We start from the raw sequence: 115100 nt of genomic DNA, 5'->3' as shown, positions 1-115100 counted from the left end.
GCGGCCGCGTGGGTCGAGGGGTTCCTGGCGGGCGGCGGGCTGCTGCTGGTGCACGATCCCCGGTTGCTGAGCCTGGTGGACGGGTGGCTCACCGGGCTCTCCGTCGACCAGTTCACCGACGTGCTGCCGCTGCTGCGCCGTACGTTCGGCGGGTTCGCCGCGCCGGAGCGCAGGGCCATCGGGGAGCGCGTCCGCTCGGCCGGGGGCGGGGAGCGGGCAGGGGAGCAGGACGTGGACGAGCGGCGAGCGGCGGCGGCCGTCGCGACCGTGCTCGCGATCCTCGGAAGGGCGGACGGATGACCGAGAACGACGAGCGCCTGCGCAGGTGGCGGCTGGTGCTGGGCGGCGGGGACGCCGAGGGCACCGGGTGCGGGCTGGAAGGTGTGGACGCGCGCATGGACGCCGCGCTGTCCGCCGTCTACGACCAGGGCGGCGGCAGGGAGGGCGGGCTCGGCGCGTCCGCGCCCCGGGTGGCGCGCTGGCTGGGCGACATCCGCACGTACTTCCCGTCCACGGTCGTCCAGGTCATGCAGAAGGACGCCATCGAGAAGCTGAACCTCACCCGGCTCCTCCTGGAGCCCGAGATGCTCGAGGCCGTCGAGCCGGACGTGCACCTCGTCGGCACCCTGCTCGCGCTCAACCGGGTCATGCCCGACCAGGCCCGCGAGTCCGCCAGGGCCGTGGTGCGCAAGGTGGTGGACGAGCTCGAACGCAGGCTGGTCCAGAAGACCAGGGCGGCCGTGACCGGCGCGCTCGACCGTTCGGCCAGGACCCACCGCCCCAAGAGGGTGGCCGACATCGACTGGGACCGCACGATCAGGGCGAACCTCAAGAACTACCTGCCGGAGAAGAACACGGTCGTCCCCTCACGGCTCGTCGGCTACGCCCGCAGGCAGCGGTCGGTGCAGCGCGAGGTCGTGCTCTGCATCGACCAGAGCGGGTCGATGGCGGCCTCGGTCGTGTATTCCAGCGTGTTCGGGGCGGTGCTGGCCTCGATGCGGTCGCTCAGGACGTCCCTGGTGGTGTTCGACACGGCGGTGGTGGATCTCACAGACCAGCTGCACGACCCGGTGGAGCTGCTGTTCGGCACCCAGCTCGGCGGCGGCACCGACATCAACCGGGCCATCGCCTACTGCCAGGGCCTCATCACCCGGCCCACCGACTCGATCTTCGTCCTGATCAGCGACCTGTACGAGGGCGGCATCAGGGAGGAGATGCTGCGCAGGGTGGCCGCGATGACGCAGGCGGGCGTCCAGGTGATCGTGCTGCTCGCGCTCTCCGACGAGGGCGCGCCGTTCTACGACCACGAGAACGCCGCCGCGCTGGCCGCGATGGGCGTGCCCGCGTTCGCGTGCACGCCCGACGCCTTCCCCGACCTGATGGCGGCCGCGATCGAGCGGCGCGACATCGCGCAGTGGGCCGAACGTCACATCGCGGTCAGTGGTTGAGTTCATCTGGCCTGGCCTTGCGCGGGAGCAGGTATGACAGGGCGAAGGTCAGAGCCAGCAGCCCGACCTCGACCCACACGGTGACCTGCATCGACGAGCCGAAGCTCCACTCGCTCTCGAGGAGGTGGAAGAAGAGCGTGCCGAGCACGGCGGTGCCGAGCGCGCCACCGAGCTGCTGGACCGCGGTCAGCGCGCCCGAGGCGGAGCCTGACTCGTGCGGCTCGACCCCCGCGAGCACGATGTCGAAGAACGGCGCCATGGTCAGCCCCATCCCGATGCCGACGAGGGCGAGCCCGGGAGCCAGCTGCCAGCTGCTGACGTCGAGCCCCGCCAGGTGGATGGTCAGGGCGAGCACGGCCGCGCCCGCCGCCATGACGAGGGTGCCGATCTGCAGCAGGCCGCGGCCCAGCTTCTCCTGCAGCCCGGACATCGCCAGGCCGAAGCCGATCACGCCGCCGATCGCCTGCGGCAGACCGGTGAGGCCGGCCTTGAACGGGGTGAAGCCGAGGCCGAGCTGGGTGTAGAGGTTGAAGACCAGGCCGAGGCCCATCATGCCGGAGAAGAACGCCAGGCCGGCCACCAGGCCGCCGGTGAAGGCGCGCTTGCGGAACAGCCCGGGCGTGACGAGCGGGTCCTTGCCGGACGCGGCGCGGCGGGACTCGTAGCGGGCGAAGACGGCGAACACCACGATCGAGGCCGCCATCGACACGAACGTCCACACGGGCCAGCCCAGCTCGCGGCCCTGGATGAGCGGGTAGATCAGCAGGAACGAGGCGATCGTGACGAGCGCGACGCCGACGAGGTCGAGCCTGGTGGCGTTCGAGACGCGGTATTCGGGCAGGAAACGCATCCCGGCCAGCGCGGCGGCCAGGCCGAGCGGCAGGTTGATCAGGAAGATCATGCGCCAGCCCGTGCCGAAGAAGTCGGCGTCGACCAGCCATCCGGCCAGGACGGGACCGCCCACGGACGAGATGGTCATGACCGGCCCGAACATGCCGAACGCCTTGCCCAGGTCCTGCGGCGGGAACATCTCCTTGATCAGCCCGAGGCCCTGCGGCAGCATCACGGCTCCGAACAGGCCCTGCAAGACCCGGCTGACGATCAGCATCTCAGGGCCGGCCGCGACGCCGCACAACAGCGAGGCGGCGGTGAAGCCGAGCGCGCCGATCACGAACATGCGCTTCCTGCCGAACAGGTCGCCGAGCCGTCCGCCGGTGATCAGCCCGACGGCCATGGCCAGGGTGTATCCGGCGCCGAGCCACTGCACGACGCTGTCGCTGCCGCCCAGGTCCTTCTGGATCGTGGGGGCGGCGATCGTGGTCACGAGCGCGTCGAGCAGATCCATGACCTCGGCGGCCAGGATCACGAACAGCGCGGCCCAGCGCCAGCGGTAGGGCTGGACCTCGGTTGTCGCCTCTGAGGCGGTAACTGTCATGGGGGACTCCCTTTAAACGGTGTTCTACCAACGAACAGTGTTCGTTACGAACACTGTTTTAGAGGCGAACACTGTTCGTGTCAAGTACGGTGTTCGTATACTGGTGCGTATGGCAGGAACCGAGGACTTCCCCACACCCCCGTGGCGCAAGTCACGCAAGCCGGCGGCGCTCAAGCGGCAGCTCAGCCAGGAGCTCATCGTCGAGGCCGGGCTGCGGATCGTCGACGCCGAAGGGCTCGAGGCGCTGAGCATGAGACGCGTCGCCCAGGAGTTCGGCACGGGCCCCGCCTCGCTCTACGCGCACGTGGCCAACAAGGAGGAGCTGCTCGAGCTGATCTACGAACGGGTGCTCGGCGAGATCGAGCTGCCCGAGCGTGATCCGAGCCGGTGGAAGGAGCAGCTACGGGCATACGCCATGGAGGCGCACCGGGTGCTGTCCGCCCACTCCGACCTGGCGCGTGTGGCGCTGGCCAACATCCCGTCGGGGGAGAACTCGATCCGCGCGGGCGATTTCGTCTTCGGGCTGCTGATCGAGGCCGGCATGTCCCCGAGGGACGCGTCCCTGTCGATGGACCGGATCTCCCTGTACGTCACCGGCGACGCGTACGAGGGCTCTCTGCACCACGCGAGAATGCGCGCGGCCGGGCTGGACAGCCCGCAGGAGTACTTCGAGCACTTCGTCAGGCAGATCTCCGATTACTACCGGGCGCTGCCATCGGAGCGGTTCCCGCACATCAGCAAGTTCGTGGACGAGTTGATCGCCGACGACGGCGAGGATCGCTTCCGCTACGGCCTCGACCTGATCCTCGACGGCATCGAGGCCCGCATGCCCTAGGCCCAAATGCCTAGGCCCTGCGCCCGATGTGCTGACGTGCGGGCTCGCCGTAGTTTGCCCGGTATGACGATGACGGTTGAGAGATCTACGGCGGGCGTGGTGTCCGCACAATACCGGGCGCTCAGCATCGGGCTGGTCGCGCTGGTCATGCTGGTGGCTTTCGAGGCGATGGCGGTGGCCACGGCGATGCCCGTGGTCGCCCGCGAGCTCGACGGCATGCATCTGTACAACCTGGCCTTCAGCGCCACCCTGGCGGCCAGCGTGATCGGGACGGTGCTGGGCGGCCGGTGGAGCGACGTGCGTGGGCCGCTGCAGCCGATCGCGGTGGGTGTGGTGGGCTTCGTGTCCGGGCTGCTGCTGGCCGGGTTCGCGCCGAACATGGAGGTGTTCGTCGCGGGCCGGTTCGTGCAGGGGCTCGGGGGAGGATTGATCCAGGTCTCCCTGTACGTGGTCGTCGCCCGGGTCTATCCGGGAGCGATGCATCCCAAGGTCTTCGCCCTGTTCTCGGCCGCCTGGGTGGTGCCGTCCATGGTCGGCCCGGCCATCGCCGGTTTCGTGGTGCAGAACGCGGACTGGCGGTGGGTCTTCATCGGCGTCGCCTTGATCGTCATCCCGTCGGCGCTGCTGCTCTGGCGCGGCACCGCCGGCCGCGAGGTGACGAACGGCAGCGCCGAGCCCGCCCCTGGCCTGGGCCGCAAGCTCGTCTGGGCCACGCTGACCGCCGTCGCCGCCGCCTTGATCCAGTACGGCAGCGCGCTCAAGCTCGCCGGCCTGCCGCTGCTCCTGGGCGGCGTCGTCCTGCTGGCCGTGGCCCTGCCCAGGCTGCTGCTGCCCGGCTCGCTCAGGGCCGCCCCCGGCCTGCCGACCGCGCCCGTGCTGCGCGGCCTGGCCTTCGGTGCGCTGACGGCGGCCGAGGTGCTCATCCCGCTCATGCTGATCAACGAGCGGGGCCTGACCGCCACCGGCGCGGGCATCGTGCTCACCATCGGTGCCCTCGGCTGGTCCACCGGCTCCTGGATCAAGGGCCGCGGCACGATCAGCAACTTGGTCGCCATCCGCGGCGGTGCCGCCATGATCGCCATCGGCATCGCTCTGGTGATGCTCGTGCTCGTCGACTCGCTGCCGGTCGCGGTCGCGTACCCGGCCATGGCCATCGCCGGGCTCGGCATCGGCGCGCTGCACCCGACGGTGTCCGTGCTGGTGCTGGAGATGTCCAAGGAGGGCGAGGAAGGCCAGAACAGCGCGGCCGTCGGCGTGGGCGAGTCGGTGTTCACCGTGGTCGCCGTCGCGGTCAGCGGCGCCCTGTTCACCGCCACCGGGGAGAACTACGCGATCGGCCTTTCCTTCACCGTCGTGCTCGCGGTCCTGGCCTTCCTGCTGGCCCCGCGTTTTGTACAACACCGCGCAGCAGGCACTATGGAGGGAGCCGCGTCATAAAAGGGGGGTACATGCCGCGAGTGCGGGAGCTTGAGGTCTTCCGGCTGGTCCTGCCATTCGGCAGGAGGTCGGAGACCCTGCTCGTGAAGCTCACCGACCACGGCGGCATGACCGGCTGGGGCGAGACCACCTCCCCCCAGCCGAAGACGTGGTCAAGGCTGGAGGAGTCGCTGGCCGCGTTGCTGATCGGCGTCGACTGGGAGCATCCCGACACAGTGCCGAGCGGCGACTCGGCGGTCGACATGGCCTGCTGGGACCTGTGGACCAGGATGCGCGGGGTGCCGCTCGCCGAGGCGATCGGCGGCACCCGCACCTCGCTCATGGCCACCGTGCGGCTGACCCCCGACGCGTCCGTGGAGAGCCTGGTGGCCCGGGTCAACCAGCAGGTCTGCGCCGGGTACGGGCACGTCACACTCGACATCAGGCCCGGCTGGGACGTCGAGCCCGTGCGGGCGGTGCGGCAGGCGTACCCGGCCCTGACCCTGGCCGTCGACTGCGACAACGCCTACTCCGACCTCGGCCAGCTCGTCGCGCTCGACTCCTACGGCCTGGAGGTCATCGAGCGGCCCTTCGCCGCCGGCGACGTCTACGCGCACGCCTCGCTGCAGGACCAGGTGGCCGCATCGGTCGCGGTCGAGGTCGCCTCCACCGCCGAGCTGGACGACTACCTGACGCTGCGGGCGGCCAAGGTGCTGCTGCTGCGGCCTGCCTCGTTCCCCTCGCTGTCGGAGGCCCGCCGGGCGCACGACCGGGCCGCGGCGGCGGGCTGGGACATCCAGTGCGCGGGCGGCCAGGGCGCCGGACTGGCCAGGGCGGCGACGGTGGCGGTCGCCAGCCTGCCCGGCTGCACGCTGCCGTGCGACGTGACGCAGCCGCCGCGCCAGAACCAGATCGTCAAGCCGATCGTCGGCGCGAACGCGGGCGTCATCGCCGTGCCCCTCACCCAGTCGGGGCTGGGACACGACATCGACGAGACGCGCCTGCGGAGGCTGGCGAAGGAGTCATTCCACGCGTAACGTTCCTACCCGATCAAAAGGGTGGGTGGGTGGCCGTGCGGCTGTCGCGGTGGCGCGTGTTATGGATCCTGCTGACGAGGAACTTCCTGTCCTGCTTCCTTCCTGAGTGGGGAAAAATCCTCATCGGCTTGGTGGCGATCCTGGGCTTCGGCGCCGGTCTGCTGCTGGCGAGCGGGGCCTCCAGGAGCTTCGAGGCTGTGCTGATCGTGGCCGCCGCGTTCGGAGCCTGCGCGTTCGCCTTCGTGGCGGACCGGTGGCGGCGGCGGTTCCCGTGGCGCTGCCCTGTGCTGTCGCTGGATGACCAGCCGCGGCTCCGGGAGCTGGTGGCGGACGCGGCGCGGCTCGCGGGATTCGACACCGTGCCCAGGGTGCACGTGTCCGCCTGGGCCGAGGTGCGAGGCGGCCGGGCCAAGCGGGGCAGGCCGTCGCTGCTGGTGGGGCTGCCGCTGTTGCTCGCGGCGGATGAGGCGGAGCTGCACACCCTCATGGTCAGGGAGCTTCTCGCCGCCAGACGGTGGCGCTGGCACGAACAGTGGGCCGTCCACCTGTTCGTGGCGCACCATCCGGACTGGTCCTGGCTGGGCGAGGCGAGCGCATCGCTCCGGAAGGCGCTCTGGACCGAGACCCGTTCCCTCGTCGGCAGCGAACGCTTCACCGTGGGCATGCGGGCCGAGCTGCTCCTGGCGGGCGCCTTCGGCTGGCACGTGAACCGCTACGCCGGACCCTTCTCGGGCAGGGGCGGCGCCCTGGACGTCTACGAGAGCTTCCTGTGGAAGATCCAGAGGGACGGGCTGCTGACCCGCGCCAAGCCCGAGCCCCCTCCTCCCGGCATGATCGAGGCGGTCGACCGGGACACCGCTCAGCCGGTCGCCGACGGCGTGGCGCTCGTGCCGGTGCCTTCAGGCGTGATGTCGAAGGTGCACCCCAAGCTGGCCGCCCGGCTCGGGAAGGTCATCAGCCATAAGGTGCTCGGCCGGGGCGGGTTCGCGCTGGGCGCGCGGCCGTACCGGATGGAGGACATTCCGGCGGAGGAGTGGGCCCAGGTCGGCGAGTACCAGCGCGAGCTCGTGATCGAGGCCGCGACCAAGCTGCTCGGCCGTCAGGCCACCGACCTGGACGTCGTCGGGCTGGCGGTCGCCGGCCGGGCGGGGGAGCTCGAATGGTGGCACAAAGACCATCCCTGCCCGCACCCGACGCCCGGCGTCTGCGCGCTGCTCCCGCTGTTCGACGTGGCGTTGCGGCGCAAGGGATACGTGCACGAGCACACCTTCGCCCAGCGCGAGCTGATCGGTCCGCTCGGGGACCGGATTAATCTGGTGGAGCTGGCCGCCAAGGCCGAGCGTGGCGAGCCGTACGGGATCCTGCTGGGAGGACTCATGACAGGCCGAGACCCGGATGCCGACGCGATCAGGCTGGCCGCCGAGTCGCTGGCCGAAGGCGACGCGACCGGCTGGTTCGAGCGGCTCTACGCCGAGTCGGCGAGCGGAGACGCGATCGTGCCGTGGGACTCGCGTTCCCCGCACTACCTGCTGGTGGAGTGGGCCCGCGCCGGCGAGGGGCGGGCGCTGGTCGTGGGCGCGGGGCTGGGTGACGATGCCGAGCACGTGGCGGGGCTCGGCTACGAGACGGTGGCGTTCGACGTGAGCGAGTCGGCGGTCCGGCTCGCCCAGGAGCGCTTCCCCGCGAGCGAGGTGCGTTACCAGGTCGCCGACCTGCTGGAACCGCCCGCCGAGTGGCGGCAGGCGTTCGACCTGGTTGTCGAGATCATGACCGTGCAGGCGCTGCCGGAGCCGCTGCACCCCCGGGCCATCGCCGCGGTCGCGGACTTCGTACGGCCCGGCGGCACGCTGCTGGTGATCGCGTCGGGCCGGGAGGAGGGCGGGCCGGTGTTCGCGCCGCCGTGGCCGCTGACCCCGTCCGAGATCGCGGCCTTCGCGGCGGGCGGGCTGGAGACGGGGAAGGTCGAGGACCTGCGCGACGGCGAGCGCCACCGCTGGCGCGCCACCTTCCACCGGCCCGCCTGATCCCTACGCTTCCTCGGGAACGCCGAGCGGCTCGACCCGCTTCAAGATCACCGCGTACGTGAACGCGCCCAGCAGCGCCACACACGAGATCACCGTCAGGGGGATGGCGAAAGACGACGTCTGGTCCACCAGGAAGCCGACCATGATGGGGCTGATGATGCCGGCGAAGTTCGAGGCGAAGTTCTGGATGCCGCCGATCGAGGCCACGTGCCGGTCGGCCGGGGCGACGTCGGCGGGGAGGGCCCAGATGTTCGAGGCGGCGAACGTCGAGCCCGCGTAGGCGATCGACAGCAGCGCCAGCGCCATCCACGCCTCCGGCACCCAGACCGCGATGCCGATCACCGTCGAGACCAGGAACCCGCCGGAGATGAACATCTTCCTGACCCGGGTGAGCGGGTCGCCGCGGCGGATGCGGCGGTCGGCCAGCCAGCCGCCCAGCCACTCGCCGCCGATGGCCACCAGCCCCGGCAGCGCGCCGAACAGGCCCAGCTTCAGCAGGCTGAACCCGCGCTCCTCCACCAGATAGGTCGGGAAGAACGTGAGGAAGAAGTAGACGACCATGTTGAGGCAGAAGAAGCCCAGCATCATCGCCCAGATCGTGCGGTAGCGGAACAGGTCCCGCCAGCGGATCTTGGCCGCGCCCTCGTCGTCGCCCTCGAAACGGGCGCCGCCCTCGCGCAGGTAGTTGAGCTCCTCCTCCGTGATCTTCGGATGGTCCTGCGGGTCCCGGTACGTGCGCCACCACCCGACCGCCCAGGCCAGCCCGATCACACCAATGATCGCGAACGTCCACCGCCAGCCCAGCAGCCCGATCAGCGCGGTGACCACGGGCAACGCGATGACGCCGCCCACCCGCGAGCCGGAGTCCCAGATCCCGGTGGCCAGCGCCCGCTCGTGCTTGGGGAACCAGCGGCCGGTGACCTTGGCGCTGGTCGTGGCGGCCGGGCTCTCGCCGACGCCGAGCAGCAGCCGTACGCCGAAGAGCGACGCGAAGCTGCCGGCCAGCGCCGTCAGCGAGGTGAACAGCGACCACCACACGGAAGCGAACGTGAACGTCTTGCGCGGCCCGAACCGGTCCACGAACCAGCCGGCGGCGAGCTGGAAGAAGTCGTAGGACCAGAAGAAGGCGGCCAGGATCATGCCCTCCTCGGTCTTGGAGAGCTTGAAGGTCTCTCCCATGAACGGCAGGGCCACACCCAGGCTGGCACGGTCGAGATAGTTGATGACGAGCCCGGCGAAGACGTAGCTGATCATGTACCAGCGCAACCGGCCGCGGACATTGGTTCGGAGGGTTGTGGCCATCACGATCCTCTGTAAAATTTCCTATTGGATATTTCCGATATGTTGCATACAACGCACGATCCCCGTCAAGACCCCCTCAAACCTTCCCTCGGAGCGTGAACGGTGGCCAATGAGCTCGAAAACCGCTTAAAGGGGCGCGTACCGGCCGCCCGGCGCAGCGTTCTCACCGAGGACATCTATGAGCGGGTCAAGAGCCTGATCATGAACGGCGACCTCGAAGCAGGCGCCCGCGTCAACATCTATGCCGTCGCCAGGCTGCTCGACGTCTCGCAGACGCCCGTGCGGGAGGTGCTGCCCGCGCTCGAGTCCGAGGGCCTGGTGACCAAGGAGGCACTGCGCGGCTACTCGGTGGCGCCCCAGCTGAGTCCCGGCCAGATCGCCGACCTCTACCAGCTCCGGCTGCTCCTTGAGCCGTGGGCGGCGGCACGCGCGGCCGAGCTGGTGACGGCCGAGGCCCGCGAGCGCGTGCGCGCCGAGCTGAACAGCGTCACGCAGGCGCCCCAGGGCACGAGGTACGAGGAGTACCACGGCCTGGCCGAGCACGACACCCGCTTCCACGACCTGATCGCCGAGCTCTCGGGCAGCGAGGCGGTGCGGCAGTCGCTCCGGCGTACCCACGGCCACCTGCACCTGTTCCGCATCGGGTACGCCGGCAGGCGGGCCGGAGATCCCACGCTGGCCGAGCACACCCGCGTCGCCGAGGCCGTCGCCGCGGGCAGCCCGGAGGCGGCCTCGGAGGCGATGCGCGCCCACCTCACAGCCGCCCGCGACCGCTTTCTCGAGATTGGACCCTGACATGCCGACAATCGTCAGCGCCGACGCGTCAAGCTCGAGATCGGCAAGCCGCGGGTCGAGGAGGCCGCCGAGCGCATCGCCGCCGTCCGCGCGGCCGTCGGCCCGGCCTCGACATCATCAGATCACCGCCGTAGAAACCGTCGTCTTCATGCCAGGGGAGGAAGCGGCGTAGCGTCGGCATGATTCTTCTTTGAAGGTGTAGGCGTATCCGTCCGCTCGTTGCAGGATGCGGATGTGACGGTGGTTGATGCCCTGGACGGTGCCATGGGCGGTGGTGATGTTGAAGCTGCCGGTGGCGCGGACGGCGAGACGGCCGGTGTGGGTGCCTTGTTTCTTGCCGGTGGGGACGACGGCGGTGACCAGGTCGCCGGTGGTGTAGCCGAAGAACTGCTTGTGTCTGGGCAGGAGTAGGCGGGGAAAGCCGTGTTTGTCGGTGCGGGTGCGGGCGTGGGTGCCGCGGCCTGTGCATCCGGCGACCAGCACCCGGGATACGGTCTCGGTGATGGCGTCGAGCTTTCCGACGGCCAGGGCGTCGAGGGTGTGGGTCTTGGGCAGGTTGTTGCGGGTGCGGTTCCACTTGGTGCGGCCCCCAGAGGCCACGTGGGTGGGCAGGCGGGCGTCGAGTTCACGCCACAGCGCCCAGCGGGTGGACTGCACGGCGGCGGCGTCCCGGAGCGGGGCCTTGGCCTGCGCCAGGATCGTGGCTAGCAGTTTCGGCTTGCTCTTGAGGAACTCCCCGATGGGCCGGTTGCCCTTGGCCTGGTTGCAGGGCACGCAGGCCAGGGTGAGGTTGGCGACCCGGTCGGTGCCGCCTCGGCTGCGGGGGTGGACGTGGTCGATATTCAACGGCTCACCGCAAGCTCCGCAGTAAGCACACCGCCGCCCCCATTTGGCCAGCAGGTACTCACGGACCTCGGTGCCATGCAACGTGCCGTGCTGGTAGTCCACGCCTTCCAGAGGCTTGCCGACGACGATGGCGTGGGTGTCGAAGGCGACCCGCTCCACATGCACCACCCGCACCGGCGCCCACCGGGCCAGCCGGTCCACCCACGAGACGGTGGTGGTCACGCGGTGTTGCAGCGACGGCGCAAGCCAGCCCGACGGCCGGGCGCGGTTGGCGAACCGAGGCGCGCGGTAGCGCAGGTTCCGGCTGCGGCGGCCACGCCGATAGGCGGCCCGCTGCCGCATCTTCATGCGGATGATCGTGCCGCGATGATTGAGCTGGATACCGTACCGGGCACGGCGCTCGCCGGTCCGCGCCGTGAACACCGCAATCCCGGTGTGCCGGGAACCGGGGTCAACACCCAGCTCCACACCGTCAATCTCACTCTGGGCCACAGTACGGTCCTTCAAACGGATGACGAACGGTGTATGCCGGTGAACAACAGCGCGTCCCTTCTTCAGCAGCTGGCGCGCCCTGGCCGGAGTGCAGGGCTGCAGCGGGTGGCCGTGCTTGTCGAGCACGAACACATACGGCGGGGACTCACGTCCCTTCTCCCGAACTGGGCAGTTCGGGGTGACGCCCCCGGCAGGAGGCGAATTGCCGGGGGTCTCCTCTCGCACATGTCCCGCGCCGGGTACCGCCTGGCGGCGGTGCTCGGCCCCCGTTTCGTCCCTGATCCCGGGGTTGTCTGCTGGGCCGAGTTCCAGAGCAGGCTGCTGAGGAGGCACAGCCTGGTGGGTCTTCTGTCCTGCGCGGAACGTAGCCAACGTCGGTCACCCTCCTACTCGGTGTTGGCTGGTGCTGGTAACACACGGGCCTCCAGCATCTCGGCTGAAGGCCCCCGCTTGATGCAGGGGGATCCGGTTACGGTGGACGCCAACCAGTCATGACGTATTTATGCCGACGCCAGTCGCTGGGCGCACGCGCTGGAGCCGTACCAGGTGTACTTCTTCGAGCAGCCGCTGCTGGCGACGACGTGCAGCGGCACGGGGAGCACCGGACGACTTCCAGTGCCGTGCGAGCGAGCACCGCAGTGCTTCGCCGCCCGGCGAACGCACCGCGCGGGCACCACATCAAGATCGGAGGATGTATCAGCATGACCTGCACCCGCCGTCACCTCCATCTTTCGGACTTTCACAATGAGTGACCGCTAGGCTACTAATATTTGCCTCTCCTGGATAGAACGTTTGAGCGATAAGCTGAATGCCGACGCGCGCGACCCGCCCCTCCAGCTCATCTTCTGAGGAGGCGCTGAAACTGCTGGGCGGCCTCGCCGCTCCCGTCAGCGGCTGAAGGGCCATTCAGCGGTTCAGTCGTTGTCCCCGCTCAGGCGGGCCCCGGCGCGGCGGATGCCCGCATATCCGGTGCAGCGGCACAGGTTGGAGGCGAGGACTTCGTCGAGCCGCCGCTCGTCCCTGTCCAGGTCCGGCTCCTCGGCCAGGGCGCCGGCGAGCAGCATGAGGAACCTGGGGTGCAGAAGCCGCACTGCAGCGCGTGGTCGGCGGGCGAACGCCTCGTGCAGCGGATGGAGCCGGTCGCCGTCGGCCAGCCCCTCGACGGTGCGGATGTCGGCGCCCTCCGCCTGGACGGTCAGGGCGACGACGTGCAGGGGCACAGGGAGCTGGCACGATCCACCACGATCCCGGTGGCGGTGGGAGAGTCGATGTACTCGGTGGGGCAGTTCCGCGACTACCTGGTGCGCGGGGCGGCCTCGGTGGTGCAGGCGGACGTGGCCAGGGTGGGCGGGATCACGCCGTGGCTGAAGGTGGCGCATCTGGCGGAGGCGTTCAACGTGTCGCTCTGCCCGCACTTCCTCATGGAGCTGCACGTCAGCCTGGTGGCGGCGGTGCCCGCGGGGGCGTACGTGGAGCATATTCCGCAGCTGCGCGCCATCACGCGGGCCGAGCTCGCGATCGAGGACGGTCACGCCATCGCCCCTGACGTCCCCGGACTGGGCATCGTCTGGGACCGGGACGCGATGGACGACCTCAGGGTGCTCTAGAGCACGGTGCTCAGGCGTTCCACCTGTTCTTCGGCCGGGGGGCAGCCGAGGCGCGGGAGCCGCAGGACGAACCTGGCGCCGCTCGGCGAGTCCTCGGCCTTGAGCGTCCCGCCGTGGCTCGTGGCGATGTCGCGGGAGATGGCCAGGCCCAGCCCGCTGCCGCCGGCGTCGCGGCGGCGGCCGTCGTCGAGGCGGATGAACCGCTCGAAGATCCGTTCGCGGTCGGCGGGCGCGATGCCCGCGCCGTCGTCCGTCACCGTCATCACGGCCTCGCCGCCCGAGGCGGCCACGGAGACGTCCACGGCGCTGCCGGCGTGCCGGATCGCGTTGTTCACCAGGTTGCCGAGCACCCGGACGAGCTGGATGTGGGAGCCGCAGACCCAGACGTCCGAGGCCGCGTGGACGCGCACGGGCACGCGGCCGGTTCGCGGCGCCTCCTGGGTCACCAGCTGCCCGAGGTCGATCAGCTCGGACGGTGCCGGGTCGCCGGCGCTCAGCCGCGCGAGCACCAGCAGGTCGCTGACGATGGCGTCGAGCCGGTCGGCGAGCGACAGGGCCGAGCGGATGGTCTCGTGCGGATCCACCTCGCCAGGGTGGAGCAGCGCCTCCTCCAGCTGCAGCCGCAGGCCCGCGATCGGGTTCCTGAGCTCGTGCGAGGTGGTGGAGGCGAACCTGCGCTGCTGCGCCACCGCCTCGTCGAGCCTGTCCAGGGTCTGGTTGGCGGTGCGGACGAGCCGGGCGACCTCGTCGTCGCCCGGCGGCACGGGCATTCTCAGGCTGAGGTCGCTGACGGTGATCGCGGCCAGGCGCGCGCGGATCGCCTCGACCGGCCGCAGCGTGCGGCCCACCGTTCTCCAGGAGATCCAGGCCAGGATGGCGAGGAGCGCCAGCGCCGCCGCCGTGAGCGCGTACTCCAGGTTGTGGCCGCGGAGCAGGGCCGGCTCGTGACGCTCCGCCAGCACGACCGGTGCGTCGGCCGCCATGGTGATGCGGACGGCCACCAGAAGCCGGCACCTGTCGGTCCACCGCTGGACGCGGTCGTCGGCCGGTGGTCGCATCGTGCTCAGCGCCGGGCGTGCCCAGGCGGAGCGGCTGGCGGCGATGACCCTGCCGTGCGCGTCGACCAGCTGGATGAGCTCTATGTCGCCCGAGGCCGGTATCACCTTGGGAAGCGTGCCGGCGCGGGCCGCCGCGCTCCACTGGCTGGCGATCTGTTCGACCCGGTTGAAGGCGTCGTCCTGGACGCGGTAGCGGATCGCCAGCGAAGAAGTGACGCCGACGACGGACAACGCGACCAGGGCGAGCACCGACGTGGCCATGGCGGAGCGCGCTCGGATGGATCGGGGGTAGGGAATCACGATCACCGTCTCCTTTCCGTCATTTCGACGGTAAGACGGGACGACGTGCGGAGGGTGGACGTGTGACACCCAGGAAATTCGCACACCTGGAGGAATGCCGACGGATGCGGGGATGCGAGCTCAGCCTGGTAGTGACACGCCCACCCTGGCTGTCAAATTCCGACATATGGTACTTAAATGGACACTCGAGACAGCGGCAAGTTGCTGGGGGAGTTCCTGCGCGCGCGGAGAGAGGTCACGACTCCCGCGCAGGCGGGGCTCGTGGGCGGGGGACCACGCCGGACGCCGGGGCTGCGGCGCGAGGAGGTGGCGATGATGGCCCACGTCAGCACGGATTACTACATCCGCCTCGAACAGGGCAGGGAGCGCCACCCGTCCGAGCGCGTGCTCGGGGCCCTCGCCCGTGTGTTCGGCCTGACTCCCGAGGCCACCGCCCACATGCACGCGCTGGCCCATCCCATGCTCCAGCCCCGGCGGTCGCCCGCCCGGCGGGTCAGCCCCAGCCTGCGTACGCTGATCGGCAGCTGGCCCGGCACGCCCGCGCTGATCTGCGACGACCTCATGAACGTCCTGGCCGCGAACTCCCTCGCCGATGCCCTGTACGGCGGATTCGAGGATCGCGACAACCTGCTCCGCATGATCTTCCTGGATCCGGTGGCCCGCGAGTTCTACCCCGAGTGGGAGACGTCGGCCCGTTCCAAGGTCGCCCACCTGCGCCTCATCACCGGGTCGCATCTCGATGATCCCCGCCTTGCCGAGCTCGTGGGGGAGCTCTCCGTCAAGAGCCCCGAATTCCGCAGGCTGTGGGCCCGCCATGACGTCTCCAACAAAGTGGGCGAGGTCAAGCGCATGCGCCACCGGGAGATCGGGGAGCTGGAGCTGACCTGTGAGATCTTCTCGGTGAACGGCTCCGACGGCCTGCAGCTCATCACCCTGCTGGCCCAGCCGGGCAGCCCTACCGAGGAGAGGCTGAAACTGCTGGGCAGCCTCGCCGCCCCATCCGCGGCTGAAACGCTTTCAGCCGCTCGGCCGCTCGGCCGCGGTCCCCGATTCAGCCGCTGAGCCGCCCTCCCCGCGCAGGCGGGCCGCGGCGCGCACCGCGGCCCGGCGGATGCCCGCATATCCGGTGCAGCGGCACAGGTTGGAGGCGAGGACCTCGTCGAGCCGCCGCTCGTCCCTGCCCAGGTCCGGCTCCTCAGCGAGGGCGCCGGCGAGCAGCATGAGGAACCCGGGAGTGCAGAAGCCGCACTGCAGCGCGTGCTCGGCGGCGAACGCCTCCTGCAGCGGATGCAGCCGGTCGCCGTCGGCCAGCCCCTCGACGGTGCGGATGTCGGCGCCCTCCGCCTGGACGGCCAGGGAGAGGCAGGACCGGATGGCGGTGCCGTCGACCAGCACGGTGCAGGAGCCGCACACTCCGTGCTCGCACCCTAGCGTGGTGCCGGTGAGCCCGAGCCGGTCGCGCAGCGCGTCGGCCAGGCTGGTCCGGGGCTCGACGTCGAGCGGGTGGGTCTGGCCGTTGACCGTGAGTTCCACGTTCATGGGGTCCCCGGGCTCTCGTCGTCTGTGCGCGCCCCCTGAACGGCGTCCATGCGCGCGTTCTGGACGGCTCGGGTGAGGCAGCGCCGTACCAGGGTGGCGAGCGCGTGCCTGCGGTAGGCGGCCGGCGCATGCGGCTCGCCGGGCGGGTCCGTCTCGGCGGAGGCTCGCGAGGCGGTCTCCGCCAGCAGTTCGGGCTCGGGGAGGTGGCCCGCCAGGTGGCGCTCGGCCTCGACGGCGCGGAGCGGCACGTCCGCCGCGTTCGCCAGGCCGATCCGTACCCAGTCGACGCGGCCGCCGGCGAGTCGGAGCATGACCAGGGCGGCGGCGAGGGCGAAGCTGCCGTGGGTGCGGCGGTGCTCGGCGAACGCCGAGACGGCGCCGGCAGGCGGGCGTGGCAGCCGGACGCCGGTGACCAGCTCCTCCGGCAGGCAGGCCGTGGTGAACGGGCCGCGGAACCACGAGTCCGCGCGCACCGTACGCCGTCCCGCCGGGCCTTCCACCTCGATCCCCGCGCCCATGGCCACGGCCAGCGCGCACCACTCCGACGCCGGATGCGCCCACGCCAGGCTGCCGGCGAAGGTGCCGCGTGCGCGGATGGGCGGGTGGGCGACGTACGGCGCGACCTGGCGGAACAGCCCGGCCAGCGGGTCGTCGAACCGGGCACGCTCCAGCTGGGCGTGCCGGACCAGCGCGCCGACGTGGACCGAGCCGTCCTCGACCGCGATCTCCGACAGCCCGGGGATGCGGTTGACGTCCACCACCACGGCAGGGCGCACGGTCCGGTAACGCAGCTCGATGAGCAGGCTCTGGCCGCCGGCCAGGACCCGGCTCTCCGGCCCGTGCTCGGCCAGCACGGCCACCGCCTCCGGCACCGAGGCCGGCGCGACGTAGTCGAATTGTGCCGGTTTCATGTCTCCCATCCCGGGAATCCGATATCGACGTTGGTACCGAAAGCGGGGGTGTCCAAACATTGCGGTACATCGGGATGCCGCTCGCGCGGCGCGAGGATCGCGACCTGGTCACCGGCCAGGCGCGCACGGTCGCCGACCTGGATCTCCCCGGCACGCTCGAGCTCGCCTTCACCCGCAGCCCGGTGCCGCACGCGCTGATCCGCGAGGTCGACGTGGCCGCCGCGCTCAAGGAGGAAGGGGTGGCGGGCGCGTGGTCCGCCGCCGACCTGCCGTACCTCGCCGCCCGTGACCTGCCCGGCGGGGAGGGCGTGCCGCCGTGGCCGCTGCTCGCCACCGGCCGCGTCCGCTACCCGGGTGAGGCGCTCGCCGTGGTCGCCGCCGGTACGCGCGCCCGCGCCGAGGACGGTGCCGAAGCCGTCCGCCTCAACCTCGAACCGCTGCCCTTCACCCTTGCCCCCGGTGCCGGCGGGCACGACCAGTCCGACGACCGGCGCCGTTCGGGCACCGAGGGCCCCCGGCTGTTCGACGACCGTGACAATGTGGCGGTCGAGCGCACTTTCGGCGAGCCGGCCGACGACGTGTTCGCGAGCGCCCCGGTGGTGGTCGAGGCCGCCTACCGTGAGCAGCTCCTGCTCCCCACGTCCCTTGAGCCGAGGGCCGTGCTGGTCGATCCGGGGCACGGCGACCACCTCACCGTGTACGCCTCACACCAGGCCCAGCACCGGCTGCGCGACTCGCTCGCCGCGGCGCTCGGGTTCGGCAGGGAGCGGATCCGGGTGATCGTCCCGGCCACCGGTGGTGCGTTCGGCGCCAAGAGCCAGACCTACCCGGAGTACCTGGTGGCCGCTCTGCTGGCCGTCCACCTGCGCCGGCCGGTCCGCTGGTGCGAGGACCGCGCCGAGGCCCTGCTGGCCGGCCCGCGCGGCCGCGGTCAGACCCAGCGCGTACGGCTGGCGGCCGACGACGACGGCACCTTCCTCGCGTACGAGCTGCTGATAGACGCCGGCATCGGCGCGTACCCGCACACTGGCGCCTTCGTCCCCATGATGACCGGAGCCATGAGCACCGGCGCCTACCGTACTCCAAGGGTGCACACCCGGGTCCGTTGCGTGCTCACCAACACCGCCCCGACCACCTCCTACCGCGGCGCGGGACGCCCGGAGGCCGCCTACGCCCTCGAACGCACCGTGGACCGGCTGGCCCGCCGGCTCGGTGTGGACCCCGCCGAGCTGCGCCGCCGCAACTTCATCCGCCCCGGCCAGTACCCGTACCTGACGCCGACCGGCCGCACCTACGACTCGGGCGACTACGCCGCCGCGCTCGACAAGGCCCTCACCGCCGTCGGCTACGACGAGGTCCGCGCCGAGCAGGCCCGCCGCCGCGAGGAGGGTGAGCCGCCGATCGGGGTGGGCATCGCCACGTACGTCGAACGCTCGGGCGGTCCGCCGGACAGTGACGAGTTCGGCAGCGTTGAGGCCTGCCCTGACGGCACGTTCATCGCCCGCGTCGGCTCCACGTCCACCGGGCAGGGCCACTTCACCGCGTTTGCGCAGGTGGTGGCCTCGGTTCTGGACGTGGAGGTCGACCGGGTCCGCGTCGTCGAGGGCGACACCGGTGAGGTGCCCTATGGCTTCGCCACGTTCGGCAGCCGCTCCATGCAGGTGGGCGGGGCGGCGCTGTGGCGCGCCGCCGAGTCCCTCGTCGCCACCGCCCGCCGCCGCTGCGCCGAGCTCCTCGGGGTGGGGGAGGAGGAGGTCTCGTACGCCGCGGGCCGCCTGGTGGTGGGAGGCGACACGTGCGCCATCCCGGCGCCCGGCCCCGCACCTGGCCCTCCGGCAGACGGCCCTGGGGCGGGGGACTTCGCGGCCGGTGTCGCGGCGGGCCCGCTGCCCGGGCTGCCCATCGGCGAACTGGTCGCTCGCACCGGCCCGCTACGTGCCGACGAGATCGTCGCCCTGCCGCAGGCCTTCCCGTACGGCGCACACGTCGCCGTCGTGGAGGTGGACCCGGACCTCGGCACCGTCCACGTGCGCCAACTGGTGGCGGTGGACGACTACGGCGTGGTCGTCAACCCCATGATCGTCAGCGGCCAGGGCTACGGCTCGATCGCCCAGGGCCTCGGCCAGGCCCTGTACGAGCAGGCGGTCATCGGCGAGGACGGCCTGCCGTACGCCTCGACGCTCCTGGACTACCTCCTCCCGACCGCCGCCGACATGCCCCCGATAACCCTCCTGGAGACCGCCACCCCCAACCCCAACACGCCCCTGGGTGCCAAGGGGGCAGGCGAGGCGGGCTGCATCGGCATCCCACCCGCCATAGTCAACGCCGTCTGCGACGCCCTCGACGTGGACCACATCGACATGCCCCTGACCCCGGCGGCGGTATGGGCGGCCACCGGAGGCGGGATCGCGAGACCATAGCCGCCCCTCAGTCTGGTGCGGCTGAGGTGAAGGCCGGGTAGCGGGGCATGTCCGCGACGTCCCACTCCGCGGCTTCCTCCAACCACGCCCGTACGACTTCGCGCACTCTGACGTCGAGATGGCGTCCAGGGTTTCGACAGAGCCGCGATGTACCTCTCCCAGGGCGCGGGCCTCGCCCCGCTCGGCCTCCGGCTCTTCACCGGAAAGGCCAGTCGAGCCGCGGAACGGTCACGTGCTCAAGGGTTTTCGGCGAGGACCTGCGCCAGAGCGTGGGAGGTCTGGCGGACCATCCCCGGGTTGGTGTCCCAGTAGTACGCCAGCGCGTTCACGGCCTGGGAGAGCGCCCAGCCGCGGCCGCGCAGCCATGAGGCGTCGTCAACGCCGAGCTCGGACCGGAAACGCAGGCGGTTGTCGCCCGCGAACACGTTCCACGCGGGCTGGAGGTCGCAGGCGGGATCGCCCACGTTGAGGCCGCCGAAGTCGATGACCGCCGACAGCCGGCCGTCGACGACCAGCAGGTTTCCCGGCAGCAGGTCGCCGTGCACCCAGACCTCCGGACCGTCCCAGGGTGGGGCGCCGAGCGACTCCTCCCACGAGCGCAGGGCCGCGGCGCCGTCGATGCGGTCGCCGAGCCGGGCGATCGACCGGCGGACATGCTCATCGCTCTCGGCCAGCGGGCCGCCGCGAGACCCACGGGCACGCGGATGCGCGCCCGTCTGGTCGACCTGCCGCAACGCTTTCACGAACGCGGCGAGATCGACGGCCGCCTGGTCCAGGTCGCGGATCGCGCCGTTGGCGTTCTGGCCGGGCAGCCACTCGTACACGGACCAGCCGAACGGATAGCCCTCCGCCGGATCGCCCATCGCCAGCTGCACCGGAACCGCGAGCGGCAGGTGCGGTGCCAGCTTCGGCAGCCACCGCGCCTCCTTGGCCGCCTGCCCGGTGGCCCAGTCGATGCGCGGCATGCGTACGGACAGGTGGTCGCCGAGTCGGTATATGTCGTGATCTGTGCCGTAGGAGTCAACGGGTTCGATCCGCAACCCGGCCCACTGCGGGAACTGTCCCGCGAGCAACCGGCGAACGAGCGCGGCATCGGTCTGGACCTCGTCGGCGTGCATCTTCGTCTTGCCCATCGCCGCCCATCCTTGACTGTCCGCGCCGGCTGCGGCAATCGGTTTTCAGTGGCGGACGCGCTCGAAAGCTGGAATACTTAGCGTGTCCGTTCGAATACGAAGGGAAAGATTCCATGGTCGCAATGCTGGAAGAGGAGCACCACACGGAATCAACCCAAGCGAGCTCCCCGCACATACCGCAGACAGCTCGTGAGCTGTTCGATGCCCTGCCCCCCCTCCCCGGCTTCCGGGTTGAGGTCATCGAAGGGAAACTGCTTGTGAGTCCTATGGGCAGCCCAGAACACACCTGGATGGCCGTAGACCTGGATCATGCCCTTTTCCCCGCCTACAGAGAGCGAGGATGGCGTGGAGCCCCCGGCGGCCTCAACATCTGCATCGAAGGTCCCCGAGATTCTCTCGTGCCCGACTTCGTCCTCGCGCCTCCTGACTGCCCTCGCTGGGGCGCGGGAGAGCTGCTCTCGTCCGGGGTGCTGATGGTTGCCGAGGTCGTCTCACCCGCCAGTGTGGACATCGACCGCAAGGAGAAGCTGCGCCTGTACGCGCTGGGCAAGGTGCCCATCTACCTGCTGATCGATCCGCTCGCCGACGACCCGAGCGTGACCGTGTTCAGCGATATCGAAGATGACGCCTATCGGGTGGCGGTCACTGCGCATGTCGGCAAAACGATCACGCTGCCGGCCCCCGTCGACTTCGAGCTGGACACCTCGATTTTCAAGGTGTGACCTTCAGGACGGCGGCCTCCAGGTCTCTCGTCTCCGATGGGAGGCACCGCTCCCAGGCCGCGGTCCTGATCGAGGTGATCAGCGGTTGTGCCGCCGAGAGGCCGACGCCCATCGTCGCCACGTCCAGGTTGAAGGAGTTCACCAGGACGGTGGCCTTCGGGAGGGCATCGTCGACCAAGGTGACGACGTCCGCCGGACGGCTCGCCTCGATGCCGGACGCCATCAGGGCGGCACCGCTCCCGTACGCTTCCAGGCAGCCCGTCAGAGTGCTCCGCCGCAGCCTTCCGTGAGGCCCGTGGCCGGGTTCTGGCCGGTCTTCTTGGCGGCGGCCGACTTCTTCGGCGAGGGCGGAGCCGAGGCCGATGGCGAGGACGAGGACGAAGGGCTGGCGGAGGCGGCGACCGGGGAGTCGGCGCGGGCCGAGTCGCGGAGCGCCTTGCCGGCGATCTCGCGGATCTTCTCCCAGTCGGGATAGCCGGTGCTGATCAGCGGGGGCACGAACTGCACGCTCGTCACCTTGGCGTTCTTGACCTTCAAGGACAGCGGCACCAGGTTCTTGAGCATCCCGCGCGGGATGTCGGTCTTGATCAGCTCCTTGGTGGCCAGCGCGATGCGGTTGAACCTGGACAGCACCGTCGCCGGGTCCGCCTGGTCGAGGAGCGCGCCGAGCACGCAGCGCTGGCGGTGCATCCGGGTGTAGTCGTCGCTGTACGTGCGCGAGCGGGCGTACCACATCGCGTCGGCGCCCTTGAGCTTGCGCGTGCCGGCCTTGACCAGGCCCTCGTTGTACTTGCCGAACACCACGTCCTGCTCGACGGTGATCGTGATGCCGCCGATGGCGTCGATGATACGGGCGAACCCCCAGATGTTGACCAGGGCGTACCAGTCGACCTTGACCCCGAGGGTGTAGCCGATGGTGTCCATCAGCACCTTGGCGCCTTGGTGCTGCTTGCCGCCGAAGATCTCCGGGTGCGAGTCGGCGTACTCCCAGACGCTGTTGAGCAGATCGCTACGCCCCCCGCCGGGGTCGGCCGGGAGCCGGAAGCCGTTGGGGAAGCGCTGCGCCATCGGGGTGCCCGGGCGGAAGCGCACGTCCTCCAGGTTGCGGGGAAGGCTGAACAGCACGGTGTTGCCGGTCTTCACATCGACACTGGCCAGGTTCATGCTGTCGGTGCGTATGCCGATCCGGTCGTCGTCGCCGTCGCCGCCCAGCAGCAGGATGTTGACCCGCTGCCGCCCGGTCCACGGGTCCTCCGGCTTCTCCGCGGCGGCGGCGCCGTCGGACGGGGCGTCGGACGGCGTCTCCTGGAAGATGTCGTTGAGCGTCTGCCGCGAGGTCCACACGGCCTGGGTCACCCAGCCGAACGGGAACACCACCACGACGGCGAGCAGCCCGGCCAGCGTGCCGCTGAGGATCTGCCCGGATTGCGGCAGCCGCCCGGGCCGCAGCACGACGAACGAGTGCACGATCAGGGCGAACCATGCCACTCCCAGCACGCCGGTGCCCACCATGATCGACGTCAGCCAGGAGTTCTCGGTCAGCGAGCCCAGCAGGTTGTCGGTCGTCAGCGCCAGCGCGAGCAGCGCCAGCAACCCGACGATGTAGCAGGAGAGCAGGACGAGCCCGGTCTTGCGCCAACCGGCACGCAGATGGGCGGCTCCGGGCGCCAGTGCCGCGAGCACCAGCCAGCCGAGGACCGCTTTGGCACTTGCCGGTTCCTTTGCCTGCCGCACGCCTTCCCCGTTTCCCCCGAGCTCAACATTTAGGCCCCGGCCGAGGCCTCTACCGTAGGTGTGATGGCCGCTACCAGACCGTAAGGCGCGGCCCACCTCAGGCATCAATAGAGGCGGCAGCCTACGCATCGAATACGAAATATGTCTTTATCGGAGGATGAACATCAGTAGCCGAACAGACTTCACCGAGATCGAGTACGAGGTCGCCGACCGGATCGCCACCGTCACATTGAACCGTCCGGAGCGGCTGAACGCCTTCACCTTTGCGATGCGCGGAGAGTTGATCGCGGCGCTTGACCTGGCGGACGCCGATGACGAGGTGCGCGCGGTGGTGGTCACGGGCGCGGGACGCGCGTTCTGCGCCGGGGCCGACCTGAGCGGCGGCGGCGGCACGTTCGGGCACCGCGGGGAGGACGAGCTGGTGGACGGCGCGCCGCGCGACGGCGGCGGCACGGTCGCGCTCAGGATCGCCCGCTCGCTCAAGCCGGTCATCGCCGCGATCAACGGCCCCGCCGTGGGCGTGGGGCTGACGATGACGCTGCCCATGGACGTCCGGCTGGCCTCCGAGGACGCGCGGTTCGGGTTCGTGTTCGCGCGGCGCGGGATCGTCGCCGAGGCCGCGTCGAGCTGGTTCCTGCCCAGGATCGTCGGCATCTCCCAGGCCATGGAGTGGGCCGCGACCGGCCGGGTCTTCCCCGCCTCCGAGGCGCTCGAAGGGCGGCTGGTCTCGCGGGTGTACCCGCCGGACGAGCTGCTGCCGGCCGCGTACGGGCTGGCTCGCGAGATCGCCGACAACACCTCGGCCGTCTCCGTGGCCGCCATCCGCCGGCTGATGTGGTCGGGCCTGTCGGCGGCCTCTCCATGGGAGGCGCACGCGGCCGACTCCCGGCTCATGTCCGAGCTGGGCGGTGCGGCCGACACGGTTGAGGGGGTGACGGCGTTCCTGGAGAAGCGGCAGGCCGACTTCCCGATGAAAGTGAGCAAGGACATGCCGCCGGGTGTCCCGTCATGGCCAGACAATCCCTATCGTGTCTAGCATGTACGAGATCACCGTGCTGCACATGCCGGACGACTTCGAGGGCGAGGTCGTCGCGACGCTGGTCTCCAGGAAGGCCGGGTCCCGCAGGGCGGTGCTCTACCTGCACGGGTTCACCGACTACTTCTTCCAGGACCACCTGGCCGACCACTATGTCGAGCGCGGCATCGACTTCTACGCGCTCGACCTGCGAAAGTACGGGCGCTCGTTACTGCCGCACCAGACCAGGGGCCTGATCAGGAGCGTCACCGACTACTTCCCGGAGATCGACGAGGCCGTCCGCCTCATCAGGCAGGACCACGACGAGCTGACGATCAACGCCCACTCCACCGGCGGCCTCGTCGCCTCATTGTGGGCCGACCGGGTCCGCGGCCGAGGTCTCGTGCAGGGGCTGGCGCTCAACAGCCCGTTCTTCGACCTGAACGTGCCCGCCCCGCTCCGCCTGGCCGCCGACCTGCTCAAGACGCCGCTCTCGTACACGAAAAGGGCGCTCCCGCTGGGGGTCAGCACCGTCTACGGGCAGACGCTGCACCGCAGCGAGGGCGGCGAGTGGGACTACGACCTGACGCTGAAGCCGCTCGGGGGCTTCTCGGTGCACGCCATGTGGCTGGCCGCCATCCGCAGGGCGCAGCGGCGGCTGCACGCTGGGCTCGCGGTGGACGTGCCGGTGCTCGTGCTCGCCTCCGCCAACGGGCTTCGGGTACGCGACTTCGTGCCGGAGGCCCGCTCGGCGGACATCGTGCTCGATCCGCGGCACATCGCCCGCTGGTCCACGTCGCTGGGCCCGCACGTCACCTGCGTGCGCATCCCGGACGGCCTGCACGATCTCGTGCTGTCGGCCGAGTCGGTACGCAAGCAGGTGTTCACCGAGCTGGACCGCTGGATGAACGCATTCGTCTACCAGGGGAAGGAGAACAGCCCGTAGTAGGCAGCCGCCACCAGCAGCAGGCCCGTGCCGCCGAGCACACCCGCGACGGCCACGTGCTGCCACCGGCCGGGACGCATGTCCTCGCGCAGCGCCGACACGAAGGCCGCCACCGCCGTGACCTCCTGGATCAGCATCAGCACGGCCAGTAGCCGCACGACCAGCCAGCCCGCCAGCACGGCGGGCCAGGCGCCCGCCTGGTTGACCGAGAACAGCACCAGCAAGGTGATGAACGCCACCACCGACGCCAGCAGGCCCAGACCCGTCCAGGCCATCCGGCGCAGCCTGCGCCTGATCGGCGGCCACAGCGTGGCGTTGACCTCGGCGGGGACTTGGCCGCGGCCGCGCAGGCGTACGACCATGGCCGCCACCGGGCCCGCCACGTAGCCGACGGCGGCCAGGCAGATCGTCAGCCCCAGCATCGTGCCGCCCGCGTACCAGGGGGCGACCGGCACGTCGCTGGCCTCGAACCGCTGCACCGGCGTGGCGCCCGCCATGTGCAGCGCGGGCCTGGCCGTGCCGGGCAGGCCGGTGATCCAGTTGGAGAGGGTCTCGAGATAGCCCTTGGTGAACTCGCCGCCGTTCACCCGCATGGCATGGTCGCCCTTGGCCATGAAGCGGATCGTGTAATCGTTGTTGCCCGCTGTGTTCAGCCCTTTGAGGAGGGCCTGGGTGGACTCGACGAAGGGGATCGAGGGGTCCATCGTGCCGTAGAACGCCAGGACGGGCTGCTTGATCCCGCTTAACGCGGGCAGCGCGTCGTACCTCAGGAAGTTGAAGCCGACCCCGCCCATCGCCCTGGTCAGCAGGTCGCGGGCGCCGATCGGGGCGCGCAGTCTGAGCAGCTGCTCGTTGAGGGCCCAGGCGACCTGGCGGAGCGGGGAGACGTTCGGGGACGACACCAGGATCACGAACCCCACCGCCGTGCTCTTGGCCGCCGCGATCGGCACCACCCAGCCGCCCTCGCTGACTCCCCACAGGCCGACCCGCGCCGGGTCCACCTCGGGACGCTTGCGCAGGAACTCCACCATGCGCAGCGCGTCGTCGGCGAGCAGCGAGAAGTCCCTGTCGCGGAAGTTGTAGCCGATGGTGCGCTTGTCGAACGCGATCGTCACGACGCCCGCCTTGGCCAGGAACTCGGCCTGCGGCGTGAACTCCGTCCGCGACCCGTTGCCCGACCCCGACACGAACACCATCGCCGGATGGCGCCCGGGCGTCAGGGGCACCCGGAGCGTGCCGTCCAGGCGCTGGCCCTCTCCCGCGACCGAGATCTCTTCTCTGCGGATGGGATCGACCGCCACCACCGGCCGAAGCTCGTTCAGCGGCTGTGCCGGAATCGACTGGAAGACTGGATCCGCCTTGAGCGGTGGCGGGTCGAACGCGGGTGGCAAGACGTATCCGACTGTCGCAAGAGCCACCAGCACCACGCCGGCGGCGACGCTCAAGGTGCCACGGCCAGTGCGCATCGGCCTCCCCATGTGCGTTGGTTTGCCCGCCGATCTTCTAGCGTACTCCCGGCCTCTGAGACAGGTGAGGCCTCATTTGTCGGTGAGAGCTGTTAGCTTCCTGCGACATGCGGATCCTGCACACCTCGGACTGGCATCTGGGGCGCTCGTTCCACCGCGAGAGCCTGCTCGCGGGGCAGGCGGCGTTCGTCGACCACCTGGTGGAGACGGTGCGTTCCGAGCGGGTCGACGTCGTGGCGGTCGCCGGCGACGTCTACGACCGTGCGCTGCCGCCGGTCGACGCGGTGGCGCTGCTCGACGAGGCGCTCGCGCGGCTGCGCGCGGCGGGGGCGCGGGTGGTGCTGATCAGCGGCAACCACGACTCGGCGCTGCGGCTGCGCTTCGGCTCGGCGCTGTTCGAGGCCGCCGGGGTCCACGTGCGTACGTCGCCCGACCTCGCCTGGGAGCCGGTGCTGGTGGACGACGTGGCCTTCTACGGCATCCCGTACCTCGAGCCCGAGCTGGTGCGCGCCGCTTGGGAGCTGCCCGACCGGAGCCACACGGCCGCGCTGACGTACGCGATGGACCGCATCAGGGCCGATTCCGTACGCCATCGCGCCTCGGTGGTGCTGTCGCACTGCTTCGTCATCGGCGGGCAGGCCAGCGACAGCGAGCGCGACATCAGCGCGGGCGGGGTGGCGTACGTTCCGTTGCCGGCCTTCGACGGGGTGTCCTACGTCGCGCTGGGGCACCTGCACGGGCGGCAGCGGATGTCGGAGACCGTGCGCTACTCGGGCTCGCCGCTGGCCTATTCGTTCTCGGAGGTCGGCCAGGTCAAGGGGTCGTGGCTGGTCACCCTCGGCTCGGATGTCTCGGATGTGGAGTTCGTGCCGGCGCCTGTGCCGCGGCCCGTCGGGCGGCTGCGGGGAGAGCTCGAGGACCTGCTCACAAATCCGAAACATGCCTCTTACGAGGACCACTGGCTACAGGTCATCCTCACCGACGCCGTCCGCCCCAAATCCGCCATGGACCGGCTCCGCGCCCGTTTCCCCCACACCCTCGCCCTCTCCTTCGACCCGGTCGGCGCCGCGCCCGCCGCCCAGCCCGTACGCGTCAGCGGACGGCCGGAGGCGGAGGTGGCCCTCGATTTCGTCAGGGAAGTACGCGGCGAGCCTGCCGCACCTGAGGAGGAAGACCTGCTAAGACAGGCCATCGAGGCGTCGAGGGTGAAGGAGACGATGGCATAGATGCGGCCGCACCGGCTCTCGCTGACGGCGTTCGGGTCCTTTCCCGGCTCCGAGACGGTCGACTTCGACGCGCTGGCCGAGGCGGGCCTGTTCCTGGTCCACGGGCCCACGGGGGCGGGCAAGACCACGATCCTCGACGCGCTCTGCTTCGCCCTCTACGGCCAGGTGCCCGGGCAGCGCAACAGCGCCCGCAGCCTCCGCTGCGACCACGCCCCGCCCTCGGCCGGCCCCTCGGTCACGCTTGAGGTGTCCATCCGTGGCCGGTTACTCCGCATCCAGCGCTCACCGGCCTGGCACCGTCCCAAGCTGCGCGGGACCGGTTTCACGGAGGAGAAGTCCAAGGTCGTCGTCTCGGAGTGGCACGGGTCGGAGTGGCAGGGGCTGACGACCCGGCTCGACGAGGCGGGCGATCTGGTGGGCGGGCTGCTGGGCATGAACGCCGACCAGTTCTGCCAGGTGGCGATGCTGCCCCAGGGGGACTTCGCCAAGTTCCTGCGCGCGGACGGGGATGATCGGGCCAAGCTGCTCGAGCGGTTGTTCACGGTCAAGGTCTTCACCCAGGCGGAGTCGTGGCTGGCCGAGCACCGGAAGCTGGCGTGGCGGGAGGCGCAGGAGCTCCGGCAGCAGGTGGACTTCGCCATCAAGCGGGTGGAGGAAGCGGCGGGCGACGACCTGCACGCGGCCATCGTGTCCCCGGCGACGGCCGATGACGCGTCCGCGGTCGATGCGTCGCGGATGGTGGCCCCTGACTCGCCTGCGATCGTCACGTCGCCAGCGGTGGCCGGCGACTCGCCTGCCCTCTTCGACCTGCCCCCGGCCTCGGGACCGGTGGCACATGACGCGCACGTCGCCGGCGGGGTCACGCCACCCGGCGCCGCGCACGACGGCGGCCCGTCCGAGGGCGACGCCGCCGGCGCGCCCGTGCCCGGCGACGGCGCCGCTGTGGGCGGCGACGGGGCGCCCACGCCTGAGACGGACCCCTTGCGTTGGGCGGGAGCGCTGCTGGACGCGGCGCGGGCAGTCGTGAGGCGGGCGAGCGAGCAGCACGAGACGGCCGGGCAGGCGTCGCGTACGGCGCGGCTGCGGTTCGAGGAGGCCGCCGCCCTCGCCGACCGGCAGCGCCGTCACACCGAGGCGCTCACCCTGCGCCGCACGCTCGACGAGCGGGCGGACGAGCGGGCCGACCTGCAGGCCGTCCTCGACGACGCCGCCAGGGCCGATCGCGTGGTGCCCCTCATCACGGCGGTCAGGCAACGTTCGGAGGCCGCCGCCAAAGCACGCGCCCTGGCCGCCGACGCCCTCGCCCGAGCCCGCCCCCTCCTGTCCCGGCAGGCGGAGCGGGAACGGCTGGCGGGCAACGCCACCGGGCCCTCGGCGGACGGTCCCCGGGTGGCGCCCGACCGCGGCATCAGCCCTTCAGCGGGCGGCTACGGGGCAGTGCACGACGGCGACGCGGGCGGCTACGGGGCAGCGGCCGACCGCGACGCCGGCCCTTCGGTGGGAGCCTGGCCGGCAGGCGGTCCCACGGCGGCCGGGTTGGCGGCGTTGGAGCGGGAGCGGCAGGCGGAGATCGCTCGCCTGTCGGAGCTGCTCACCGAAGAGGCCCGATTGTCGGTGGTCCGGCGCGACCTGTTGCGCGTCGAGGAAGAGCTGTCCGAGCTGGTCGGCGCCGATGAGGCCGTCGGCGCGCGGCTGGCCGTCCTGCCCGGCCTCATCGAACAGGCCGAGGGCAGGCTGGCCGAGGCGCGGATGGACGCCGCCAGGATCCCGGCCGCGCAGGCCGTACGGGATGCAGCCGCCCACCTGATCGAGGTCGACGACGAGCTGGCCAGGTTGGCCGTGGAGCTCGACGCGCTGGCACAGCGCGAGGCCGAGGTGTCGGCCACCGAGGCCGAGCTGCCCGAACGCATCGCCGACGCCGGCGCGGCGCTGGCGGAGGTGCAGGCGCAGGCGGCGGCCATCCCGGCGGCGTCCGCGAGCCTCGACGCCGCCAGGGCCGCACTGGAGGCCACTCACCGCCGCGAGGCCCTGGCCGCGGAGCTGGAGGCGGCCGTGGCCGCCCACCAGGCGCTCGTGGACCACGCCCAGACCCTGCGCGAGCGCTGGCTCGACCTGCGCCAGGCCCGGATCGACGGCATGGCGGCGGAGCTAGCCCGCGACCTGTCCGAGGGCCGGCCCTGCGCGGTCTGCGGCTCCGACGACCACCCGCACCCCGCCTCCCCTGCACCCAGCGCCCCTTCGGCTGAGGACGAGCACGCGGCCGAGACCGCCAGCGACGCCGCCCTGGCCGAACGCGAGGCCGCCGAACGCGCCCTCGCCTCCGTCGAGTCCCGGCACACGGACGCGGTCGAGGCCACCGGGGACTTGGACGTCGGGACGGCGGAGTCGCACGTTCTGGAGGCCGAGCAGGAGCTTGCCCGCCTCCAGGCGGTGGCCGACCGGGAGCCCGCCCTGGCCGCCGCCCTCGACCGCATCGAGACCGAGCGCGAACGGGTGCGGGACCAGGCCAGGGAAGTCGCCGAGGCCCTCGCCGCCCACCGGGCGCACCGCACCCACCTGGAGTCCGAACGCGTCCGGCTCCGCACCCGCCTCGCGGCGACGGACCCCGCCCGGACCGCCGGAGAAACGGCCCCAGACGAGGGCTCCACACACGTCAGTGCTCCTGAGGAGGCGGGCCCCGCGGGATCCCGTTTCCCGGCCGAGGGCGCCGAGGCGGTGCCTGGGGAGCCCGGTTTCCCGGGAGAGGCGGCTGCCCGCGGTGGGCAGGGCGCGGGAGGCGGCTCCGTGCAAACGGACCTGGACGGGCCCGCCGCGCTGGACCGGGCCGAGCGTGAGCTGCGCAGGCTGCGGGCGTCGGCCGGCGAGGAGCCGGTGCTGGCGCGGGAGGCGGCGGCGCTCCATCGAGAACGGCTGGAGCTGGAGGAGCGCGCGCGGCGGGTCGCCGCGCGGCTGGCGGCCTGCCGCACCAGGCATGAGGAGCTGAGCGGGGACGCCGGGCGGCTGAGCGCGCGGCTGGACGCCGCACGAGGTGACGACTCCACCCTGACCGCGCGTCTGTCCAGGCTGCATGACGAGGCTGAGCTGCTACGGGAGGCGCTGGAGGCCACACAGTCGGCGATGGCGGCCGACGACGAGCTGGTCAGAGCCAGGCAGGCCGCGTCCGAGGCGGCCGTCGAGGCGGGGTTCGCGGACGTGGCGGAGGCAGAGGCGGCGTTCAGGAGTCCGGCCGAGCGGGAACGCAAGGCCGAGGCGTTGCGGCGGCTGGACGACGAGCACGCCGCCGTCACGAGCGTTCTCGCCCAGCCCGAGCTGATCGCGGCCGCCGCCGAGCCCGCGCCGGACCTGGCGGCGTTCGAGGGCGCAAGGGACCGCCTGGAAGAGGCGTACACGAGGCTGTCGAGCGAGCGCGACCGTGCCGTGGCCAGGGCGGAGCGGCTGGAGGAGCTGTACGGCGAGCTGTCCGGCCGCATCGAGCGGTGGCACCCGGCGGCCGAACGGCACCGGCTGGCCGAGCGGATGGCGGCGCTGGCCAGCGGCACGTCCAGCGACAACCAGTGGAGCATGAGCCTGTCGTCGTTCGTGCTGGGGGAGCGGCTGCGGCAGGTGGTGGACGCCGCGAACGAACGGCTCGACCACATGTCGGCGGGGCGTTACCTGCTGCGGCACGATCTGCGGAAGACGGCGGGGTCGCGGGGGCGTTCGGGCGGCGGGCTGGGGCTGCGGGTGGCCGATGGGTGGACCGGTGTCGATCGCGATCCGGCCACACTGTCCGGCGGCGAGAGCTTCATCACCTCCCTGGCGCTGGCGCTCGGGCTGGCCGACGTCGTCACGGCCGAGGCCGGGGGCACGGAGCTGGGCACGCTCTTCGTGGACGAGGGCTTCGGCACGCTGGACGAGGACACCCTCGACGGCGTGCTGGACATCCTCGACGGGCTGCGCGACGGAGGGCGGGCCGTGGGCATCGTCAGCCACGTCGCCGAGCTCCGCTCCAGGATCACCGCCCAGCTCAAGGTCACCAAGACCCGCACCGGATCGACTCTGGCCCTGGCCGGGGTGGGCTGAGGGCTCCGGCGGCGGTGCGGGTCGGCGGCAGAGGACGGATCTCGCGTAGATTGCTCGCACCGGACCCGTTAAGGAGTAGTGCTCATGCGCGTCGTCGTCACCGGAGCCCACGGCAAGGTAGGCCGTGCGGCCGTAAAGGCGCTGGCCGAGGCCGGTCACGAGGTGACCGGCGTGGACCTCACACGGCCCGTCTTCGAGCGGTCCGAGCCCGGCCGGCCCCGCTACCAGCAGGCCGAGCTGACCGACGCCGGGCAGGCGTTCGCCGTGGTCCGCGGGGCCGACGCGGTCGTGCACGCCGCCGCCATCCCCGACCCCACCGCCAACCCGCCGCACGTGGTCTTCCAGAACAACCTGATGGCCACGTTCAACATGATCGAGGCCGCGGTCCGCTTCGGCGTCTCCCGCTTCGTGAACATCTCCAGCGAGACCGTCCCAGGCTTCTTCTTCCCCGAACGTCCCTTCCTGCCCGACTACGCGCCCGTGGACGAGGAGCACCCGATCCGGCCGCAGGACCCGTACGCGCTGGCCAAGCACTTCGGCGAGCAGCTCATGGACGCGGCGGTGCGCCGCTCGGACATCAGGTGCATCTCGCTGCGGCCGAGCTGGGTGCAGCACGAGGGCAACTACGAGCGCAACCTCGGCCCGCAGGTCCGTGACGCCTCCGAAATCGGCGCGGGCCTTTGGAGCTACATCGACGTGTACGACCTCGCGGACGCGATCGTCCTGGCCACCGAGTCCGAGCTGCCCGGTCACGAGGTGTTCTACATCGCATCGCCGGACAACGCGGGCGGGCACGACTTCGCCGCCGCGCTGCGGGAGTACTACGGCGACCAGATCGAGCTGCGCCCGCTCTCCCGGAAGGACGCCTCGGGCATCTCGTGCGCCAAAGCCCACCGCCTGCTGGGCTGGAACCCGAAGCGCTCCTGGCGCGACTACCTGGACGAGAACGGGCGCGCCCGTCAGGGGTGACGACGCTCACTCACGGTGCGTCGCGGGTGCCCCGTTCGAGAGAGGTGATCAGGTCGGGCAGGGTGGCCGGGTGGTGGAAGAGCGTGGCGCCCAGGCCGGTGAGGCGGGAGGCGGGGGTGAGGCCGCCGGCGAAGGCCAGGCAGCGCATGCCCGCGCTCATCGCCGCCGTCACCCCGAACGGGCTGTCCTCCACCACCACGCACCGCTCCGGCGCCACGCCCATCGTGGCCGCCGCGTGCAGGAACAGGTCCGGCGCCGGCTTGCCCCTGGCCACGTCCTCGGCGCTGAACACCCGCCCGTCGAACCGCTTGGCCAGCCCCGTGAGCTCCAGGCTGCGGCGGATCGTGACGTGCCGGCCGTTCGAGGCCACGCAGGTCGGCACGGTGAGCCGGTCGAGCGCTTCCACGATGCCTTCGACCACGCACAGCTCGGCCTTGACGGCGGCCGCGTAATCGGCCATGAGCTGCTCGCGCCAGCCCGGCGGCGTCTCTCCGATCTGCTCCTCCCAGTACTCGTTCGTGCACCCCACGAACCGCTCGGCGTACTCCGCCTCATCGATCGCCCAGCCCAGGCGCCGCAGCGCCGCGGTGCCCACGCGTACGGAGATCGGCTCGCTGTCCACGAGCACCCCGTCGCAGTCGAAGATGACCAGATCGACAGCCAAACCCGTTCCCTTCCAATGTGACATTTCGGCAGGTGATAGCTTCTCTGTATCGCTTCCCAAGACGCTAGTCCGCATGGTGAGACAAGTATGACAATATCCCCCCCAATCGCCGCGCCCAGCCGGTCAAGGATCGCAGCTGCCAGCCTCATCGGCACCGCGGTCGAGTTCTACGACTTCTACATCTACGGCACCGCGGCAGCTTTGGTGCTCAACACCGCTTTCTTCCCCAAATTGGACCCGGTGGCGGGCAGTCTGGCCGCGTTCGCGTCGTTCGCGGTGGCATTCATCTCGCGCCCGCTCGGCTCGGCGGTGTTCGGGCACTGGGGGGACCGGGTCGGCCGCAAGTCGATGCTGGTCGTGTCGCTGCTGGTGATGGGGCTCTCGACGGTCGCGATCGGGCTGCTGCCCGGCTACGCGGCCATCGGCGTGGCGGCGCCGGTGCTGCTCGTGCTGCTGCGGTTCACGCAGGGCATCGGGCTCGGAGGTGAGTGGGGCGGCGCGGCACTGCTGGCCACCGAGCACGCGCCGCCCGGCAAGCGCGGGCTCTACGCGATGTTCCCGCAGCTCGGCCCGTCGGTCGGCTTCGTCCTGGCGAACGGGCTGTTCCTCATCCTGGGCGAGGCGCTCAGCGACGGGGAGTTCGGGGCGTGGGGGTGGCGGCTGCCGTTCGTGGCCAGCCTGCTGCTGGTGATCGTCGGCCTGTACGTACGCCTCAAGATCTCCGAAACGCCGGTCTTCCAGGCGGCCATGGACCAGCACCGGATCGCCAAGGTGCCGTTCGCCGGCCTCATGCGGCACCAGTGGCGGCGCGTGCTCCTCGGCGCCGGCGCCATGACCGTCGCCTACACGCTCTTCTACACCGCCACCACCTACTGCCTGGCGTACGGCACCACCACGCTGGAGATCCCGAAGACCACCATGCTCGGCCTGACCATGGTCGGGGTCGTGTTCATGGGCGCGGGCACGGTGGTCTCCGCGATGGTCTCCGACCGCCTCGGCCGCCGCCGCACCCTGATCACCGGGGCGGGCGTGGCGGTCCTGTGGGGGCTGGTGATGTTCCCGCTGATGGAGACCAAGTCGGTCTTCCTGGTCGGCCTGGCGCTGGCGGGGGCGCTCGGCCTGATGGGGCTGGTCTTCGGGCCGATGGGCGCGTACCTGCCGGAGCTGTTCAAGACCCAGTACCGCTACAGCGGCGCCTCGGTGGCCTACAGCCTCGGCGGCGTGCTCGGCGGCGCGGTGCCCCCACTGGTCGCCACCAGCATGCAGGCCAGTGGGATGGGCGTGATGGCCGTCGGTGTGTACGTCTCGGCGATGGCCCTGCTGAGCCTGCTCTGCCTCCTGGCCCTGCCCGAGACGGGAGACGACACCCTCTAGGCCCCTCTCTCAAGGGAACCCGATCGCAGTTCACTCGCGGTGACGTGTGGAAAACGCGTGCTAGGGGTTCTCGTACCCGGGGAACAGCAGGGACAGCTCGCGCGGGTACGCGGCGATCAGACGGAGCTCGTCGTCGGTGAGCGGGCGGCCGGTCATGGCGTTGCAGAGCTGCACCAGCCGGAACGCCAGATCCTCGTCACGGACCTCCGCCCCCAGCCCGTCCATGACGTGCCGGAAGCCCGCCTTCCCGCCGTACTCGCCGGTCAGCACGACCCGGCCGTCCCGCGCGTGCCAGTCCTCGGGGAACGGGCCGAGCGTGGCCTCGTCGTACAGCTCGTAGTTGCCGTGGTCCTTCAGCGCGCCGTCGGCGTGGATGCCGCTCTCGTGCGCGAACGCGTTCCGCCCCACCCCGACCTGGTTGTACGGCAGCGGCTGCCCGAACGCGTAACTCGCCCACAACGCGAACCTGCGGGCCCACGACAGGTCGAGCGCGTCGCCGATCTCCGCGTTGAGCCCGAAGCCGTGCTGGAAGGCCAGGATGGTGGAGAGCAGGTCGGCGTTGCCGGAGCGCTCGCCGATGCCGTTCACGCACGTGTTGATCCACGCGTCCTGCCCCACGTCGAGGTCGCCGAGCGCGCCCGAGACGGAGTTGGCCACGGCCATGCCCAGGTCGTTGTGGCAGTGGGTCTCGACCGGCATCGCGATGGCGGAGGCCAGCTTGGCGAAGCGCTCGCGGATCCTGTCGGGCGTGTCTCCGCCGATCGTGTCGCAGTAACGCACCCGGTCGGCGCCCGCCTCCTTGGCCGCCAGCGCGAACTCCAGCAGGAAGCCCTCGTCCGTCCTCGACCCGTCCTCCGCGTTCACCCCAACGGTCTCGGCGCCCGCCGCCTTGGCCGTGCGCACGGCCGCCGTCATCTCCCTGATGATCGCGTCCCTGTCCAGCCGCCCCCGGAACTTGTTCTGGATCATGTAGTCGGACGTCGAGATGGACAGGTTGTAGTGCTTGAGCCCGAGCGGGGCCGCCTTCTCCACGTCCTGCGGCACGCCGCGGCACCATCCTGAGAGTCGCAGGCCCCCGAACGCCCCCGCCTCGGCCAGCGCCACCTGCGCCCTGACGTACGGGACCTCGTGGAACAGGAACGGGAAGCCGATCTCGGACTGCGCCACCCCGAGCTTGGCCAGATAGAAGTTGACCATGGTCTTGCCGAACTTCGACAGGCCGGTGCGCGCGGTCTGCACACCGTCCCGGTTGGTCACATCGAGGAAATGAATTTCTGGCATGCACCAACGTTGACATGCCACTTCAACATGGATCAATATTGATTTTCGTCAATATTGAGGGGGTCTGCCAGGGTGGAGTGGATCGACGCGGCCACCGCGGCCGAGCGGCTGGGGGTGAAGCCCGCCACGCTGTACGCATACGTGAGCAGGGGTGTGCTGACCCGGCGGCATAGCGATGACGGGCGGCGCAGCCTGTTCTCGACGGAGGAGATCGAGCGGCTGGCCCGGCGTGGCCGGCCTCGGAATCAACCGCCGGAGCTCGTGATCGAGTCCGCTGTCGCCACACTCGGAGTTGATCGGCCCTATTACCGCGGGATCGACGCGCTGGAGCTGGCCAAGACAGGCACCTTCGAATCGGTCGCCGAATGGCTCTGGACGGCCGCCCCCGATGTGCTTCGGGCCTCCGTGCCGCAGCTGCGCGATTCCGGCACACCGGGCGCTGATCTGCCAGGGACGGTGTCGCGTGGCGGGTCCGACGTCGCGCGCGCAGACGCCTGGGTGCTGCCGTGGCGGTGCGAGCCCGAGGCGTTGCGGGTCGCCGTAGACGCCCAGCGCGAGCTTCCGGAGGACCTCCTGCCCCTCGACCGCCTCCAGGTGATCACCACGGTCCTCGGCGCGTCCGACTCCCTCCGCTACCAGCTCGACCCCGCCTCCGTGGCCGCCACGGGCCGCCGCATGATCGCGGGCCTCGTCGACGCCCTGCCGCGCCTCAGCGAGCCTCAAGGAGAGTCGATCGCCGAGCGCCTCTGGTCCCGCCTGTGCCCCCGCCCCGCCACCCCCGCCCTGCTCGGTGCCCTCCAGGCCGCCCTGGTGCTGCTCGCCGACCACGAGCTCGCCGCCTCCACCCTGGCCGCCAGGGTCGCCGCCTCCGCCAAGGCCGACCCGTACGCGGTCGTGCTGACCGGGCTCGGCGTGCTCGGCGGCCCGCTGCACGGCGGCGCGTCGTACGGCGCGGAACGCCTGCTGGCCGAGGTCGCCGAGCCGCACCAGGCCGCACGGGCCATCGCCGAGCGGGTACGCCGCGGCGAGCGCATCCCCGGCTTCGGCCACAGCGTCTACAAGAACGGCGACGGGCGCGGTGGCATGCTGCTCGACCTCGTCAAGGAGGCCGCGCCGGGGCACGAGCGGCTCACCGCCGGAGTGGCCCTACTGGAGGAGATGCGCAGGCGTCGCCTCCCGGAGCGGAACGTGGACTTCGCCCTCGCCATCCTCACCGCCGTGAGCGGCATGGTGAGCGGGGCGGGCGAGGCGATCTTCGCGGTGGCCAGGGCGGCGGGCTGGCTGGCGCACGCGACGGAGGAGTACGGCCGAGGCACCCTCCTCCGCCTCCGCGCCTCCTACACCGGCCCGCCGATCAATTGACCCCGCCCCGGCTCGCTCACCCCGCGGCTCCCACCGATCAACCAGTCCACCGTCGAGACGGTCCCCAAGACGCGGTCCCGCACTGGTCAGGGGCGGCGGGACGCCCATCCCCGGGCCGGAAGACCGGGTGGGCGCGGCAAGTGTGAGAGCGCGGCGCTACCTCCGCGTCAACCGCCCGTCCTGTCGACGTACGCGGCCAGCGCCCGCACCCGTTCGGCGTGCTGGTCGTGCCCGACGATCACCGGCGGCTCGTTGTACGGCATCGCGTCCGACGAGCGCCGCAGCTTGACGTACTGGCCGCAGGCGTCGATCGCGTACGGCTCCATGTCGTCCTGCAGCGCCCCGATCACCGTGATCCCGTACGTCTCCCCGATCCGCCTGAACAGCGCCACCGCCTCCCTGCGGTGCTCCTTGCCCAGGTTGCGGCCGAGCTCGTCGAGCACCAGGCACAGATGCCCGCCCCCGGACGAGGCGATGGCCGCCGCGCACACCAGCTTGACGGCCTTCTCGTCCATGAGCGCGGTGTTGGCCCGCCGGTTGTACGGCACGAACCCCTGCCCCTCGCCGCGCCGCCACTTCGGTGTCACCCGCCACTGCCAGCGCTGCTCCGGGTCGGCGGGCGCGGGCGGCACGGGGAACTCCAGCGTCGCCCCGTAACCCCCGTAAGACGTGTCGAGCTTCTCGAACTCCTCGGCCACCCGCGTGAGCCGCGCCTTGATCGCCGCCGTCAACGCCGCCCGGTGCACGGCCGTCGACTGCGCCGCCTCCTCGGCGCCCCGCGCCGCCGCCGCCAGGTCACGCTGCCTGGAGACGACCTGCGCCTCGATCTGGCGCCGCTGGTGCCGTTCGTAGTCCTCCTGGCCACGCAGGTAGGAGGCCAGCGCCCCGCACACCGCCGCGAACGTCGCCTGCTCCCGCGCCGTGCTCCCGCCCCGCTCGCTCAGCAGGAACCGCAACTCCTCCGGAATCTCGGCGTCCTCCTCCGGGAACGTGTCGCGCAACGCCTGGTCGAAGTAGCGCTCGGCGATCCGCCACCACTCCTCGGCCGCGCGCGGCCGCTCCTCCTCGGGCAGCGCGTCGAGCCATCCGCGTGCCGTCTCGACCGGGCCACCCCAGTCGGCGGCCAGCGCGTCGAGCTTGAGCGACTCGCGTTCGGCGGTGACCTTGGCCTCCTGGTCGCGCGACTGTCCCCGCTCGGCCTCATGCCGATGCCGCCGCCCCTCCAGGCGTTCGATCTCCATGTCCCTGGTCCTGGCCCGGAAGTCCAGAGCCCCGGCCTGCCGCTCGGCCTCGGCGACCTTCGGCGCGAGCTCCTCGATCGCGGCGTTCAGCTCGGCCAGCCTGGTCCGCCGCTCGGTCAGCTTCGCCTCCAGCTCGGTCAGGCGCACCCCCGCCCTGGCCCCTTCCAGCCGCCGCTGCGCCTCGGCGACGGCTTCCTCCCCATCACGTACGGCCTGCGCCGCCGTCTCCTGGATGTCCTTCGCCCGGTTGAGTCGCTGCTCGGCGGCCTTGATCCGGGCCTCACGCCCGGTGGCCACCCCGTCGAACGCCCCCACGACGCTCACCCCGGCCGAGCTGACCAGCACCGAACCGGGCAGCGCTGCCAGAGCGCCGGCGGCGGTATCCAGCTGCGCCGCATCCACGATCACCGCATGCTCGTTAGGCCACCCTCGCAGATCGCCCAGCACCAGCCCGCCCGCCTGGGCCTCCGGCGCTTTTCCGCTCAGCTCACCCGACTCGCCCGCCTCGGCGTCCGGCGCTTTTCCGTAGCGTGCCTTGAGAGCCGCGCCCAGCGCCTCGACGTCATGGGCGCCGCCGGCATCCGCGCCAGGGGTCGTCCCGTGCAGTGCCCGGCCGTGCCCCGGAGTCTGGGCGGCGTCGCGGGCCTGTTCGGCCACGTCGAGGGCGTCCAGCAGGCCGGTCGCGCCGATGCCGGCCGCCGCCAGCGCGTTGAGCTGCGCCGCCGCCGGACCGCCCTCGGCGTCGTCCAGCGCCGCCTGGGCGGAGGCCACCTCCTGGTCCGCGACCCCGAGCGCCTTGAGCGCCTCGTCGAGCCGCAGCCGGACCTCCATCAGCTCCCGCTCGGCCGTGGGCACGTCTCGCCCGTCCGCGAACCTGCGCGTCTCCTCCAGCGCCGGAATCATCCCGCGCAGCTCGTCGGCGGAGTTCTCGGCCACCGCGCGGTCGGCGTCGAGCTTGGCCGCCCTCGCCTGGAGCGCCGTCAGCTCCTTGCGGGCCTGCGAGACCTGCCTGTCGAGGGTGTCCTCCCGCAGCGTGGAGATCTCCGCCTTGACCATGGCGATCGCCTCGGCGGCCGCCTCACCGGCCGCGCGGTGCCGCTCCAGGTCGGCGGCCAGCGAATCGTCCCTGGCCGCCGCGTCGGCCAGCTTGCGCGCCTGCCTGCCCCGCCAGCATCGCAACGCGTCCGCCAGCCGGATTCTCGCCTGATCACGCCGGTCGAACGTGGTCAGCAGCGCCTTCGACTCGGCCTCGAACTCCGCCAGCCGCTCGGCCGCCTGCGCCGCGCGCACGCGCTTGGCGTGCTCGTCGCGGCGGGCCTCGCGCTCCTGCTCCAGCTCGGCGTCCAGGCCGGTGAGGGCGGCGATGGCCTCGAAGACGCGCTCGGGGGAGATCTCGTTGAGCGGCTGGGAGAGCAGGTTGGTGGCGACCTTGCTCCGTACGGACGTGGACAGGAACGACACGCACCTGACCCGGTCGCCGTAGAGCACCTTGGTCAGGTCGCGCGCCACCACGTCTCGCTTACCGGCCGACTTCGGCAGGGACGCCCAGATCTCGTCAGCTCGCGCCACGCGCTCGGCCTCGGACGGCGAGGCCGCCAGGTGCACCCCTTCCCGCCAGCGGATCTCCAGGTGCGGCGCCTCCTGGTTGACCTTGAGCCACACGGTGAGCGCCCCACCCGAGGTGTCGGGCACCTCGAACAGCTCCCCGCTCAGCTCACCTCCGGCCACCTGGTTCTCGAGCACGAACTCGCCGTCCCCGGCACCCGCTCCCACGCCGTCCGCAACGGACACGCCCGCGCCATCCGCCACCGCGCTGTCCGGTGCAGCGCCGTTCGCCGGCACGGCGCTCTGTGACGCGCTGCCACCTGTCGTGCGGTCCGGCATGGCGAGGCCGCGGGGTGCGCCCAGCGCCGGGCCGCCGAGCGCGGGCGGCGTCGGCGAGCCGTCCGCGTCATGGGGAGCGAAGCCGTCCATGCCGGGCGGGCCGAAGACACCCACGATGTAGCCGTGGTCGGCGCTCGCCCACTGGCGGGCTCCGGCGCCGCTGGCCAGCTCGGCGTTGAAGAGCAGCTCCGACACCGCCTTCGCGCCCGAGGCGAAGCGCCACTGCTCGTCCCCGAGCAGCGCCGTGATCGAGGCGATGAACGACGACTTACCCGCGCCGTTGGAGTCCTTCGGCCCCGCGCCGGCCACGACGATGAGGGTGCCGGGGACGGTGGGCACCGGATGGGTCGAGAGCCGTGAGATGTTGACCGCCTGCACGGCGATCAGCACCCGGTCTCCGACGACGTTCTCCATCTGCGACACCTGTAACCCCCGTAGTCCTTCCATTCGTCCTGACGCTGAACCCGCCGCTCTCGGCCGCGGTCACTTCGCCGATCTTCGAGCTCGTACGGCGGTCGCCAGCGGCGTGTTCGGCCCGGCCGCCAGGATCAGCTCCTCCTGCAAGCGCCGCCGGGCCGCCGGAGTGAGCCGGTGGAACTGCGGCCCCGGCACGTAACCGCCCGCCTCCTCGCCCGCCTTGACCTGGCTCAACAGCCCCGAGTGGCGCAACACCCGCAGCGCCGCCTCCAGCTCGCCGATGGGCAGCTGGGTGTGGCGGCGCAGCTCCTCCACCGGTGTGGGGTGCGGCGACAGCCAGGAGTCCTCGGGCAGCAGCCCTTCGGCCCTCGGGATCGCCACCGAGTGCACCAGTACGAGCGTGAGCACCGCCCGCTCGCTCACCCCCAGCCGCGCTCCAGCCGAGCCACCGCCTGGGCCTGACGGCCGGATCGCCTGCGTGGGGGCCGCGGCGCTGCCCGAACCGGAAGCGCCGCCGGTCGCGCCCGCCCCACCGCCCGCCACGGCTGCGCCGGGCACATCACCAGCGTCGCCCGCAGCGGCCGCGCTCGCCCGGTCGGCCGTCGCGCCCGCCCCACCGCCTGCCGTGACTGCGCCGGGCACATCGCGCGCCTCGACTGAATTGATCTCACCCGCCCGGTCGGCTGCCTCGACGGTGGCGGGCGGGGCGTCTTCGGCGCCGCTCCCACCCCGGCCGGTCGACGTGGGCTCGTCCGATGGGGCTGAGCCGGCGCCGGGAGGCGGCACGTGCGTGGACTCCGCCTCGGACCTCGCGAGCGCGGCGGCGTGCGTGTCGTCGTAGCCGGAGGTCCAGCGGTCGCGGTGCTGGATCAGCGTACGGCCGCGCCTGGCCAGCATCTCGCCCAGCGTGTGGCGCAGCGCCGGGTCCCGCAGGGCGGCGAAGCGGACCTCCTGCACCGGCTCGGCGGCGTGCTCCACCGCCATGAACGCCGCCACCAGCTCCGCCCGCCGCCGCTCGTCGTATGCCCCCAGCAAATCGTCGAACTCCGCCGAAGCGGCCTCGACGCGTCCGCCGCCCACCTCAGGAGTCGTCTCGGTGGCGGCCACGATGTCGGCGTCGCCCACCACGGTGAGCTCAGGGCGCTCGGGCTCGGGCAGGCGGCGTACCAGCTCCTGCAGCTGCGCGTGAGACTCGACCGGCCACAGGGCGCAGCGCGGGCCGAGTGTGACCACGCCGTCGTCCATCACGATCCACGCCGAGTCGTGCAGCCGCCGCAGCGCGCCGATCGCCCAGTTGCGCATCAGGTCGTCGGTGCGGCCGATCAGCGCCCGGTACGTGTCGAGCACCAGCTCCACGGGCGCGGGCTCGCCGGGCCACGGGTCCACGGACAGGTCGGTCCAGCAGCATTTGAGCACGGCCGCCAGCACCCGCCGGGTCTCCCCGGACCGCTCCACAGGGACGGGCGCCACCTGGTATTCGTCCAGCGACGACGGCGTCACCCCGTCTGGCCACACCGGCAGCGCCTGCCCTGTGGAGTCGGGACGCGTCAACCGCACCATCCCGGGCGGCGCCGGCACCCCGGCGTCCAGCCACAGCGGCCCACCCGACCGCGCCCGCACATGAGCCGCGGGCGGGGACTGGCCCTGCACCCGCATGACCCCCTTCGAGCGACTTCGCGCCTGCGCCGCGACGTCGCCACCTCCGGCCCGCGACTGGCCCTCCGCGTGTCCGGCCGAGCGGGCTCTCGCCGTGCCGGCCTGCTCGGGTGCCGGGGCTCCAGGGGCTGCGGCGCTCCGGTCATCCGCCGCCGGTGTGACCGAGCCATGCTCCACCGTCAGGCCCGCGCCGCCTTCCGCCGCGTGATGGGGCGCGTGGCCCTCGTCGCGGGCCCGCGGCGGGGTGGCCGCTCCCGCGCCTCCCGCCGAAGCAGCCGAAGCGGACGGCTGGTCGCCTTCCAAGGGCTCGGGACGTTCCGCGATCGCCATCAGGTGCGCTCCAGGTAGCCGTGCGAGAGCCAGGCGGGCTCGCGGTCCGGATCGATCGTGAGCCCGTCGGACCACGTCAGCCGGTAAGGCAGCTCGGGCCGCAGGTCCACGGTCGTCAGGTCGGCGAGCACGCGCCGCGCCGAGGGCCAGTCGGAGCCCAGCACGTCGGCCAGCGCCACCCGCGAAGCGTCACCCAGCAGCGACTCCGCCACCTCCTGCAGCCGCTCCATGGCCGCGTTGGGCGAGGCGTCGAGCGAGGAGCCGGGCCCGGCGTCGGGGAGGTGGGAGCGCGGGGGAGTGGGCTGGGCGGGGGCGGGGCGCGGGGCCTCGTCCACGGCGCGGGCGATGGCGGCCGGGTCGTGCCACGGCGCGGGCGCGTCGAACACGAACCCGTCGAGCACCGCCGCCAGCCGCTCCCGCGACGCGGTCTGCGCGAACGTGCGCCACGTCTCCGTGGGCAGCAGCGTCAGGTTGCGCGTGGTGCCCGCCGAGTCGGCCAGGCGGCCGGCGGCGCGGCGCGAGGCGTCGCTGTAGGCGTAGATCGCCGCCCGCAGGTCGGTGCAGACGCGGTCGAGCTCGGGCCACCGCGTCAGGATGGTGCCGTGCAGCCCCTGGGCGCGGCGGGCGATCTCCTCGGTGCCCCACAGCTTGGGCGCCTGCTCGCGCAGCTCCTCGATCGTGCCCGTGCTCAGCGTGATCAGCTCCAGGGCCCAGAGCCGGAACGCCCGCGCCAGGTTGACCGCGCTCTGCCTGGCCTCCTCCATCGTCGTGCGCGGATCGGCGACGTTGAGGTCTTCGAGCGCCAGCAGCCGGTGCATCTCGGACTGGCCGCCGTCGGACATCATCCGCCTGATGAACATCAGCCCGACGACACTGGTGAACGAGGCCCGGTAACGCAGCTGGTTGGGCTTGGGGAACACCTCGCGGACGGCCCCCAGCCCCTTGAGCGCCCGCAGCCGGTTGTCGAACTGGTCGGCCGGATATGCCCGGCACGCGAAACGCATCTGGTCGTGCGTCAGCCACTCCTCGCCCGCCTCGGCGAACGCCGAGAACAGCGTCTCGGCGATGTCGACCAGGGCGGGGTCGTCGACCACAGCGCCGCTGTCGCGCGCCAGCGCGGCGAACATGCGGCGATAGGTCGACAGGACCGCCTCGTCGGTGAGGACGGCGTCGAAGGTCAGGGGCTGTTCGGACACGGGCACTAAGGTACGGCTTCGCACCGACAGTCTCGGCACGCCACAACAACCCCAACAGCCCTACCAGCGAGTACGTACGCGCAAGGGACCACTGAACGCTAGTGTGATGCCCGATAATACGGGGGCAAACGCTGTGTAATCGTACATACGGGGTGAGTTACGGGTGCGCATGCTCCGGGGTGATCGAGCCACCGCCGTGATCGCCGGTGCGGTGGCCACGATCCTGGTGGGCGCGGCGGCGTGGTTCGGCGTGGGCGTGTCCAGTGCGAACCCCAAGCTGGCCGACGTGGGCGCCTGGCTCTGGACCACGGCCAAAGGCAAGATCGTGCACGTCAACGGCCTGTCCGGCGAGGTCGACGGCTATCTCGACGACAAGGCGGGCAGGCAGCTGCGCGTAGTCCAGGACGGCGGGAACGTGCTGCTCGTCGACGACCGCACCGGTTACGTCAGCCGCATCGAGCCCAGCCAGCTCACGGTCTCCCAGACCCGCGACTTCGGCGCGGCCGGGCTGCAGCTGGCGGTCTCCGGCACGGCCGGGTACGCCGTGGACCCGGCATCCGGCAGGATCCAGCAGATCGACCCGGCCACGCTCAACTCGGTCGGCGCCCCGATCACCCTGCCGGGACCGCTCGGCGCGGCCCGCATCGACGGCGGCGGCCGGCTGTGGGTCCCCGTGACCGCGAAGGGCGAGGTCGTACCGGTGTCCAAGGGCGTGGCGGCGAGCCCGGTCAAGGTCGGCGAGCCGGGGGAGGAACTGGCGGTCACGATCGCCGGCGGCCTGCCGGTCGTGGTCAACAGCCGGGCGGCCACCGCCACGATCATCGGCGCGGACGGCGGCGTCGGCGAGGTCACGCTGCCCAAGGCCGTGGCCCAGGCCGCCAAGGGCGGCGCGCTCGCCCCCGCCACGACCGAAGGCTCCATGGTCCCGATATTGACGCCGGGTGACTCGGGGCTGCTCGTGGTGATCGACACCGCGTCCAACTCGGTGCTCAGCACCAAGTTCGAGGCGGACGACCCCGCCGAGCTCGGGGTGCCGCAGATGCTCGGCTCCAAGGTGTACGTGCCCGACCAGGGCCGCGGCTCGCTGATCGTGTGGGACAGCGCTGCCGGCGGCCGGCCCACCACTCTCCAGGTGGCCGACAGGCCCGGCCCGGTCGACGTGTTCGTCAAGGACGGCCTCCTGTGGGCCAACGACGAGAACGGCGACAAGGCCGTCGTCATCGACCCCGAGGGCCGCAAGCACGACATCGACAAGGGCGACTCCGACGTACCGGGGCCGACCAGCACGCCCAAGCCCAAGCAGACGCCGCGCCCGGACCCCTCGAAGACCGACACCCGGCCCGACCCCGTTCCGACGCGCACGGAGCCGCTCCCCACGCGGACGCGCGAGGCCGAGCCGACCCGCGAGGCGACGCCGACCCCCACCCCGTCGCGCGAGCCCACCACATCTCCGACGCCCTCGGCGAGCGCGCCGTCCGCGCCCGGCGCCGTGACCGCCAGGTCCGGGCCCGGCAAGGTGACGGTGAGCTTCAGCCCGTCCACCGGCGGCAAGGTCGAGCGCTACACGCTGAAGACCACGTCCGGCGGCGGCAGGTCCGTGCCGCAGTCGGTGGACGCGGACGGGCCGTTCCAGTTCGAGTTCACGGGCGGGGACTGCGCGAACGAGTACACGTTCGTGGTGGTCGCGCACTGGCCGGGTGGCGAGGTCGAGTCGGAGCCCAGCGCCGGGGCCAAGCCCTGCGTGGCGCCCGGCTCGCCGGCCGGCTTCGCGGCCAAGCCCAGGAACCGGGGCGCCGAGCTGAGCTGGAACGCCCCCGCGAACGCCGACGACGGCGTCACCTACGAGCTGACCGGCGCCGCGACCAACAACGGCATCAAGGGCACGACGTTCACCGTGGACGGGCTGAAGAACAACCAGAAGTACTCGTTCACGCTCAAGGCCAAGAACGCGGCGGGGGAGAGCCCGGACGTCGCCACGGCCGAGGTGGACCTGGCGTACCCCAAACAGCAGTACAAGAACAAGAACAACGACCAGACGAACACCCTGATCCGGCCGGCTCCCGCCAAGAACGGCGACGACAACGTCGGCAAGATCCCGAAGGGGCAGTACATCACTCTGACCGTGATCTGCCAGGTCAAAGGCCAGTCTGTCACTGAGTCGCAGGACGGCAGTACGAGTGACATCTGGAACAAAGTTGAAACGCCGTACGGGAACGGCTGGCTCAGCGACACTCTGGTGGCGACTCCGGACGGCGGGTTCCCCGAGGGGCCGCTCTTCGAGTGCACCGACTGAGAAGGGGGGCTCAGTTGACCCAGTACAACTACCAGGACCCGTTCGAGCAGACCGCTCAGCCGTACCAGCAGCAGTTCGAGCAGCCGTACCAGCAACAACAGCAGGTCGAGCAGGCCTACCAGCAGCCGCAGCAGAGCGCGCAGCTGGCCGGGCAGTTCGCTCAGCGCTTTCAGTTGCTCGCCGGCAACATAGAGCGCATCATCCGCGGCAAGCACGAGGCGATCGAGCTCGCGCTGATCTGCCTGTTCGCCGAGGGGCACCTGCTCATCGAGGACGTGCCGGGCACCGGCAAGACCACGCTCGCCCGGTCCGTCGCGGCCAGCGTGGACGCCGAGTGGCGGCGCATCCAGTTCACCCCTGACCTGCTGCCCAGCGACATCACCGGCGTGTCGATCTTCAACCAGGCGCACCAGAAGTTCGAGTTCCACCACGGCCCCGTCTTCGCGAACATCGTGCTCGCCGACGAGATCAACCGCGCCTCGCCGAAGACCCAGGCCGCGCTGCTCGAGGTCATGGAGGAGCGCAGGGTCACGGTGGACGCGGAGCCGCATCCGGTGCCCAGGCCGTTCCTGGTGGTGGCCACGCAGAACCCGGTCGACATGGACGGCACGTACCCGCTGCCCGAGGCCCAGCTCGACCGGTTCCTGATGAAGATCTCCGTCGGCTATCCGGACCACGTCTCCGAGGTGGAGGTCCTCAAGGGCATGCCGACGGGGCCGCAGGTGGAGCGGCTGCCGGTGGTCGCGCGGGCGTCGGACGTGGCGGGAATGATCGACTTCGCCTCGCGGATCCACGTGGCCGACCCGGTGTACGACTACATCGTCGCGTTGTGCGCGGCCACCCGTACCAGCCCGCATCTGCGGCTCGGCGCCAGCCCCCGGGGGAGCCTGGCGCTGCTGCGCGCGGCCAGGGTCAAGGCGGCCGCCGCCGGGCGGCACTACGTGGTGCCGGAGGACGTCAAGGCGCTGGCCGTACCGGTGCTCGCGCACCGCCTGATCCTCACCCCCGAGGCCGAGCTGCGCGAGGTCACCGCGGCGGCCGCGCTCGGCGAGATCCTCGCCGGGATGCCGGTGCCGCAGGCGGCGTAGATGCGGCCCCCGCCACCGATCCGGCTCTCCGCGGTGCTGACTCCGCTGGGCTGGGGGACGCTCGCCGGGTCCGTCGCGCTGTACGCGGCCGGGTTCGCGCTCGGTTACCCCGAGCCCGTCGTGCTCGCCACCGGCGGCCTGCTCGCGCTGGCCGTCGCGCTCGCCTGGACCGCCCCCAAACCGAGGCTCGAGGTGCATCGCGAGATCACGCCGCTGAAGGTGCCGCGCGGCGACGCCGCCGTGGCCGTGCTGAACGTCTCCAACCTCGGCCGCCGTGGCCTGTCAGGCTTACGCGCCCAGGACCGGATCGGCGCCTCGGAGCACACCGTGGACCTGCCCAGGCTGCCGAAGGGCGCCGTCCGCACGGTGTCGTACCCGCTGCCGACGGACGTCCGCGGCGAGATCCCGGTGGGGCCGCTGCTGCTGATCCGGGCCGACCCGTTCGGGCTCACACGCCGCGTCAGGTCCTACGGCTCGCCCGTCACCCTCCTGGTACGGCCCCGCACGGTCGCGCTCCCCGTCCCCCCGTCCGGCAGGGCCCACCACCTGGAGGGCCCCACCAGCGACAACGCGCCCAGCGGCACGGTCACCTTCCACACCCTGCGCGAGTACGTCGTCGGCGACGACCTGCGCCACGTCCACTGGCGGTCCAGCGCCCGCACGGGAACGCTCATGGTCCGCCAGCTCATCGACGCCGGCCTCCCCACCACCACGGTGGTCCTGGACACGCGCTACCTCACGGAGCTCGCCGTGGACGCCGCCGCCTCGGTCGCACTGGCCGCCGCCAGAGCCGGTTTCCCGGTACGGCTCCTCACCGGCGACGGCCCCGTCCCGGACACCAAGGACCCCGAAAGCGTGCTGGACCGCCTGGCCCTGGTGAGGGCGGGCGCGGGGAGCGTCACGGAGCCGTTGCGCGTTGCGCGGGGCGGCGGCTCCCTGGTCCTGGTCACGGCCGACCCCGAGGAAGCCGGGCGCGCGGCCGGTGTGCGCCGGCGCTTCGACCGGGTGATCTGCGTCTACGTCGGCCCCGGCCAGGTCGCCGTCCCCGGAATCACGGTCCTCCCGATCGCCTCCTTGGACGCGCTCCCGCTCGCGTGGGGGTCCCGATGACCCACCACGCCCCGGACCCGCCGGGCCCCCACGCCCGGCCGGCCTCGACCTGGCCACCCTCGCCGACGGGAACTCCAGCGGGGACGCTTTCGGCGCCGGGTGACTCGGCGGGGGCGTTTCAGGCGTCGGGTAGCCCGGCGGGGGCGTTTGCGGCGTCGGGTGATTCGGCGGGCGAGGCGACGAGCGGTGCGCCATTGGGCGCCTCCGCGGTGAGGGCGTCGCCAAGCGGGGCGCACCCGACGAACGTCTCCCCGGTGGGCACGTCGCCAAGCGCCGCACGCCCGGCCGGCGCCTCGTCCCGGGCGTCGCGGCGTGGGCGTCCGGCGCGTGGGCCGGTGGCGGGCCGGGACGGGACGGCGTTGTGGCGGAGGCCGGCCGGGCTGGTGCTCGTGGCGGCCATCGCGGGCACGGCCGGTTGGGGGTTCCATCGCGTCTTCCCCGGCGCCGGCCTCCTGATCGCCGTCATCCCGGCGGCCACCGCCCCCGCCATGGTCGCCGCGCTCACACACAGGCGCCCCTTGTGGCTGGCCCTGGCCCTCGACCTGCTCCTCTGGCTCGCCGGCACCATCCCCCTCTACCAGGGCCTCGAGCCCGGCCTCTTCGCCGACGTGGCGAACTCGTGGCACGCCCTGCTCACCACCCTCCTCCCCGCCCAGCCCGAGCCGCACCTCCTCGTCCTCGTCCACACCCTGGTCTGGACGGCCGCCACCATCGGCGCCGAGACCATGGCCAGGACCCGCACCAGGATCGCGGCCGCCGTCCCCGCCCTCCTCGTCTTCGGCACAGCGCTCCTGCTGGGCGTGGACGGCGAGGGATCGAACCTGCCGGTCGCGGGCGCGCTGTTCGTGCTCATCGCCGCCCTGGCACTCCTGCGCGACGACCGCCCCCCGATCTGGATACTCGCCGGCATGCCGGCCGCCGCCGCGCTGGCCGCGCTGGCGCTGGTCGTGGGCCCGCTGCTGCCGATCGCCGCGCGGCCGTACAACCCCCGCGACGACGCCGACCTCCCCCCGCCCGTACGCGTCGACAGCGTCAGCCCGCTGGACCGGGTCTCGGCGTGGCTGCAGATCCCCGACAGGGAGCTGTTCACCGTCAAGGCGGACAAACCGCTCAACTGGCGGCTGGCCGTGCTCGACCGGTACGACGGCGTCCGATGGACCTCCGGCGCCCGCTTCCAGCCCACCGGCGGCAGGGTGCCCGAGGGCGACTGGACGGGCAAGGTGGACGTCGTGCGGCAGAAGGTGACGTTCGACGGACTCCCGGGCACCTGGCTGCCCGCGGCCGAGCGGCCCGAGCAGGTCAGCGGCGTACGAGGGCTGATGGTGGACCCCGAGAGCGGGGCGCTGCTGGCGGCCGCGAGGCCCGCCAAGGGGACGAGCTACGAGGTGACCTCGCGGGTCCCCAAGCCGTCCAAGGAGGAACTGCTCGCGGCCACGCCCGTGAACGACCCGAGCCTGACCGCGTTCCCCGCCGGACCGCAGCAGCGGCTGTTCCGCAGGCTCGCCCAGGAGGCCACCAAAGGCGCGACCACGCCGATCACGCAGGCGTACCGGCTGCAGAAGTACCTGCGCACCAACGCCGGCTACGACGTCACCGCGCCCCCGGGGCACTCGCTCAAGGGGCTGGAGTTCTTCCTGCAGACGACGCATCGGGGGACGTCCGAGCAGTTCGCGACCGCGTTCGCGCTCATGGCCAGGACGCTCGGGCTGCCCTCGCGGGTGGTGGTGGGGTTCCGGCCAGGGGAGGCGTCCGGCGGGATATATCACGTCAAGTCGGGCCATGTGATGGCGTGGGCGGAGATCAAGTTCGACAAGCTGGGCTGGCGGCCGTTCTACCCCACACCCGGCCGGAGCAGTGCCAAGGACGACCACGACGTCGTGTCGTCGGCCATCGAGGAGAGCGAGGAGCTGGAGGGCGAGTTCACTCAGGGCGGGGGCGACCGGCCCAAGACGTCACAGCCCCAGGCCACCGGCAACGGTGAGGAGCCCGAGAGCGGGCCGGCGATGTGGGTGGTCGCGTCGGTGGCGGGCGGGGCGCTGCTGGTGGCGTACGCGGGCGTGGTGACGGCCCTGCCGTGGTGGCGCAGGCGGAAGCGCCGCCGGGCCCAGGGGCCCGAGCAGCGGGTGCTCGGCGCGTGGCGGCAGACGTGCGACGACCTGGGCCTGAAGGGCCGGTACGCCCTGACGGCCGCGGACGTCGTCGCCCGGCAATCAGACGAAATATCAGCACACGTCAGGCCGCTAGCGGAAATTTCGAACTACGTCAGATACGCCCCCGACACCGTCACCGAGGACGCCGCCACCGCGGCCTGGCAGCGCAGCGACGCCATCCGCAGGGCCGTACGCGCCAGGACCCCTCTGACCACCCGCATCCGCAACCGCCTCCTCCTGCGATGATGCCCGGCATGAGAAGCGTCGAGGCCCAGCTCCTGCACCGCCCGCCGGGCCTGGCGCCAGGCGAGATCGTCAGGCGGCTGGGGGCGATGCAGGCCCAGGACGTCCCCGCCGCCCTGCTCGCCTTCCGCGCCCGCTCCGCCACCCTCACCAGGCAGGACGTCGGGACCGCCTCGCACGAACGCGAGATCGTCAGGACCTGGGGCCCGCGCGGCACGCTCCACTTCGTCCACGCCGACGACCTGCCCTGGCTGCACGCCCTCACCCGGCGCGCCACGAACACCCTGCGCCGCCTCCGCGAGGAGGGCGTCACCGGCGACGACCTGCTCGCGCTCATCGGCCGCGCCCTCGAGGGCCAGGGCCCGCTCACCAAGGCCCAGCTGGAGGAGCGCCTGGCGGGCCGCGCCCGCGGCCAGGGCGTCGTGCACCTGGTGGCGCTGGCCGCGCACCACGGCCTGGCCGTGCTGGGCCCGCTCCGCGCCGGCAAGCCCACGTACGTGCACACCGCCGACTGGCTGGGCGCCCCGATCACACCAGAGCCCGACCGCGACCGCGCGCTCAAGGAACTGGCCACGCGTTACCGCCGCGCCCACCACCCCGCCGAGCCCGAGGACCTGGCCGCCTGGTCGGGCCTGCCGCTGGGCGAGGCCCGCACCGCCTGGAGCCTGAGCGCCGCCGGCCCGCCGCCCCCGGAGGAGGGACTGATGGTACGCCTGGCGCCCGCCTTCGACGAATACCTGATGGGCTGGCGCAGCCGGGACCCGATCCTGGCGGCCGGGCACGCGAGGACGGTGTTCCCCGGCGGAGGCATCCTGCGGCCCGTCGTGCTGGTGGGCGGCGTGATCAGGGGCGTGTGGGGGCGGAAGGGCGCACAGGTGAGCGTCCAGCCGTTCGACGAGCTTCCCGGCGATCTACTCGACGCGGAGATCTCCGACGTGCGCCGCTTCCTGGAATGACCGCGGCGCCAGTGCCCTGATCGTCAGCCTCCATACAGCCAGTCGACGTAGGTGTGGCCGGCCATGTCCCTGGTCCGGAACAGCTCGTTGCGCAGCACCCTGGCCACGCCGTCCACGTGCCAGATGTCGCCCCACAGCCGCGCCGTCGTCTGCACGCGCGCCGTCCGGGGGACGCGGATCTCCTGGTACGCCGCCAGGGCCCGGTCCCAGTCGCGGGCCGCCGACTGCTCGGCCAGCTCGTGGGCGTCCTCGATGGCCTGGCACGCGCCCTGGGCCAGGTACTGGAGCATGGGGTGCGCGGCGTCCCCCAGCAGGGCGAGCCTGCCCTGCACCCAGGTGCCTATCGGCGGGCGGTCGAGCATGGGCCAGTGGCGGTCGCGCCACAGGTACGGCAGTCCCTTGCCGATCTCTTCGCAGCAGCCGTCGAAGGCCGCCTCCAGCTCGCAGGGACCCCGGAACACGGCGACCTGGTTGAGCAGCTCGCCGCCACGGAGGGCGTACTGGACGAAGTGGCAGTCGGGGCCCAGGTACGCGATCACCTCGGAGGTGTCGAAGCTCTCCGGCAGCGGACACGTGCCTCTATAGGCGACAAATCCGGAATCGTGGGGTAGGTCCGCTGAGAGCTGCGCCCGGAGCGCCGACTGCAGGCCGTCCGCCGCGACCACCACACTGCTCTCGTGCACCGAGCCGTCCGCGCAGTACGCCCGCGCCCTGCCCCTGTCGTCGGTCGCCACCCGCTCCACGTGCCGGCCGTTCAGCAGCTCCACGCCTGCCTTCTCGCAGGCCCGGAGGAGGACGGCGTGCAGGTCGCTGCGGTGCGCCACCACGTAAGGAGCCCGGTAGCGGTGCCGGAACTCCTCGCCCAGGTCGAGGTGGGTGAGCTCCTCGCCGGTCAGCGCGTCGCGGAAGACCAGCCGCCGGGGGAGCACGCCCGCCTCGATCACCTGGCCGAGCAGGCCCCAGCGGTCGAGCACCCGGGTGGCATTGGGGCCGAGCTGCAACCCGGCGCCCACCTCCCCGAACTCGGCCGACCGCTCCAGCAGCCTGACCGCCCGACCGGCCCTGGCCTGCGCGAAGGCGGCGGCCAGCCCGCCGATGCCGCCGCCGACCACGATCACCTCGGTCACGACACTCCTTCCTCAGAGCCAGCGCCCGATGGCGGGAGCGCCGGGGCCGGGTGCGGGGCCTCGCCCGGTGACCCAGGCGGCCAGCTCCGCGGCGGTGCCCCGCACCTCCGGCAGGCCGTCCGCCTTGGGCGGCCCGACCGCTTCGACGGGACCAGAGTGGCCGTTGGGCTGGGCGGTGACGTGCCAGGCGGCGTCCCGGTCCGTGGGCCGGAGCACCATCGCGGGCCCTTCGCCACGTCGCCCCCACTGCGCCGTCACGTCAGCGAGCAGCGCGTCGACCAGCTCGCCTGGAAGGTCCTCGAACCGCCCGCCCAGGTCGACGCCGTGCACCCACACCTCACGCGCCCGCATCCAGACCACCTCGGACGCGGGCACGAGCCGCCCCTGAGCGGTCCGCACCCGCGCGTCCCACTGCGCCCCGGACAGACCGCCGAGAGCCTCCCGCAGCTCCTCGGCCGTCTCCTTCACCAGGCTCTCCAGCTCGGTGGCGTCGAGCCGGGCGGCCAGGTCCTCGATCTCGGCGTCCCGGGCCGCGGCCGAGGCGTACATCGGCCGCTCCTCACCCGTACGCGCCCAATGCACGAGCCTGCCCAGAGCGCGGGCGTTCGCGGCGACGTGCGCAGCCACGTGACGTCCTGTCCATCCGGGCAACCGGCTCGCCCGCCCGAGATCGCTCCGGCGCAGGCGGGCCTCGAAATACGCGGTGCCGGAGTCCATCCAGCGCAGGTCAGCCATCGCGGCGCGCCACGTTCACCAGCTCGCCGACCCCCGCGATGCGCGTCACGACCTTGCTTCCGTCGCCGAGGTACCGAGGAGGCTTGCGTGCGTGCCCGACCCCGCCGGGCGTGCCGGTGGCGATGACGTCCCCGGGCCGCAGCGTGAGGATCTCCGACACGTACGAGATGAGCTGGGCCGGGCCGAAGACCAGGTCGGACGTGTCCGCCTCCTGCATCACCTCGCCGTCCACCTCGCACCACATGGTCATCGCCACACCCTCCAGCTCGTCGGGCGTGACGAGGAACGGGCCGAACGGCGTGCTTGCCTCGAAGGTCTTGCCCTGGAGCCACTGCAGCGTGCGGTTCTGGTAGTCGCGGGCCGTCACGTCGTTGATCACGGAGTAGCCCGCGATGGAGGCCTCCGCCTGTTCGGGCGACACGTTCCTGGCCTCCGTACCGATGATCACGGCCAGCTCGGCCTCCCAGTCCATGGCCTGGGAGACGGCGGGCAGCGCGATCTCGTCGTACGGCCCGGCCAGCGCCTCGGCGAACTTGGCGAACAGCGTCGGATACTCCGGCAGCTCGCGGCCCATCTCCAGGATGTGGTTGCGGTAGTTGAGCCCGACGCAGATGATCTTCCCGGGCCGGGGGACGACAGGGGCGAGGTCGGCCGTGGACAGCGGATGCCTGGGCCCGTCCGCGGCGGCCGCGGCGTCCCGCCAGCCGGGGCCGGCCAGCAGCGCCCCCACGTCGGGCGCCACGATCTCCACGGCCTGGTCGCCGTCGATCCTGGCGGCGGTCGTACGGCCGGGCAGCCGCAAAGTCGCGAGCTTCACGCGAGCTCCTCCCGGTACTGGTGCAGCCCTTCGAACACGGGCGTGTCGGCGAAACGGAACAGGTCGAAGCGGGTCTCGGCGCGGAACGACCACGCGCACCACGACGGCACCACGACGAGGTCCCCCCGCGACAGCCGCCGCTCGTCGCCGTCGAGCGTCACGAACCCCTCGCCGTCGAACACCTGGTAGACCGACGAGCCCACCTCCCTCCGCGCGGTGGTCGCGGTCCCCGGCCGCAACCGGTGGAACTCGGCCCTGATCGTCGGCATGACGTCGCCGCCGGTGGTGGGGTTCGTGTAGCGGACGGCGGCGTGGCCGGGCCCGACGGTCCCCGGGTGGCCCTCGTCCTCCAGCGCGAGCTGCTCGTCCAGCGCGCGATCGGTGTGCTCCCACCGGTAGGCGGCGATCGGCGAACTGGGCGTGGCTCCGAGCGCCGACACGGGACGCAGCCCCGGATGCGCCCACAGCCGTTCGGAGCGCGACACGCTCGGCGTGGTGACGTCGGTGACCTGGTCGGGGCCGAACTCGAAGAAGGAGGTGTCGGTGTGGTGCACGAGCGGGATGTCCAGCCCGTCGATCCAGGCCATCGGGGCGTCGGTGGTGTTGTGGTGCCCGTGGAACTGCCAGCCGGGCGTCAGCAGGAAGTCGCCGCGCCGCATGGCGACCGGGTCGCCGTTCACGACGGTCCAGACGCCCTCGCCCTCGACGACGAAGCGGAAGGCGTTCTGGGTGTGGCGGTGCTCGGGGGCTACCTCGCGCGGGCCCAGGTACTGGATGGCCGCCCAGAGCGTCGGCGTCGCGTACGGCAGCCCGTCCAGGCCGGGGTTGGCCAGCGCGATCGCCCGCCGCTCCCCGCCCCGCCCCACGGGCACCAGCTCGCCGGCCCGCTCGGCCAGCGGGTGGAGCGTCTTCCACTCCCACACGTGCGGCCTGGCCTTGGGCTTCGGATGTACGGGCATCAGGTCGCCGACCTGGGTCCACAGCGGTATGAGATCTTCCGCCGCGAAGTCCGCGTAGAGCCTCTCCTCGGGGTTCATGGTGCCCACGCTAGGAGTTGATTCTGTGTTCCGCACTAATGTTCTTCTATGAAGAACAGGCCCGCGTACGCCCTGGGCTCGGTCGACAACGTGCTGCTGCTCCTGCACATGCTGCGCGACCAGGGGCGGCTCAAGGTCACCGACGTCGCCAGGGAGCTGGGCATCGCCCGGTCGACCGCCCACCGCCTGCTGGCCATGCTGGTCTATCGCGACTTCGCCGTACAGGACGAGCACCACACGTACCTGCCCGGCCCGTTCCTCACCTCGACGCAGGCGACGCCTGGCGGCACGGGCCTGCGCGAGTTGCGCGCCCGGGTCAGGCCCGCGATGGAGGCCCTGTGCGCGCGGGCCGCGGAGACCGTGAACCTCATGGTCAGGGTCGGCACGGAGGTGCGCTTCCTGGACAGCGTTGAGTCGTCGCAGATCCTGCACGTGGGCGACCGGCGGGGCACGATCCTGCCGGCCCGGCAGGCGTCCGGCGGCAAGGTCCTGCTCGCGACGCTGCCCCACAGCTGGCTCTGGGAGCTCTACCCGGACCTAGCCGACGCGGAGCGCGCCGCGCTGGCCCGCGAGCTCGACGAGGTCCGGGTACGCGGATACGCCCTGAACATCGAAGGGACCGAGCAGGGCGTCTCGGCCATCGGCGTCGCCCTGCGCAACGGGAGCGGGTCGGCGGTGGCGGCACTGTCGATCTCGGCGCCGTCCGCGCGGTTCGGGATGGATCGCGTGGCGGCGTTCGCGAAGGAGTTGCGCCGCGCGGGAGCGGAGGCGGAACAGGCCCTGGCAGGCTTCCCCGATTAGCTCATTGCCGTGTAACCCCTCTGGGGTTACAGTAGGGGTATGCCAAAGATCAACGTGTATCTGCCGGATGAGCTGGCGGAGGCCGTCAAGCAGGCCGGCGTGCCGGTGTCGGCGGTCTGCCAGCGAGCACTCGAGCAGGCGGTGCGCCGGGTGACCGCCATCAGGGAGACCGTCCTGGCCGATCTCGACCTGGAGGAGCCGACGGGGGCGCTGACCCACCTGACGGCGAGAACGCGTACCGTGCTCAAGCTCGCCGCCGACCAGGCCCGAGCGGAGGGGGCCGCGAGCGTCGGGACCGAGCACCTGCTCGGCGGCATGCTGACCGAGGGCGGCAACCTGGGGCTGCGCGTCCTGCACGCCATGGACATCGAGCCCGAACAGGTCAGACGCGACCTCGCCCACCGCCACCAGCCGGCGACGGACACGGAGGCGGACGGGCCGCGGAGCTTCAGCGGGACCGCGGCCAACGCGCTCGAGTTCGCCGTCACCGAGGCCACCTCGCTGGGCCACAACTACGTCGGGTGCGAGCACCTCCTGCTGGGCCTGGTCGCCGAGCCGGACGGGACCGCCGGCCAGGTCCTGCGCGCGCTGGGCGCCGAGCCCCGGCTCACCCGGCGCGCCGTGACCGCGGCCCTGGCCGGCTACGTCCACCTGCGCGCCCAGACCCAGCAGGGCGGGCCCGCCACCCAAGGCGGGGATCAGCTCGCGGCGCTGGCCACGGTGTTCAGGAACGAGCTCCAGTCGATCGGGCAGCGCCTGGAACGCCTGGAACAGCACGTCGGCCTGAACGCCTGAGGACCTCCCGTGAAAGCCGCCGGCCGCGGGCGCGTGCTCGCGGCCCTTCGCCCCGCTCTCGCGGCGCTGATCGTGGTCGGCCTCGTGATCGCGGCCCTGTGGTGACCGGGCACGGACCGAGCCAAGGGCACGCCCATTTTGGCGATCATCACTCGAGCCACCGCCGTCAGGCGACCTTGGAGGAGCTCGCCGTCCAGGTGTTGCACGCGCCGGGCTTGCCCGCCTTGTAGCCCTTCTCGATCCAGTACAGGCGGTTGGCGGTCTTGCCCTGGTACCTGTTCTTCCAGAAGTCCTGGACCTTGATCACGGGCTTCCAGTCCTTGACCACCCGCCCCAGGGTCTTCGCCGACACGCCCACGAAGCAGTCGGTCTGCAGGTAGTACCGGCGATTCTGCTCGTTCATGAGGGATTCCGACCCGTCGTTCTGCATCCCCCACCAGGCTTTCCCGATGCCGGTCTGCCCGGTCACGACCCCGCTCCATGTCCTGACCACGGAGGTGAACACCGCGAGATCGTTCTTGGCCCTGATCCAGTCATCGGCCAGCCGCACCTGGATGGACGTGGCGCAGATCTCGGAAAAGGAGCCGGAGATCTCCATGCCGGTGGAGCAGGACTCCTTGTCGGAGGCCTCCTTGAATTCCACCTTCACCGGCTCGAAATCCTTGATGGCCGGTTTCCACGCCGAGTTCAGGCAGCCGACGAGTTCGGTGATGTATTTCCGCGTGGAGGCCTTGCTCGTGCCCTTGCTCAGTTCGCAGGAGACTTTGGAGGGCTTGGCCTTGTAGAGGGCGTTCTGGGTCAGCTCGGGAGCGCCCTTCACCGGCTCGGCGTACGCGGTGCCGGAAAGGAGCGCCAGACCGGTGGCGGTCCCCGCCAATAAACGAGTGATCATGAGGCGGGATACTAGCGAAAGGTCAGAGCCAGTTGCGCTTTTTGAAGACCACGTAGAGGGTCAAGCAGACGGCCGCCATGAGCACGATCGCGAACGGGTAGCCGAACATCCAGTGTGTTTCCGGCATGAAGTCGAAGTTCATCCCGTAAATGGTCCCGACCAGGGTCGGCGCGAAGAGGATGGCGGCCCAGGCGGAGATCTTCTTGACCTCCTCGCCCTGCTGGATGCTCGCCTCGGTCATCCGGGCCATCTCCGCGTTCTGCGCCTGCGTCACCAGCGTCGAGTTGATGACCAGGATGTTCTGCAGCATCGTCCGGAAGGACGAGATCCGCTCCGCCACGGTGATCGCGTGGTCGGCCACGTCACGCAGGTAGCTCTGCAACTCGTCGTTGACGCCGTACTTCGGCGCCCCCGCGATGAGCGCGTGCAACATGCCCACCAGCGGTGACGTGGCCCGCTGGAACTCGATCACCTCGCCGGACAGCTCGTAGACGCGCCGCGACACCGAGGGGTCGCCGCCGAAGACCTGGACCTCGATCTCCTCGATGTCCTTCTGCAGCCCGGCCACCACCGGCGCGTAGCCGTCGACCACCGCGTCGAGGATGGCGTAGAGCACGGCCTGCGGGCCCTGCCGGAGCAGCTCGGGGTCCGACTCCATGCGTTTGCGTACGCCCTGCAGGTCGGGCGCCTCCGCGTGGCGTACGGTGATCACGAAGTTGGGCCCGACGAAGACGTGCACCTCCCCGAACGCGACCTCCTCCACGTCGTCCAGGTAGCGTGCGGCCCGCAGCACCACGAAGAGCGTGTCGCCGTAGCGGTCGGCCTTGGGCCGCTGGGAGCCGACGATCGCGTCCTCCAGCGCCAGCTCGTGCAGCTCGAACTCCTCGCCGAGCTTGACCAGCTCCCACTCCTTCGGCCGGTAGAGGCCGATCCAGGCCATGCTGTCCGGCATCTGCTTGAGCCGCTCGAAGGCGTCGGCGAGGGAGCCGGGATTGTCTACTCGCTCGCCGTTCTGGTAGATCGCGTTGTCGATGACGGTCGGACGGTAGGGGCGCTCCTCCGTGGCACGCGGGTCCATCGAGTGCTCGGGCGCTTCCTCGCGTGCGTCACCGCTGCGCCTGAACCCCTTCACCCTGGCCATTGCCCACTTCCTGGAATTACGAGAGCTCGTCGAGCTGCTGTGCGGCGCGGTCTCTGATGGTCTGGCGCCACATCGGCGTCCAGCCGATCAGCAGCCCGTGTGGCCTGCCGAGCGCCATCTTCGACCAGCGCTTGAAGTCGAATTCGTCGTGATGGCGGACGATCAGATCGTCCTCGAACCTGAACAGCGCGTCGATCTCGTTGACGACCTCGCGCCCAGTGCTCGAGAACGTGTACCGCGCTGTCCAGTGCGCGGTCCCGGTGTAATCGTCGGCCGTCACGTCACGATATGCGGACTTCACCCCGTCGCGCACGCCGAGCTGGAGCTGCCACATCCTCATCACCTTGTCGCGCCCCTCGACTTCCTGGAAGATCGGATCGCCGAAGCTGACGTCAAGGTGATAGCAGCGCTCCATGGCGGCGAAGTCCGCACGGCCCAGAGCGTCGAAGAAAGCGCCGATGAGCGCCACGTGCCGATCATTCACCTTCCTATCAGATCACGGCCGCGCCGTTGTCCCAGCACACAGCCCGCAACCAGTCATCGCCCAGGTCCAGCCGGGCGAGGGCGTCCAGCTGATGCGCGTAGGAGTGAGGAATCGTCGGAAAGTCAGAGCCGAGCACCACCTTCCCCGAAAGGCCCAGATCAAGCAACGCGGGCCGCAACCGTTCGGGAAACGGCATCCCCAGCTCGCAGAAGTCGGTGAAGGCCATCGTGGTGTCCAGTGCGACCCGCTCGTAGCGGCCGGCCAGCTCGAAGAACGGGTCGTACTCCGGCATCCCGAGATGTGCGATCACCACCCGCAGCCGCGGATGCCTGCGCAGGACCTCGCCGATCGGCTCCGCCCCGATGTAGCCGCCGGGCACGGGGACCGAGCTGGCGTGCGTCACCACCGGCACGCCCGCGTCCGCCAGCAGCCCCCAGACCTCGTCCAGCTCGCCGGCCCGCGGGTCGAACCCGCCGACCTGCAGGTGCACCTTGAAGATCTTCGCGCCGTCATCCAGCGCCCGGCGCACGTACTCCACGGCTCCAGGCTCCGGGTAGAAGGTCGCCGAAGGCAGGCATTCAGGTGTACGGCGGGCGAAATCCAGCGTCCAGGCATTGAGGTCGGCCGCCATGTCGGGCTTGTGCGCGTAGGCGAGGGCGGGGAACTTCCGTACGCCCATCGCCCGCAGCCGCTCGACCCGCTCCTCCACCGGCCACTCGTACTCGATCTTCCAGCCGTTTCCCATCAGCGGGCCACCGTGCCTGAAGTGGTGCCACACGCGCCGCTCCATCCGCTCCGGCAGGAAGTGCACGTGAAGATCGATCAGGCCGGGCAGCCCGAGCCCCCGCCACCAGTCCGGCACCCGCGCGTCAGAATGTTGTTCTGTGGCCACGGACGAGACTTTACCTGGATAGTGTTTCTCCTCGATGGAACAGCTCTGGGCCCACCTGATCAAGGTTCAGCCTGACCCCGACCCCTGGGTCGTGGGGGTCTCGGCTCTGGCCGCGCTCATGCTCGTCGGCTTCCGCATGCCCTGGCAGGTGTCCAGAGGCCTGATCACGATCGCGCACGAGGGCGGCCACGCGCTGATGGCGCTCGTCACCCGGCGCAAGCTCGAAGGCATCCGCCTCCACTCCGACACCTCCGGCGTGACGCTGACCAGGGGCAGGCCCACCGGGCCCGGCATGGTGCTGACCGCGCTCGCCGGCTACCTCGCGCCGCCGCTGCTGGGGCTGGCCGCCGCCTGGCTGACCGAGATGGGGCACATCACGCTGCTGATCTGGGGCGTGCTGCTGTTCCTGGTCTGCATGCTGCTGCTCATCCGCAACCTGTACGGCGCCCTGATCCTGCTGGCCACCGGCGGCGCCGTCTTCGCCCTGATCATGTACGCGCCGGCCGAGGTCCAGCAGGTCGTCGCCCTGGTCGCGGTCTGGTTCCTGCTGTTCGGCGGGATCAGGCCGATCATCGAGTTACAGCGCAAGCGGCGCAGGCGGCAGGCGAGGGACTCCGACGCGGACCAACTGGCCAGGCTGACGTTCCTGCCCGGCGGGTTCTACGTGTTCTTCTTCCTGCTGGTGTCGCTCGTTTCCGTGGTCTTCGGGGCGTACCTCATGAATCCGCTCTAGTCACGATATTTCGCACTAAACTCGCCCCATAACAGGGGGGGAGTGCCGTGCTGCCAGTCGAGGACGCGCCCGGCTACCGGGTACTCGATCAGGCGGGCCAGGGCGGGTTCGCCGTCGTGTACCGCGCCTACCAGGAGCGCCTCGACCGGGTCGTGGCGCTCAAGGTGCTGTCCGTCGACCGGGTCGACCAGCGCACGATGCGCAGGTTCCAGCGCGAGCTGCAGCTCACGGGCCGCCTCACCGGCCATCCCAACGTCGTGACCGTCTTCGACACCGGCGTGACGCGCTCCGGCAAGCCGTACATCGCGATGGACTTCTTCGAGAACGGCTCGCTGCGCGACAAGGTCCGCACGGAGGGGCCGCTGCCGGTGCCCGACGTGCTGCGGGCCGGGGTGAAGCTGGCCGGGGCGCTGGCCGCCGTACACGAGGCCGGGGTCCTGCACGGCGACATCAAGCCGCAGAACATCCTCATCTCCCGGTACGGCGAGCTCGCCATCGCCGACTTCGGCGTGGCCAGGGTCGTCGACTCCTCGGAGATCTCGGCCACGTCGCAGGCGTTCACCCCGCTGCACGCCGCCCCCGAGGTGCTCACCGGCCGGCCCCACTCCGCCTCGACCGACATCTACTCGCTCGGCTCGACCCTCTACCACCTGCTGGCAGGCCGGCCCGCCTTCCACAACCCGGCCGACCCGTCGATCGCGCCCCTCATGTACCGGGTGCTCAGCATCGACCCGCCCCCGATCAACCGCTCCGACGTGCCGCCGCCGGTCTTCGAGACGATCCTGCGCGCGATGTCCAAGCAGCCGGAGGCCCGGTACGGCTCCGCACGCGAGTTCGCCCGGCGGCTGCGGGAGGTGCAGGCCGAGCTGGGCCTGTCGGTGACGGACCTGGTGGGCCAGGACCCCGGCCCCGGACCGGCGATGTCCACGGTTCCCCGCACCCGCTTCGACGACCCGCCTGCCGGCAACCCCGGTCCGTCCCAACTGCCGACCACGGGCCACCACCTGCCCGGCGCCGCCCACCCGGCGCCGTTCGGCACGCAGGGGGCGGGCAGCGGTGGCACGGGTGCCGGTGGCATGCACGCGACGGGTCAGCATCTGCTCCAGGGGACGGGCCCGCAGGCGACGGGTCCGGGCCACCTGGCGTCCGGGCAACCGGGCTCGCAGGGGGCGGGCAGCGGCGGCATGCAGCCGGCTGGCCCCTCCGGCTTACAGGCGACCGGGGTGCCCCCGCACTCCGCCGTCGCGTATTCGGCTGTAACGAACCCTTCCGTCCAGGGCGGGGAGCCCGAAAGGGGGCGCCTGCAGCGGAGCCTCGTGATCGGGGCGGCGGTGGCGGCCGTCGTCATCGGCGGCTCGAGTGCGGCGATCTACCTCTCACTCCAGCAGCCCCAGACACCCCAGACCGCCCAGCCGAAGACGTCCGAGCCCGGCTCTCAGGACACCGTCCCCATCGACAAGAAGTCCATAGCCGCGCTCACCCCCCGCGGTCTCAAGGCGAAGGACCAGGGCACCCTGGTCGAGCTGCGGTGGACGCTCCCGGCCGGCGCCGGCCGCTACCCCGTGGTCCTCCAGCGCTCCCCGGTCAAGAAGGGCGAGCACCCCATCACCGCCCTGGGCCAGGGCGCCACCGCGACCCGCGTCGCAGGCCTGGACCCGGGCACCGGCTACTGCTTCCTGGTGGGCGTCCCGCTCCAGATCTCGGAGAACTCCACGGTCGCGTGGTCCAAGCCGGCGTGCATCCGCGGAGCCGTGGTCCGCTCAACCCAGTAGCTTGCGCGCCGCCTGCTCGATCTCGTCCTCCGATAGCAGCACGTGGTCGGCCGCCTTACCGAGGGGGATGAAGCTGTCGGCCGAGGTCACCCGGCCGATCTTCCCGGTGAACCCGGCGTCGACCAGCTCCGCCACGATCGCCTCGGAGACGCCGCCGGTGTGCCGGGTCTCGTCGGCGATCAGGACGTTGCCGGTCAGCTCGGCCGCCCGCAGCAGGTCCTCCGTCGGCAGCGGCGCCAGCCAGCGCAGGTCGAGGACACGACACCCGACGTTCTCCTGGGTCAGCCGCACGGCGGCCCGCAGGCTCATCCGCACGCCGTTGCCGAACGTCACGATCGTCAGATCGCGCCCGTCGCCGTAGGAGCGCGCCCGCCCGATGGGCACGTGCGTCTCCGCCCAGCGCCCGGGCGGCGGGTAGGGCGCGAGCCAGCCGCCGTCGCCCTCCTCGAACAGGTCACGCGTGTGATAGAGCGCGATCGGCTCCAGGAACACGCACACCGAGCCGCTCGTGCGGGCCGCCGCCAGGCAGGTGCGCAGCATGGCCGCGGCGTCGTCGGGACGGGCGGGCGAGGCGATGACCAGGCCGGGGATGTCGCGCAGCGCGGCCACCGCGTTGTCGTTGTGGAAGTGCCCGCCGAACCCCTTCTGGTAGGCGTACGCGGCCACCCGCACCACCATCGGGTTGGTGTAGGAGCCACGCGAGAAGAACGACAGCGTGGCCGCCTCCCCGCGGATCTGGTCGAGCGCGTTGTGCAGGTAGGCCAGATACTGGATCTCGGGCACGGGGAGCAGCCCCGACACGCCTGAGCCGAGCGCCAGCCCCAGGATGGCCTGCTCGTCGAGCAACGTGTCGAACACCTGCCCGGCGCCGAACCTCTTCTGCAGCCCCCTGGTCACTCCGTAGACGCCGCCCTTCTTGGCGACGTCCTCGCCGAACACCGTCATCTCCGGGTAGACGGCCAGCGCGTCGGCGAGCGTGCGGTTGACGGCCTGTGAGAGCGTCATCGGCTTGTCGTGCTCGGGCAGCGAGCCCGCGAAGGCCTTCGTCCTGGCCGCGGCCGTGGCCGCCATCGGGCTGATCTTCGCGATCAGCTCGGGCTTGCGCGGTGCGAGCGGCTCCATGATCTCCTTGGCGGAGCCGAGCCGCGGGCTGCGCGTCGTCTCGAGCGCGATCCGCAGCACGTGCTCGCGCTGTGACTCGTAGGTCTTGAGCAGCTCGTCCGGCGTGGTCAGCCCGGCCCCCACCAGCAGCGCCGCCGTGCGGACCAGCGGGTCGCGCTCGAGGTCGGCCCTGATCTCCCGCTGAGTGCGGTAGGCCTGCTCGACGTCGGACCCGGCGTGGCCCATCAGCCGCACGGTGGACAGGTGGAGGAAGGCGGGGGAGCGGCGCTCGCGTACGTGCCGGACCGCGCGGACGGCGGCGTCGTACGCCTCGGCCAGATCGCAGCCGTCGGCGGCGAAGTACTCGATGCCGGGACGCCGCGCGGCCGACTCCACCCAGCCCTTGGGTGTGCGGACGCTGATGCCGATGCCGTTGTCCTCGCACACGAACAGGATCGGCAGCGGCTGCCCCTGGTAGGTGGCGTAGGAAGCGATGTTGAGGCCGCTCAGGGCGCTCGCGTGGTTGATCGAGGCGTCGCCGAAGCTGCACACCGTGACCGCGTCCGCCGGCCAGAGGGACGGCGCGCCGAGCGCCTTGGCCCGCTCGATGGCGAACGCCACGCCCACCGCCCTGGGCAGGTGGCTGGCGATCGTCGAGGTCTGGGGGATGACGGCCAGATCGGGATGGCCGAACACCTTGTGCCTGCCGCCCGCGATCGGCTCGTCGGCCGCCGCGGTCAGGCCCATGAGCACGTCGCGGAGGCCCTGCTCGGGCAGCCTGCCGGCCTGCTCGGACCTGGCCAGGTAGAAGGCGCCCGAGCGATAGTGGAGCAGGGCGGGGTCGGTGGGCAGCAGGGCGGCGGCGACGGCCGCGTTGCCCTCGTGACCGGCCGAGCCGATCGTGTAGAAGCCCTCGTCCTGCTCGCGCAGCCAACGGGCCGCGATGTCCAGCAGGCGGCTGTCGACCTGGCGTTGGTACAGCTTCACGCACTGCTCGCCGGTCAGGGACGTGCCCTCGCGGACCGGCTGCCCCGGATCTCGTGCGGGGCCCGCCTCAAGCGTCGCAATTGCCTGAGTGAAATGAGTCTCAACAGTGTCGCGCGCCACACACCGATTATGTCTTCGTTCGGCGCTGACGTCTGCTGGACGCCGCCCACATCTTGTGGACCGGTCCGATTGACCCCCATCAATAACGGTTTGTCAGATTTCCGAACTTTCGGGCCGGAGCGTACGTCTACTGAGATGACATACGTGGCACCCTCAATGCCGCGTTGAAACCCCTGGGGTCTCCAGAAAGGAACCCGCATGTTACAACGCATCCGCGTGGCCGCCCTCGCCATCGCGCTGGGCGCCGGGGCACTCGTCCTGGTACCCACCGCCGCGACGGCCGCCGCGGACCCCGTCATCACTCGAGTGGAGATCAACCCCGGCCCGCCGGTCGACGTCACGAACGGCGCGGTCACGGCCACGTTCAGCTTCGCCACCAAGGGGGCTGACAAGGCCGAGCTCCAGCTCAAGCCCCCGGGCGACATCAGCGTCGGCAAGCCCGTCGACCTGACGTCCGCCAAGAACGGCGACTGGACCAAGTGGACCGGCACCAAGTCCTTCGACTCCTCCAGCACCGGCACGTGGAGCTGGCTGGCCATCGCCGGCGGCGCCTCCCGCGGCGGCACGTTCGAGGTCGTCGCCAAGAAGGTGCTCGACACCAAGATCGTCGACTTCGACGCCGGCCCCGACTTCGTGGACAGGGGCGACCTGGTCAAGGTCTCCGGCCGGCTGCTCGCCGACGGCAAGGGGTACGGCGCGCAGAGCGTCGCGATCACCTTCCGCGCGCGGGGCGCCGACGCCTACCGTGAGATCACCAAGGTGACGACCGGTGCCGACGGCTCGTTCAGCGCCACCGTACGGGCCCGCGAGACGGGCTGGTGGCGGGCCGAGTTCGCGGCCACGTCCGGCGCGAAGGGCTCGGTCAGCGACGCCGACAGGGTGGACGTCAGGCGCGGCGACCGCAGCAGCAGGATCGCCGGCTTCGACGCCCGGCCCGAGCCCGTGGACAAGGGCGACCGGCTCACGTTCACCGGCGCCCTGCAGGTCGAGGGCCGCGACGGCGTTGCCGGCGAGCGCGTGTCGATCTTCTTCCGGGCCGGCGGCTCGCAGAGGTGGGAGTACGTCACCAGCGACGTGACCGGCCGCGACGGCCGCTTCTGGGCCTCCGCCACCGCGCAGACCTCTGGTTGGTGGCGCGCCGAGTACTCGGGCACCCGCGGTGTGCGCGGCTCGGTCAGCGGCGCGGACTGGGTCGAGGTCACCCAGCCCGCCCCGGCGCCCGCCAAGGCGGACACGCGGCTGATCAAGTTCAACGCGTACCCGGAGCCGGTCAAGCGCGGCAAGTACGTCAAGGTCGCGGGCAAGCTGCAGATCGACGACGAGGGCTCCTGGGCGGGCTACTCGGGCAAGGTGGCGCTGTACTTCAAGCGTGCGGGCTCGCACAAGTGGGAGTACGTGAAGACCACCAGGTCGAGTGAGAGCGGCCGCCTCTACACCAAGGTCAAGGCGTGGAACTCGGGCAGCTGGCGGTTCGTGTTCGCCGGCGACGAGGACGCCTACGGCGACACCAGCCGCTCGGACTACGTCCGCGTGAAGCGCTGACCGCCTGACACAAGCCGAGGCCCGGGGACATCACCCCGGGCCTCCGCTTGCGCTATTCCGCCCGCCTGAACTCCGCGATCGCGACCCCCAGCAGGACCAGCCCCAGGGCGGCCACGATCCCGATGTCCAGCCCCACCGGCACCTGGAAGTCGAACCACCGGACCCCCGGATTCAGCACCGCGCTCACCCGTGCGGGCACGTCCAGATGCGAGAAGACCGCCTCGCGCAGCGGGTCGACCGCGTACGTCATCGGATTGACCACGGTCAGCAGGTGCAGCCACGAAGGCAGGTTCGCCAGCGGGAACATGGCCCCCGACAGGAACATCATGGGCATGATCGCCATCTGCATCAGACCGAAGAAGGACTGCATGTTCTTCATCCGGGCGGCCAGCATCACCCCGAAGGCCGTGATCGTGAACGCCGCGAGGAACATCTCCGCCAGCAGCGTCACGATGAGCACGGGCGAGTAGGGCACCCCCACCAGCCCCGCCAGGGCCAGGATGACGACGCCCTGCCCGGTGGCCACGATGGCGCCGCCCAGGCACTTGCCGACCACGATCGCCCCGCGCGAGACGGGCGCGACCAGCATCTCCCTGAGGAAGCCGAACTCGCGGTCCCAGACGATGGACCCCGCAGAGAACATCGCGGTCATGATCACGGTCATGGAGATCATGCCGGGATACATGAACGTGCGGTAGTCGATCCCCGGGATCGCCCCCCGCACCAGCGACCCCAGCCCGGTGCCCATGACGAACAGCCACAGCACGGGCTGCACGAGCGTGGACAGCATGCGGGTGCGGTCGTTGAGGAAGCGCAGCAGCTCCCGGTGGAGCACTATCTTGATCGCCCGTACGTCGTGCCCGGCGCTGCGGGCCGGCACGCGGACGCTGATGGCCTCTGCCGCCATGGCTATCGCCTCGCCATCGCTCTCATCCACGTCATGTTGTCGGCGCCGGACTCGGCGTCGCGGATCGTGGAGCCGGTGTACGACATGAACACGTCATCCAGGGACGGCCGCGAGACGCTCACCGACTTGATCGGCATGCCGAGCTCGGCGAACAGCCTGGGCACGAACTCCTCGCCCGAGGCCACCGCGAACGTCACCGCGCCCTCGCGCACGGCCGCGTCCAGTCCGAACCGCTCCCGCAGCGCCTTGATCGCCTCCGTGTCGTCGGCGGTCTGGATCTGCACCCGGTCCTTGCCGACGCTGGCCTTCAGCGCCTCCGGCGAGTCGATGACGACGATCTCACCGTGGTCGATGATCGCGATCCGGTCGCAGTACTCCGCTTCGTCCATGTAGTGGGTGGTCATGAAGATCGTGATGTCCTCGAGCAGCCTGAGCTGGTTGATGTAGCCCCAGATGGCCGAACGGGTCTGCGGGTCGAGGCCCACGGTCGGCTCGTCCAGGAAGAGCACGCGCGGCGAGTGCAGCAGGCCGCGGGCGATCTCCAACCGCCGCTTCATGCCGCCGGAGAACGTCATCACCTTGGCGTCCTTGCGGTCCCACAGCGCCACCATCTCCATGACCTGGCGGATCCGGTCGCCGACCATGCTCTTGGGCACGCCGTACAGCTCGGCGTGGAAGCGCAGGTTCTGCTCGGCGCTCAGGTAGCCGTCGAGGGTGGGGTCCTGGAAGACCAGGCCGATGTTCCTGCGCACCTCGTCGCGGTTCCTCACCACGTCGTGGCCGGCCACGGTGGCGCTGCCGCCGGTGGGGTTCACCAGCGTGCAGAGCATGCTGATGGTGGTGGTCTTGCCGGCGCCGTTCGGGCCGAGGAAGCCGAACACCTCGCCGGGGCGCACCTCGAAGTCGACGCCTTTGACGGCCTCGACCTTCCCGTACGTCTTTCGCAGCTTGTGAACGGCTATCGCCGCGTCCGCCGTCATTCAGTCCTCCGCCAGGATCTGGAACATGGACCTGCGGGTCTTCTTGATCAGCTCCTTGGCCTGCACCACCTGACGGTCGCTCGCCGTGCGGACCAGATGGGAGAAGGCCTCGTTGAGCTGGCCCCAGAGCACGCGCAGCTCGTGGTGGTCCTGCGGCACCGAGCGGGCGACCTCGTCCCACGGCGCCTGGCCGGCGTGCCTGGCCGCCTGGCGGCGACCCTCTTCCGTCAGGCTGTACGTACGGCTCCCGCCGGACTCGTCGCCCGACACCAGGCCCTCGTCCTCGAGCTGCTGGAGCGCCGGATATACCGAGCCGGGGCTGGGCCGCCACACGCCGCGGCTGCGCTCCTCGATGTCCTGGATCATCTGGTAGCCGTTCTGCGGCCCCTCCAGGAGCAGCGCCAGCAGCGCCGCCCTGACGTCGCCGCGGCGGACCCGCGGCGGGGGCGTCTCCCAGTGCACGACCGTGCCGAACTCGGGGCCGTGCGGGAACGGCGGAGGGGGTGCGAACGGGGGTACGCCGAAGTTGCCCGGTCCCGGTCCCGGCGGGGGCGGGGGAGGCGGAGCATCCCAGAAGTCAGGATCGTGCATGATTTACCTCCAACTATCGAGATACGTTAACGATATATCTAGATAGTTGGCATGAGAAGGGCATAACGGGCATAGCCCTAAAAGTTAGTGAGCGTTAACGGAGGCGTTGATCGCCGCCCGCGCCATGGCGCGCAGGAGCGGCCGCATGTCCTGCGCGGGCAGCTCGCCCGCGCTGTGCGGCGTGGAGTTGAGCAGCCCGAACACGGCGTGCGTCGCGGCCCGCAGGCGCGCGGCCGGGCACGAGGGGTGCAGCTCGGCCAGCACGGTCACCCACTCCTCGACGTAGAGCCGCTGCAGCCGCCTGATCTGGCGGCGCTCGGGCTCGGGCACGTTGCCCAGCTCCCTGTCGTGCACCGTGATCAGCGCCGGCTGCTCGATCGCGAACGTGATCTGCACGTTGAGCAGTGCGTCCAGCGTCTCCTGCGGATCCGCGTGCGAGGTGACCACGGCGACGGCCGACTCGCGCAGCCGGGAGCTGACGTCGAGGAGCATCTCCGACAGCAGCGCGTCCTTGCCACTGAAGTGCCGGTAGAGCGCGGGGCCCGAGATGCCGACCGCACCGCCGATGTCCTCGATCGAGACCCCGTGGAAGCCGCGCGCGGCGAACAGCCGGGCCGCCGCCTCCAGGATCTCCCTGCGCCGGTTGCCTCTATTGCGGGTAGGCCGGGTAGGTGGGGAGGCAGTGGTCACGTCTCACATGCTAGACGATTACGTTAACGGTGACTAACATCTCGTGCCATGAGAGGGGCGTCATGAGCGACTGGCCGGTGCTGAAGTCGGCCGCCGATCCCGGCAGCGAGGCGTACAAACGCAATGCCGAGCTCAACGAGCGGCTCGCCGCCGAGCTGCTCGAACGCCTGGTGGCCGCCGCCCGGGGCGGCCCCGAGCGCTCGCGCGAGCGGCACGTCGGGCGCGGCAAGCTGCTGCCGCGCGACCGCGTCGACGGCCTGCTCGACCCCGGCTCCCGTTTCCTGGAGCTGTCGCCGCTGGCCGCGAACGGGCTCTACGACGACCAGGCGCCCGCGGCCGGGATCATCACGGGCGTCGGCAGGGTCTCGGGCCGCGAGTGCGTGATCGTCGCCAACGACGCCACCGTCAAGGGCGGCACGTACTATCCGATCACGGTCAAGAAGCACCTGCGCGCGCAGGAGGTGGCCCTGCACAACCACCTGCCGTGCGTCTACCTCGTGGACTCCGGCGGGGCGTTCCTGCCCAGACAGGATGAGGTGTTCCCCGACCGCGAGCACTTCGGCCGCATCTTCTACAACCAGGCCACCATGTCGGCCCGCGGCATCCCGCAGATCGCCGCCGTGCTCGGCTCCTGCACGGCAGGCGGCGCGTACGTGCCCGCGATGAGCGACGAGGCCGTCATCGTGCGCGGCCAGGGCACCATCTTCCTGGGCGGCCCGCCCCTGGTGAAGGCGGCCACCGGCGAGGAGGTCACGGCCGAGGAGCTGGGCGGCGGCGACCTGCACTCGCGGGTCAGCGGCGTCACCGACCATCTCGCCGAGGACGACGCGCACGCGCTGGCCATCGTCCGCGACATCGTCTCCACGCTCGCCCCGCGCGCCCCGCACCCCTGGGACGTGATCGCGCCGGAGCCGCCCGGGCACGACCCGCGCGACCTGTACGGGATCGTGCCGGGGGACACGCGCCAGCCGTACGACGTGCGCGAGGTGATCGCCAGGATCGTGGACGGGTCGCGTTTCCTGGAGTTCAAGGCCGAGTACGGCTCGACGCTCGTGACCGGGTTCGCCCACCTCCACGGCCATCCGGTGGGGATCGTGGCGAACAACGGCATCCTGTTCAGCGAGTCCGCCATGAAGGGAGCGCACTTCATCGAGCTGTGCGACCAGCGGCGGATCCCTCTCGTCTTCCTGCAGAACATCAGCGGGTTCATGGTGGGCAAGGCGTACGAGGCGGGCGGCATCGCCAAACACGGGGCCAAGATGGTCACCGCGGTCTCGTGTGCCAGGGTGCCCAAGTTCACCGTGGTCATCGGGGGGTCCTTCGGGGCGGGGAACTACGCGATGGCGGGGCGGGCGTACTCGCCCAGGTTCCTGTGGATGTGGCCGAACGCCCGCATCTCGGTCATGGGCGGCGAGCAGGCCGCCAACGTGCTCACCACCGTCGGCACCGCCGACGCCGACGCGATCAGGGCCCAGTACGAGCACCAGGGCAATCCGTACTACTCCACGGCCAGGCTGTGGGACGACGGCGTGATCGACCCGCTCGACACCCGCACCGTCCTCGGCCTGGCACTGTCCGCGGCGGCCAACGCCCCGCTCGAGCCCGCCGGTTACGGCGTCTTCCGGATGTGACGCGATGTTGTTCGACCGTGTTCTGATCGCCAACAGGGGCGAGATCGCCGTACGGATCATCCGCACGCTGCGCGGGCTCGGCATCACGTCGGTGGCCGTGCACACGCCGTCGGACGCCGGGGCCCGTCACGTGCTGGAAGCCGACCTCGCCCTCCAGGTGCCGAAATATCTGGATATCGAGGCGATTATCGGGGCGGCTCTGGCCTCGGGCGCTCAGGCCGTACATCCCGGATACGGATTCCTGGCGGAGAACGCCGTGTTCGCGCGGCGGTGCGCGGAGGCCGGGCTGGTGTTCGCCGGCCCGCCTGCCGCGGCCATCGAGGCGATGGGCGACAAGATCCGCGCCAAGGCCACCGTGTCCGCGGCGGGCGTGCCCGTGGTGCCCGGCGGGGCCGAGCCCGCCGACTCGCTGGAGTCCTGGCGCGACTTCCCCGCGCTGATCAAGCCCTCCGCCGGCGGCGGGGGCAAGGGCATGGTGCTGGTGCGGTCGGCCGCCGAGCTGCCCGACGCGCTGGAGTCGGCCCGTCGTACGGCGCGGGCGGCGTTCGGCGACGGGACGCTGCTCATCGAGCGGTACGTCGAGAGCCCGCGGCACATCGAGATCCAGATCATGGCCGACACCCACGGCGACGTCGTGCACCTGGGCGAGCGCGAGTGCAGCCTGCAGCGCAGGCACCAGAAGATCATCGAGGAGGCGCCGTCGCCCTTCGTGACCCCCGAGACACGCGCCGCCATGGGCTCGGCGGCGGTGGAGGCCGCGCGTGCCGTGGGATACGTGGGGGCGGGCACGGTCGAGTTCATCGTGGACGGGACCACCGGGGCCTACCACTTCATGGAGATGAACACACGGCTCCAGGTCGAGCACCCCGTCACGGAGCTGGTGACCGGGCTCGACCTGGTGGAGCTGCAGCTGCGGGTGGCGGCGGGGGAGCGGCTGCCCTTCGGGCAGGAGGACGTGCGGCTGGGCGGGCACGCCGTCGAGGCCCGCGTCTACGCCGAGGACCCGGCTCGCGGCTTCCTGCCCACCGGCGGCCGCGTCCTGGTGCTCCGCGAGCCTGCTGACGGCGTACGGGTGGACTCGGGGCTGGTCGAAGGCGGGGTCGTGGGCAGCGAGTTCGACCCGATGCTCTCCAAGGTCATCGCCTGGGCGCCGGATCGGGCGTCGGCGCTCAGGACGCTCGACCGTGCTCTGGCCCGCACGGCCGTTCTCGGCGTGGTCACGAACATCCCGTTCCTCCGGGCCCTCGCCGAACACCCGGCCGTCAAAGCGGGCGAGCTGGACACCGGGCTGGTCGAACGCGTGCTTCCCGAGCTGGTCCCGTCCGTGGAGCTGCCCGGCGAGGTGCTCGCGGCGGCGGCGCTCGCCTTCCACGCCATGCCCCAGGGCGTCGATCCGTGGGAGGTCACGGACGGGTGGCGCGTGGGATCGCCCGCCTGGACGACCTGGCGGCTGGAGTCGAGGGACGGCGTGCACGCGGTCCAGGTCCGGGGCCTGCCCGAAGAGTCCGCTGAGGTGCGGATAAATGATGAGATCATCCCCGCGCATATCCGGGTGGGAGACGGCGAACTGACCGTCACGATCGGCGGCCGTACCGAGCGCTACCTCCACATACGCCACGCCGACACGCTCTGGCTCGGCAGGGACGGCGAGGCGTGGGCGCTCACCCGGCACCTCATCGGCGACCCCGGCGACCGGCCCGGCGCCGCGACCGAGGGCGACGGCGTGGTCAGGAGTCCCATGCCCGGCACGGTCCTCGTGGTCAAGGCCCAGGCCGGCGACCGGGTGAGCGAGGGGCAGCCGCTGGTCATCGTGGAGGCCATGAAGATGGAGCACACGGTCACCGCCCCGCGCGACGGCCTGGTCTCCGAGCTGCCGGTCCAGGCCGGCCAGCCGGTCGACATGGACGCCGTCCTCGCTGTGGTGACCGGTGAGGGAGCGCCGTCGCCTGGAGGAGCGGCGGGAGCGCAGCGACCAGAGCGGGGGAAGGCGACGGCATCGAGGGCGACCGAACCCGCCTCACGGAGTGAGGCCATGGGCACGGAGGAGGCGTGATGCCGTACCACATGGAGGGCCTTCCGCAGCAGGTCACGATCTACGAGGTCGGCCCGCGCGACGGGCTGCAGAACGAGTCCGCGGTCGTGCCCGTCGAGGTGAAGGCCGAGTTCATCGACCGGCTCGCGGACGCCGGGCACAAGGTGATCGAGGCGACCAGCTTCGTGCACCCGGCGTGGGTGCCGCAGCTCGCCGACGCCGACGAACTGCTCGCCCGGCTGCACAGGAAGCCGGGCGTGCGCTACCCGGTGCTGGTCCCCAACCTGCGCGGCCTCGACCGGGCGCTCGAACGCGGCGTGGACGAGATCGCGATCTTCGCCAGCGCCACGGAGACGTTCGCCGCGAAGAACCTGAACCGGAGCCTGGAGAGCCAGTTCGACATGTTCGAGCCGGTCGTGGCCCGGGCGCTGGACAACGGCATGCGGGTGCGCGCGTACGTGTCGATGTGCTTCGGCGACCCGTGGGAGGGGCCGACGCCGATCGCGCAGGTCGTCTCGGTCGGGGAGCGGCTGCTCGGGCTCGGCTGCTACGAGCTGTCGCTCGGCGACACGATCGGCGTCGGCACACCCGGCCACGTGACCGCCCTGATCGCGGCGTTCCGCTCGCCGGACAAGCTCGCCGTGCACTTCCACGACACGTACGGCCAGGCGCTCGGCAACACCCTGGCCGCGTTGATGGCGGGCGTGACCACGGTCGACGCCTCCACGGGCGGCATCGGGGGCTGCCCCTACGCCGAGTCCGCCACCGGCAACCTCGCCACCGAGGACCTGGTCTGGATGTTGCGGGGGCTCGGCATCGAGACCGGGCTCGACCTGGGCAAGCTCGTGGCCACCAGCACCTGGCTGGCGGAGTTGCTCGGCCGGCCCAGCCCGTCCCGCGTCGTGCGGGCACTGTCGAAAGGCTGACCATGCTCAAGGACGAGTACGAAGAGCTGCGCAAGACCGTCGAGTCGTTCGCCCGCGAGGTGGTCGCACCGGTGATCGGCGACTACTACGAGCGCGAGGAGTTCCCGTACGACATCGTGCGGCAGATGGGCGCCATGGGGCTGTTCGGGCTGCCGTTCCCCGAGGAGTACGGCGGCATGGGCGGCGACTACTTCGCGCTGTGCGTGGCGCTCGAGGAGCTGGCCCGCGTCGACTCCAGCGTGGCGATCACGCTGGAGGCCGCGGTGTCGCTGGGCGCGATGCCGATCTACCGGTTCGGCACCGAGGAGCAGCGCGCGCACTGGCTGCCGAGGCTGACCTCCGGCGCCGAGCTGGGCGCGTTCGGCCTGACCGAGCCCGGCGGCGGGACGGACGTGCCGGGCGGGATGCGGACCACGGCCGTGCTCGACGGCGCCGAGTGGGTGATCAACGGGACGAAGGCGTTCATCACGAACTCCGGGACCGACATCACCGTCGTCGTCGGCGTGGCCGCGCTCACCGGCGAGCGGGAGATCTCCACGATCCTCGTGCCCAGCGGCACACCCGGCTTCACCGTGTCCAAGAAATACTCCAAGGTCGGCTGGAACGCCTCCGACACCCGCGAGCTGTCCTTCACCGACTGCCGCGTCCCCGCGGCGAACCTCCTCGGCGAGCGCGGCCGCGGCTACGCGCAGTTCCTGCAGACGCTCGACGAGGGCCGCATCGCCATCGCCGCCCTCAGCGTGGGGCTGGCGCAGGGCTGCGTGGACGAATGCCTCAAGTACGTCAAGGACAGGAAGGCGTTCGGCCACCCGATCGGCCACTACCAGGCCATCCAATTCAAGATCGCCGACATGGAGGCGCGGGCGCACACCGCCCGGCTGGCCTACTACCACGCGGCGGATCGCATGGAGGCGGGGCTGCCGTTCAAGAAGGAGGCGGCCATCGCCAAGCTGGTGGCCTCCAACGCCGCCATGGACAACTCGCGCGAGGCCACGCAGGTGTTCGGCGGGTACGGCTTCATGAACGAGTTCCCCGTCGGCCGCTTCTACCGCGACGCCAAGATCCTGGAGATCGGGGAGGGCACGAGCGAGGTGCAGCGTATGCTCATCGCCCGCCAGCTCGGCCTGAGCGACCTCTGAACCGGCTCGACGACGAATCCGAGGAGTTTGCGTCCATTACCTCGGACGATCTAGTGTCATCAGTCATGACGGCTGAAGATCTTCTCATCAGGAGGGCGGAGAAGGCGGACGCGGACGAGGTGTTCGCGCTGGCCCGCGAGTTCGGGCTGACGTTCAGGCCCGAACGCGAGGCCTTCGACGCCGCCCTGCCCGAGCTGCTGGCGAACGAGGACGCCCTGCTGCTCACAGCCGTCGTCGGCGGGCGCGTCCACGGCTACCTGCTGGGGTTCGTCCACCTGACGCTGTTCGCGAACGGTCCGGTGGCGTGGGTTGAGGAGGCCATGGTCGGGCCGGGGTCGCGGCGGCAGGGGATCGGGCGGGCCCTGCTGGAGGAGTTCGAGCGCTGGGCGCGGTCGCGGGAGGCCGGATATGTGGCGATGGCCACGCGCCGGGCGCCCGAGTTCTACCACGCGCTGGGTTACGAGGCCTCGGCCACGTTCTTCCGCAAGGTCCTGCGCTAGCCCCCATCCCACGCTCGCGGCCGCTGGATTGTTGCCCTGCCGCACGCGGGCCATCCGCCGGTTTGCGCGCGTCCGCTCGGGGCGTTGCTCCACATCACGGGCGGCTCCCACGCGTTCGCCCAGCGCGTACCCCCGTGCCCAGGCCCTGCGACGCTCGGGCCGGCGGGTGGTGTGGGGGTGCTCGTACCGGTGGTGGGCGGGGATTCTGTCGTCGCCGGATGGCATCCTTAGGGCGTGAGTATCCACGCCGTCAGCCCCCGGTTCGTCGGGCGAGCCCGCGAGCTCGCCGCCCTCGGCGACGCCTTGGCCAGGGCGCGTGCCGGCGCGTCGTCCACCGTGCTCGTCGGTGGCGAGGCCGGGGTCGGCAAGACGCGGCTGATCAACGAGTTCACCGATCGGGCCGGAGACGCGCTGGTGCTCGTCGGTGGGTGTCTGGAGCTGGGCACTGAGGGTCTGCCGTTCGCGCCGTTCACCGCAGTGCTGCGTGGGCTCGTGCGCGAGCTGGGCCGTGACGGTGTCGCGGCGCTCGTCCCCGGTGGCTCCACGCGCGGGCTCGCGAGGCTGCTGCCCGAGTTCGGGGAGCCCGACAGGGAAGGGCCCGAGGCGCGGGCGCGGCTGTTCGAGCAGGTGCTGGGGCTGCTGGAGCGGCTGGCGGAGGAGCGTCCGGTGCTGCTGATCGTCGAGGACGCGCACTGGGCCGACCGGTCCACCCGCGACCTGCTGTCGTTCCTGGTCCGCTATCAGCCCAGCGCCGCTGGCCTGCTGATCGTGGTGACGTACCGCACCGACGAGCTGCACCGCACCCATCCGCTGCGGCCGCTCCTCGCGGAGCTCGGGCGGGTCCAGTGGGTGAGCAGGGTCGAGCTGCGCAGGCTCACCCGCAGAGAGGCCGTCGCGCAGGCGGCGAGCATCCTGGAGCGGGAGCCGTCCCCCGCCGACATGGACCGGATCTACGCGCGCAGCGAGGGAAACCCGCTGTTCGTGGAGGCGCTGCTCAGCGACGCGGGCGGTGCCGAGGCGCTGCCGGAGTCGCTGCGCGACCTGCTGCTGGCCAGCGTCGAGCGGCTGCCCGACGAGACGCAGGAGCTGCTGCGTGTGGCCAGCGCGGGCGGGCAGCGCATCGAGCACGACCTGCTCTCCGCCGTCGCCGGGCTCGACGAGAACGCGCTCTCCCGCGCGCTGCGGCCCGCGGTCGCGGGCAACGTGCTCGCCGTCGACGGCGAGGGCTACTGCTTCAGGCACGCGCTGATCCGCGAGGCGCTTCACGACGACCTGCTGCCCGGCGAGCACACCCGCCTGCACACCCGCTTCGCCGAGGCGCTGGAGCGCGACCTGTCGATCCTGCCCGCGCCGCGCGGCGCGATCGAGCTGGCCCACCACTGGCACTCCGCCCACGACTCCACTTGGGCGCTGGTCAGCGCGTGGCACGCGGCCGCCGTCGCCCGTAAGTCCACCGCGTACGACGAGCAGCTCCGGATGCTCTCCCGGGTGCTCGAGCTGTGGGACCAGGTGCCCGACGCCGCCGAGCGCATCGGCTGCGACAGGCTCGACGTGCTCCGGCAGACGGCCACGGTCGCCCACCTGGCGGGGGAGTACGAACGCTCCATCGCCCTGGCCGGCGCCGCCCTCACCGACCTCGACCGCGACGCCGACCCGATCAGGGCGGCCCAGCTGCTGCGCCAGCGTGGTCTGACCCGTTACGACCTCGGCCGCCCCGGTTTTCTCGACGACCTGCGTGAGGCGGCGGCCCTGGTCCCTTCCGACAAGCCGAACAGACTGCGCGGCCAGATCCTGGAGACCCTGTCCCGCATGCTCCACGGGCGCGATGTCTGGTCCGAGCGGTTCGCCACGTCCCAGCTCGCGAAGGAGATCGGCCATGAGGTGGGCGACGCCAAGGTGGAGGCGCACGCGCTGATCAACCTCGCCTGGGCTCATTTCGGCTTCTCCGAGGTCGAGGCCCAGATGGAGGCGTTCGCGGAGGCACGCAGGATCGCCCACCGCGACGAGGTGCCGTACAACGTGTTGATGCGCTGCGCGATCTCGGAGTCCGACGCGCTGGAGGGGGCGGGGTGGCACGAGCGGGCCGCGCAGGTGGCCCGCGACGGGATCGAGGAGGCCGGGCTGCACGGCCTGGCGCGCACCTCGGGCACGTTCCTGTCGATCAACCTGGCCGAGCCGCTGGTGTCCCTCGGGAGATGGGACGAGGCGCTCGAGGTGATCGAGCACGCGCTCGACCTCGCACCGCCCGCGCCTTACCGGGCCAGCCTGCAGGGGTTCGCCACCGACATCGCGATGGCGCGGGGCGAGCTCGATCGGGCGGAAGAGCTGCTGGGCTGGTCGCGGAGCGTGCTGTCGCGCGGCACCTTCCGCGATCAGACGGTCTTGCCGCATCTGTGCAGGGAGGTGCGGCTGCTGCAGGCGCGTGGGCAACTGGACGCGGCGATGCGGGCGGCCGCTCAGGCCATGGAGGAGCGCGACCTGCTGGAGAGTCCCCGTTACTCCTGGCCTGTGCTGGTGACCGTCGCCTCCATGCTCGCCTCCGTGGCGGCGCAGCCCGGGCACGCCGCGCCACCTGGCCAGATCGGTGAGGCGCCCCTGCCGGGCGAGCCCGGCCGCCGGGGTGCCGCGGCCTCGGATGCGTCAGGGGCCGCCCACTCGGATGCGGGTCCCGTGTCCCTCTCGCAGCTCGGCGCGTCACTCATGGCTCGGCTCCGGGAGCTGGGGCAGGAGCTCGAGACCGACGGCGATCTCCAGCAGGCGCACCGCCTGACGTTCACGGCGCTGATGGGTCCCGAGCAGCCGCTGGACGACGGCGCCGTCGATCTGGCCGCGTGGCAGTTCAAGGCGTGGGACCTGGCGGTGGGTGCGTGGGCGGCGCTGCGGCAGCCGTACGCCGAGGCACGATGCCTGGTGGGCGCGGCTCAGGCGGCACTGGCGTCCGGGGATCGGCAGGAGGCCGCGGCGCGACTGGGGCGCGCACGGGAGCTGGCCGGGCGGCTGGGCGCGACGCCGCTGCTGGAGCAGCTCGACGTCTTCGCGCGGCGGGCCCGGATCGGCGGCTCCGAGGAGGCGGCTGACGGGCATCCGCTGGGGTTGACGGCTCGGGAGCTGGAGGTGCTGCGGGAGGTGACGAGCGGGCGGAGCAACCGGGAGATCGCCGAGGCGCTGTTCATTTCGGTCAAGACGGTGAGCGTGCACGTCTCCAACATCCTGGCCAAGCTGGGCGTCGCCACCCGAGGCGAGGCCGCCGCCACCGCCCACCGCCTCCGGCTGTTCGACGTCCCTTTGTGATGGCGTGACGTACCGGTGTACGGCCGCCGCGACCGGTGCTGAATGGCGTATGGCGGCGGCAGCGCTCCCCGCGTGCTCAGCGAGGCGGCGCTTCTCGGACGCTCGGCGGGGCTGCGCTCCCCGCACCCCCTGCGAGGCCGGGCGGGGGTGTCGGTGAGGATGCGCCCTGGCTCGGCGACCGCAGCGCGATCGAAGCCACCCTCCCGACTTGGCGGATGGTCGTTGGTGGACCGGGGAAGCGGTCAGCCGGTTAGCTGGGCCTCCAGGCGGTAGCCGTCCACCGTGACGTACACCTGATCGCCGGGTCGGGCGTTCAGGCGCATCAGCACCGGCTGGAGGGAGTCGAAGACCGGCTGGTGGCCCTGCCAGACCAGGACGATGGCGTTGTCGCCCGGGCCCGTCACCGAGAGCAGAGTGCCGGGGCGCATGCCGAGCTGGGCCGCGTACCCCTCAGGGACCGGCACGGGGCCGCCGCGGAGGTGTTCCGGGGTCACCTCGATGCGCTGCCAGCGGCGCGGGTCCGAGGAGGGGCTGGGCAGCGGCGGAGGCGGCGTGGAAGGGGTGCCCGCCAGGCTGCCGGGGAGCATCGGCGAGCGGCCGCCCGACAGCGCCGACAGCGTGGCCAGCGCGGCGGAGGGGTCGATCGAGTTCCCCGAGGCCGTCGGGATGGGCTGGCCGCCCCGGTGGTGGTGGCCGTTGGCTCCAGGCGTGCGGCGGGGCAGGGGCTGGGCGGGCGACGGGGCCGAAGCGACGGGATCGGCGGACTCCGGGGGCAGGGCGTCGAGCCAGGCCTTGGCGGAGTGGGCGCGGATGCCCAGCTCGGCCATCAGCTCCACGAGGTCCGCGTCGGGCGGGCTCGCGGCCAGCAGCTGCCTCGTACGTGCCTGCAAGCCGTGGAGGTCGCCCACGACCAGCCAGCCGTCCTGGAAACGGCGGTCGGGCATGAGCGTCACCAGTACGCGCCAGAGCGGGGTACGCAGCGAGGGGACCATCACGGGGTGGGCCGGGTCGGCGCCGATGAGCTGGTCTTCGGTGGCCGCCGCGCCGAGCCACTCGGTCAGGCGGAACATGTGGCCCGTGACCGGCGCGGACTCCGACGAACGCAGCCAGTTCAGCACGCGCTCCTCGGCGGTGCGCTGCGCCTGGGAGAGCGCGTCCCTCTCCACCAGCATCTTGTGGGCGAGCGTGCGCAGACTCACCGGGTCCTGGGCGAACAGCCGGTGCACGGCCACGGCCAGCTCCAGCTTGTCCAGGCTGCGGAACAGGTTGTCCACGACCCGGACCATCGCGTGGTCGGTGTCGGAGGGCACCGGACTGCTGGGCGACGCGCCGGGGACGGGCGTCGGATAACGCGAGGAGCTGCCGCCCTTGGAGGTGTCCGGCGTGCCGGGGATGGCGGGCATGGATCCGGTCGCGGGTCCGCCGGAACCCGGGATGGCGGGCATCGACCCGGTCGCGGGTCCGCCGGACATGGAACCGGGGATGGCGGGCATCGACCCGGTCGAGGGCCCGCTGGACGTCGTGCCGGGGATGGCGGGCATCGACCCGGTCGAGGGCCCGCCGGACATCGGGCCGGAGTCCTGGCGGCCGGGTTGCGGGCCCGTCGGACGTTGCGGGAGGCGTTCGGACTGGCCGGGGGCCGGGCGTTGCGGGAGGCCCTCGCCCGCGAAGCTCTGGCGCGGGCCGCCGCCCTGAGGCTGCGACGACGACGAGCCGCCCTGAGGCTGGGCCGGGAAAGAGCCGCTCTGAGCGGGGAACGACCCCGTCTGCCGCTGCGGCTCACTGTCCGCGGGCTGCTGCGAGGGGAAGGGAGCGCCCTGGCGATCAGACGGTTGCGGGGCTGGGAAGGGACCGCTCTGGCGATCAGGCTGTTGCTGCGCCGGGAAGGAACCGGTCTGGCGATCCGCCGGCCGCTGCGCGGGGGACGAGCCGGTCTGGCGCTGTTGGGAGGCGTCCGATGGCTGGGCGGCGAAGGACCCGGTCTGGGCTCCCGACGGCTGCGGGGCGGGGAACGAGCCCGTCTGGCGTTGCTGGGTGCTGTCTGAGAGGGAGGCGGCCTGGCCCTGGTTCGCGAACGGTCCGGTGGTTCCCTGCCGCTGCGCCGCCCCCTCGGCCGTGGAACCGCTCTGGGCGGCGAAGGAGCCGGTCTGCGGCCCCCCTTCCGGCTGGGCCGGGAAGGAGCCCGTGCCCCGGGACGAAACGATGAGCGGCCGGGTGACCTCCGGGTGCTCGGCGGCCGGGGGCGGCCCGGCGGGAGCCTCTCGCTGGGCCGGGATGCGGCCGAGGATCTCGCGGAAGACCGAGCCGATCACCACCTCCGGCGTCGCCGACGGCGTGCCCAGGTCGCTGGGGGACAGGCGGCGCAGCCGGTGCCAGCCGCCGAGCCCCGTGATCGCCGTACGGGTGGCCTCGGGCCAGCCCGGCAGCGCGGGATCGATGTGGTGAACGGTCAGTGCGGGCAGCAGGTCGGACAGCGGCAGATGGTCCCAGCGAGAGGAGGCCAGCCGCGCCAGACGTTCGCAGATCCAGTCGAGCCCCGCCGTGCCGAGCGCCCTCGACAGCGTGAGGGATGACCACCACCCGGCGGGCAGGCGCGGATCACCCAGCACCTCGGCCACCTGCTGTGGGCGGCTCCAGCGCAGCGCAGGGACTAGGTCGCTCAGGCAGATCGATGACTCGACTTCCATCGGCGGACCTTATCCTCCCCAGTGGGCCGCGTGGTGCTGGCCGTAACGCGTGTGGCTAATGGTGCAGCTTACGCGGCAAGCTATCAATCAGTGTGAATAGGGTAAAGACGGTTCAGATCCAAACCGTACCGTGGTCGACCGCCCACCTGGGCCACACATTCGGCACCAGCACGGCAACCTGCCTCCAAAGCCGCCTCCTCGCTGACACCCTGCAAAGTTCCTGTGAGAAACCCGGCGGCGAACGCGTCACCAGCCCCCGTCGAGTCCACGACCTCGGCGGACACCCCTGTGGCCGTCGCGACGATCTCGCCGTCCACGGCGGCCAGCGCGCCCTGTGCTCCCAGCTTCACGACCACTGTGCCGTAAGTCTCACTCAAGAGTACGGCGGCACGCTCCGCGGTCGTGGCGCCGCTCAGCAGGAGGGCCTCGTCGAGGTTCGGCAGGATGAGGCTGGCGGGGGCGGATTCGCGGATGAAACGTTCGACGCCGAAGTCGCGCAGCGGGCCCGTGGAGGCCGGGTCGATGCTGATCGCGATCCCCGCGGCCGCCGCCTCGGCCATCGCCCGCCTGGCCAGCCGCAGTCCGGCGTCGGCGAACATGACGTAGCCGGACAGGTGGAGCCGGGAGACGCCGTCGAGCAGGGACGGGTCCCAGTCGGCCTCGGAGATCAGGCCGCCGGCGCCGCGGTTGGTGAGCATCGTGCGCTCGCCGCTCTGGTCCACCATCGCGATCACGACCGCGGTCGGGCGGTCCGGATCGACGGAGATGTGGGTGCGCACGCCCGTCCTGGCCAGCTCGGTGGTGTGCCATTCGCTGCTGTCGTAGCCGAGCCTCGCCAGCAGGCGTACGTCGGCGCCCAGGAGGGCGGCCCAGGCGGCGGTGTTCGCGCCGGAGCCGCCGGGGCGCAGGACGATGTCGGCGGACGTGTCGGTGCCCGACGTGACCGGCGAGCCATGCAGCGCCACCACGTCGGTGACCACGTCACCGACGACCAGGAGGGCGTTGCCCGTCACGATCGTGCCCAGGAGACAGCGATCTTGGCGGCCAGGGCGGTGTTGCCGCGCACGGCGGCCAGGTTGGCCTCCAGGGAGGCGCCGGCGGTGCCGTCGACCAGGTAACCGAGCAGGAACGGCGTGATCGCCTGCCCCTTGACGCCCTGGCGCTCTGCGGCGGCCAGCGCCTCGGCCAGCACGCGGTCATGGAGCTCAGGGTCGAGCTGCTGGTCCTCGGGGACCGGGTTGGCGACGATCAGCGCCGTCTCCTGGCCGCCGAGCGCGTCCTGGCCGCGCATGATCGCCGCCGCCTGGTCGGGCGACTCGATCCGCCAGTCGATCGGCAGGCCGGAGGAGTGCAGGTAGAAGCCCGGGAAGGTGTCCGTACGGTATCCCGCCACGCTCACGCCCCGCGTCTCCAGCCGCTGGAGCGTGGCGGGCACGTCGAGGATCGACTTGACGCCGGCGCAGACGACCGTGATGCGGGTGCGGGCCAGCGTGTCGAGGTCGGCGGACTCGTCCTGGTCCTCGGTCCATCCGCGGTGCACCCCGCCCAGCCCGCCGGTGGCGAAGACGCGGATGCCGGCGCGGGCGGCCAGGAACGACGTGGCGGACACGGTCGTCGCGCCGCTGGCCTTGAGGGCCGCCGCCACGGGCAGGTCCCGCTGGCCCAGCTTGCGCAGGCCGGACTCGGTGGCGATGCGCTCCAGCTCCACCTCGTTCAGGCCGATGCGGGGCACGCCGTCCAGCACGGCGATCGTGGCCGGTACGGCGCCCGCGGCCCGTACGACCCCCTCCAGCTCGCGCGCCACCTCGAGGTTGCGCGGCTGCGGCAGCCCGTGGGAGATGATCGTGGACTCCAGAGCCACGACGGGCGCGCCACTCGCCAGGGCCTCGGCGACCTCGTCTGACGGCTGGAGAACGGAGTCGGGGGTGCTGCGCATGGTGTGTTTTGTGCTCCTTATGTGGTCCTGGCCCGCTTAGGGGGAACGGCGAATTTTACGGCATTTGTTCCAAACGCGGCGCTGGTCGGACGGCCGTCCACTTGAGGATCACACGAGCGGCGTCGCGCACGCCAGCGACCCGCCTGTGCCCCGTGGACGAGCCGGTCGGCGGGTAGCGGGCGGGCCGCCGTGTCGTGGGCGCGTCGCGCAGATCGTCCGACAGGTCGAAGGCGAAATGTCCAATTGTGGGCGTTGACGGGTGGTGTGGGGTGGGTCGTAGGGTGCGGTAATGGGTTCGTATGACGTGGTCGTGGCCGGAGGCGGGCACAACGGGTTGGTGGCGGCCGCCTACCTGGCCCGGGCTGGGCGCAGGGTGCTGGTCCTCGAGCGTCAGGACCACGTGGGCGGTCTGGCGATCTCCGCACGGGCCTTCCCGGGCGTCGACGTACGGCTGTCGCGCTACTCCTACCTGGTCAGCCTCCTCCCGTCCAAGATTGTCCGTGACCTCGGGCTCAAGCTGGAGCTGCGCCGCCGTCGCTACGCCTCGTACACCCCCAAAGGCGACACCGGGCTGCTCGTCGACAACGAGGACGCGCGGGCGACGGCGGCCTCGTTCATGAGCGTCACCGGCGGCGAGGCCGACCACAAGGCGTGGCAGGACTTCTACGGCATGACCGCGCGCGTGGCGCAGGCCCTGGCGCCCACGCTGCTCGAACCCCTCCCCGCGGCCTCCGAGGTCGAACGGCTCGTCGGGCCCGAGGCGTGGCGTGACCTGTTCCGGCGGCCGATCGGCCGGACCGTGGCCGAGCGGTTCGGCGACGACACCGTGCGCGGCGTCGTGCTCACGGATGCGCTGATCGGCACGTTCGCCGATCCCGCCGCCGACCTGCTGGCCAACCGGTGCTTCCTCTACCACGTGATCGGCGACGGCACCGGCGAGTGGAACGTCCCCGTCGGCGGCATGGGCGCCGTCTCGGGCGCGCTCGAGGCGGCGGCCAGGCAGGCGGGCGCCGAGATCAGGACCGGGGCCGAGATCGTCGGGATCTCGCCGTCCGGCGAGGTCACGTTCGTGGCCGGGGGCGGCGAGCACACCGTGAACGGCGGGCACGTGCTGGTCAACCTGCCGCCCGCCGTGCTCGACCGGGTGCTGCGCCGTCCCGCGACGGTCCCCGAGGGCGCGCAGCTGAAGGTCAACATGGTGCTGACCAGGCTGCCCAGGCTGAAGGACGCGTCCGTGGATCCCCGGGCGGCCTTCAGCGGTACGTTCCACATCAACGAGGGACGCGACCAGCTCGACACGGCGTATCAGCAGGCGGTGAGAGGGGAAATCCCGGAATTGCCCCCGGCGGAGGTCTATTGCCATTCGCTGACTGACCCGTCCATTCTCGGCCCCGAGCTCAGAGGCAGGGCCGAGACGATGACACTCTTCGGCCTCCACATGCCAGCCCGACTTTTCCGGAAAAATCCAGAAGAAGCCAGGGAAATGGCCTTGAAGGCCACCTTCGCCTCCATCAACTCCGTCCTGTCAGAGCCCATCGAGGAATGCCTGCTCAAGGCCCCGGACGGCGCCCCTTGCGTCGAGGTCAAAACCCCCGTCGACCTCGAAAGGGAGGCCGGGCTGCCGGGCGGCCACATTTTCCACACCGACCTGAGCTGGCCGTACGCGGAAGAAGATGAGAGATGGGGCGTGGAGACCGAGCACGAGCGCATCCTGATGTGCGGCGCGAGCGCCCGCAGAGGCGGCGGCGTGAGCGGAATCGCCGGGCATAATGCGGCCATGTCGGTGCTGAGACGCTAATCCTCTGAGATCAGCTTCATGGCGACCTCCATGGCCACGGACGCCCGCTCTGACTCCGGCACCTCCATGTCGAAGAGGAAGGGCACGCTGCCCAGGATCACCGCGAACACCGCCAGCCGTGCCTCGAACTTCCGCACCGGACTCGCCCCCGGCACCTCCAGCAGGGACACCATTTTGATCATCCCGGCCTGCATGCGCTCGCCGGTGGGCATCCCCTGCATCGCGCCCTGATTCACCTGCGCGAACTTGAACAGGGGCCGCCACTGGTCCTCGAGCAGTTCGCCGATCCGCCGCAGGATCTCCCGCCTGGACTCGGGGGTCTTGGGCTGCTCGCGCCCCCACTCCACCAGCTCTTCGATCGACTCGACCAGCCCCTCGGTGACGCTCGCCAGGATCGCCTCCTTGGTACGGAAGTGGTAGTAGAGCGCCGGCCTGGTGATCTCCAGCCGCTCCGCCACCTCCTGCAGTGTGGTCTGCTCGTATCCCCGCTCGGCGAACAGCTCCAGCGCCACCTTCTGGATCCGCTCCTTGGTGTCCGTCCGCCGCCCTGCCATGCCACTCCCATCACTTGACGACCGGCCCACGATCACTTACTTTCGCGTAAGTAAGCAATGCGATCCGGCTTATAGGGAGCAAGACTATGGCTCAGACCTTCCCCGTCCAGCGCACCTGCCCGTTCGCTCCCCCGCCCGAGTACGAGCGGATGCGCGAGGAGGCCCCGCTCGTGCGGGCCTCGCTTCCCGGCGGCGACGTATGGCTGGTCACCAGGCTCGCCGAGGCGAAGCAGGTCCTGTCGGGTACGGGCATCAGCACCAGCCCGGCCTCCCCCGGCCATCCCAACTGGCTGTTCAGCCCGGAGCCGCCGACCCCGGAGGAGCAGGCCGCGATGCGGGAGTTCGCGGTCGGCCACTTCATCGACCTGGACCCGCCGGAGCACGGCAGGTTCCGGCGGCTGCTCATCCCCGAGTTCACCGTCAGGCGCATCAAGGAGCTGCGGCCCGGCATCCAGCGCCTCGTCGACGAGCTCATCGACGACATGCTGGCCAAGGGTGGCGAGGCGGAGCTGGTGGAGGCGTTCGGGCTGGCGCTGCCGTCGCTGGTCATCTGCCAGCTGCTCGGGGTCCCGTTCGACGACCGCGAGTTCTTCCAGTCGCGCACCCGGGAGGCCCTGTCCAGCTTCGAGGACCAGGACGCGAGCCGTGCCGCGATGATGGAGATCAGGGACTTCCTCGACGACCTGGTCACCAAGACCGAGCGGCAGCCCGGGGACGACCTGCTCGGGCGGCTGATCGAGACCGGGCAGCTCACCCACGACGAGCTGGTGGGCGTGACCTTCCTGCTGCTCGTCGCGGGCCACGAGACCACCGCCAACATGATCCCGCTCGCCGCGCTCACCCTCATGCGGAACCCCGGCCAGCTCGCCGCGCTGCGCGCGAATCCGGACAAGTGGCCCATGGCGGTGGACGAGCTGCTGCGCTACCACTCGGTGGTGGACTGGGTGGCCTTCGACCGGGTGGCCATCGAGGACCAGGAGATCGGCGGGCAGCTCGTCAGGAAGGGCGAGGGCATCTTCGTGCTCGGCGCCTCCGCCAACAGGGACGAGCGGGTGTTCGAGCGGCCGGACGAGTTCGACATCGAGCGCGGGGCCCGCCACCACGTGGCGTTCGGGTACGGTGTCCACCAGTGCCTGGGGCAGAACCTGGCCAGGGCCGAGATGGAGATCGCGCTGCGCACGCTGTTCGAACGTATCCCGGGCCTGCGAGTCACGGTGCCGGACGAGGAGCTGCCGTTCAAGGGCGACGGCCCCATCTTCGGCCTCAAAGCGATGCCCGTCGCGTGGTGATCCTCATGAAACGCGGATGAGTGCGTTTATCAGGTTTTCATGATGAGCCTCTAGCTTTTAACGCATGAGTGAGCCCGCACGGTTGTTGGTGGTCGACGACGAGCCCGCGTTGCGCGAGGCCCTGCAGTCGAGCCTGGAGTTCGAGGGCTACAAGGTCGTCGCGGCCAACGACGGGCAGGCGGCGCTGGACGCGCTGGCGCTGGAGCCCTACGACGCGGTGCTCCTGGACGTCATGATGCCCAGGCTCGACGGTCTGACCGCGTGCCGCCGGCTGAGGGCGTCGGGCAACCACATCCCGGTCCTCATGCTCACGGCCCGCGACGCCGTCGGCGACCGGGTGTCGGGGCTCGACGCGGGGGCCGACGACTACCTGGTCAAGCCGTTCGAGCTGGACGAGCTGCTGGCCCGCGTCCGCGCGCTGCTGCGGCGGGGCGCGCTCAGCGCGAGCACTCCCGAGGGGCACACGCTGTCGTACGGGGACCTGCACATGGACCCGGCGACCAGGGAGGTCACGCGGGGCGAGCGCAGGCTCGACCTGACGAGGACCGAATACCTGCTGATGGAGCTGTTCCTGGCGCATCCGCGCCAGGTGCTGACCAGGGACCAGATCCTCAGCGAGGTGTGGGGGTTCGACTTCGAGCCGACGTCCAACTCGCTCGACGTCTATGTGATGTACCTGCGGCGCAAGACCGAGGCCGGGGGCGAGGCCCGTGTGATCCACACGGTGCGCGGGGTGGGGTACGTCCTACGGGCCGCGCCGTGATCTGGCGCAGCCTGCGCACCCGCCTCACGCTCCTGGTCGCGGCGGCGGTCGCGGTCGCCATCGCGCTCAGCGCGGGGGCGTGCTTCATGATCGTGCGAGGGCAGCTCTACGACCAGGTGGACAGAGAGCTGAAGCCGACGCGGCCAGGCGAGAACAGCCTGCCCTGGCTCATGGAACACTGCCAGCCCACACCCGAGCCTGTGGGGCATTACGGACCGCCGCAGGCGACGCAGATCATCTACAGTGACGGCCGCCCCACCTGTTACATGGGGGCGGCGTTGAAGATCATGCCGGAGGATCTCGCCATCGCGTCGGAGGGCGGCGAGCACCTGCACAACGGGCTGGCCGAGGACGGCTCGCCCATGCGCATCCTCACCGTCAACGTCGGTCCCGGCACGGCGGTCATGGACGCCCGGCCGATGGGCCGTCTGCAGAACACCCTGCGCAACGTGGCGCTGCTGCTCGCCCTCGTCTCGGCGCTCGGCGTGCTGGGTGCCGCGTCGGCGGGCCTGCTCATCGCCCGCACCGCACTGCGACCGGTGGGCCGCCTCACGCGCGCCGTCGAGCACATCGCCAAGACCGAAGACCTGGACACCCGTATCCCCGTCGAAGGCAACGACGAGATCGCCCGCCTCAGCTCGTCCTTCAACGCCATGACCACCGCCCTCGCCGGCTCCCGCGAACGCCAGAAACAGCTCGTCGCCGACGCCGGCCACGAGCTCCGAACACCCCTGACCACCCTCCGCACCAACATCGACCTCCTGCTCCGCAGCGAGCAAACAGGCCGCAGTCTCGAGCCCAAGGCCAAGGAGCGCCTGCTGGTCAACGTCAAGGCCCAGTTCGCCGAGCTGTCCACGCTCGTCGCCGACCTCCTCCAGCTCGCCAGAGGCGACACCGAGCACGAGCCGCATGTCGAGCTGGCCTTCCACGAGGTCGTGACGGCGGCCGTGGAACGAGCCAGGCTGCGCGGCGCCGAGGTGGCCACCGAGCTCAAACCCTGGTACGTCGTCGGCAGCGCCGCCTCGCTCGAACGCGCCGTGCTCAACCTCATCGACAACGCCGCCAAGTTCAGCCCCGGCGGCCAGGTCGAGGTGCGGCTGCGCGGCGGCCGGCTGACCGTGCGCGACCACGGCCCCGGGCTGCCCGCGGAGGAGCTGCCTCACGTCTTCGAGCGGTTCTGGCGCTCGCCGTCCGCGCGCGGCCTGCCCGGCTCCGGGCTGGGCCTGGCGATCGTGGCGCAGGCCGTCGCGGAGGCCGGGGGAGAGGTACGTCTCGCGAACGCGCCAGGTGGCGGGGCCATCGCGACGATGGAACTGCCGGGAACTCTCATGCGTAACTCAGAAACGGATAAGTCCCATTAAATCCCCGCCCCGTGAGCTTGGGGCATGGAGACAACAGCAGTAAGGACGCGCCTGGTCGAGGTGGTCGTCCCGGTCTACAACGAGCAGCGGGCGCTCCGCGCGAGCATCACCCGGCTGCAGACGTACCTCACCAGGAACTTCCCCTACGGCTTCCGCATCACGATCGCCGACAACGCCAGCACCGACAACACCTGGCAGATCGCCACCGAGCTCGCGGGGGAGCTTACGCACGTACGGGCCGTGCACCTCGACGAGAAGGGCCGCGGCCGGGCGCTGCGCACGGTCTGGTCGCGGAGCGAGGCCGACGTCGTCAGCTACATGGACGTGGACCTGTCCACCGACCTGGACGCGTTCCTGCCGCTGGTCGCGCCCCTGCTGTCCGGGCACAGCGACCTGGCCATCGGCACCCGCCTGGCCAGGGCGTCGAGGGTCGAGCGGGGGCCGAAGCGCGAGTTCATCTCCCGCTCGTACAACCTGCTGCTCCGTTCCGTGATGGGCGCCGGGTTCTCCGACGCGCAGTGCGGGTTCAAGGCCGTGCGTACGGAGATCGCGCAGGCGCTGCTGCCCGGCGTGGAGGACGAGCAGTGGTTCTTCGACACCGAGCTGCTGCTGCTCGCCGAGCGGCACGGGCTGCGTATCCACGAGGTGCCCGTGGACTGGGTGGACGATCCCGACAGCCGGGTCGACATCGTCCGGACCGCGCTCGACGACCTGCGCGGCCTGGTCAGGGTGGCGCGCAAGACGCTGTGGGGAGCGGCTCGCATCCCCGTGCCCGCCAGGGTCGAGCGGGCCGAGCTGCCGAAGGGGATGGCCAGGCAGCTGCCCAGGTTCGCGATCGTGGGCGTGGTGAGCACGCTGGCGTACCTCGCGCTCTACTCGCTGCTGCGGCTGATCGTCTCGCCGCTGGCGGCCAACGCGATCGCGCTGCTGGTCACGGCCGTGGCCAACACCGCCGCGAACCGCCGCTTCACGTTCGGCGTCAAGGGCTCGGGCGGGGCGCTGCGGGACCAGTTCGAGGGCCTGATCGCCTTCCTCGTCGGGCTGGTGCTCACCTCGGGCACCCTGTCGCTCCTGCCCGCCGGCGTCTCGCACGGCGTCGAGCTGGTCGCGGTCGTCATCGCGAACGCCGCCGCCACACTCGTACGCTTCCTGCTGCTGCGCGTATGGGTCTTCAACCCCAGAAGGAGGACTGCCCGATGACCGCCACCGCCGCGCGCCCCGCGCACCGGATCCCCGCGAGCCGCAGCCTGCCCGCCCGCCTCTTCCTGGGCGCCGCGGAGGACCCGCGCTGGTCCAGGCCCGCGCTGTGGGGGGTGCTCGCGGTCGCGTTCGTCCTCTACGTGTGGGGGCTGAGCGGCGACGCCAACCAGTACTACTCCGCCGCCATCCTCTCCGGCACCAAGAGCTGGAAGGCCTTCTTCTTCGGCGCGCTCGACGCCGGGTCGTTCATCACCGTGGACAAGCCACCGCTGGCGCTGTGGGTGATGGGGCTGTCCGCGCGGATCTTCGGCTACGGCACCTGGAGCATGCTGCTCCCGCAGGCACTGGCCGGGACGGCCTCGGTCGGCCTCGTCTCCTCCTCCGTGCGCCGGGCGTTCTCCGGCGGACGGTACGGGCACACAGCCGCGTTGGTGGCGGCCGTGGTCATGACGTTCACCCCGATCACCGTGGCGATCAACCGGGACAACAACCCGGACACGATCCTCGTGCTCCTGCTGGTGCTGGCGGCCTGGTTCTGCCTGGAGTCCCTGCGTACCGGACGGCTGCGGCCGTTGCTGCTGTGCGCGCTCTTCGTGGGGCTGGGCTTCAACGCGAAGATGCTGCAGGCGTACCTCGTGGTGCCGGCCTTCGCGCTGGCGTACCTCGTGTGCGCCCGCGCCTCGTGGGCGAAGCGCGTGGGGCACCTGCTCGCGGCCGGCGTCGTCATGCTGGTGTCGAGCGCCTGGTGGATGGTGATCGTCGATCTCTTGCCCGCCGGCTCCCGTCCCTACATCGGCGGCTCGACGGACAACTCCGTCTGGGACCTGGTGATCGGCTACAACGGCCTGGGCCGCGTCTTCGGCCAGGGCCAGGGCCCCGGTGGCGGTGGCGGCGGCGGGGGCGCCGGTTTCGGCGGGGAGTCCGGCGCCGGGCGGCTGTTCAACGACATCATGGCCGGGCAGATCTCCTGGCTGCTGCCGTTCTGCGTGGTGGCGCTGGCGTTCGCTGTGATCATGCGGGTGCGGCGGCTCACGGACGGCCCGTCCTGGGCGGCGTGGCTGGTGTGGGGCGGCTGGCTGGTCGTCCACTACATGGTGTTCAGCTTCTCCAGCGGGACCTTCCACCCGTACTACACGACCGCGATGGCTCCCGCGGTGGCCGCTCTGTGCGGGATGGGCGGCGTCGTCATGTGGCAGGCGTACCGGCGGTCGCGGGCGTGGGCCTGGGCGCTGCCGCTGGCGGTGGCCGTGACGGGCGCCTGGTCGTTCATGGTGCTGCGCCGCACGCCCGACTGGGCGCCGTGGCTGGCCTGGGTCGTGCTCGGGGCGACCTTGGTGGCCGTGGCGGTGCTGGCGCTGGCCAGGGTACGGGCGCAGGTGACGGTCAAGATCGCCGCCGTCGCGCTGGCCGCCACGGTGGTCGCGGGGCTGGCCGGTCCTGCCGCTTTCGCCGTCACGCCGTTGCAGTCGCAGGTGAACGGGTCGAACCCTACGGCCGGGCCGAGCACGGGAGGGATGGGCTTCGGCCGGATGGGCGGCGGACCCGGCGGCCAGTTCCCCGGCGGCGAGTTCCCTGGAGGTCAGATGCCCTCCGGTCAGGTGCCCCCTGGTCAGATGCCCGGTGGGCAGGGACAGCAGGACGGCCGGGACGCCGGTTCGGGGACGGGCCGGAGCGGCCGGGCGGGCTTCATGGGCGGCGGCCCAGGCGGCGGTGTCAGCGACTCCATGGTCAAGTACCTCCTGGCCAACCAGGGCAAGGCCACCTGGCTGGTCGCGGTGAACAGCTCCATGCAGGCGTCGCCGATCATCCTGTCCACCGGCAAGCCCGTGCTCGCCATGGGCGGCTTCACCGGCAGCGACCCCGCCATGACCGTGGACCGCCTCAAGGAGCTCGTCTCCTCCGGACAGCTCCGCTACGTCATGTCGGGCGGCGACCGCGGCGGCCCGGACAGGGGTAACAGCGAGGTGAGCACGTACGTACAGGAGAACTGCAAGGCCGTGGACGGCCAGGAGGGCCTCTACGACTGCACCGCGTGACCGGGAAGGGGCACCTCGACGGCGCCCCGCACCTCAGGGCCGGGATCGGCGCCATGGGGCGAACGCGTTCTCCACGCGGTGCAGCGCCGGGCGGAGCTCCGGATGGTGGCGCAGGATCACGGAGGCCGTGTCGCTGAAGGCGAACCCCCGCGGGCGCTTCTCGGCGAACATCCCCACGATCAGGTCGACGTCCTCCAGCCGGTCCGAGTACACCTCACGCAGCTCCGCCGCCAGCGCCGGATCGTCGGTGAGCGTGTCGAACCCGCTCGGCGGCGGCAGGTGGAGCAGCTCGCGGAAGTCGCTGTAGCGGGGCACGCCCAGTTCGCGGCAGCGGACCCCGGGGCCGACATGTGGCACGACACCTCCACCCTGTACGTCCGGATCCTGCGCGGACACACCGCTCCGGCGGGCGACGCGGGGGCCGAGGTGGTCGCCGCGGGCGTCATCAGGATCCTCCTGCCGGACTTCATGCACCAGCTCACGACGTTCCGCACCTGGGGACCCGACGGGGCCGCGGCGATGGTGAGGTTCGGCCGGTTCTTCCTGGGCGAGTTGTGGGACGCCTACCGTGACCTCGCGGCGGTGTCCCGGGTGCCGTGACATCTGAGCCTTGACAACGATGTCAATCGCATTCTTGATGTTCTTATGGCCGTACCGTTGATCGCCGCCCGCGGGATCGTGAAGAGCTACGGCCACGTCGAGGCGTTGCGCGGCGCGGACTTCGCCCTGCGGCCCGGCGAGGTGGTCGCGCTGATCGGCGACAACGGCGCGGGCAAGTCCACGCTGGCGAAGATCCTCTCAGGCGTCGAACGGCCGGACGCGGGGACGATCGAGATCGACGGTGAGCCGGTGGCGTTCGGGTCGGTCGAGGAGGCTAGGAGCGCCGGCATCGAGACCGTCTACCAGGACCTCGCGCTCTGCGCCGACCTCAGCCCCGCCGCCAACTTCTTTCTCGGGAGGGAACGGCTCAAGCCCGGCCTCCTCGGTCTGCTCGGCGTGCTGGACAACGCCGCCATGCGCCGCGCCACGCGCGATGCCTGCGAGCGGCTCGGCGTGCGGCTCGCGTCCGAGACCACGCCGGTCTCCGCGCTGTCCGGCGGGCAGCGGCAGGGGGTCGCGGTGGCCAGGGCGGTGACGTGGGCACGGCGGGCGGTGTTCATGGACGAGCCCACTGCCGCGCTCGGTGTCGTGCAGACCCAGCGCGTGCTCGACCTCATCCGCGGCGTGCGTGATTCGGGCGTGTCCGTCGTGCTGATCAGCCACAACATGCAGGACGTGAAGGCGGTGTCCGACCGGGTCGAGGTGCTGCGGCTGGGACGCAGGGTGGCCCGCTTCGACACCGCGAACGTCTCGATGGAGGAGCTGGTCGGGGCCATGACCGGCGCGCTCGGCGCACAGGAGGACGGCGGGCGGGGGAGTGGCGCATGAAGGGAGCGCGGCTGGGGCGGCTGCAGGTCGTGTGGATCGGGCTGGTGCTGGTCGCGCTGCTGGTGGCGTTCTCGGTGCTGGCGCCGAGCACGTTTCCGACCTCGTTCAACCTGCTCAACCTGGTCAGCGACGCCGCCATCCTGCTGCTGCTCGCCACCGGCATGACGTACGTGATCATCACCGCGGGGATCGACCTGTCGGTGGGCGGGGTGCTGGTGTTCTCGGCCGTGGCGGCCGCCGAGGTGATGGACGCCACCGGCTCGCTGCTCCTCGGCACCCTGGCCGCGCTCGTCACGGGACTGGCGTGGGGCGTGCTGAACGGCGTGCTGATCGCCATGGGCCGTATCCCCGCGCTGATCGTGACGCTCGGGACGCTCGGCATGTCGCTCGGCGGCGCGCTGCTGCTCACCGGCGGCGTCGATCTGCGTGCCCCGTCGGACCTGAATCTCGGTCTCGGCCTGGCGCGCTGGCTCGGCGTGCCGCTGATCGCGTGGATCTGCGCCGCCATCACGGCCGCCCTCGCCCTGATGCTCGCCTACACCCGCTTCGGGCGGCACACGTACGCGATCGGGTCCAACGCCGAGGCCGCCAGGCGCGGCGGCGTGGCCGTGCGCGGGCACCTGATCAAGGTGTACGGCCTGGCGGGGCTGCTGGCCGGGCTGGCCGGGCACCTGTCGCTCGCCAAATACGGCATCACCGGCGTGTCCGCGCACTCCACCGACAACCTGCAGGCCATCGCGGCCGTGGTGATCGGCGGCACGTCGCTGTTCGGCGGCATGGGGACGGTGGCCGGGACGGTCATCGGAGTGTTCATCCCGGTCGTGCTGCAGAACGGGTTCCAGATCCTGGGCGTGCGACCGTTCTGGCAGCAGGTGGTGGTCGGCGCCGTGCTCGTGGCCGCCGTCTACGTCGACCAGTGGAGGCGCAGAGCCCGGGACCAGTAGGAGGAGGCACCACGATGCGCAAGGCTGTGGCAGCTATTGGAGCGCTGTTGACGATCGCCGCCTGCGGCGGGCAGGGCGGGGGGAGCGGGCAGATCAGGGTGACGCTTGTGCAGGGGCTGGCGGGGGAGGAGTTCTACGAGACCTTGGCCTGCGGCGCGAAGGCCAAGGCCAAGGAGCTGGGCGTGGCGCTGGACGTCCAGGGGCCGCAGAAGTTCGACCCGACGCTGCAGACGCCGATCGTGAACTCCGTCGTCGCCTCCGAACCGGACGCCATGCTCATCGCGCCCACCGACGTCAAAGCCATGATCGCGCCGCTGACCCAGGCCAAGCAGCAGGGCATCAAGATCATCCTGGTGGACACGGTCGTGGAGGACCAGAGCATCGGCCTGTCCAGGATCAGCACCGACAACCTCAAGGGCGGCGCGGCGGCGGCCAAGGCGCTGGCGGAGCAGATCGGCGACAAGGGCAAGGCGCTGGTCATCTCCACCGACCCGGGCGTCAGCACGGTCGACGCCCGCATCAAGGGGTTCGAGCAGGAGATCAAGGCGGCGCATCCCGGGATCACGTATCTGGGCGTGCAGTATTCGCACAACGACGTCGGGGAGGCATCCAAGATCGTCAACGCGGCCCTGGCGAAGGACCCCGACCTGGCGGGCGTGTTCGCCACGAACCTCAACTCGGCCACCGGCGCCGGATCCGCCCTCCAGCAGGCGGGCAAGCTGGGGAAGGTGAAGATGGTCGGGTTCGATGCCGGTCCCGCTCAGGTCAAGCAATTGAAGGACGGTGTCGTGCAGGCGCTCATCGCGCAATTGCCCGGCGACATCGGCGCCAAGGGCGTGGAGCAGGCCGTCGCCGCCGTCAAGGGGCAGCAGGTCACGCCGTCGATCCCCACGGACGCCACCATCGTCACCGCCCAGAACGTGGACCAGCCGGAGGTGCAGAAGGTCCTCTACAAGGCGGGCTGCTGAGCGCTGGCGTGGCGGCACGGGCGGTGGTGCCCTTGAGCGGAGATCCGCGCAGGCCGTAATCCCGCGTCAGGGGCCGTAAGTCCTGTTCGGGTCAGGCGGGGAGGGCGGCGAGGAGGAAGGCGAGGCGGGCGGCGGCGGACTCGACGTCCTCCGTGGTGCCGAGCCGGTAGCCCCACGAGGTGATGAACGCGCCCTCGTCGGAGCACGTCACCGTCTCCACAAGGGTGGCCGAGAAGCGGTTGCGGACCGACACGTACGCCGGGTCGCTGGACAAGGCGAGGCTCTGGACCGACAGGTCAGCGTGACGACCCGCGTGCCAGGCGAACCGCTCGAGGCAGAGCGCGGTATCAAGCATCATGCGTCACCTCCGCAACGTCTCGCGACAGAATTGCACGATCTTGGGTGGGGAGGCAAGCAATTGCTGCGGTTAATGTGATGTTTGTTTGCGGTATTCGTGAAGAATTCTGATGATGATGTCCCGTCCGGCTTCCTCGAGCTCCGCCACCTTCGCGTAGTCGTCGAAGGCCCGGACGTAGAAGGCGATGTCGTCCGGGTCGCGAAGGACCAGGTCCTTCGTCATGGTGGCCACCGACACCATGGCCTCGTTGTAGATCCAGAAGCCGTTGATCGGGCTGGACGGCAGCTCGGAGGCGAAGGGGATCACCCCGAACTCCACGTTCGGCAGCGTACTGACGGCGAGTAATCGGTCCAGCTGTCCGCGCATCACCTCGGGCGGCGCGAGAGCGGTACGGAGGGCCGCCTCCGTCACCACGAACCTGAACGTCCGCGTCCGGTCGTAGAGGATCTCCTGGCGCTGCATCCGCACCCGCACCGCGGCGTCGATCTGGTCGGCGGCGCTGTAGAGGCGCTTGACCTTGCGGAACACGTGCCTGGCGTATTCGGACGTCTGCAGCAGGCCCACGATGATGCCCGGCTCGAACACCCTGAACAGCTTCGTGCGCGCCTCCAGGTCGCGGATGTCCTCCTGGATGGCGGCCAGGCCGCTGCGGTGGCGCTGCTTCCAGTCGTCGTGCCGCTCCAGCAGCGCGATCGCCTGCCTGATCAGCTCGTCCGTCGTGTCGGGCGAGGCGCGTACGGCCTGCGCCCACACGACCACGTCATCCTCGGTGGCGGTCTGGCGGGCGTTCTCCAGGCGGGAGACCTTGGACGGCTGCCAGCGCAGCCGCTCGGCCAGCTCCTTGCCGGACAGATGTGCGGTCTCGCGCAGCTGGCGTAATTGGCTGCCGAGGTCGACACGCGCCTGCTGAAACGACGTCACGCCGCAAGAGGCTAGCCCTGTCCGTGCCGATCATGCCAGGGCCGGCCGCAAATGTGATCAAGCGGTTGCCGACGGTGTTCCTTCGCTGTTCGGGAAAGCGGTTGCCGCATGGTCAGGCAGGACCCGGCGGGCGATTTCGGTGATGAGCTCGCGGGGGACCTCCACCGCGACCTCGCCGTCGAGCACGTCGCGGAGGTCCGCGAGCGCCTCCGCGTCGGTGACTTGCAGGCCTTGTACGACGATGGTGCCGCGGTCGGTCTCGTACAGAGTGGGGCAGGCGCCCGCCTCCGAGGTAGAGCCGAGGAACCGCATGCGCATGACGATCCTTCCCCGATAACCAAGTGCAATTGCGCGCAATTGTATGGCTCAGGGGCTAACAAGTGATCGTTTTTCCGGAAATCAGCTGAGAATCCCGTCCATAAACCCCCGTGCCCGTTCGAACAGCTCCAGGGTGGTTGCGTGTAGTACGTCCCCTATGTCCTTAGGTGCCTTTCCCGCGAAGGCCCGCGCGTGCGTGCCCTCGAGGACGATGCCGAGCTTGAAGCAGGCCATGACCGCGTACCAGTCGATGGCCGACATGTCGCGTTCGGACAGCGCCGCGTAGTATGCGATCAGCTCCCGCGGCTCCGGCAGCCCGGGGACGTGGCCGTTGTTGATCGGCCAGGTGGCCAGCAGCCAGCCGAGGTCGATCAGCGGGTCGCCGACCGTGCACATCTCCCAGTCCACGATCGCGGCGACGCGGGGGCCGTCACAGGCGAACATCAGGTTCGCGAAGTGGTAGTCGCCGTGCATGATCCCGGGCGTGAACGTGCGCGGGAGACGGCGCGCGAGCCAGCCGGCCGTCTCGGACAGACCCGGGATGTCGGGCCCGGGATAGCCGTCGAGCTCGCCGTACGAGTCGAGCTCCTTGAGCCAGCGCGGCACCTGCCGCTCCAGGAAGCCCTCCGGCCTGCCGAACCCCGGCAGCACCCCCGGATCGACCCGCCCCAGCTCGGCCAGCGCGGCGGCGGCCTCCAGCCCCATGCGGTGCCTGATCGCCGGGTCCGAGGCGTGCGGCTCCGGCAGCCCGGTCGAGGGGTTGAACCCGTCGACCGGCTCCATGAGGTAGAACACCGGCTCCCGCTCGGTCTGCGCGGCCACCAGCCTGGGCGCCGGGACGGGCGTGTCCCGCAGCGCCGCCAGCACCCGCGCCTCACGGCGCAGCACCTCGTTGCTCCTGCGCCGGGCGTGCATGGGAGGCCTGCGCAGGACGTACGGGCGGCCGCCGCGCTCGAAGCGGACCATGACGTTCTGCGTGCCGCCCAGGACCGGCGCCTCACCCGCGATGGGGCCGGCGGGCAGCCCTTGGGTGTCCATCCACGCGCCGAGCGCGGCGAAGTCGATGGCGCTGACGTCGATGTGGGTGGTGGTCATGACCCGCCCTTCGACAGAACCATGTTCGGGTTGCCGACCCTACGAGAGCGCCGCGCCCACGGTCAACCCGCCGCCCGCCGCCCGCCGCCTGCCCACAGCGCCATCGCGACCCGGGGCCGCACCGCGTGCCCAGGGCGCCGGGCCGTCAGCCGAGGGCCTGCATGAACGGGGGGAACTGGCAGGAGCGGTCGCCCGGCAGGTCGCCGCCGCGCACCATCTTCGAGACCGGCCACGGGTCGCCGATGCCGTGCCCGGCCGCCCACCTGACCATGCCGTCCATGGCCAGGTCGAAGTCCATCCGCACCTCGCCGCCCGCGTGCAGCGCCAGGTCGCCGATCAGCGCCCGTGCGGTCTCCTCGTCCCGCGCCACGACGGGGCCGATCACGGTGTTGTCGTCGTTGCGCCAGCAGTGGCCGAAGCCGCCGTCCGCGATCCGTACCTGCTCGCCGAACCCGGACATCCGCCGCAGCACCGCCGACCGGTCCGTGCCGAACAGCTCCGCGTCCAGTTCCAGGATCTCGTCGAGATCGGCTTCCGTGGCGGGGCGGGTCGTGCCGGACGGCTCGCCCGCGAAGACGCCCGTGTGCTTGGCGGCCCTGCCGACGACGCGGAACCCGAGCCGTTCGTAGAGCGGGCGGCCGTGGTCGGTGGCGTAGAGGGAGACCGTACGGGTCCCGGCCTGTTCCAGCACGTGCTCCATGAGCCTGCGGGCCAGGCCCTGCCGCGCGAACCTCGACGCCGTGAGCACCATGCTGATCACGGCGTGGTCGTCGCCGTAACGGGTCAGGATGTTCGTGGCGGCCAGGCCGTCGCCGTCGGGGGCGTCGATGCCGTACGGCTCGCCGACCTCGAAGAGGAGGCGCCACTTGTGCCGCTCGGGGAGCCAGCCGCGATCCTTGGCCAGGCGGGCGCAGTCGTCCAGGTCGTGTTGGGTGAGGCGACGGATGGTCATACTCGGACCTTAGGGGACGATAGACGGATGGATTGCGTCGTTGCTGTTGATGTAGGCGGTACAACCATCAAAGGCGGACTTGTCGCCCGCGACGGGACAATTCTGCATTTCGAGCGCCGTGACACACCTCGTGGCGCCGACCGGGTGATCGCCGCCATCTCCGCCTTCGTGGCCGACCTGTCGCGGCCCCGGCCAGGGCTGCGCCCGGTGGCCGTGGGGCTGGCGGTGCCCGGGCTGGTCACGCCCACCCACGCCGTCTTCGCCGCGGCTTTCGGCTGGCGGGACGTGCCCGTCTCGTCGTTCACGGACGTGGACCTGCCGGTGGCGCTCGGGCACGACGTCCGCTCCGCGGGGGAGGCGGAGCTGGCGTACGGGGCCGGAGGGGATGACGTGCTGTTCCTGCCCATCGGCACGGGCATCGCGGGCGCGGTCGTCCTGTCCGGCTCGCTGTACGGGGGCGCCGGGGGATGGGCCGGCCAGATCGGTCACACCCCGGTCCGGCCCGATGGGCTGGCGTGCGGGTGCGGGCAGCGGGGATGTCTGGCGGCGTACGCGTCGGGCGGGGCCATCGCGGCGCGGTACCGCTCGGGGGCTGTGGGTGATGCGGTGCGGAATGGCTCGGGGGCTGCGGCGGGTGATGCGGTGCGGCATGACTCGGGGGCGACGGCGCGTGACGTGGTGCGACTGGCCGCCGAGGGGGACGTGCGGGCGGCGGAGGTCTGGTCGTCGGCCGTGGACGCGCTCGCTCTGGCGCTGGCCACGTACACGCTGCTGCTCGACCCGGCGCGGATCGTCATCGGGGGCGGTGTCTCGCTGGCGGGGGACGCGCTGCTGGTACCGCTACGGGAGCGGCTGGCGGGGCGGCTGGCGTTCCGCCGGCCGCCGGAGGTGGTGGCGTCGTCGCTCGGAGTCGACGCCGGCCTACTCGGGGCGGGGCTGCTGGGCTGGCGATCAGCCTCGTAGCCGCCGGGGATGCCGTCGGCGATCAGCCTCGTAGGTGCGGGGGGATGTCGACCTCCCTCGCCCGCAACTCCTCGCCGAGCGCCTTCGCCTGGGGGTCCATCCTCGGGCTCGCCGCCACGCCCCGGCCGAGCAGGCCGTGGATGACGAAGTTGAGCGCCTTGATGTTGGGGAGCTCGTAGCGGTCGATGCGGTGGTGTTCGAGGGCCGGTAGGAGGCTTCTGAGATTGTCCGGGGTCAGGTGCGTCGCCAGCCAGTCGTACCGCTCTCGCGTGTCGGTCCAGACGCCCAGGTTGGCGTTCCCGCCCTTGTCCCCGGACCGCGCCCCGGCAATCCGCCCCAACGGCACCCGTACGGCACCTTGCTCGCCGGCCACGGCCGCCGAGCTGCGCCGTACCCCGGCCCACCCATCCGGCGCTGTGAGAGTGCCCAGCGCGTGGCCCGCGCCTCCACCCTCGGGTGCCTCGCCTGCCGCATGTGCGTCCTGCGTGGCCCTTGCGTCCTGCGTGGCCCTTGCGTCCTGTGCGGCGTCTGTCGCGCGTGCGTCGCCGGCCGCGCCCGGGTTGCTCGGCGTACGTCCTGCGCTCGCCGCCTCCGCCCCGGGTGCCGCGGTCGCCACCCTGGTCGCGTCCGATGTCCGCACGGCGGGTGCGTCGTCCCGTGCGTGCGCCGTGTCCGTTGTACGTCTCGCCGCTTGGTCGCCGGAGGCTGGGGCGGGCTGGGGCAGTTCCTTGCCGTTGAGGAAGATCCGTGGGTGGACCTCGGAGGCCGGGATGAGCACCGGCCAGTACACCCCGTACGGCGAGGCGTTGCCGGGCGGGGTGAGAGCGTAGAAGCCCGGGTAGCTGGCCAGGCCCGTCTCCACCACGGCGGAGGAGAAGGCGCGGCCCACCCGGCGTTCGTCGGCGTCCATGACGGTGATCCGCAGCAGGCCCGAGTCCGTCAGCGTCACGTCCACCTGGTCGAACGAGTCCCGGGGGATGCGGGCCCAGAGGGCCTCCTCCGCCGCCCGGGCCTTGGCCTCCATGTCCAGGCCCGTCAGGACGAGGGTCATCGTGTTCCGGTAGCCCGCCAGGTAGTTGACGGCCACCTTCAACGTGTCCGGCGGCGGCTCGCCGCGGGCACCCGAGACCAGGACGCGGTCGGGGCCGTCGGGGGCCAACGTGATCGTGTCGAACCGGGCGACCACGTCAGGGCCCAGGTAGCGCGGGCTCCCCAGCTCGTACACGAGCTGCGCCGTCACCGTGCCGACCGAGACCAGCCCCCCGGTGCCCGGGTGCTTGGTGATCACGGCGGAGCCGTCCGGGCGCAGCTCCGCGAGCGGGAATCCGCAGTGCGCCAGATCCGGTACGTCCTGGAAGAACGCGTAATTTCCGCCCGTCGCCTGGCAGCCGCATTCGATGAGGTGCCCTGCGACCACCGAGCCTGCCAGCGGGTCCAGGTCGCCGGGCCCCCACCCGTACCGCCAGATGCCCGGCCCCGTCACCAGGGCGGCGTCCGTCACGCGGCCGGTCACGACCACGTCCGCGCCCGCCGACAGGGCGGTGGCGATCGGGCGGCCGCCGAGGTAGGCGTTCGCGGTCAGAGGGGTGGCGTCCAACCGCTCGCCTGTGTCCGCGTTGGTCAGGTCCAGAGGGCGGCCGGTGAGGTCGTCGCCCGTGATGTGGGCGATCGTGGGGGAAAGGCCGAGGCGGCCGGCCAGGGCGTGGATGGCCTCGGCACAGCCGGCGGGGTCCAGGCCGCCCGCGTTTGTCACGATTTTTATGGATTTATCGAGGCAAGGGCCGAGCACATCCTCCAGCTGCCGGAGGAACGTCGGCGCGTATCCCGGGCGGCCCTTGAGGCGGTTCCCGGCCAGGATGAGCATGGTCAGCTCGGCCAGCCAGTCGCCGGTCAGAACGTCGATCGGCCCGCCTTCGACCATCTCACGGGCGGCCGACAGGCGGTCGCCGTAGAAGCCGCTGCAGTTCGCGATCCGGAGGGTCATCGCACGGCCCATTTGGGCGGGCGCTTCTCCCGGAACGCCGCGATGCCCTCCTGTCCCTCCTCCGAGGTGAACCGTTCGGCCGACAACTCGGTCATCCGCCGCAGCCCCTCCTCGAACGGCATCCCCGGCACCTCCCTGACCAACCGCTTCGTGATGGCCAGCGCCTCGGGCGCGCCCTGGATCAGCAGCTCCGCGTAGCGGGCGACCGTCGCGTCCAGCTCCTCCTCCGGTACGGCCCGCGAGATCAGCCCGATCTCCGCCGCGCGAGCGGCGTCGAACACCTCGCCGGTCAGGAAGTACTCGGCCGCCGCCCTCGGCTCGACCCTGCGCAGCACGGGCACCGAGATCATGGCGGGCACCACCCCGAGCCGTACCTCGGAGAACGCGAACGACGCCGTCAGCGGCGCGACCGCGAAGTCGCACGCCGTCACCAGCCCCAGGCCGCCCGCCCGCGCGGTGCCGTTGAGCCGGCAGATGACCGGCTTCGGGCTGTCCCAGATCAGCGTGAGGATCTCCGGGAACGACGCCGTCACCGGCGCGCCGGAGGCCTTCTGCTCCTTGATGTCCGCGCCCGAGCAGAACACCTTCCCCGTGCCGGTCAGCACGATCATCCTGGCCTCCGGCTCGGCCAGCGCCCAGTGCAGCCGGTCGGCCAGGTCGGCGAGGAGCCGTACGGACAGGGCGTTGCGGTTGGGCGGCGAGTCCAGCGTGATGGTCGCGACGCCCCTCGCCAGGTCCTTGTGCACCAGGCTCGTCATGAAGTCCCCTCCTGGATGATCGCCAGCACCGCGCCCGCTTCCACCTGCTGGCCCTTTTCGACGTGTACGCCGGACACCACTCCGTCGGAAGGCGCCGCGATCCGATGCTCCATCTTCATCGCCTCGAGCACCAGCACCGCCTGCCCCTTCACCACCCGCTCGCCGGGCTCCACCTCGACCCGCAGCACGCTGCCCGGCATGGGGGCGAGCAGGGAGCCGGGGGCGACGTGCTCCACGGGCTCGGGGAGGCGGGGGACCGGGGTCAGCTCGGCGCAGCCGCCGGCGTGGTCGACGTAGACCTTGCCGTCCTCGTCGTACTGGGCCACCTGGAAGGTCTGCCGGACGCCGCCGCTCTCCAGGACCACTTCGTACGGCTCCGCGCTGATCACGGCGACGCCATCGGGGAGCGGGTCGTAGACGACCTCGGCCTCCTCGAAGCGGGCGCGGCGGGGCTGGGAGCGTACGTTGCGCCAGCCGCCCGGAAGGCTCGGCAGCACCTTCGCCCGGCGGCGGTTGGCGGCGGCCATGGCGAGGGCGGCGGCCAGCACCGGCAGCTGCTCGTGCCCGGGAGCCGTCGTGTCCTGGGGATGTCCCGGGTGGGCGCCGTGCACGGGGCCGTCCGGGGAGAGGAAGCCGGTGTGGGTGTCGCCCGCCACAAACGCCGGATTCATCAGGATTTTCACCAATAAATCGCGATTGGTGGCAAGTCCGTGGAGCCTCGCCCGCCGCAGCGCCCCGACGAGCTTCCGCACCGCCTCGGCCCGCGACGACCCGTACCCGATGATTTTCGCCAGCATCGGGTCGTAGTACGGCGAGATCACCGACCCGGACTCCACCCCCGAATCCACCCGCACATCCCCCGGGACCTCGAACCGCCGCAACATCCCGCTCTGTGGCAGATAGTCCCCGTCCTCCGCATAAAGCCGCACCTCGACCGCATGCCCGGCAGGCGGGGGCGGCTCCGCCGGGAGCGGAGCCCCTTCGGCCACCTCGAGCTGCAGCCGTACGAGATCGACCCCGTAGACCAGCTCGGTGACCGGATGCTCGACCTGGAGCCGGGTGTTCATCTCCAGGAACGCCACCCGATCGCCCTTGACCAGGAACTCCACCGTCCCGGCCCCGACGTAGCCGATCTTCCGCGCCGCCCTGACCGCCGCCTCGCACAGGCGCTCCCGCAGCTCGGCCGTGATCCCGGGCGACGGGCACTCCTCGACGACCTTCTGGTGCCGCCGTTGCACGCTGCACTCCCGCTCGCCCAGCACCCACACGGTCCCGTGGCGGTCGGCCAGCACCTGCACCTCGACGTGCCGGGCCGCCTCCAGCAGCGGCTCCACGAACACGGTCCCGTCCCCGAACGCCGCCGCCGACTCCCTGCGCGCCGACTCGAGCTCGCGGTCGAACTCCCCGGCCTCGCGCACGATCCGCATGCCGCGCCCGCCCCCGCCCGCGGACGCCTTCACCAGCACCGGGAACTCCCCGGGGGCCTCCGGACCGAGCGAAGGAAGCACGGGCACCCCCGCCTCCGCCATCAGCCGCTTCGCCTCGATCTTGGACCCCATGGCGGCGATGGCCTCCGGCGGCGGGCCGACCCACACCAGCCCGGCCTCCAGCACGGCCCGTGCGAAGTCCGCGTTCTCGGACAGGAAGCCATAACCGGGATGTACGGCGTCCGCGCCGATGGCGCGGCAGGCGTCCAGGACGCGTCCGATGTCCAGGTACGTGTCGGCCGGGCGGGCGCCGGGCAGCCGTACCGCCAGATCGGCCTCGGCCACGTGCGGCGCGTCCGCGTCGGGGTCGGAGAAGACAGCGGCCGTGGAGATGCCGAGCGACCTGCACGTACGGAAGACGCGGCGGGCGATCTCGCCCCGGTTGGCGACCAGCAGACGAGTGATCACGGCCGGAACACCCCGAATCCCGCCGGCTCCGGCACCGGCGCGCTGTTGACCGCCGACAGGCACATGCCCAGCACGGTACGCGTGTCGCGCGGGTCGATGACCCCGTCGTCGTACAGGCGGCCCGACAGGAAGAACGGCAGCGACTCCGCCTCGATCTGGGCCTCCACCATCGCGCGCATCGCCGCGTCCGCCTCCTCGTCGTACACCTGACCCTTGGCCTGCGCCGACGCCCTGCCCACGATCGACAGCACCCCGGCGAGCTGCGCGGGCCCCATCACCGCAGACTTGGCGCTCGGCCAGCTGAACAGGAAGCGGGGCTCGTACGCGCGCCCGCACATGCCGTAGTTGCCCGCGCCGTACGAGGCGCCCATGACGATGGTGAGGTGGGGCACGGTCGAGTTGGACACGGCGTTGATCATCATGGCGCCGTGCTTGATGATGCCGCCCTGCTCGTAGTCCTTGCCGACCATGTAACCGGTCGTGTTCTGGAGGAACAGGAGCGGAGTGCGCGACTGGTTCGCGAGCTGGATGAACTGGGTGGCCTTCTGCGACTCCTCGCTGAACAGCACGCCGCGCGCGTTGGCCAGCACGCCCACCGGGTAGCCGTGGACACGTGCCCAGCCGGTCACGAGCGAGGCGCCGTACAGCGGCTTGAACTCCTCGAACTCGCTCCCGTCCACCACCCGCGCGATCACCTCGCGGGGGTCGAACGGCACCTTCAGGTCTTCGGGCACGATCCCCAGCAACTCGTCCACCGGGTATCTCGGCTCCCGCGCCGGCTGCGGGGTGACGCCCTTCTTCCGCCAGTTGAGGGAACGTACGATCTGCCGCCCGAGCCGCAGCGCGTCGTGCTCGTCCTCGGCCAGGTGGTCGGCCAGGCCGCTGATTCTGGCGTGCATCTCGGCGCCGCCCAGCGACTCGTCATCCGATTCCTCCCCGGTGGCCATCTTGACCAGCGGCGGGCCGCCCAGGAACACTTTTGCTCGTTCCCGCACCATCACCACGTAGTCGCTCATTCCGGGCACGTACGCGCCGCCTGCCGTGGAGTTCCCGAACACGAGCGCGACGGTCGGAACGCCCGCGGCCGACAGCCGGGTCAGGTCCCGAAATATCCGCCCACCCGGGATGAAGATCTCCTTCTGGCTCGGCAGATCCGCCCCGCCGCTCTCGACCAGGTTCACGTACGGAAGCCTGTTCTGCAGCGCGATGTCGGCCGCGCGCAGGGACTTCTTCAGCGTCCACGGATTGGACGCGCCGCCGCGGACCGTGGGGTCGTTGGCGGTGATCACGCACTCGACGCCCTCGATCACCCCGATCCCCGACACCATGCCGGCCCCCACGGGGAACTCGCTGCCCCAGGCGGCCAGCGGCGACAGCTCCAGGAAGGGGGAGTCGGGATCGACCAGCAGCTCGACGCGCTCCCTGGCCAGGAGCTTGCCGCGCCGGCGATGCCGCTCGACGTACTTCTCGCCGCCCCCGGCCACCGCCTTGGCGTGCTCGGCGTCGAGCTCGCTCAGCTTGGTGAGCATGGATTCGCGGCGACTGCGGTAGTCGGCGCTCTCGAGGTCGAGCCTGCTCCTGATCACGCGCTCACCCTCCCGCAGGTCCAGCAGCAACATCCCGAACCGCTCGCCGGCACGGAGGACCTGACGATCATGTCAACACGCTAACGCACGAAAGGGCCCGTACAAGGGGCCCTTTCGCGCGTATGTCGTCGGTCAGGTGCAGTGGCTCCAGCCGGACTTCCAGCTCTGCGTGCCCCAACCGCCGCCCCAGATCACGCACTGCTTTTTGGCGGGCAGGCGGAGCGGCCCGGCATAGGCGGTGAACTTCCCGGCGTTGCTCGTGCTGGAACCGCCCTTGACCTGCAGGACCGCGCTCATCGGAACCTTGCCGGTCCATATCAGGCGCGACATCGTGACCACACAGTTCTTACCCGCGCTCGCGTTGTAAAGCAGGTAGATCGTGGCGTTGGCGGCCAGTGAATGCGAGTCGATGACCTTGTAGCCTGAGCCGCATACGGCGGCCGGGTTGGCCGTGTTCGGCTTCGGCGCCACGGTGGGCTTGCTGGTGGGCTTGGTGGTCGGTTTGGGACCGGTGGACACGGTCGACGCGGGGTCGGAATCCGGCTTGCCCTCCTGATCCACGCTTTCAGGATCGACCAGGGTCGGCGACTTCGTCTTCTTCTTGGTCGGGGTTCGCTTGGGCTGCGGATGGGCCGTCGTGGGCTGGGAGCTGGGGACGTTGGTGACCGGGTTCGGGACCTGGGAGACCGGCTCCTGCGTGTGCGTCGGCTTCGTGGTCTTGGGGGTCTTCGAGGGCTGCTCGACGTCCAAGGTGGGTACCGGCGCCACGGTGCCGGTGGGGACCGCCGGGGGCGGGTTGTCCGTGGACGGGGGGTCGACGGGCTGGCCCGCGCCTGAGCCGTCGCCGTTGGTGTTGTTGGAGGAGTTGCCCACGGCCACCACCGGGACTTCCCGGCTGTTCGCCTGGACCACCACGGCGCCGACGACCACAAGGAGGGCGGCGGCCGCGGCTCCGGAGAGGGAGAGCATCAGGGTGCGGCGCTGCTTCGCGGGCGCGCCGTCACCGGGGCGCGTCGGGCCGGTGGGGCCGCCGGGCCTGCCTGGCCCGTTCGGCGTTCCTCCCTGCCCCTGGAAGGGGGGCTGGCCCTGAGGCATGCCAGGGCCGTGCGGTGGCATGCCGGACGCGGCGGCGCCCAGGTGGCCGCCGTGAGGGGCGCCCTGAGGCGGCTGCGGGGCTCCGTGGGGTGCCTGGGGGGCTCCGTGGGGCGCGGCTCCTGCCTGCGCCTGCGGGCCCTGGCCGGGCGGCGTACCTGGCATGGCGGGCTGGGGGCCGTTGCCGGGCATTCCCGCCTGAGGGCCGCCCGCCGGAGCGCTCCCCATGGGTGACGCCGCCTGCGCGGGGCCACCTTGGGAAGGACCGCCCTGCACGGGGCCGGCTTGGGAAGGACCGCCCTGCACGGGGCCGGCTTGGGAAGGACCGCGGGCCGGACCACCTAGCGCGGGCCCGCCCTGCACGGGGCCGCCTGCCACCGGCCCGCCCTGTGCGGGGCCGGACTGTGCGGGGCCGGACTGTGCGGGGCCGGACTGTGCGGGGCCGGACTGTGCGGGGCCGGACTGTGCGGCTGCGGCGGCGGGGCGGGCGAACGCGCCCGTCTGAGGCACGGGCTGCGGGCCCGTCTGGAGGGGGCCGCCCGCGGGAGCGCCCGGCTGGGTCCAGGGGCCGGGGTAGAGGTCCCCTCCCTGCTTGCCGCTCTCCGGGCCGCCCTGCCCACCGGCGGCGCCGGCGACGGAGGTGAGTTGCCGGCCCGTCACCGGCTCGATGGCGGACTTCGGGGCCGGCTGGCCGGTGAGGCGGACGATGAGCTCGTCCGCGCTGGGCCGCTGCGCCGGGTCCTTGGACAGGCAGGCGGCCACGAGCTCGGCCAGCACGCCCTCCATTCCCCCGAGCTGCGGCTCCTCGTTCAGGATCCGGTTCATCACCACGGGGATGGAGTCGGCGCCGAAGGCGGGCTTGCCCGTCGCCGCGAACACCATCGTGACGCCCCACGCGAACACGTCAGCCGCCTCCGACACGGCCGCACCGCTGAGCTGCTCGGGCGCCAGGTACGAGGGCGTGCCCATGGCCATCCCCGTGGCCGTGGCGCCGGGGGAGTCCAGGGCGCGGGCGATGCCGAAGTCGATCACGACGGGACCCTCGGGCCCCATGAGCACGTTGGCGGGCTTGAAGTCCCGGTGCAGGATCCCGGCGCGGTGGATGGCCGCGAGCGCCGTGGCGGTGCTGATCGCGAGCCGTTCGAGCGCCGCGCCCCGCCGGGGCCCCTCGTTGATGACCAGCTCGCGCAGCGACGGTCCCGGAACGTACTCACTCACGATGTAGGGCCGGCTGCCGTCCAGGTCCGCGTGGAGCACTGGAGCGGTGCAGAACCTGGCCACCCGCTGCGCCACCGCCACCTCACGCAGGAACCGGGTCCTGGCGTCGGCGTCGGCCACAAGCGCATGGTGTAGCAGCTTGACCGCGGCCTGTTCCCCGGACTCGCTTTTGCCCAGGTAGACAACGCCCTGACCGCCCTCGCCGAGCCGGGCGACGATGTCATACGTCCCCAGCCGCCGCGGATCGTCCGCCGCCAACGGCTGGAACTGATTCACGTCGGACCCCCATAACAACCCAGTGGATGTGGCAAGACGCTACCAGTGTGAAGGTTGGGGCGTCTGCCGGACCTGCCAGAAGTTTCATGTTTTGACGGAGAATGTCAGGCATTTGTTCGCCCTCCGTCGCAGGTCCTGTGCGCATACGCCTCGAAAGTCACGGGTTGGTCAAGGTGCCAGACGTGTCCGGCCAGATCGCCTTGCCCGGGTTGAGGAGGCCCAGGGGGTCGAAGACCGCCTTGATGCCCTGCTGGATCTCCGTGACCACCGGGCCGGACTCCAGCGCCAGCCAGCGCCTCTTGAGCAGCCCCACCCCGTGCTCCCCGGTCAGCGTGCCCCCGAGCTCCAGCGCGTGCGTGAAGATCTCGTCCGCCGCCGCCCACACCTCCGGGGGCGGCTCCACCATCCCGCGGTCGAAGATGAAGACCGGGTGCAGGTTCCCGTCACCGGCGTGCGCGACCGTGCAGATCTTCACGTCGTGCCGCGCGGCCGTCGCCTCGATGGCGCTGATCATGTCGGGCAGTACGGACCGCGGCACGCACACATCCTCCACCAGGCACGCACCGAGCCGCTCCTTGGCCTGGTACGCCAGCCGGCGCAGCGCGATCAGCTCCTCGGCCTCCTGCGGGCTGGAGGACACCGCCACGAACGAGGCGCCGTTCTCCACGCAGAGCCGCTCCATGTGCTCGACCGCGGCCTGGCTGTCCGTGGCGTCGGACTGGCCGATCAGCATGGCCTGCGTGGCGGGCTCCAGCCCGATGTTGCGCCAGTCGTCGAAGGCCTCCAGGGTGGCCCGGTCGAGCAGTTCCATGAGCGACGGCTGGCAGCCCGCCGCCATGATCGCCGAGACGGCCGCGCCCGCGTCACGGAGCGAGCCGAACTCGGCCGCGAACGTGGCCGGTGGCGCGGCGGGCGCCCGGCGCAGGCGCACGGTGGCCGCCGTGATGACGCCCAGTGTGCCCTCCGAGCCGACGAAAAGCCCGGTCAGGTCGTAGCCCGTGACGCCCTTCATCGTGCGGCGGCCGGTGTTCAGGATGCGGCCGTCGGCCAGCACGACCTCGAGGCCCAGTGCCGAGTCCCTGGTCACGCCGTACTTCACGCACCGCAGCCCGCCCGCGTTGGTGGCCAGGTTGCCGCCGATCGTGGAGATCTCGTACGACGACGGGTCGGGCGCGTACATGAGCCCGTGCTCCCTGGCGGCCTTGTCCAGGTCGGCGGTGATGACGCCGGGCTCGACGACGGCGATCTCGTCGGCGGGGGAGAGCTCCCTGATCGCCGTCATCTTGGCCAGCGACAGGATGACCGAACCGTCACCGGCGACCGAGGCGCCCGCCAGGCCGGTGCCCCCGCCGCGCGGCACGACCGGCACCCGATGCTCGGTGGCCCACTTCATCGTCGTCACCACGTCGTCGCGGGAGGCGGCCAGCACCACGCCGAGCGGCTTGCCGGGCTCCACGAACGTGCGGTCGCGGGCGTAGGAGTCGATCACGTCCGGGTCGGTCAGGACGCGGGCTTCGGGTAGCGAGTTCACCAAGGCGTCAATCGGTCTCACACCATGCACTCTAGGGGCAAATCACCGCTACCTCAGGGGCGGTACACCCGATGGTTTGCGCAGGTCGTGACTTAAGGCCAAACTGCCCGGGTGGATGTCAGGTGCCCGGTGTGTTCGGAGACTGACCAGATAGTCGCCGTCCCCGGAGCGGTCGCCGCGGGGACCACGTACAAGATCGGCAGAGTCAGGTTGCCCGGGGCGCGCGAGGTCGCGGACCTGCCCACCAGGGCGGCTCTCGGCGCGTCGAAGCACGTCATGAGCCGTACACAGCTCGCCGTCTGGCTGTCGTTCCCCAGCCGCCACTACACCCCGTGGGCCAGGAACCAGGGCTACATCCTGTTATGCGTGGCTGCCCTGGTGCACCTGGTCGTCTCGCTGGTCATCGCGATGGGCCAGGACCCCAAGTGGGGCGAGGTGCTGCTCGCCCCGTTCTGCCTGACGGGCCTGTTCTGGGGGCTGGGGCTGCTGAACGTGCTCGGCTCGTACGGCGCCCGCAAGCGCGACAACCTCGAGGCCCCGGCCAGGGAGAAGGCCCTGGCCGTCTGGGAGGGCCTCTGTTACTGCGCCCGCGACAACGTCGTGTTCGAGCCGGGGGTCGGCGTCTCGTTCCATCCGAGCGAGACGCGCGAGTACATCTTCGGCTTCAGGGGCAACGGCCGCTGATCAGCCCAGCTCCTCCGCCACCACGCGGGCGCAGACGGCCAGGCCCTCGATGGCCTGCTCCAGCTCCTCCAGCCCGGGGAAGGTGGGGGCGAGCCTGATCGTGCGGTTGGCGGAGTCCTTGCCGTACGGGTGCGTCGCGCCCGCCGGTGTCAGGGCGATGCCTGCGGCCTTGGCCTTGGCCACCACCTCGGCGGCGTGCGGCACCTCCAGGCTGATGAAGTAGCCGCCCTTGGGGCTCGTCCAGGTGCCGAGGTCGCCGAGCCGCTCGGTCAGCACCTTGTCGACCAGCTCGAACTTCGGCCCGATCAGCTCCGCGTGCCGCTTCATGTGCGCGGCCACGCCCGCCGGGTCACGCAGGAACTCGACGTGGCGGAGCTGGTTGATCTTGTCGGGGCCGATGGACTGCTTGTTCGTGTTGTACAGGAACCACTCGACGTTCGCGGGGGAGGAGCCGAAGAACGAAACGCCGGAGCCCGCCAGCGTCACCTTGGAGGTGGAGGCGTAGACGAACACGCGGTCGGCGTTGCCGTGCTCGGCGGCCAGCGCCGGCAGGTCGGCCAGCTCGTCCGGGGTGTCGGTGAGGTGGTGCACCGCGTAGGCGTTGTCCCAGAAGATCCGGAAATCGGGGGCGGCGGCCGGCATGGTGGCCAGCCTGCGCACCGTCTCGTCGCTGTAGGTGACGCCGGACGGGTTGCTGTACTTCGGCACGCACCAGATGCCCTTGACGCTCGCGTCACCGGCCACCAGGCGCTCGACCACGTCCATGTCGGGGCCGTCGGCGTTCATCGGGACGGGCACCATCTTGATCCCGAACCGCTCGGTGATCGTGAAGTGCCGGTCATATCCGGGTACGGGGCACAGGAACGTGACCTCCGGCTCCTCCACCCACCGCCGGGCGGCGCCCGGCACCGGGGTGAGCAGCGCGTGCACGATCGTGTCGTGCATCAGGGCCAGGCTGGAGTTGCCTCCGACGACGAGCTGGCCGGCAGGCACCTGGACCAGCGGCGCGAACAGCTCGCGCAGCTCGGCCAGGCCCTGCAGGTTGCCGTAGTTACGGCCGTCGGTCCCGTCGGCCGCCCGGTACGACGTGGGCAGCTTGAGCAGGTCGTTGGAGAGATCGAGCTGGCGCGGCGACGGCTTGCCCCTGGTGAGGTCGAGCGAGAGCCCTCGCTGGACGAGGGCGGAGTAGTCAGCCTGAGCAGTCACGAGATCTCCTCCGAAGTCGGTTTCGGCTATGAAGAATAGAAGACACCACCAGGTGAGCCGGTAAATATCCGCAATGTGGGACGCCAGGCGTGAGCCGCATGTTGCGAAGACCCGTCAAAGCTTCCGGGCGAAATGTTAAAGAACACCTTCCCGAGCGGCGCTGGTTGGCGTGCAATGGGTAGATCGGGGCAGTCCGGGCCGCCTCCGGCGGTCCGTCGCAGGTAGCACTCCGCGCAGGAGGGAGCAGCCGTGACGACTGTTCGAGAGACCTCGATCGAACAGGTCAGGCGCCGCCGCACCGGGACCGTCATCGCCTCCTGGATGTCGACGACCGACCACAAGGTCATCGGGTACCTCTATCTGATCACCTCGTTCGGGTTCTTCCTCGTGGCGGGCGTCATGGCCATGTTCATCAGGGCCGAGCTCGCCGCCCCCGGCATGCAGCTGGTCACTCAGCAGCAGTACAACCAGCTCTTCACCATTCACGGCACGGTGATGCTGCTGCTGTTCGCCACTCCGCTGTTCGCCGGGTTCGCCAACGTGGTCATGCCGCTGCAGATCGGCGCGCCGGACGTCGCCTTCCCGCGGCTGAACGCGGTGGCGTACTGGCTGTTCCTGTTCGGCGGGCTGATGGTGGTGGCGGGGTTCTTCACGCCGGGCGGGGCGGCCGACTTCGGCTGGTTCGCCTACACGCCGCTGTCGACGGCGATGTACTCGCCGCAGATCGGCGGAGACCTGTGGATCATGGGCCTGGCCCTGTCGGGTCTGGGCACGATCCTCGGCGCGGTCAACTTCATCACCACGATCATCGGCATGCGGGCGCCCGGGATGACGATGTTCAGGCTGCCGCTGTTCACCTGGAACGTGCTGCTGACCAGCATGCTCGTGCTGATGGCGTTCCCCGTGCTCGCGGCGGCGCTGCTCGTGCTGGAGTCGGACCGCAAGCTCGGCACCCACGTCTTCGAGTCGACCAACGGCGGCGCGATGTTGTGGCAGCACCTGTTCTGGTTCTTCGGCCATCCCGAGGTCTACATCATCGCGCTGCCGTTCTTCGGGATCATCTCCGAGGTGATCCCGGTGTTCAGCCGCAAGCCGCTCTTCGGCTATCTGGGGCTGGTCGGCGCGACCATCGCCATCGCCGGGCTGTCGATGACCGTGTGGGCGCACCACATGTTCGCGACGGGCCAGGTGCTGCTGCCGTTCTTCTCGTTCATGACGTTCCTCATCGCGGTGCCGACCGGGGTGAAGTTCTTCAACTGGATCGGCACGATGTGGCGGGGCCATCTGAGCTTCCAGACGCCGATGCTCTTCGCGGTCGGGTTCCTGGTGACGTTCCTGCTCGGCGGGCTCACCGGCGTCATCCTCGCCTCGCCGCCGCTCGACTTCCACATCAGCGACACCTACTTCGTGGTCGCCCACTTCCACTACGTCGTCTTCGGCACGGTCGTGTTCGCCATGTTCTCCGGCTTCTACTTCTGGTGGCCGAAGATGACCGGCAAAATGCTCGACGACCGGCTCGGCAAGGCGCACTTCTGGACGCTGTTCCTCGGCTTCCACACCACGTTCCTGGTGCAGCACTGGCTCGGCCAGCTGGGCATGCCCAGGCGGTACGCCGACTACGGCGTGAACGACGGATTCACGACGCTCAACCAG

The 115100-nt window shown here is 71.2% G+C and carries 94 protein-coding genes (2 of these 94 only partly in view); 47 read left to right on the top strand and 47 right to left on the bottom strand.

Annotation, left to right across the window (positions count from 1 at the left end):
* Both ACQPWU_RS40400 and ACQPWU_RS40395 read left to right on the top strand, forming a co-directional pair.
* Positions 1–300, top strand: partial view of a DUF5682 family protein gene (locus tag ACQPWU_RS40400; RefSeq protein WP_433430951.1) — the final stretch only. Its footprint begins 1986 nt before the window's first position; 300 of the gene's 2286 nt are visible here — the last part of the coding sequence; its start codon lies off the left edge, out of view; its stop codon occupies positions 298–300.
* The gene (locus ACQPWU_RS40395; protein ID WP_433430950.1) at positions 297–1448 is read left to right on the top strand and encodes a VWA domain-containing protein; all 1152 of its coding nucleotides are present in this window, start codon (positions 297–299) and stop codon (positions 1446–1448) included. The genes ACQPWU_RS40400 and ACQPWU_RS40395 overlap by 4 nt, the downstream gene beginning before the upstream one ends.
* Here the strand turns inward: ACQPWU_RS40395 and ACQPWU_RS40390 are convergent.
* On the bottom strand, positions 1438–2883 hold the full coding sequence (locus tag ACQPWU_RS40390) for an MFS transporter (RefSeq protein WP_433430949.1): 1446 nt from the start codon (positions 2881–2883) through the stop codon (positions 1438–1440). The genes ACQPWU_RS40395 and ACQPWU_RS40390 overlap by 11 nt on opposite strands.
* A gap of 109 nt (positions 2884–2992) precedes the next feature.
* Here ACQPWU_RS40390 and ACQPWU_RS40385 point away from each other — a divergent pair, with 109 nt between their 5' ends.
* The 4 genes from ACQPWU_RS40385 to ACQPWU_RS40370 all read left to right on the top strand — a co-directional run bounded on the left by ACQPWU_RS40385 (position 2993) and on the right by ACQPWU_RS40370 (position 8195).
* Positions 2993–3718, top strand: coding sequence for a TetR/AcrR family transcriptional regulator (locus ACQPWU_RS40385; RefSeq protein WP_433430948.1), 726 nt, complete (start codon positions 2993–2995; stop codon positions 3716–3718).
* Between the two features lie 63 nt (positions 3719–3781).
* A complete protein-coding gene (locus ACQPWU_RS40380; RefSeq protein WP_433430947.1) occupies positions 3782–5155 on the top strand; it encodes an MFS transporter in 1374 nt (457 codons plus the stop codon).
* A gap of 11 nt (positions 5156–5166) precedes the next feature.
* Entirely contained in the window at positions 5167–6171 is a 1005-nt protein-coding gene (locus ACQPWU_RS40375) for an enolase C-terminal domain-like protein (RefSeq protein ID WP_433430946.1), read from the top strand.
* A 29-nt stretch (positions 6172–6200) separates the two neighbouring features.
* A complete protein-coding gene (locus tag ACQPWU_RS40370; RefSeq protein ID WP_433430945.1) occupies positions 6201–8195 on the top strand; it encodes a class I SAM-dependent methyltransferase in 1995 nt (664 codons plus the stop codon).
* Positions 8196–8198: 3 nt separating this feature from the next.
* On the opposite strand, the gene ACQPWU_RS40365 is transcribed toward ACQPWU_RS40370, so the two are convergent.
* A complete protein-coding gene (locus ACQPWU_RS40365; protein WP_433430944.1) occupies positions 8199–9497 on the bottom strand; it encodes an MFS transporter in 1299 nt (432 codons plus the stop codon).
* Between the two features lie 102 nt (positions 9498–9599).
* On the opposite strand from ACQPWU_RS40365, the gene ACQPWU_RS40360 reads away from it, so the two are divergent.
* The gene (locus ACQPWU_RS40360) at positions 9600–10292 is read left to right on the top strand and encodes a GntR family transcriptional regulator (protein WP_433430943.1); all 693 of its coding nucleotides are present in this window, start codon (positions 9600–9602) and stop codon (positions 10290–10292) included.
* Between the two features lie 117 nt (positions 10293–10409).
* On the opposite strand, the gene iscB is transcribed toward ACQPWU_RS40360, so the two are convergent.
* Positions 10410–11762, bottom strand: coding sequence for an RNA-guided endonuclease IscB (gene iscB, locus ACQPWU_RS40355; protein WP_433430942.1), 1353 nt, complete (start codon positions 11760–11762; stop codon positions 10410–10412).
* Between the two features lie 782 nt (positions 11763–12544).
* Positions 12545–12850 carry a 2Fe-2S iron-sulfur cluster-binding protein gene (locus ACQPWU_RS40350; RefSeq protein WP_433430941.1) on the bottom strand — a complete coding sequence of 102 codons (306 nt, stop codon included), beginning with the start codon at positions 12848–12850 and terminating at the stop codon, positions 12545–12547.
* Here ACQPWU_RS40350 and ACQPWU_RS40345 point away from each other — a divergent pair.
* On the top strand, positions 12839–13237 hold the full coding sequence (locus tag ACQPWU_RS40345) for an enolase C-terminal domain-like protein (RefSeq protein ID WP_433430940.1): 399 nt from the start codon (positions 12839–12841) through the stop codon (positions 13235–13237). The genes ACQPWU_RS40350 and ACQPWU_RS40345 overlap by 12 nt on opposite strands.
* Here the strand turns inward: ACQPWU_RS40345 and ACQPWU_RS40340 are convergent.
* Positions 13234–14601, bottom strand: a complete 1368-nt coding sequence (locus ACQPWU_RS40340; protein WP_433430939.1) for a sensor histidine kinase — start codon at positions 14599–14601, stop codon at positions 13234–13236. The genes ACQPWU_RS40345 and ACQPWU_RS40340 overlap by 4 nt on opposite strands.
* A gap of 171 nt (positions 14602–14772) precedes the next feature.
* On the opposite strand from ACQPWU_RS40340, the gene ACQPWU_RS40335 reads away from it, so the two are divergent.
* Positions 14773–15657 carry a helix-turn-helix transcriptional regulator gene (locus ACQPWU_RS40335; protein WP_433430938.1) on the top strand — a complete coding sequence of 295 codons (885 nt, stop codon included), beginning with the start codon at positions 14773–14775 and terminating at the stop codon, positions 15655–15657.
* Here ACQPWU_RS40335 and ACQPWU_RS40330 read toward each other — a convergent pair.
* Both ACQPWU_RS40330 and ACQPWU_RS40325 read right to left on the bottom strand, forming a co-directional pair.
* Complete coding sequence (locus tag ACQPWU_RS40330) at positions 15613–16134, bottom strand: (2Fe-2S)-binding protein (protein ID WP_433430937.1); 522 nt, start codon at positions 16132–16134, stop codon at positions 15613–15615. The genes ACQPWU_RS40335 and ACQPWU_RS40330 overlap by 45 nt on opposite strands.
* Positions 16131–17045, bottom strand: a complete 915-nt coding sequence (locus tag ACQPWU_RS40325; RefSeq protein WP_433430936.1) for an FAD binding domain-containing protein — start codon at positions 17043–17045, stop codon at positions 16131–16133. Before ACQPWU_RS40325 ends, ACQPWU_RS40330 begins: the two co-directional genes overlap by 4 nt.
* Positions 17046–17104: 59 nt before the next feature.
* On the opposite strand from ACQPWU_RS40325, the gene ACQPWU_RS40320 reads away from it, so the two are divergent.
* Positions 17105–19465 carry a xanthine dehydrogenase family protein molybdopterin-binding subunit gene (locus ACQPWU_RS40320; RefSeq protein WP_433430935.1) on the top strand — a complete coding sequence of 787 codons (2361 nt, stop codon included), beginning with the start codon at positions 17105–17107 and terminating at the stop codon, positions 19463–19465.
* 236 nt (positions 19466–19701) lie between these two features.
* Here ACQPWU_RS40320 and ACQPWU_RS40315 read toward each other — a convergent pair whose 3' ends face one another.
* Complete coding sequence (locus tag ACQPWU_RS40315; protein WP_433430934.1) at positions 19702–20598, bottom strand: aminoglycoside phosphotransferase family protein; 897 nt, start codon at positions 20596–20598, stop codon at positions 19702–19704.
* A gap of 113 nt (positions 20599–20711) precedes the next feature.
* Between ACQPWU_RS40315 and ACQPWU_RS40310 the strand changes: the two genes are divergently transcribed.
* Positions 20712–21320: a Uma2 family endonuclease gene (locus ACQPWU_RS40310; RefSeq protein ID WP_433430933.1), complete on the top strand. Its 609-nt coding sequence runs from the start codon at positions 20712–20714 to the stop codon at positions 21318–21320.
* Here ACQPWU_RS40310 and ACQPWU_RS40305 read toward each other — a convergent pair.
* Complete coding sequence (locus tag ACQPWU_RS40305; RefSeq protein WP_433430932.1) at positions 21310–21543, bottom strand: hypothetical protein; 234 nt, start codon at positions 21541–21543, stop codon at positions 21310–21312. The two genes, ACQPWU_RS40310 and ACQPWU_RS40305, sit on opposite strands and share 11 nt — an antisense overlap.
* Positions 21544–21581: 38 nt before the next feature.
* A complete protein-coding gene (locus ACQPWU_RS40300) occupies positions 21582–23054 on the bottom strand; it encodes an LCP family protein (RefSeq protein WP_433430931.1) in 1473 nt (490 codons plus the stop codon).
* 157 nt (positions 23055–23211) lie between these two features.
* Between ACQPWU_RS40300 and ACQPWU_RS40295 the strand changes: the two genes are divergently transcribed.
* A complete protein-coding gene (locus ACQPWU_RS40295) occupies positions 23212–24090 on the top strand; it encodes an enoyl-CoA hydratase-related protein (RefSeq protein WP_433430930.1) in 879 nt (292 codons plus the stop codon).
* Position 24091: 1 nt separating this feature from the next.
* The gene (locus ACQPWU_RS40290; protein ID WP_433430929.1) at positions 24092–25015 is read left to right on the top strand and encodes an alpha/beta hydrolase; all 924 of its coding nucleotides are present in this window, start codon (positions 24092–24094) and stop codon (positions 25013–25015) included.
* Here ACQPWU_RS40290 and ACQPWU_RS40285 read toward each other — a convergent pair.
* On the bottom strand, positions 24988–26481 hold the full coding sequence (locus ACQPWU_RS40285) for an alpha/beta hydrolase family protein (protein ID WP_433430928.1): 1494 nt from the start codon (positions 26479–26481) through the stop codon (positions 24988–24990). The two genes, ACQPWU_RS40290 and ACQPWU_RS40285, sit on opposite strands and share 28 nt — an antisense overlap.
* Positions 26482–26588: 107 nt before the next feature.
* Here ACQPWU_RS40285 and ACQPWU_RS40280 point away from each other — a divergent pair, with 107 nt between their 5' ends.
* The 3 genes from ACQPWU_RS40280 (at position 26589) to ACQPWU_RS40270 (ending at position 32738) form a co-directional block, all read left to right on the top strand.
* Positions 26589–27707 carry an exonuclease SbcCD subunit D gene (locus ACQPWU_RS40280; protein ID WP_433430927.1) on the top strand — a complete coding sequence of 373 codons (1119 nt, stop codon included), beginning with the start codon at positions 26589–26591 and terminating at the stop codon, positions 27705–27707.
* On the top strand, positions 27708–31769 hold the full coding sequence (locus ACQPWU_RS40275; RefSeq protein WP_433430926.1) for an AAA family ATPase: 4062 nt from the start codon (positions 27708–27710) through the stop codon (positions 31767–31769).
* Positions 31770–31853: 84 nt separating this feature from the next.
* Entirely contained in the window at positions 31854–32738 is an 885-nt protein-coding gene (locus ACQPWU_RS40270) for an NAD-dependent epimerase/dehydratase family protein (protein ID WP_433430925.1), read from the top strand.
* 10 nt (positions 32739–32748) lie between these two features.
* Here the strand turns inward: ACQPWU_RS40270 and ACQPWU_RS40265 are convergent, their stop codons facing one another.
* Positions 32749–33402 (bottom strand): HAD family hydrolase, encoded by a 654-nt coding sequence (locus ACQPWU_RS40265; protein WP_433430924.1) that lies wholly within the window; start codon positions 33400–33402, stop codon positions 32749–32751.
* Between the two features lie 87 nt (positions 33403–33489).
* Here ACQPWU_RS40265 and ACQPWU_RS40260 point away from each other — a divergent pair, with 87 nt between their 5' ends.
* On the top strand, positions 33490–34776 hold the full coding sequence (locus tag ACQPWU_RS40260; RefSeq protein ID WP_433430923.1) for an MFS transporter: 1287 nt from the start codon (positions 33490–33492) through the stop codon (positions 34774–34776).
* 60 nt (positions 34777–34836) lie between these two features.
* Here ACQPWU_RS40260 and ACQPWU_RS40255 read toward each other — a convergent pair whose 3' ends face one another.
* Positions 34837–36057, bottom strand: a complete 1221-nt coding sequence (locus ACQPWU_RS40255) for a LeuA family protein (protein WP_433430922.1) — start codon at positions 36055–36057, stop codon at positions 34837–34839.
* A gap of 72 nt (positions 36058–36129) precedes the next feature.
* Here ACQPWU_RS40255 and ACQPWU_RS40250 point away from each other — a divergent pair, with 72 nt between their 5' ends.
* The gene (locus ACQPWU_RS40250) at positions 36130–37419 is read left to right on the top strand and encodes a citrate synthase (protein ID WP_433430921.1); all 1290 of its coding nucleotides are present in this window, start codon (positions 36130–36132) and stop codon (positions 37417–37419) included.
* 167 nt (positions 37420–37586) lie between these two features.
* On the opposite strand, the gene ACQPWU_RS40245 is transcribed toward ACQPWU_RS40250, so the two are convergent.
* The 3 genes from ACQPWU_RS40245 to ACQPWU_RS40235 form a co-directional block, all read right to left on the bottom strand.
* Entirely contained in the window at positions 37587–40958 is a 3372-nt protein-coding gene (locus tag ACQPWU_RS40245) for a chromosome partitioning protein ParA (protein WP_433430920.1), read from the bottom strand.
* Between the two features lie 69 nt (positions 40959–41027).
* A complete protein-coding gene (locus ACQPWU_RS40240) occupies positions 41028–42947 on the bottom strand; it encodes a hypothetical protein (protein WP_433430919.1) in 1920 nt (639 codons plus the stop codon).
* Positions 42947–44143, bottom strand: coding sequence for a hypothetical protein (locus ACQPWU_RS40235; protein WP_433430918.1), 1197 nt, complete (start codon positions 44141–44143; stop codon positions 42947–42949). Before ACQPWU_RS40235 ends, ACQPWU_RS40240 begins: the two co-directional genes overlap by 1 nt.
* Positions 44144–44312: 169 nt before the next feature.
* Here ACQPWU_RS40235 and ACQPWU_RS40230 point away from each other — a divergent pair, with 169 nt between their 5' ends.
* The 3 genes from ACQPWU_RS40230 to ACQPWU_RS40220 are packed head-to-tail and all read left to right on the top strand — an operon-like array spanning position 44313 to position 48634.
* Positions 44313–46436 carry a fibronectin type III domain-containing protein gene (locus ACQPWU_RS40230; protein ID WP_433445406.1) on the top strand — a complete coding sequence of 708 codons (2124 nt, stop codon included), beginning with the start codon at positions 44313–44315 and terminating at the stop codon, positions 46434–46436.
* 14 nt (positions 46437–46450) lie between these two features.
* Entirely contained in the window at positions 46451–47524 is a 1074-nt protein-coding gene (locus ACQPWU_RS40225) for an AAA family ATPase (protein ID WP_433430917.1), read from the top strand.
* A complete protein-coding gene (locus ACQPWU_RS40220; RefSeq protein ID WP_433430916.1) occupies positions 47525–48634 on the top strand; it encodes a DUF58 domain-containing protein in 1110 nt (369 codons plus the stop codon).
* Positions 48635–48752: 118 nt separating this feature from the next.
* Here ACQPWU_RS40220 and ACQPWU_RS40215 read toward each other — a convergent pair whose 3' ends face one another.
* Positions 48753–49034: a hypothetical protein gene (locus tag ACQPWU_RS40215; protein WP_433430915.1), complete on the bottom strand. Its 282-nt coding sequence runs from the start codon at positions 49032–49034 to the stop codon at positions 48753–48755.
* Between ACQPWU_RS40215 and ACQPWU_RS40210 the strand changes: the two genes are divergently transcribed.
* Both ACQPWU_RS40210 and ACQPWU_RS40205 read left to right on the top strand, forming a co-directional pair.
* Positions 49024–51030, top strand: coding sequence for a DUF3488 and transglutaminase-like domain-containing protein (locus ACQPWU_RS40210; protein WP_433430914.1), 2007 nt, complete (start codon positions 49024–49026; stop codon positions 51028–51030). The genes ACQPWU_RS40215 and ACQPWU_RS40210 overlap by 11 nt on opposite strands.
* Before the next feature lie 8 nt (positions 51031–51038).
* A complete protein-coding gene (locus ACQPWU_RS40205) occupies positions 51039–51983 on the top strand; it encodes a winged helix DNA-binding domain-containing protein (protein ID WP_433430913.1) in 945 nt (314 codons plus the stop codon).
* Positions 51984–52006: 23 nt separating this feature from the next.
* Here the strand turns inward: ACQPWU_RS40205 and ACQPWU_RS40200 are convergent, their stop codons facing one another.
* Genes ACQPWU_RS40200 through ACQPWU_RS40185 form a run of 4 tightly spaced genes read right to left on the bottom strand, consistent with a single transcriptional unit; the run spans position 52007 to position 55699 of the window.
* Positions 52007–53110, bottom strand: coding sequence for an FAD-dependent monooxygenase (locus ACQPWU_RS40200; protein WP_433430912.1), 1104 nt, complete (start codon positions 53108–53110; stop codon positions 52007–52009).
* Positions 53111–53122: 12 nt separating this feature from the next.
* The gene (locus tag ACQPWU_RS40195; RefSeq protein WP_433430911.1) at positions 53123–53845 is read right to left on the bottom strand and encodes a maleylpyruvate isomerase family mycothiol-dependent enzyme; all 723 of its coding nucleotides are present in this window, start codon (positions 53843–53845) and stop codon (positions 53123–53125) included.
* Positions 53838–54662 (bottom strand): fumarylacetoacetate hydrolase family protein, encoded by an 825-nt coding sequence (locus ACQPWU_RS40190; RefSeq protein WP_433430910.1) that lies wholly within the window; start codon positions 54660–54662, stop codon positions 53838–53840. The genes ACQPWU_RS40195 and ACQPWU_RS40190 overlap by 8 nt, the downstream gene beginning before the upstream one ends.
* Positions 54659–55699, bottom strand: a complete 1041-nt coding sequence (locus tag ACQPWU_RS40185) for a cupin domain-containing protein (protein ID WP_433430909.1) — start codon at positions 55697–55699, stop codon at positions 54659–54661. The genes ACQPWU_RS40190 and ACQPWU_RS40185 overlap by 4 nt, the downstream gene beginning before the upstream one ends.
* Before the next feature lie 48 nt (positions 55700–55747).
* Between ACQPWU_RS40185 and ACQPWU_RS40180 the strand changes: the two genes are divergently transcribed.
* The gene (locus ACQPWU_RS40180) at positions 55748–56500 is read left to right on the top strand and encodes an IclR family transcriptional regulator (protein ID WP_433430908.1); all 753 of its coding nucleotides are present in this window, start codon (positions 55748–55750) and stop codon (positions 56498–56500) included.
* 39 nt (positions 56501–56539) lie between these two features.
* On the top strand, positions 56540–57295 hold the full coding sequence (locus ACQPWU_RS40175) for a Clp protease N-terminal domain-containing protein (protein ID WP_433430907.1): 756 nt from the start codon (positions 56540–56542) through the stop codon (positions 57293–57295).
* A gap of 166 nt (positions 57296–57461) precedes the next feature.
* Here ACQPWU_RS40175 and ACQPWU_RS40170 read toward each other — a convergent pair whose 3' ends face one another.
* Genes ACQPWU_RS40170 through ACQPWU_RS40155 form a run of 4 tightly spaced genes read right to left on the bottom strand, consistent with a single transcriptional unit; the run spans position 57462 to position 60704 of the window.
* Complete coding sequence (locus ACQPWU_RS40170; RefSeq protein WP_433430906.1) at positions 57462–58187, bottom strand: hypothetical protein; 726 nt, start codon at positions 58185–58187, stop codon at positions 57462–57464.
* 22 nt (positions 58188–58209) lie between these two features.
* A complete protein-coding gene (locus tag ACQPWU_RS40165) occupies positions 58210–59328 on the bottom strand; it encodes a magnesium and cobalt transport protein CorA (protein ID WP_433430905.1) in 1119 nt (372 codons plus the stop codon).
* A 16-nt stretch (positions 59329–59344) separates the two neighbouring features.
* On the bottom strand, positions 59345–59812 hold the full coding sequence (locus tag ACQPWU_RS40160) for a nuclear transport factor 2 family protein (RefSeq protein WP_433430904.1): 468 nt from the start codon (positions 59810–59812) through the stop codon (positions 59345–59347).
* Between the two features lie 7 nt (positions 59813–59819).
* Positions 59820–60704 (bottom strand): amidohydrolase family protein, encoded by an 885-nt coding sequence (locus ACQPWU_RS40155; RefSeq protein ID WP_433430903.1) that lies wholly within the window; start codon positions 60702–60704, stop codon positions 59820–59822.
* A gap of 34 nt (positions 60705–60738) precedes the next feature.
* Here ACQPWU_RS40155 and ACQPWU_RS40150 point away from each other — a divergent pair, with 34 nt between their 5' ends.
* Positions 60739–61437, top strand: a complete 699-nt coding sequence (locus ACQPWU_RS40150) for a M50 family metallopeptidase (RefSeq protein ID WP_433430902.1) — start codon at positions 60739–60741, stop codon at positions 61435–61437.
* A gap of 47 nt (positions 61438–61484) precedes the next feature.
* Positions 61485–63209, top strand: a complete 1725-nt coding sequence (locus ACQPWU_RS40145; protein WP_433430901.1) for a serine/threonine-protein kinase — start codon at positions 61485–61487, stop codon at positions 63207–63209.
* Here the strand turns inward: ACQPWU_RS40145 and ACQPWU_RS40140 are convergent.
* A complete protein-coding gene (locus ACQPWU_RS40140; RefSeq protein ID WP_433430900.1) occupies positions 63198–65417 on the bottom strand; it encodes a dehydrogenase E1 component subunit alpha/beta in 2220 nt (739 codons plus the stop codon). The genes ACQPWU_RS40145 and ACQPWU_RS40140 overlap by 12 nt on opposite strands.
* Positions 65418–65615: 198 nt before the next feature.
* On the opposite strand from ACQPWU_RS40140, the gene ACQPWU_RS40135 reads away from it, so the two are divergent.
* A complete protein-coding gene (locus ACQPWU_RS40135) occupies positions 65616–66959 on the top strand; it encodes a hypothetical protein (protein ID WP_433430899.1) in 1344 nt (447 codons plus the stop codon).
* A gap of 52 nt (positions 66960–67011) precedes the next feature.
* On the opposite strand, the gene ACQPWU_RS40130 is transcribed toward ACQPWU_RS40135, so the two are convergent.
* The 4 genes from ACQPWU_RS40130 to ACQPWU_RS40115 all read right to left on the bottom strand — a co-directional run bounded on the left by ACQPWU_RS40130 (position 67012) and on the right by ACQPWU_RS40115 (position 70127).
* Complete coding sequence (locus tag ACQPWU_RS40130) at positions 67012–67866, bottom strand: ABC transporter permease (protein WP_433430898.1); 855 nt, start codon at positions 67864–67866, stop codon at positions 67012–67014.
* Between the two features lie 2 nt (positions 67867–67868).
* Positions 67869–68846 carry an ATP-binding cassette domain-containing protein gene (locus tag ACQPWU_RS40125; protein ID WP_433430897.1) on the bottom strand — a complete coding sequence of 326 codons (978 nt, stop codon included), beginning with the start codon at positions 68844–68846 and terminating at the stop codon, positions 67869–67871.
* On the bottom strand, positions 68847–69437 hold the full coding sequence (locus ACQPWU_RS40120; protein ID WP_433430896.1) for a PadR family transcriptional regulator: 591 nt from the start codon (positions 69435–69437) through the stop codon (positions 68847–68849). It abuts the gene before it with no gap.
* Positions 69438–69521: 84 nt separating this feature from the next.
* A complete protein-coding gene (locus ACQPWU_RS40115; protein WP_433430895.1) occupies positions 69522–70127 on the bottom strand; it encodes an SACE_7040 family transcriptional regulator in 606 nt (201 codons plus the stop codon).
* A gap of 62 nt (positions 70128–70189) precedes the next feature.
* Between ACQPWU_RS40115 and ACQPWU_RS40110 the strand changes: the two genes are divergently transcribed.
* The 6 genes from ACQPWU_RS40110 (at position 70190) to ACQPWU_RS40085 (ending at position 79646) form a co-directional block, all read left to right on the top strand.
* Positions 70190–71758: a carboxyl transferase domain-containing protein gene (locus tag ACQPWU_RS40110; protein WP_433430894.1), complete on the top strand. Its 1569-nt coding sequence runs from the start codon at positions 70190–70192 to the stop codon at positions 71756–71758.
* Between the two features lie 4 nt (positions 71759–71762).
* Positions 71763–73811, top strand: a complete 2049-nt coding sequence (locus ACQPWU_RS40105) for an acetyl/propionyl/methylcrotonyl-CoA carboxylase subunit alpha (RefSeq protein WP_433430893.1) — start codon at positions 71763–71765, stop codon at positions 73809–73811.
* Positions 73811–74716 carry a hydroxymethylglutaryl-CoA lyase gene (locus ACQPWU_RS40100; protein WP_433430892.1) on the top strand — a complete coding sequence of 302 codons (906 nt, stop codon included), beginning with the start codon at positions 73811–73813 and terminating at the stop codon, positions 74714–74716. Before ACQPWU_RS40105 ends, ACQPWU_RS40100 begins: the two co-directional genes overlap by 1 nt.
* A 2-nt stretch (positions 74717–74718) precedes the next feature.
* On the top strand, positions 74719–75855 hold the full coding sequence (locus ACQPWU_RS40095; protein WP_433430891.1) for an acyl-CoA dehydrogenase family protein: 1137 nt from the start codon (positions 74719–74721) through the stop codon (positions 75853–75855).
* 65 nt (positions 75856–75920) lie between these two features.
* A complete protein-coding gene (locus ACQPWU_RS40090; RefSeq protein WP_433430890.1) occupies positions 75921–76355 on the top strand; it encodes a GNAT family N-acetyltransferase in 435 nt (144 codons plus the stop codon).
* Between the two features lie 234 nt (positions 76356–76589).
* On the top strand, positions 76590–79646 hold the full coding sequence (locus ACQPWU_RS40085; RefSeq protein WP_433430889.1) for a helix-turn-helix transcriptional regulator: 3057 nt from the start codon (positions 76590–76592) through the stop codon (positions 79644–79646).
* A 242-nt stretch (positions 79647–79888) separates the two neighbouring features.
* On the opposite strand, the gene ACQPWU_RS40080 is transcribed toward ACQPWU_RS40085, so the two are convergent.
* The 3 genes from ACQPWU_RS40080 to ACQPWU_RS40070 form a co-directional block, all read right to left on the bottom strand.
* On the bottom strand, positions 79889–82333 hold the full coding sequence (locus ACQPWU_RS40080) for a hypothetical protein (RefSeq protein WP_433430888.1): 2445 nt from the start codon (positions 82331–82333) through the stop codon (positions 79889–79891).
* 83 nt (positions 82334–82416) lie between these two features.
* Complete coding sequence (locus tag ACQPWU_RS40075; RefSeq protein ID WP_433430887.1) at positions 82417–83346, bottom strand: carbohydrate kinase family protein; 930 nt, start codon at positions 83344–83346, stop codon at positions 82417–82419.
* A complete protein-coding gene (locus tag ACQPWU_RS40070) occupies positions 83343–84269 on the bottom strand; it encodes a pseudouridine-5'-phosphate glycosidase (RefSeq protein ID WP_433430886.1) in 927 nt (308 codons plus the stop codon). The genes ACQPWU_RS40075 and ACQPWU_RS40070 overlap by 4 nt, the downstream gene beginning before the upstream one ends.
* A gap of 289 nt (positions 84270–84558) precedes the next feature.
* On the opposite strand from ACQPWU_RS40070, the gene ACQPWU_RS40065 reads away from it, so the two are divergent.
* Positions 84559–86067 carry a phytoene desaturase family protein gene (locus ACQPWU_RS40065; protein ID WP_433430885.1) on the top strand — a complete coding sequence of 503 codons (1509 nt, stop codon included), beginning with the start codon at positions 84559–84561 and terminating at the stop codon, positions 86065–86067.
* On the opposite strand, the gene ACQPWU_RS40060 is transcribed toward ACQPWU_RS40065, so the two are convergent.
* Complete coding sequence (locus ACQPWU_RS40060; protein WP_433430884.1) at positions 86064–86621, bottom strand: TetR/AcrR family transcriptional regulator; 558 nt, start codon at positions 86619–86621, stop codon at positions 86064–86066. The two genes, ACQPWU_RS40065 and ACQPWU_RS40060, sit on opposite strands and share 4 nt — an antisense overlap.
* Before the next feature lie 86 nt (positions 86622–86707).
* Between ACQPWU_RS40060 and ACQPWU_RS40055 the strand changes: the two genes are divergently transcribed.
* The 5 genes from ACQPWU_RS40055 to ACQPWU_RS40035 all read left to right on the top strand — a co-directional run bounded on the left by ACQPWU_RS40055 (position 86708) and on the right by ACQPWU_RS40035 (position 93270).
* Entirely contained in the window at positions 86708–87910 is a 1203-nt protein-coding gene (locus tag ACQPWU_RS40055) for a cytochrome P450 (protein WP_433430883.1), read from the top strand.
* A 64-nt stretch (positions 87911–87974) separates the two neighbouring features.
* Positions 87975–88673, top strand: coding sequence for a response regulator transcription factor (locus ACQPWU_RS40050; RefSeq protein WP_433430882.1), 699 nt, complete (start codon positions 87975–87977; stop codon positions 88671–88673).
* On the top strand, positions 88670–90034 hold the full coding sequence (locus ACQPWU_RS40045) for a sensor histidine kinase (RefSeq protein WP_433430881.1): 1365 nt from the start codon (positions 88670–88672) through the stop codon (positions 90032–90034). Before ACQPWU_RS40050 ends, ACQPWU_RS40045 begins: the two co-directional genes overlap by 4 nt.
* 24 nt (positions 90035–90058) lie before the next feature.
* A complete protein-coding gene (locus ACQPWU_RS40040; RefSeq protein WP_433430880.1) occupies positions 90059–91234 on the top strand; it encodes a glycosyltransferase in 1176 nt (391 codons plus the stop codon).
* On the top strand, positions 91231–93270 hold the full coding sequence (locus ACQPWU_RS40035; RefSeq protein WP_433430879.1) for an ArnT family glycosyltransferase: 2040 nt from the start codon (positions 91231–91233) through the stop codon (positions 93268–93270). The genes ACQPWU_RS40040 and ACQPWU_RS40035 overlap by 4 nt, the downstream gene beginning before the upstream one ends.
* 33 nt (positions 93271–93303) lie before the next feature.
* Here ACQPWU_RS40035 and ACQPWU_RS40030 read toward each other — a convergent pair whose 3' ends face one another.
* Complete coding sequence (locus ACQPWU_RS40030; RefSeq protein ID WP_433430878.1) at positions 93304–93627, bottom strand: peroxidase family protein; 324 nt, start codon at positions 93625–93627, stop codon at positions 93304–93306.
* Here ACQPWU_RS40030 and ACQPWU_RS40025 point away from each other — a divergent pair.
* From ACQPWU_RS40025 to ACQPWU_RS40010, 4 genes are read left to right on the top strand one after another with little or no spacing between them, the layout of a single operon-like run.
* Positions 93619–93870, top strand: coding sequence for a hypothetical protein (locus ACQPWU_RS40025; RefSeq protein WP_433430877.1), 252 nt, complete (start codon positions 93619–93621; stop codon positions 93868–93870). The two genes, ACQPWU_RS40030 and ACQPWU_RS40025, sit on opposite strands and share 9 nt — an antisense overlap.
* A gap of 45 nt (positions 93871–93915) precedes the next feature.
* Positions 93916–94698 (top strand): ATP-binding cassette domain-containing protein, encoded by a 783-nt coding sequence (locus ACQPWU_RS40020; protein ID WP_433430876.1) that lies wholly within the window; start codon positions 93916–93918, stop codon positions 94696–94698.
* Entirely contained in the window at positions 94695–95642 is a 948-nt protein-coding gene (locus ACQPWU_RS40015; protein WP_433430875.1) for an ABC transporter permease, read from the top strand. Before ACQPWU_RS40020 ends, ACQPWU_RS40015 begins: the two co-directional genes overlap by 4 nt.
* A gap of 14 nt (positions 95643–95656) precedes the next feature.
* Positions 95657–96610: an ABC transporter substrate-binding protein gene (locus ACQPWU_RS40010; RefSeq protein WP_433430874.1), complete on the top strand. Its 954-nt coding sequence runs from the start codon at positions 95657–95659 to the stop codon at positions 96608–96610.
* A 91-nt stretch (positions 96611–96701) separates the two neighbouring features.
* On the opposite strand, the gene ACQPWU_RS40005 is transcribed toward ACQPWU_RS40010, so the two are convergent.
* The 5 genes from ACQPWU_RS40005 to ACQPWU_RS39985 all read right to left on the bottom strand — a co-directional run bounded on the left by ACQPWU_RS40005 (position 96702) and on the right by ACQPWU_RS39985 (position 100254).
* Positions 96702–96968, bottom strand: a complete 267-nt coding sequence (locus ACQPWU_RS40005) for a hypothetical protein (protein WP_360705718.1) — start codon at positions 96966–96968, stop codon at positions 96702–96704.
* 69 nt (positions 96969–97037) lie between these two features.
* Positions 97038–97889: a helix-turn-helix domain-containing protein gene (locus ACQPWU_RS40000; RefSeq protein WP_360705721.1), complete on the bottom strand. Its 852-nt coding sequence runs from the start codon at positions 97887–97889 to the stop codon at positions 97038–97040.
* A gap of 57 nt (positions 97890–97946) precedes the next feature.
* Positions 97947–98201 (bottom strand): hypothetical protein, encoded by a 255-nt coding sequence (locus ACQPWU_RS39995; protein ID WP_433430873.1) that lies wholly within the window; start codon positions 98199–98201, stop codon positions 97947–97949.
* Positions 98202–98288: 87 nt separating this feature from the next.
* A complete protein-coding gene (locus tag ACQPWU_RS39990; protein ID WP_433430872.1) occupies positions 98289–99302 on the bottom strand; it encodes a phosphotransferase family protein in 1014 nt (337 codons plus the stop codon).
* A 145-nt stretch (positions 99303–99447) separates the two neighbouring features.
* A complete protein-coding gene (locus ACQPWU_RS39985; protein ID WP_433430871.1) occupies positions 99448–100254 on the bottom strand; it encodes a GNAT family N-acetyltransferase in 807 nt (268 codons plus the stop codon).
* A gap of 27 nt (positions 100255–100281) precedes the next feature.
* Here ACQPWU_RS39985 and ACQPWU_RS39980 point away from each other — a divergent pair, with 27 nt between their 5' ends.
* Positions 100282–101217, top strand: a complete 936-nt coding sequence (locus ACQPWU_RS39980; protein WP_433430870.1) for an ROK family protein — start codon at positions 100282–100284, stop codon at positions 101215–101217.
* 22 nt (positions 101218–101239) lie between these two features.
* Here the strand turns inward: ACQPWU_RS39980 and ACQPWU_RS39975 are convergent, their stop codons facing one another.
* The 6 genes from ACQPWU_RS39975 to ACQPWU_RS39950 all read right to left on the bottom strand — a co-directional run bounded on the left by ACQPWU_RS39975 (position 101240) and on the right by ACQPWU_RS39950 (position 111578).
* Positions 101240–103201, bottom strand: coding sequence for an acyclic terpene utilization AtuA family protein (locus ACQPWU_RS39975; RefSeq protein ID WP_433430869.1), 1962 nt, complete (start codon positions 103199–103201; stop codon positions 101240–101242).
* On the bottom strand, positions 103198–103959 hold the full coding sequence (locus ACQPWU_RS39970; protein WP_433430868.1) for an enoyl-CoA hydratase-related protein: 762 nt from the start codon (positions 103957–103959) through the stop codon (positions 103198–103200). Before ACQPWU_RS39970 ends, ACQPWU_RS39975 begins: the two co-directional genes overlap by 4 nt.
* A complete protein-coding gene (locus ACQPWU_RS39965; RefSeq protein WP_433430867.1) occupies positions 103956–105854 on the bottom strand; it encodes a biotin carboxylase N-terminal domain-containing protein in 1899 nt (632 codons plus the stop codon). Before ACQPWU_RS39965 ends, ACQPWU_RS39970 begins: the two co-directional genes overlap by 4 nt.
* Entirely contained in the window at positions 105851–107473 is a 1623-nt protein-coding gene (locus tag ACQPWU_RS39960) for an acyl-CoA carboxylase subunit beta (RefSeq protein WP_433430866.1), read from the bottom strand. The genes ACQPWU_RS39965 and ACQPWU_RS39960 overlap by 4 nt, the downstream gene beginning before the upstream one ends.
* Before the next feature lie 99 nt (positions 107474–107572).
* Positions 107573–110026 carry a protein kinase domain-containing protein gene (locus tag ACQPWU_RS39955; RefSeq protein WP_433430865.1) on the bottom strand — a complete coding sequence of 818 codons (2454 nt, stop codon included), beginning with the start codon at positions 110024–110026 and terminating at the stop codon, positions 107573–107575.
* Between the two features lie 157 nt (positions 110027–110183).
* Positions 110184–111578: an FAD-binding oxidoreductase gene (locus tag ACQPWU_RS39950; RefSeq protein WP_433430864.1), complete on the bottom strand. Its 1395-nt coding sequence runs from the start codon at positions 111576–111578 to the stop codon at positions 110184–110186.
* A gap of 108 nt (positions 111579–111686) precedes the next feature.
* On the opposite strand from ACQPWU_RS39950, the gene ACQPWU_RS39945 reads away from it, so the two are divergent.
* Positions 111687–112241 carry a hypothetical protein gene (locus ACQPWU_RS39945; protein ID WP_433430863.1) on the top strand — a complete coding sequence of 185 codons (555 nt, stop codon included), beginning with the start codon at positions 111687–111689 and terminating at the stop codon, positions 112239–112241.
* Here ACQPWU_RS39945 and ACQPWU_RS39940 read toward each other — a convergent pair whose 3' ends face one another.
* Positions 112242–113447 carry an aminotransferase class I/II-fold pyridoxal phosphate-dependent enzyme gene (locus ACQPWU_RS39940; protein WP_433430862.1) on the bottom strand — a complete coding sequence of 402 codons (1206 nt, stop codon included), beginning with the start codon at positions 113445–113447 and terminating at the stop codon, positions 112242–112244.
* Positions 113448–113696: 249 nt separating this feature from the next.
* Here ACQPWU_RS39940 and ctaD point away from each other — a divergent pair, with 249 nt between their 5' ends.
* A protein-coding gene (ctaD, locus tag ACQPWU_RS39935) for an aa3-type cytochrome oxidase subunit I (protein ID WP_433430861.1) crosses the window boundary here: on the top strand, positions 113697–115100 show its 5' portion. It continues 309 nt past the right edge of the window; only the first 1404 of its 1713 coding nucleotides appear in the window; it begins with the start codon at positions 113697–113699; the stop codon falls past the right edge of the window.

The organism is Nonomuraea sp. CA-141351, assembly GCF_050944675.1.
Lineage (GTDB): Bacteria > Actinomycetota > Actinomycetes > Streptosporangiales > Streptosporangiaceae > Nonomuraea.
The sequence above is the reverse complement of the archived record's forward strand: the minus strand, read 5'-3'. Positions and strand labels throughout refer to the sequence as shown.

Bases quoted from the DNA above. Each gene is read 5' to 3' on its own strand.
- ACQPWU_RS40270 (WP_433430925.1), top strand. From the start codon at position 31,854: ATGCGCGTCGTCGTCACCGGAGCCCACGGCAAGGTAGGCCGTGCGGCC.
- ACQPWU_RS40195 (WP_433430911.1), bottom strand. From the start codon at position 53,845: ATGGCTGACCTGCGCTGGATGGACTCCGGCACCGCGTATTTCGAGGCC.
- ACQPWU_RS40295 (WP_433430930.1), top strand. From the start codon at position 23,212: ATGAACATCAGTAGCCGAACAGACTTCACCGAGATCGAGTACGAGGTC.
- ACQPWU_RS40150 (WP_433430902.1), top strand. From the start codon at position 60,739: ATGGAACAGCTCTGGGCCCACCTGATCAAGGTTCAGCCTGACCCCGAC.
- ACQPWU_RS40245 (WP_433430920.1), bottom strand. From the start codon at position 40,958: ATGGAGAACGTCGTCGGAGACCGGGTGCTGATCGCCGTGCAGGCGGTC.
- ACQPWU_RS39970 (WP_433430868.1), bottom strand. From the start codon at position 103,959: ATGACGAGCCTGGTGCACAAGGACCTGGCGAGGGGCGTCGCGACCATC.
- ACQPWU_RS40005 (WP_360705718.1), bottom strand. From the start codon at position 96,968: ATGATGCTTGATACCGCGCTCTGCCTCGAGCGGTTCGCCTGGCACGCG.
- ACQPWU_RS40010 (WP_433430874.1), top strand. From the start codon at position 95,657: ATGCGCAAGGCTGTGGCAGCTATTGGAGCGCTGTTGACGATCGCCGCC.
- ACQPWU_RS40385 (WP_433430948.1), top strand. From the start codon at position 2,993: ATGGCAGGAACCGAGGACTTCCCCACACCCCCGTGGCGCAAGTCACGC.
- ACQPWU_RS40095 (WP_433430891.1), top strand. From the start codon at position 74,719: ATGCTCAAGGACGAGTACGAAGAGCTGCGCAAGACCGTCGAGTCGTTC.
- ACQPWU_RS40080 (WP_433430888.1), bottom strand. From the start codon at position 82,333: ATGGAAGTCGAGTCATCGATCTGCCTGAGCGACCTAGTCCCTGCGCTG.
- ACQPWU_RS39995 (WP_433430873.1), bottom strand. From the start codon at position 98,201: ATGCGGTTCCTCGGCTCTACCTCGGAGGCGGGCGCCTGCCCCACTCTG.
- ACQPWU_RS40390 (WP_433430949.1), bottom strand. From the start codon at position 2,883: ATGACAGTTACCGCCTCAGAGGCGACAACCGAGGTCCAGCCCTACCGC.
- ACQPWU_RS40065 (WP_433430885.1), top strand. From the start codon at position 84,559: ATGGGTTCGTATGACGTGGTCGTGGCCGGAGGCGGGCACAACGGGTTG.
- ACQPWU_RS40100 (WP_433430892.1), top strand. From the start codon at position 73,811: ATGCCGTACCACATGGAGGGCCTTCCGCAGCAGGTCACGATCTACGAG.
- ACQPWU_RS40055 (WP_433430883.1), top strand. From the start codon at position 86,708: ATGGCTCAGACCTTCCCCGTCCAGCGCACCTGCCCGTTCGCTCCCCCG.
- ACQPWU_RS40260 (WP_433430923.1), top strand. From the start codon at position 33,490: ATGACAATATCCCCCCCAATCGCCGCGCCCAGCCGGTCAAGGATCGCA.
- ACQPWU_RS40175 (WP_433430907.1), top strand. From the start codon at position 56,540: ATGCCAAAGATCAACGTGTATCTGCCGGATGAGCTGGCGGAGGCCGTC.
- ACQPWU_RS40105 (WP_433430893.1), top strand. From the start codon at position 71,763: ATGTTGTTCGACCGTGTTCTGATCGCCAACAGGGGCGAGATCGCCGTA.
- ACQPWU_RS40305 (WP_433430932.1), bottom strand. From the start codon at position 21,543: ATGGCGTCCGGCATCGAGGCGAGCCGTCCGGCGGACGTCGTCACCTTG.
- ACQPWU_RS40165 (WP_433430905.1), bottom strand. From the start codon at position 59,328: ATGGCCAGGGTGAAGGGGTTCAGGCGCAGCGGTGACGCACGCGAGGAA.
- ACQPWU_RS40315 (WP_433430934.1), bottom strand. From the start codon at position 20,598: ATGGGCAAGACGAAGATGCACGCCGACGAGGTCCAGACCGATGCCGCG.
- ACQPWU_RS39990 (WP_433430872.1), bottom strand. From the start codon at position 99,302: ATGACCACCACCCACATCGACGTCAGCGCCATCGACTTCGCCGCGCTC.
- ACQPWU_RS39960 (WP_433430866.1), bottom strand. From the start codon at position 107,473: ATGTTGCTGCTGGACCTGCGGGAGGGTGAGCGCGTGATCAGGAGCAGG.
- ACQPWU_RS40325 (WP_433430936.1), bottom strand. From the start codon at position 17,045: ATGAAACCGGCACAATTCGACTACGTCGCGCCGGCCTCGGTGCCGGAG.
- ACQPWU_RS40035 (WP_433430879.1), top strand. From the start codon at position 91,231: ATGACCGCCACCGCCGCGCGCCCCGCGCACCGGATCCCCGCGAGCCGC.
- ACQPWU_RS40170 (WP_433430906.1), bottom strand. From the start codon at position 58,187: ATGATCACTCGTTTATTGGCGGGGACCGCCACCGGTCTGGCGCTCCTT.
- ACQPWU_RS40310 (WP_433430933.1), top strand. From the start codon at position 20,712: ATGGTCGCAATGCTGGAAGAGGAGCACCACACGGAATCAACCCAAGCG.
- ACQPWU_RS39975 (WP_433430869.1), bottom strand. From the start codon at position 103,201: ATGACCCTCCGGATCGCGAACTGCAGCGGCTTCTACGGCGACCGCCTG.
- ACQPWU_RS40180 (WP_433430908.1), top strand. From the start codon at position 55,748: ATGAAGAACAGGCCCGCGTACGCCCTGGGCTCGGTCGACAACGTGCTG.
- ACQPWU_RS40050 (WP_433430882.1), top strand. From the start codon at position 87,975: ATGAGTGAGCCCGCACGGTTGTTGGTGGTCGACGACGAGCCCGCGTTG.
- ACQPWU_RS40365 (WP_433430944.1), bottom strand. From the start codon at position 9,497: ATGGCCACAACCCTCCGAACCAATGTCCGCGGCCGGTTGCGCTGGTAC.
- ACQPWU_RS40125 (WP_433430897.1), bottom strand. From the start codon at position 68,846: ATGACGGCGGACGCGGCGATAGCCGTTCACAAGCTGCGAAAGACGTAC.
- ACQPWU_RS40230 (WP_433445406.1), top strand. From the start codon at position 44,313: ATGCTCCGGGGTGATCGAGCCACCGCCGTGATCGCCGGTGCGGTGGCC.
- ACQPWU_RS39980 (WP_433430870.1), top strand. From the start codon at position 100,282: ATGGATTGCGTCGTTGCTGTTGATGTAGGCGGTACAACCATCAAAGGC.
- ACQPWU_RS40220 (WP_433430916.1), top strand. From the start codon at position 47,525: ATGCGGCCCCCGCCACCGATCCGGCTCTCCGCGGTGCTGACTCCGCTG.
- ACQPWU_RS40040 (WP_433430880.1), top strand. From the start codon at position 90,059: ATGGAGACAACAGCAGTAAGGACGCGCCTGGTCGAGGTGGTCGTCCCG.
- ACQPWU_RS40060 (WP_433430884.1), bottom strand. From the start codon at position 86,621: ATGGCAGGGCGGCGGACGGACACCAAGGAGCGGATCCAGAAGGTGGCG.
- ACQPWU_RS40015 (WP_433430875.1), top strand. From the start codon at position 94,695: ATGAAGGGAGCGCGGCTGGGGCGGCTGCAGGTCGTGTGGATCGGGCTG.
- ACQPWU_RS40395 (WP_433430950.1), top strand. From the start codon at position 297: ATGACCGAGAACGACGAGCGCCTGCGCAGGTGGCGGCTGGTGCTGGGC.
- ACQPWU_RS40240 (WP_433430919.1), bottom strand. From the start codon at position 42,947: ATGGCGATCGCGGAACGTCCCGAGCCCTTGGAAGGCGACCAGCCGTCC.
- ACQPWU_RS40375 (WP_433430946.1), top strand. From the start codon at position 5,167: ATGCCGCGAGTGCGGGAGCTTGAGGTCTTCCGGCTGGTCCTGCCATTC.
- ACQPWU_RS40275 (WP_433430926.1), top strand. From the start codon at position 27,708: ATGCGGCCGCACCGGCTCTCGCTGACGGCGTTCGGGTCCTTTCCCGGC.
- ACQPWU_RS40290 (WP_433430929.1), top strand. From the start codon at position 24,092: ATGTACGAGATCACCGTGCTGCACATGCCGGACGACTTCGAGGGCGAG.
- ACQPWU_RS40205 (WP_433430913.1), top strand. From the start codon at position 51,039: ATGAGAAGCGTCGAGGCCCAGCTCCTGCACCGCCCGCCGGGCCTGGCG.
- ACQPWU_RS40380 (WP_433430947.1), top strand. From the start codon at position 3,782: ATGACGATGACGGTTGAGAGATCTACGGCGGGCGTGGTGTCCGCACAA.
- ACQPWU_RS40255 (WP_433430922.1), bottom strand. From the start codon at position 36,057: ATGCCAGAAATTCATTTCCTCGATGTGACCAACCGGGACGGTGTGCAG.
- ACQPWU_RS40070 (WP_433430886.1), bottom strand. From the start codon at position 84,269: ATGCGCAGCACCCCCGACTCCGTTCTCCAGCCGTCAGACGAGGTCGCC.
- ACQPWU_RS40130 (WP_433430898.1), bottom strand. From the start codon at position 67,866: ATGGCGGCAGAGGCCATCAGCGTCCGCGTGCCGGCCCGCAGCGCCGGG.
- ACQPWU_RS40110 (WP_433430894.1), top strand. From the start codon at position 70,190: ATGAGCGACTGGCCGGTGCTGAAGTCGGCCGCCGATCCCGGCAGCGAG.
- ACQPWU_RS40280 (WP_433430927.1), top strand. From the start codon at position 26,589: ATGCGGATCCTGCACACCTCGGACTGGCATCTGGGGCGCTCGTTCCAC.
- ACQPWU_RS40335 (WP_433430938.1), top strand. From the start codon at position 14,773: ATGGACACTCGAGACAGCGGCAAGTTGCTGGGGGAGTTCCTGCGCGCG.
- ACQPWU_RS40185 (WP_433430909.1), bottom strand. From the start codon at position 55,699: ATGAACCCCGAGGAGAGGCTCTACGCGGACTTCGCGGCGGAAGATCTC.
- ACQPWU_RS40020 (WP_433430876.1), top strand. From the start codon at position 93,916: ATGGCCGTACCGTTGATCGCCGCCCGCGGGATCGTGAAGAGCTACGGC.
- ACQPWU_RS40330 (WP_433430937.1), bottom strand. From the start codon at position 16,134: ATGAACGTGGAACTCACGGTCAACGGCCAGACCCACCCGCTCGACGTC.
- ACQPWU_RS40135 (WP_433430899.1), top strand. From the start codon at position 65,616: ATGTTACAACGCATCCGCGTGGCCGCCCTCGCCATCGCGCTGGGCGCC.
- ACQPWU_RS40025 (WP_433430877.1), top strand. From the start codon at position 93,619: ATGTGGCACGACACCTCCACCCTGTACGTCCGGATCCTGCGCGGACAC.
- ACQPWU_RS40285 (WP_433430928.1), bottom strand. From the start codon at position 26,481: ATGCGCACTGGCCGTGGCACCTTGAGCGTCGCCGCCGGCGTGGTGCTG.
- ACQPWU_RS40215 (WP_433430915.1), bottom strand. From the start codon at position 49,034: ATGGCCGCCACGAGCACCAGCCCGGCCGGCCTCCGCCACAACGCCGTC.
- ACQPWU_RS40090 (WP_433430890.1), top strand. From the start codon at position 75,921: ATGACGGCTGAAGATCTTCTCATCAGGAGGGCGGAGAAGGCGGACGCG.
- ACQPWU_RS39985 (WP_433430871.1), bottom strand. From the start codon at position 100,254: ATGACCATCCGTCGCCTCACCCAACACGACCTGGACGACTGCGCCCGC.
- ACQPWU_RS40120 (WP_433430896.1), bottom strand. From the start codon at position 69,437: ATGCACGATCCTGACTTCTGGGATGCTCCGCCTCCCCCGCCCCCGCCG.